We start from the raw sequence: 115343 nt of genomic DNA on the forward strand, positions 1-115343 counted from the left end.
GAGCTCTGTTTGGTTGGCGTGGCCTACACGTCCAGATAACTGGCGTGATAACGGCTTTCCTGCGCAGGCTGCTTTCGCGCATTTTATTGAGCGCTTAAGTGGCTATGTCACGGTAAAGCTGGCGGTGTTGCCTGAATACGAAATGCAATCTAGAAGCATGTTGCCAAGTTCCATTGAGATTGTTCCTATGGTTTACAATGACGCTTGGATGAGAGACATCGGTCCAACCATGGTCATCAATGAAGCGGGTGTGAAGCGTGCCGTTAATTGGCAGTTTAATGCTTGGGGTGGCGAATTGGACGGGCTTTACGACGATTGGTCAGATGACCAAAGTGTTGCCAGTCATATTGCCCAGCAGGAAGGCGTAGAAAGTTATGATGCGCCTTTTATCCTTGAAGGTGGTTCAATACATTGCGATGGAGAAGGTACACTTTATACAACGGAAGAGTGCTTGTTACACCCAAGCCGAAATCCAGAGTTAAGCCGAGAAGATATCGAAGTGCTGCTGAAAGAGTATTTGTCGATTGAAAAAGTGGTTTGGCTGCCGTTGGGCTTATTCAACGATGAAACCAATGGCCATATCGATAATATCTTGCATGTGGTTCGTCCCGGTGAAGTCTTATTGACGGTTTGCGATGATAATAACGACCCGCAATACGCCATTAGTCAGCAGGCTTTAGATATATTAGCTGAGGCTCGCGATGCGCGTGGCCGTAAGATTATAGTTCATAAATTGCCTATGCCTGGGCCTCTTTATATTCGAGAAGAAGAAGCGGCAGGCTTGATACAGCCAGATCGTATGGAGCGCGCCACGGATGATCGTTTAGCTGGCTCCTACGCGAACTGCTTAATTTGTAACGGTGCAGTGTTTTACCCCCTATTGGATGAAAAAAATGACCAGCAAGCCCACGCTATTTTGCAAGCGGCGTTTCCTAAGCATGAGTTAATTGGCATTCCTGCTCGTGATATTTTGTTGGGCGGTGGCAACTTGCACTGTATTACGCAACAGATTCCAGTCTAACCTTTCAGCTTTATTTAAAGGCAAAAAATGCCTAGCGACAAATCGTTAGGCATTTTTAGTTTTACGATAGAGTAACCGTCGCTTCTTAGCGTCCGGTTTTAATGTCTGTCCATAAACGTACCATCAAACGCTCGATCTTTAAGCCTCGTACCTTCTGTGCGAAGAGTTTCTTTTTCACTTCGTCGCTTGGGTAGATACCCTCATTACTAGAGATATCGGGATCTTGTAGATCCATCGCGTCTAGGTTTGGGTTCGCGTACGCCACGTAGTTTGATACATCGGCAATGACTTCTGGGCGTAATAAGAAGTTCATGAACTTGTACGCAGCTTCTTTGTTTTCAGCTTCTTTAGGTATAGCCAGCATGTCAAACCAGATTTGAGTTCCCTCTTTAGGGATACTGTATTCGATGTTTACGCCATTATCGGCTTCAATAGCGCGATCTTGTGCTTGAATCACATCCCCAGACCAACCAATAGCCACACAAATATCGCCGTTAGCAAGTGCGCTGATGTACTGCGAGGAGTGGAATTGAGACACATAAGGGCGCACGTCTTTTAGCAGTTTGACCGCTTCGCTGTCTAACGCATAATCTTGAGGATTACGACTGTTGGGGTTTTTACCTAAATAGTTGAGTGTAAGTGGGTACAGTTCGTCTGGTGAGTCTAAAAACATAACACCACATTTTTGCAGTTTGGCCATGTTGTCTGGATTAAATACTAGGTCCCAGCTGTTTACGGGTGCATCTTCACCTAAGACTTCTTTTACTTTATCGACGTTGTAACCAATACCTGTCGTACCCCATAAATATGGCACGCCGAATTGGTTACCAGGATCGACAGCTTCAAGGAAAGACAACAGCTCTGGGTCTAGATGCTTTAGATTAGGTAACTTGGCTTTGTCCAGTTTGCCAAACACGCCCGCTTGAATCTGACGTCCCATGAATGACGCGGTTGGCACCACCAAATCATAACCTGAATTGCCTGCTAGCAGTTTTGCTTCAAGCACTTCGTTACTGTCAAAAACGTCTTGGATGACTTGAATGCCAGTCTCGGCTTCAAACCGTTCAACCGTGTCTTCGGCAATGTAATCCGACCAGTTGAAGAATTTTAGCGTTTCGGCAGAAACAGACGTAGCTGTTGTGCCTAGCGCACAGACCATACCCGCAATGGGTAAAAATTGACGCATTTTAAGGTTTTTCTGTGTCATGATTTGGTTCCTCAGTGATAACTCTACTTACATCACGCAAAGCTTTTTTATCCTTGTCGTGATGCTCAGTGGATTAAAAATAATTACACATTCAACAATAGATGTTCGCGCTCCCAAGAGCTGATAACCCGGTTAAAGGTCTCGAACTCACTGCGTTTTACACCCATATAAGCTGTGACGAAGTCCTTGCCCAAGATGTTACATAATGGTTCACATTCTTCCAAAAGGCGTAGGCCTTCCTCTAGTGTTCTTGCAATTTCTACTTCTGGGTAATCGGACGGTGGCTGATTCGTTTTGATAGGATCGGTTGGTTGTAGCTTTTGCTTCATACCTAAATAGCCACATGCCAAGGTCGCCGCAATAGCTAGATATGGGTTAGAGTCAGCACCCGGAAAACGGTTTTCAATGCGTGTTGCTTGTGGCGGTGAAAACGGAATACGTAGCCCTGCTGTACGATTATCAAACCCCCAGTTCATGTTGATTGGCGCAGCCATTTCTGGTGAAAAACGACGATAGGAGTTGACGTTTGGTGCGAAGAAAGAGATCGCGTTTGGCGTGTATTTCTGCAAACCACCTAAATAATGATAGAACAGTTCGCTTGGTTTACCGTTATCATCAAAGACGTTTTTCCCCGTTTTCGCCTCTACCAAACTTTGGTGAATGTGCATCGAACTGCCTGGCTCATCTTTCATCGGTTTCGCCATGAAAGTAGCATACACGCCATGTTTGAGTGCGGCTTCTCGTAAAGTGCGTTTGAACACAAACACTTGGTCAGCCAAGTCGAGTGGATCACCATGAATAAAGTTTATCTCCATTTGTGCGGCACCGGATTCATGGATCAAGGTGTCTACGTCCAGTCCTTGAGCTTCGCAATAGCTGTACAGGGTATCAATGATGGTGTTGAACTCGTTTACTGCATCAATACTGTACGAACGACGTGATGTTTCGCGTTTGCCAGAGCGTCCTGCCGCCGGTTTTAGTTCATAATCTGGATCTGTGTTGGGTTGGATCAGATAGAACTCGACTTCTGGCGCTATGACGGGCTTTAAGCCTTCGGCTTCATAAAGTGACAAAATATGACGCAGAATAGTACGGCTTGCCAACGGGTGAAGGTTGCCATCAGTGGTATAGCAGTCGTTTATAACTTGAGCCGTTGGCTCGTCAGCCCACGGAACCATACGTATGGTGTTTGGGTCTGGTTTCAACACCATATCTCGGTCGCTGGCGTCGACAATGTCGTAGTGATTGTCAGCCCAATCCCCCGTCACACTTTGCACTAAAACGGTTTCAGGGATGCGCCCCGTTTTCTCTGCAAGGAACTTGAACGTCGGGTAAAATTTTCCCCGCGCATTCCCTGTCATATCTGCTAATGTTGACTCGACTTCAGTAATTGCATGCTCTTTTAAAAAAGCTTCAAACTCTGTCATAACTCACCTTAAGTTGGCTGCTTAACGAATGTTCTTAAGCCGTAACGTTTTTATACTGGCTTTTGCTCTAGGGTGTTTTTTTCTACAACCCGAATAATGCTTCGGTTTAAACATTATTTTACTTTGATCATTAAATCAACACTTAGTCAAAAAATAAGTTCATATTACAATTGACACTGACTATAAATTCGATCAATCATTCGGTTATTGAGTTTTGGATTATGACAGGAGTTTCCCTTGAGCAAACATGAGCCGTCCTACTATGAAGCTACGGCAAGAGCGTACAAAAGCCGCCCTCAGTTAGTGGGTGATCACAGTGCTGATATTTGCATTATAGGTGGAGGATTTACAGGTACTTCAGCGGCTCTGCATCTTGCAGAAGCGGGTTTTCAAGTGGTCTTACTGGAAGCCAACGAAATTGGCTGGGGGGCTTCTGGGCGTAATGGTGGACAAATTTGCCAAGGTCATAACATGAGCCACGCGGAGATGGCCAAAAAGGTCGGCAAAGACACAGCTGATGTATTGTGGCAAACCTCGGTCGATTCGGTTGATTTGGTAAAGGAGCTGATTGAGAAATACCAAATCGATTGTGATCTGGCTGCTGGAGTATTACATGTGGCATCTAAATCACGTCACGCAGATGAAATTAAAGAAGCGGTTGAATATAAGCGCCAGCAGCTAAATTACGAAGATGTTGAGTTTCTAGATGCTAAAACTGTTGCCGATAAATTGGGTACAGATCGTTATCATGGTGGCGAATGGTATAAGGAGGGTGCGCATATTCACCCGCTTAACTTTGCGCTTGGGTTAGCGAAAGCGGCGGAAGAATACGGTGCTGAGTTGTACGATCATTCCGCGGTATTGGAATACACAGATGGCAAGCAACCTGAGGTTATGACGGCCAAAGGTCGTGTTCGTTGCCGTTATTTGTTATTTGCGTGTAATGGCTACCTTGGGCACTTAAATGGCCCAGCAGCACGAAAAATCATGCCAATTAATAATTTTATTATTGCAACAGAGCCACTACCAGAAAGCGTTGCCAATCGAATTAACCCAGATCGCATTGCTGTAGCTGATTCGAAATTTGTTGTGAACTATTACCGTCTATCAAAAGACAGGAGAATGTTGTGGGGGGGCGGTGAAAATTACAGTCAGCGTTTTCCAAAGGATATTGCAGGGTTTGTTAAAAAACACATGTTAGAAACCTACCCTGAGTTAGGCGATTATCGCATCGATTATGCCTGGGGCGGAACGTTGGCGATTACGCTGAATCGAATGCCGCATATTGCGCGCCAGCAAGAAAATATTTTTGTTGCTCATGGTTATTCAGGTCACGGAGTAGCGATGGCGACATATGCTGGTGCGATTTTCGCCAAAGCCGTGCAAGGTTCGTTAGAAAAAATGGATGCATTTGAAAGGCTTCCTATGCGTGATTTTCCAGGTGGTACTTTACTTCGTTGGCCTGGTTTAGTTACTGGGATGTTGTATTACTCAATGTTAGATCGTTTGCCCTAATATGACGAATGGCTAGTGATGGGTATGTTTAGTGTTCATTGGTATGTGTATAATTTAATCACTTTATTTGATGTACTCTGTATATAAGGAAGCCAATTTTTATTATGGCAAACCCCCCTACGACAATGAAAACCATGCAATCTGTTTCGCCTCGTAGCGAGCCAGTACAGTCTCGTTCCATTAAACGCGCACAGCAAATTTTAGACGTGACTAGCGAGTTGCTGGAAACCGTAGGTTTGAATGATCTGAATACGGCTATTATTGCAAAAGAAGTCGGTATTTCTGTGGGATCTTTGTACCACTATTTTCCGAATAAACACGCCATTCTCTATGCCATGGGTAAGTCTTGGCTGGACAGTATTGAAGAAGTACTAAAAGACATTCAAGAGTGGCATTTGGAAGAGATGACGCTGCCCTACTTTATTGAGCAAGTTGTAGACATTAATTTGCGAACTTATCGTCAGCAGCGTGCGGTATTACGCCTAGTACAGGCTATGTTTTCAGTGCAAGAATTGCGTGAATTAGATGAGCGCCATGATGATATGGTAATTTCTCAAATGGCCAAGGTTTTTAAACGGTTAGGGCTGAAAAAGCACATTCGTGAGCGAGAACGTATCGCGCGTCTATACCTAGAGGTAACGCACAGTACGTACCTGGTTGTGGTAAACCAAAATGAACGCCGTGCAGCCCGCACGCTTGATGATTTGAAACTGATGTTAACAAGCGTATTAGAACGACATCTAAATGAGCCTGAATCTGAATAGTCGTTCTGTGCGCAGCTTTTCATATTAACCCTTTTCTCTGTCTAGTGAGTCTAGGTGGCTGAGGAACAAGGTAAAAATTTCCGACTGTGTTGATGTGTCTAAACGTGCGTGGATATTTTTACGGTGTACCTTTACTGTACCGGCACTGATGCCTAGCTCGTTGGCGATGGATTTTGACGAGTGACCTTTCAGCAGCAAGCCTAAAATTTCTTGCTCGCGGTTGGTTAACACGCCATGAGCAAAGGTTTTTAGCGCGTATTTTAATGGTCCTGAACGGGATTCTTTTTCGACGAACTCCCCTGCTTGCGTTAGCCAAAACTGACGAATCAAGGCTTCTAGCATCGGAAAAACGCTTTTCAAGTTATTAAATTCTGTTCGACGAATGGACCCAATTGCTTTCTGACGCCCCAACGAAACTGCACAAGTCGTGGTTGCATCTAATTCCACCAAAATATTAATTTCATCGACTAAGTCAAAGTTGCGATAACAAGTTTGGTAGTACTCTGTATCTTCGAATGAATCGGGTGACATATCGACCAAACGATAAACCCCCGGCGTGATGCCTTGCTGAATGGCGTTAAACAAGGGGTCTAATAAATAAGCCTTGTTTAAATACATCCGTAGGGTGTGGCTTTGCTCACTCGGGTCACTTGGATGAATCAGCAGTGGTTTAAGCGCTTTTTTGTAGGTTACGATAATGATGGTGTCGAAATAGCAAATGTTGCTAAGAACCCCCTCTAACGCAATGGGAAAGCTAGGGACCCGAATATGATTGGTGAGAGCTCCTAGGTCTTTCATTAATTCGGGTAATGATAATTGCCCTCTTAGAGTACTTTTCTGCATTATTTTAAATCCTTCGTCATGTATCTCTTGTGTGAGAAAACGTCATTAGTGCGCCCTTCTCAAATGACAATGATAAATACACAAACTACTGGCTATTATAAATGAGTCTATTTAATTAAGCTTAAGTCGACTTTTTAATCGGTTTTGCTTTCTTTCCTAAAATTGATCTGCTTCTGCAAAATATCCATCGACTTTCTCATGATTTCTGTAGTAAAAATGAAGACATAACCTGAATGATTTTTCGGCTTATGATACTAGAAAGCTATGTCCTCAAACACATTAAGATGATTCTTTATTAATACATATCAGTAAAGTAGCTGAATGTGAAGAAAAGCAGTCAACTTTTAAAGCGTGATTTATATACAAGTGGTTCCATCTTTGCATATACCCACTCGGGGATAGTTACTCGCATCATTTGCTCAGGTTAAGGTGATTTATATCGGAAGAATTTGACTTAAATCGTGTGTAAGCAATATGAAAATCGAATTAAAACTCGATTATCATTTTAGAGAGCACAACTTCTTCTGCAGTAAGGCTAATTTCATAAGAGAACATTCTATGTCTGATATGTACGAAGGGAACAACGAATTTGATCTGTTCATCACAGATTTAAACGGCAACTTACGTGGTAAGCGAATGCCCTCTAGCGGTTTGAAAAGCGTTATGACGCAAGGGGTAAAGCTTCCTCAATCAGTGATTGGATTTGACCATTGGGGTGACGACGTTCTCGATAATGGCATGGTCTTCGAGACGGGTGATAGCGACGGAGTGTGTTTTCCAGTCCACCCTGAACCTATTTCTGTACCGTGGGCGGAATCGGCTCGTGATCAAATTTTGGCGATGATGTACAACATGGATGGCACGCCATTTTATCCAGACCCTCGTCAAATACTGACGCGCATTGTTAAGCGCTTCAAGGACCTTGGCTACACACCTGTAGTGGCAACGGAGTTAGAATTTTACTTATTAGACGGACAGTCAGAAGCCAAGCGCCAGCCTTCTCCTCCTATTATCGTAGAAGGCAACGGTGTGCGTTTGAACAAAACTGACTGTTATTCCATCGAAGAAATGGATGGCTTAGAAGGCTTCTTTGCGGAAGTCCGCCGGGCGTGTGAGATTCAAGGTATTCCTGCAGACACTATTATTTCCGAATTAGGGCCAGGTCAATTCGAAATCAACATGAAGCATAGCAATGACGCTGTGTTAGCCGCTGATCATGCGATTATGTTTAAACGTTTGATTAAAGGAGTTGCTCGCCAACATGACTTTGGTGCGACTTTCATGGCGAAACCCTACGCAGATAAGAGCGGCAATGGCTTTCACGTCCACTTTAGTTTGCTGGATGAGCAAGGTAATAACGTATTTAATAACGGCACAGACGAAGGCTCGGGTTTATTGCAACAAGCGGTTGCTGGGTTATTGAACCATATGTCTGATTCTATGCTTGTATTTGCGCCGCATATGAACTCTTATCGCCGTTTTCAAAATGGGGCACATGCACCGACATTTGCAAGTTGGGGCTATGAAAACCGCACTGTAGCAGTGCGTATCCCAGAAAGTGACAACATAGCTCGTCGTATTGAGCATCGTGTGGCTGGCGCGGACGCGAATCCTTATTTAGTATTAGCGGCGGTGTTGGGCGCTGCGTTGCATGGTATTGAAACAAAAATGTCTCCGCCACAGCCGATTGAAGGCGATGCTTATGCAATGTCGGAACGTTTTGAACCGCTACCGAATCGTTGGGAATTAGCCACTGAATCTTTTGCAGACAGCGCGTTCTTAACTGAGTATTTAGGAAGCGAATTTGTTCGTGTGTATGGCGCGGCAAAAGAACAAGAACAACAAAAAATACATGGTCGTATTTCCAACGTGGAATATGAAGCCTATTTGTAAGAGCACAGCTCAGAGTTACATTAGAAAATAGAGCCCATCAGAGGCTTTAATATGAAAACAACATCACAACAGGAACCAGCTGATGTCACGTTGGCTGTAAATTGGAGAATTCCACATGAAACGCAATGTATTGAGTATATTGGTCGCTGGTGCAGCATCTACTTTTGCAGCTAGTAGCTACGCTGAAGGTGTTTTAAACGTATATAACTGGTCGGATTACATGGCACCGGGTGCTTTGGAGCAGTTCTCGAAAGAAACCGGCATCAAAGTGAATTACGACGTTTATGACAGTAACGAAGTGTTGGAAGCAAAACTCATGGCGGGTGGCTCTGGCTACGATGTGGTTATGCCATCTAATTCTTTCTTTGAGCGTCAGGTTAAAGCGGGCGTGTATCAAGCTATCGACAAAAGCAAGTTGAGCAATTACGGCAATTTGGATCAAACATTGGCAAAGCAAATCGAAAAGCACGATGCGGGTAATGTCCATAACATTCCTTATGCTTGGGGTACGATCGGCATTGGCTATAACACCAAAATGATTGAAGAGCGCTTGGGTACGGCTGATATTGATTCTTGGGATATTTTATTTAATCCAAGTATTGCGGCTAAGTTGAACGATTGTGGCATTGCCGTGTTGGATTCTCCTGCAGAAGTTATGTCGGTTGTTAATAATTACCGTGGCGTAGATCCAAACTCGGAAGACAAAGATGAGTTAACTGAATCAGCAAAACTAATGTCAGAGGCCCAGGACAACGTTCGTTATTTCCACTCCAGCAAATACATATCAGACTTAGCCAACGGCGACGTGTGTGTAGCGATTGGCTACAACGGTGACATATTACAGTCGCAAAGCCGAGCAGAAGAAGCCGATCAAGGCGTCGATATTAAGTTTGTGATTCCAAAAGAAGGCACCTTGGTGTGGTTTGATTTGATGGCTGTGCCTGCAGATGCTCCTCACCCAGAAGCTGCGCACAAATTTATCGATTTCATCCTTAAAAAGGATATAGCAGCGGCTATTTCGAATTATGTTTTCTATGCAGTACCAAATACGGCCGCGGTTCCTCTTCTAGACGACGAAGTGGCCACCAACAAAGGTGTCTACCCAACTCAGGAAGTCAAAGAGAAACTGTTCGTGCAAGTAGCTCATACTGCACGCTTCGATCGTCTCTTGACGCGCGCTTGGACTAACATCAAAACTGGGCGCTAAGCAGCCATCTGTACGTGAGTGACGCCATTACGGCGTCACTTTTCTTGAATACTTATCATGCTGACTGGTGTGTTTTATGTCTGTGTCTTCTGTTTCTCCCATCGTTACTACTCAAACGATGCCAACTTGGCGTCAAAAAGACGCTGAGCCTTTTGTTCGCATTGAGCAAATCAATAAAACGTTCGGAGACTTCACTGCTGTGAATAATGTTTCTCTGGATATTTATAAAAATGAACTCTTCTGTCTGTTGGGTGGGTCGGGGTCGGGTAAAAGTACGTTATTGCGCATGTTAGCGGGTTTTGAATCTCCTACGTCGGGTAGCATCATCATTGACGGTGTGGACATGTCGAATGTTCCGCCATGGGAGCGCCCAGTTAATATGATGTTCCAGTCTTATGCTTTGTTCCCGCATTTGACCGTCGAAGCAAACGTAGCATTTGGTTTAAAACGTGAAGGTTTGCCAAGCCGTGAAGTAAAACAGCGTGTGGCCGATATTTTGGAAATGGTCCAGATGGGTCATCTTGCTCGCCGTAAACCACATATGTTATCTGGTGGTCAGCGTCAGCGTGTAGCGTTAGCGCGTTCTTTGGTGAAACGTCCCAAATTGCTTTTGTTAGACGAGCCTTTGGGCGCGTTAGACAAAAAACTGCGCGAAGAAACACAATTCGAATTGATGCGATTACAAGATGAACTTGGTATCACCTTTGTAGTGGTAACACATGACCAAGAAGAAGCGATGACGCTAGCAACGCGCATTGGTGTGATGAATAATGGTGAAATTGTCCAAACCGCCGAACCTCACGAAGTGTACGAATACCCAAATAATCGTTTTGTTGCTGAGTTCATTGGTAACGTGAATTTGTTTAGGGGCACTGTGGTGTCGGATGAGCGTGACAGTGCGGCGATTCAATGTGATGACACCAATGGCCTTATCGCTTTGGATCACGGCATCAGTTGCGCGCCTAATCAATTGGTAAATGTAGCCATTCGACCTGAAAAAATGCGTATAGCGCGCGAGCCATCCAGTGCGCAAAATAACTCCGCAGAAGGGGTAATTACGGAAGTGGCGTACATGGGGAGCCAGTCTATCTACAAAGTGCGTTTGCTGTCAGGTAAAGAAGTTCGTATCACACAACCCAATTCCCACCGAGATACCGGTGAGCGTCTAACATGGGATGATCATGTATACCTTTCTTGGGATGCTGACAGCAGCGTGGTACTAACATCATGATAAACGCATCTACCAATACAACACAGCTGACGCTGTTGCAGCGTTTGCAAACAATTCGCTTGGGGCGCTGGTTTGTCATTCTAATGCCAATGTTGTGGTTGGCGGCGTTCTTCTTTATCCCTTTTCTGGTGGTGTTTAAAATATCGCTTTCGGAGGCAATGATTGCGGTGCCTCCCTATTCTCCTTTATTGGAATGGGATCCAAACAACGCCTACGCGACGTTAAAAGTCACCTTTGGCAATTATTTGTTTTTGTTTGAATCACGTTTTTACTTAGACGCCTATTTAAGCTCTTTGCGCATTGCTGCAGTGTCGACTTTTTTCACTTTAATTATTGGCTTTCCGATTGCTTACCTTATCGCTCGTAGTGGTTCGATGGCACGTACAATATTGTTATCCTTGGTTATTTTGCCTTTCTGGACGTCATTTTTATTGCGCGTTTATGCTTGGATGTCGCTGTTGAAAAAAAATGGTTTGGTCAACGACACTTTGATGTCTTTAGGCTTGATTGATCAGCCATTGCAAATCTTACAAACGGATGTGGCTGTGTATATTGGCATTGTTTACACCTATCTGCCGTTTATGATTCTGCCGCTTTATACCACACTAGAAAAAATGGATATGAGCTTGATTGAAGCTGCGAAAGATCTAGGTGCTAAGCCATGGCGAGCATTTTGTTCTGTCACTTTACCATTGGCGAAACCCGGCATCATTGCTGGTTGTTTGTTGGTGTTTATTCCTGCGGTAGGTGAGTTTGTTATACCTTCGTTATTGGGTGGTTCAGACACGTTGATGATCGGTCGAGTTCTATGGGATGAATTCTTTTTAAACCGAGATTGGCCTTTAGCGTCTGCTGTGGCGATCATTATGCTGATTGTCTTGGTGGGCCCTATTATGTTTATGCGTAATGGCAACAAGGAGGCTCTGTAATGAAAAATCATTCTTTAGCTCTGAAGCTTAGTGCTGGCTTCGGCTTTTTGTTTTTGTACGCACCCATTGTTGCCTTGATCATTTACAGCTTTAACGAATCTAAACTGGTGACAGTATGGGGTGGGTGGTCACTCAAATGGTACGTAGAGCTGTTTCAAAATGAGCAGATTATGAACGCAGCGTGGGTGAGTTTAAAAATTGCTTTCATCAGTGCGACCTTGGCATCCATATTGGGCACGTTAGCGGGTTTTGTATTGAGTCGGATGGGTAAATTTCGAGGCAAAACCATGATGGCGGGCTGGGTAACTGCCCCTTTGGTGATGCCAGAGGTAATTACCGGCTTGTCATTGTTGCTGTTGTTTGTGGCGATGGAAAGTATGTTTGGTTGGCCCGCCGGCCGAGGCACTACTACGATTGTCATCGCGCATACGACTTTTTGTTTGGCGTACGTCGCTGTAGTGGTTCAATCGCGCTTGTCTTCGCTGGACGAGACTTTGGAAGAAGCCGCAATGGATTTAGGTGCTAAGCCGGTGTCGTTGTTTTTCTTGATTACCTTGCCATTGATTTCACCAGCGATATTATCGGGTTGGTTGTTGTCCTTTACGTTATCGTTGGATGATTTGGTTATTGCTAGCTTTGTTTCTGGTCCTGGTAATTCCACTTTACCTATGGTGATTTTCTCTAAAGTTCGACTTGGCGTTACGCCAGAGATAAATGCGCTAGCCACATTGATGATATTGGTGGTTTCTGTTGCCGTGATTGCCGCTATTTTTATCATGCGCCGTCAAAACCGATTCCAAAACCCTTAACCGTTGTGTTCTTGAGGTAAGTATTTAATGAAGATAGGAATTCTCGCAGCGGGCATTACGCCCGATGTATTGCGCTCTAAGTACCCTACATATGCGGAAATGTTTGCTGAGCAAATTGCCGCATTAGAGCCTGAGTTGTCATTTGAAATATTTGACGTTCGTTTGGATGAATTTCCAGACAGTACGGATAAGTGTGATGCTTGGCTGATTACTGGTTCTAAAGCGGATGCGTATGCTGATGAGCCTTGGATTATCCGCTTGTGTGAGTTCATACGTGCAGTGGATGCCAAAAGCCAAGTGTTGGTCGGCATTTGTTTTGGTCACCAAGTCATCGCACGAGCACTAGGTGGTCGCGTCGCTAAATTTGATGGTGGTTGGGGTGTGGGAGTTCATCATTACCAAGTTATGGATAATGTTAAGTTGCCTCTAACTCAGAAAAACATCGCTTTTTGTGCTTTTCACCAAGACCAAGTATTGGAAAAACCAGAAAAAATGACGAGTTTTTTGAGTAGTGATTTCTGCCAGTATGCTGGGCTCATTTATGAGGATCGTATTTTGACGTTCCAAGGTCATCCTGAATTTTCAAAGGCTTATGAAAACGAATTGATCGACTTATATGATGGTGTGACATTGACTCCTGACGTCGCTGCGAAAGCGCGCCAAACGGTTGCTGATGAGTCGATAGATAATCAGCAGCTCATGGCTTGGGTAGGACAGTTTTTAAAAGGTTAATGGGCTTTAAGCAACTTGTTAGCGGCTAATGGCTAATAAGTTGCTTTTGTTTGGCACTTCTTGTGTGCAGTCTTGGACAGTTCACGCAGAGCTCTCCGCCATCACGACGGAAGTGTAAGCAGCACGTGTGACGAACAAAAATAGGCGAATCTTTTTCTTGTCGGCGTAGTCCAGCAAGCGGTTTCAAGGGTAAATTCATCGCTTCTGCCCAATCTCGAAAATTCTGCTCAAGATTGAATTTCTGATCAATAGGTAGCAAGTTACCTATGGCGATCAATGCACTCATTACCTGATCGGCCAGCAAGCCTTTGTAAAGAGCAGGTCTTCCGCCAAAGGCATTAACATGCGCGTTTTCAAATGACTGAAAAAGAACCGTTAGCTGTTCACAAATGCTATTTATCAGAACCTCCTGACTTCCCTCCTGCCATATTCCATCCTGTAAAAAATACCCCGCGATCATCTCACCGTTTTGCTTTTGCTCTAAGTCTTGTAAGCTTATAGGCACAGCTTTAAGCTGATAGACGCAAATCATTGCCAAATAAATCGGCTGCCAACAGACTAATCCCCAAGATCTTATACGCCAATAAGGCGCACCCGTTTCTGGGTGCGCCTCTTGTAATGTGCTATGCAAAACTTGCAGTGCGTGTTCTGGATTTTTGGCAGACACATTGGTTGTGTTTTGCTTCTCATTAGAGACACTTTCTTCTCCGTCCAGTACGGCAATATAAGATCTGGCAGTGGTGAAAAGACGGTCTATAAGCCTTTCCATGTTTCTTTACCTCTCAGTTTTGCTATGTGATATCTAAAATTCATAGCGGGCGCTGACTTCGAAGGCTCTTTCGTCGCCGAACCAGCAGTTAGATTCGTCGTAGCAGCTGTAATAGGTTTCATCAAATACGTTACTCATGGAAAATCTCACGCTGGCGCCTTGCCATTGCTTAGACAGCATAGCTAAGTCGTAACCTATGGATAAATCGACCAAGGTGTAAGACGGTACGGTGTTCGAATTTGCTGCGTCGAGCTGCATTTGACCAACATAACGAGCGCCGGCCCCAAATGATGCGCCAGCTAATTTTCCTTCTGTTGGTGCATAGGTTAACCAAGTATTGAATTGCTTTTTAGGCACCCAAACTGGTGTGTTACCTTCTATACCGCTGTTATCTTTGGTTACTTCTACATCTTGCAGCGTATAGGCGGCTTTTAGGCTGATATCGGATGTAAGTGCTTGCTGTAATTCAAGCTCTATACCACGAGAGCGCATTTCTCCTACTTGAATTTTGTCGTACGCAGAACCATTCGGATCACGAGTGAGCACCTTACTTTTGACGATTTCAAACGCCGTTGCACTGGCGGTGATGTTTCGTCTTTTGTATTTTAGCCCTGCTTCCCATTGTTCGGCTGTGGAGGTATCAAACGTTTTACCATTTCGGTCTGCGCCAGTGATAGGTTCGAAGCTTTGCGCGTAGCTAACAAATGGCGCTATGCCATTAGCAAACTCGTATAGAGCGCCGGCTCGGCCACTAAATTGGCTTTGATCGACCTTGGTATTGGTTGTCGCGCCGTATTTTCTGCCCTTTTCAGTCGCTTTGAATTGATCGTAGCGGCCACCAGCAATCAGTACCCATTGATCAAGACGTATTTGATCTTGCAGATACATGCCTGTTTGTTCTTTGTCGATTGTGAAATCACTGCTGTAGCCTGACCCTGCAAAGTTTAGGTTATCTCTAATAATCTGCTCGTGATCTGGGTTATATAGATCGATGCTAGGCGCCAAAGCATCTTCGTAGATCACGTTTGACTTAAGCTTTAGGTAATCTAAACCGACCAAAATATTGTGCTCGGCATTGCCAATGTCAAATAATCCAGAAAATTGGCTGTCTATATTGATGCCTTCGGATTTTTCGTCTGTGAGATAGGCGCGACGGTTTAAGGTTCTTTCATCGCTGTCTAGCGAAGAAGAATAGGTGTTTTCTTGGTAGGCTTTTGCTGTGGTGAAACGAGCATTTTGTAAAAAACGCCAAGTATTATTGATGTTGTGATCGAGTTTATAACCCAGCAATAGCACATCTCTGTCATAAGTTTCCCAGTTCGTATCACCTGAATAGGCATCAGAAGGCAGCTTTCCATTAATACTGTTATAGACAGTGCCTTTCGATGGCAAGGAGGAATAGACGCCCATTTTGGGGTCCTGTTGGTAATACATATTGAGGTTAAGCATAGTGTCATCACTGATCTTCCAATCAATAGAAGGCGCTATCATGATGCGCTCTTCTTCTGAGGTAACGGCTTGCCCATCTTTTTGGCGAAATAGGCCCACGACACGATAGTTGAGTTTATCGTTAATGGCGCCAGTGCTATCGATCTGTGTTTCGCGTTTACTGTCGCTGCCTAATGTTAATTCCACACTATGTTGGCTGTCTGACTGCGGTACTTTACTGATTAGGTTTACCATGCCTCCAGGAGGCATAGCGCCATACAGAGTTGAAGTTGGGCCTTTGAAGACTTCCACTTGTTCTACAGCAGCCATGTCGATTTGTGGCTGTAGATTCCAGTCGTTATAAAGTAGTTGCAGTCCATCATAGTAGGCCTTGTCGTTCTTGAAGCCTCGAATATTGAAAAAATCTAATCGAGTCACTGCGCCGCCACGTAATTCGGTGTTAATACCAGAGGCATAGCGAACGGCTTCTGCCACCGTTTCTGTACCTCTTTGCTGTAATGCGTTTTGATCTATCACTGAAATCGCTTGTGGTGTTTCTTCTGTGTCTAATTGGGTTTTAGTTGCGGTATTACGATATGTCTGTCCTGTCACCACAAGAGCGTCTAATTGACCTTCTAGCCTTGTGTCACTTGTCTCTGATACGTTTGCTGCAAGAGATAAAGGCGACGCTGAAGTCGTTACTAAGGTAAGCAACGAGAGTTGTAAATGCACAGACAGTTTCATGTTAACTCCGAGAATAGAATAAAACAATATTGATAATGAATCTCATTCTATTTTTATTGAAAATATAAAACTTAACCTTTTGGTGCATCTTCAATTAGTGGGAGAAAGTATCGGTTGAAAATTACCTTGGTTTGATTGGTAGCCAATACTCCATGTAACTCTGCGGATTGTTTGGGTCATAATCAGGCTCGTAAATTTCTAATTCATAGCCTTGCACACCGTAATAATGAGATTCAGGCAACCATTGGAAGATAAACCACTCTAATGCTTTTTCAATAGCAGTAGCTTTTCCATGTACCGGAATCACCGCGTATTCTTGAAGTGGCACCTTCACCATATCTAATGTGGTATGAAATGGCTTGGCACCATTAAACGTGGTTGGGGATGATGTGTTGATTGGTTCTAAGTACCCTGCCCAATACAGCATTTGATCTGGATGTTGGAGATGATCTTGAGTGTCAATGATACCAATGGGCCGAGCGCCTTTCTTTATGTCTTCTATTTCAGCCATGACTGTAGACCAAAGCTGTGGAACTCGTTCTGAAAAATCAGGGGTAGAAGACAGTAATCCTCGAATCCAATCGCATTTACCTTGAACTTGAAAGGCATCGTGGCTTTCAATGCGTATTTGTGTGAAGGACTGTAGTGTCTCTGTTTTGGTTTTATTGGGGCGTCTGTATTGTAGTGGAGTACGTAATCCATGACGCTTCCCACGTTGGCGATAATCTCTTGGGGTACAGTTGAACATTTGTTTAAAAGCCCGAGAGAAGCTTATTTCTGAGTCAAAACCACATTGTATTGCAATATCTACGTGTCTAGTTTTACTCGATAGCAACAGTTCGGCAGCTTTGCTTAAACGTAATTCCCTAATGTACTGGGCAACGGTAAGGCCTGTCGCTTGCCCAAAAACGCGTTGAAACTGCCACCTTGACCAGCAGCTTTTTTCAGCTAAGTTTGTGACATGGATCGACTCCTCCAGATTTTCATGGATGTAGTCTAAAACCTTTTCTATGCGAGTGAGTCTGTTTTGATATGTCATGGCTGCCATTACTCAAATAATAACCATTATCATTTAATCGGTTTCAAAAGCCAACTTCTTCTAAAGCTATTTATTATTCCCTTTCTCGAGGCTATTAATTAATCAAGTTGCATGATTAAATCCAACTCATCTTATATCGTTCAAAATAATGTCAGTAATGGATTTTCCCCGATGAAGGAAATAGCTCGTACTGCGCTTTATTGCGCCATGTTTATTGCGGTTGGTGCGGTGGCCGGCGTACTTGGGCCGAGTTTGATTTACTTGGCGGATTTGATCGATGCCTCGGTAGCTGAAATATCCATAGTGTTTAGTGCCCGAGCAATCGGCAATATTCTTGGCGCTCTATTGGCAGGCCGAATGTTTGACCGCTGGCAGGGTCATCACTATCTGATTCTCATGCTGTTGCTGATGATCGTCGGTTTGCTTTTAGTGCCCTTCTCAACCAGTTTGTCGATGTTGGTGGTATTGTTTTTCTTGCTTGGCGCCACAGAAGTGTCTGCTAACGCTGGTGGCAATATGATGATGCTGTGGCTGCACAAAGATAAAGTGGGCTCTTATGTGACCATTTTGCATTTATGCCATAGTGCTGGCGCTATGTTAGCTCCGTTGATTCTGGTCTTTGCTCAATGGGCGACAGGACAAACTTATGGCGCGGGTTATTGGATGATTGCCATATACGCTTTGTTGTTGCCTTTGTTTTTATGGAAACAACCGAGCCCAACTTTCGAAGTTCGAGCCAGTGAAGTCGTTCCTGAAACAAAACAAAAAGCCACTTTCTTGGCGTTTCTGACAGTCATGTTTTTGTATGTGGGATTTGAAATTACCATCGCTGGTTGGATCAGTACGTATGCAATTCTGTCTGGAGAGGATCAAAACACTGCGGCAATTTTAGTGACCTGGTTTTTTGTTAGCTTATCTCTAGGACGTTTATTTTCGGTATTCTTATTGCGATTTATTACCCCAGGGCAAGGTATTTACGGTTTGCTGCTAGTGAGTTTAACTGGAAGCCTGATGATGATTTTCTCTGATGTATCGCTGGTGTTTATCGCCTTGTGGTTAGGATTGGGTTGCTCTGCTTTTTTCCCTATGCTGTTTTCCTTTGGCAACAGCATTATGGCACTTAACGGCAAACGCACAGGCTATGTTTTTGTGTGTTGTGGATTGGGTGCGCTGGTGGCTCCGTCTTTAACTGGGCCAATTCTTGAAGCATTTAGCGCCTCAGCGTTTCCCTATCTGTTATTAGCTTTGGTGGTGTTAGTTACCTTGAGTTGGCAGAGGTTGGCTGTGATGACTCGAGGCCGCTAGAGCCATAAACATAAGGAAGCAGAATGTTAGTAAATAGTCACTAACATTCTGCTTCTTAGTTATGAATGCTCAATTTCGCTTAGCTGTATTTGTGTAACGTCGCTATGGTGAATGCGGCAAGATCAGTATAGACATTGAATGGGAAGTCTATCGTCTTGTACTGCGTCTCACGGCCTTTTCCTGTTAACACCAATACTGATGAACAACCACACGCATTTCCTGCCTGAAGGTCTCGTAGAGAGTCTCCAACCATGATTGCTGGGTGATCTTCAAAAGACAAGCCAAGTTCTGCTTCAATCGCTTCAATCATGCCGCTTTTGGGCTTGCGGCAGTTGCAGACATCATCAGGTCCATGGGGGCAATATTGAATGCCGTCTATTTTGCCGCCCTCTGCTTCTACCAGTGTTGTCATTTTATCATGCATGGCTTGCAGAGTGACTTCGTCATAATATCCGCGAGCAATGCCTGATTGGTTCGTCACCACAAAGACTTTAAAGCCCGCTTTGGAAAGTGCAGCGATGGATTTGATACTGCCTGGAATGGGCAGCCATTCTTCTACTGATTTCACATAAGCATCTGAGTCTTGGTTAATGACGCCATCTCGGTCTAACAGAATAATAGGTTTAATTTGCGTCATGGGGAGAAATGCCTTTTTGAATTGAGTTATATGATTGGCAGTGGAATTTTCGCTGCTATTTGGTTTCGCCAATCGCTGCGAAAGTGGTATTTCGACAAGCGAGGCTAAGGTCGTTTGGTGCAAGGCCGATCTCTAATCCTCGTTGTCCTCCGCTAACATAGATTTTTTCAAAAGCTTGGGCGCTTTCATCGATACAAGTGACCAGGCTTTTCTTTTGCCCTATTGGGCTGATACCCCCCACCAAATAACCGGTAAGGCGCTCGGCACCTTTAACGTCTGCCATATGCAATTTTTTTACGCCTAGTGCACTGGCGGCGCGTTTTAAATTCAAAGTACCCGTTACTGGAACAATGGTGACGAAGGTGTTTTTGTCATCGGTAACAAGCAGTGTTTTGAACACGCAAGCAGGATCAAGGTTCAGTTTTTCTGCCGCCTCTTCTCCAAAATTAGAGCACTGTGGATCATGTTCGTATTCGTGAATACTAAACGCAATCTTCTGTTTTTTAAGTTGGTTAATCGCCGGTGTCACTGTCTTAATCCTTCTAACATTTATTGCTTTCTATTTTTGCCAAAACATTGGAGTGAACAATACCAACAAGGTAAAGACTTCCAAACGACCCAATAACATAGAAAAACACAGCATCCATTTTGCAGGATCACTGACATTTGTAAAGCTAGAAGCGACGTCGCCTAAGCCCGGACCTAGGTTATTCAGCGTTGCTGCAACGGCAGACCAAGCCGTAACTTGATCCAATCCTGTTGCCATTAGACCAATCATCAGTATCACGTAAACTAGCAAGTAGGCTGAGAAGAAGCCCCATACTGCAGAAACGACTCGCTCATTGATTGCCTTACCGCCAACCTTAACCGGAATGACCGCATTTGGGTGAATCAATCGTTTGATTTCCCGAATACCTTGTTTGAGGATTAATAGGATACGAATCACCTTCATGCCGCCACCTGTCGAACTGGCACAGCCACCGACAAACGAGGTGACGATCAATAAGAAAGGCAAGAAATGCGGCCAGCTAGCGAAGTCCGATGTGCCAAAGCCGGATGTCGTTGCGATGGAAACACTCTCGAATACCGCATAGCGAATCGATGTACTCCAATCGTAAGTCGATGTCATGGCAAGCACGAGAGTCGACAAAATAACCGTACAAGACAGTATCAATAAAAAGAAACGTGCTTCAGGATCTTTAAAATAATGCCATACACTTTTGTGACGCCAAGCGTAGAAATGCAGTGCGAAGTTGAATGCTGAGACAATCATAAAAAAGGTACAAATCATTTCGATAGCGACACTATTGAAGTAACCGATACTCTCATCATGAGTTGAGAAACCGCCTATCGCGACCGTCGAAAAACTATGGCAAATGGCATCGAATAAGCTCATTCCTGCAATCCAATAACCCAAAGCACAAACGCTGGTTAAGGTCGCATAAATGTACCAAAGCGCTTTTGCTGTTTCGGCAATACGAGGCGTGAGCTTGGTGTCTTTAACTGGCCCAGGCGTTTCAGCCCGATACAACTGCATACCACCGATACCCAGCATTGGCATAATGGCAACGGCCAATACGATGATACCCATACCGCCTAACCAAGTAAGTAGCTGTCGATAGAACAGTATAGACTGAGGCAAAGCATCGATGCCGATGAGAATAGTAGCCCCTGTGGTGGTGAGTCCTGAAATCGACTCGAACAGCGCATCGGTAAAGCTTAAGTCTGGTGTTTCCGCTAAGAAGAACGGCACCGAACCGAATAAGCCCAATACCGTCCAAAACAATACCGTTACTAAGAAACCATCACGAATTTTTAATTCGCCACGTTCATTACGAACTGGAAACCAGAGTAAAAAGCCGCCGATTAAGTTGATGCCTAACGCATAAAGAAACGCATTTAGCGCGCCATCAGAATAAATCAAAGAGACAATGATTGGCGGAATCAGTGACACACTGAATACCATAACCAATAATCCGATGACTCGTAAAATAACACTAAAATGCATACTTGCTTCCTAGAGCCTGACAATTTTGTGTCGTCAGGTCTGCGTTAAAATTCTGATGAAACCCTTGTTCGGTCTCTTGTCTGTTTTACTGTATTTCTCATAAACGTCTTGTAAAAGCCATAACCATTGAAGTGTTACCGCTATAAGTTCGGCTAGAAGAAAGTCAGCCCCACTTGGAATAGTTGCTCCACAGCGGGTATTTGCTTCTTGTTGGTTACGAAGATTATGACGTGATCTTCTGCCTGAATTACTAACTCACTGGTGGCGACGATCAAATCTTCTTCACGAACGATGGCTCCAATGGTCGCCCCTTCAGGTAAATTCAAATTGGCAATGCTGCGGCCAACCACTTTCGAAGAACGATAATCGCCATGAGCAACCGCTTCTAATGCTTCCGCAGCACCTTTACGCATCGAGTGAACATTCACCACATCTCCACGTCGTATATAACTTAGCAGCGAACTGATGGTGGTTTGTTGGGGCGAAATCGCAATGTCGATCATGCCTTCTTGAACGATGTCGACGTACGCAGGGTTATTGATGATGGTCATAACGGTGCGAACGCCAAGTACTTTTGCCAACATAGAAGACATAATGTTGGCTTCGTCATTATTGGTTAAGGCACAGAATACATCGGTGGATTCGATGTTTTCTTCAAGCAGTAATTCCTGCTTAGACGCATCGCCGTTGAGCACTATGGTGTTGTCCAATGTCTCAGATAAATAACGGCAACGCTCAGGGTCCCGTTCAATGATTTTAACGCGGTACTCTTTTTCCAAACTCTGCGCTAAACGCTCACCAATATTACCGCCGCCAGCGATGATGATGCGTCGATAAGGAACATCCAAAGGGCGCAATTCACTCATCACATCCAATACGTCACGTTGAGCGGTAAGAAAGAAAACTTCGTCGTTGGCGTGAATATGTGTGTTGCCGTCAGGAGAAATAGATTTACCATCACGATAAATGGCTGCTATACGAGTTTGAATGGACGGCATGTGTTCTTTCAAAAAGCTTATAGGCTGGTCGATGAGTGGACCGCCCTTTTCTGCTTTCACCACCACCAATTGAACTTTACCTTCTGCGAACTCCATTACTTGTAACGCACCAGGATAACGGATAAGTCGGCTTAGATGTTTCGTTACTTCTTTTTCTGGGCTGATTCGAACATCCATTGGGATGGCTGCGTCAGCAAACAATTCTGGGTAATGAGCATAGGCACTTGAGCGAACACGCCCAATTTTAGTTGGCGTTTTAAATAGCGTATGAGCAACCTGACAAGCAATCATATTTGTTTCGTCTTGGTTGCTTACTGCAATCAGCATGTCTGCGTCATTACAGCCAGCTTGGTTTAATACATCAGGGTGCGAACCACTACCCTCAACCGTTTGTATGTCGAGACGGTCTTGCAGCTCTCTAAGGCGGGTTAGATCTGTATCAATGACGGTAATATCGTTATCTTCACTTGCTAAGTTTTCAGCAAGTGTCGCGCCGACCTGGCCCGCACCTATTATGATGATTTTCATAGTTTGCCTTTATGCACCTTAGAGAAAGCGTTGTTTGTTGTGAGCTCGAGACTGATTGCCAGAGTGTACTTTTTACTCGAATTCAGTTGTACAAGTTTACCCACATAAAGATCATTATTTAACTTGAAGTTGCTAAATAGTCGTAATTAATTTTCTTGATTCTATGGCTTAGCTGTTGATGGTTTTTAAGGATTGTTTTTGGCTAGTGTTAAAGTAATCAAATGGCGAAAATATAAGTAAGGACATTATGCTTTTTGAATCTCAAGGATTGGGCTCTATTTTTCCATGGATACAGAGAGAAAAAAGCTCAGTAAACTGTGTTCCATGTGAAACATTTTACTGAACTTATTAATAAAACCTTCATTATCTCAATAACTTGACTGTGCCCATATGCGGCTAGGAGCTAGGATTTCTGGAGTAGGCAATAATAGAAACCATCGTGACCTTCAATGGCTGGGAATAATTGTCTACCGTGGCTAACGGGAATGCCCCACTCTAACTTAAATTCAGACGCTAAGGTATTTATCGCAACTTCTTTTGCGTCAGCTTGATTCTCAAGAAGATATTGTATCTGTTGCTCATTCTCTTCAGGCATTAAAGAACAGGTTGCATATAACATGTAGCCGCCTGATTTTAGCGTGGTCCAAACCCTACTAAGGATTTCTCGCTGAATAAGAACAAGCTCATCGATATCTGCTGGCTTACGATTGATTTTGATGTCTGGATTCCGACGAATAACACCAGTTGCTGAGCAAGGAACGTCTAGCAGTATCTTGTCGAAATGTTCACCGTCCCACCATGATTCTATTTCACCAGCATCGGCGCAAATCAAATGTGCGTTATAGCCTAGGCGCTGAATGTTAGACTCAATTTTCTCCATACGCCAAGGTTCTAGCTCAACGGCAGTTAGGTCGATACTATTGCCTTTTTCTAGTAGGTGTCCGGTTTTACCTCCTGGTGCTGCACAAGCGTCTAATATTTTTTCTCCTGCTTTAGGGTTCAAAATGTGCGCTGACAATTGGGCCGCTTCATCTTGCACACTTACAAAACCTTCCTCGAAATTAGGTAACTCTCCAACTCGTACTGCATTTTTGAGGTACAGAGCTGAGGTAGAAAAGTCTCCCGTGCTGGATTTTATGCCTAATTCGTTAAGCTGCTCTTGATATGTTTCACGTGAAACTCGGCTTTCATTAACTCGAATGCACATTGGTGGATGTGTGTTACTAGCATCAACAATTTCTTCAAACTGTTCTGGCCAATGTTTAATGAATCGCTTAAGTAGCCATTTGGGCTGATTGTATTCAACGGATGGCGTTGACTCAAGGTTCATAATAATTTCATCAGCTTCGCGTTGGTAACGTCGCAAAACGGCGTTTATTAATTTGGTTGCCCAGTCTTTTTTAAGCAGTCGGCACGACTCTACGGTTTCATGAACGGCCGCATGATCTGGCGTATTCATATAGCTTAATTGGTAAAGACCTAAAAGTAAGGCAGCATAAAGATCTGTGTCCTTTTCTTCGAAAGGGTGAGCCAATAAATGCAAGGCGATACTGTTTAGCTTTGGGTACTGACGACAAACGCCGAAGCATAATTCTTTTAACAAGGGAATGTGTTCGCTAGCGACATCGGCTTGGCGTCGAGCAAGCTGAGTGCTAAGTGAACCTTGCTGAAGCAAAATGTTGGTGATGACCTCTATCGCAACTTGTCGCGCACTGTGCTGGATGGATGGTGTGCTGTTAGTTTTATTCATGCTACTTGCTCGTGTAGGCCTAGGCGTTGCCCAATTTCTAGGGCTGTTTTGTGTTTGCCATTAAGTGCGTCCTGAACTTTCATTCGCTTGCCGCCAGCAAATTGGATTTCAGAAATTAAGATAGATCCTTGCCCTGTTGCAACAATAACTCCCTCTTTGCTAACGACTAAGATATCACCTGGCTTGGACGCTTCATCGTTAACGCTGGCAATGTGTGCGGCATGGATTTTCATCACTCCTGCAAGGCTATTTGTATAGGCTACAGGCCATGGTGACAGACCACGAATTTGGCGTTCGATCAATTCTGCCGTAGATGCCCAGTTCACCTCACCTTCTTGTTTGGTTAACTTGGCTGCGTAGCAAGTAAGGTTTTCGTCTTGCTGCTCTGAAATCAATGTGCCTGCTTTCAGTTTCTCTAGGGCTTCAATCAATGCGCTACCACCCAGAACCGCTAAGCGATCATGCAGTGTTGCAGACGTGTCTGTCGGCTTGATATCGCAGTGTGCTTTTAACAGCATGTCACCCGTATCTAAGCCCACATCCATTTGCATAATGGTGATGCCAGTCTCGCTGTCACCAGCAATCAACGAACGATGGATAGGAGCTGCTCCGCGCCAGCGAGGCAGCAAAGAAGCATGAACATTGATGCAACCCAGCTTTGGTGTGTCTAAGACAACTTTTGGAAGAATGATGCCATAGGCAGCAACAATCATAATGTCAGCATTTAATGCAGCAAGCTGTGCCTTGTCTTCTTCTAGCTTGAAATTTAGCGGTTGATAAACGGGAATGTCGTTGGCGATAGCAAGTTGCTTCACAGGGCTTTGAACCAATTTCTGACCGCGTCCTGCTGGGCGATCTGGCTGAGTATAAACGCCGACTATGTCATATTGCTTTTCTGATTTAGAGTCTAAGACTGCTTGCAAGCTAGCCGCTGCGAATTCTGGTGTACCAGCAAAAACGATACGAAGTGGAGAGGTTGACATAAAGGTTCCTTAACAAAAAATCAGGCCAAAGCCTGATTTTATAATACGAGTATCAATGTTCTATTGGTTAAAAAGAGTGATCTTCTTAACCTTGTTTCTGAGCCAGTTTATGGGCTTTTTCTAGTTTGCTTTTAATGCGGTTACGCTTTAATGGCGACAAGTAATCAACCATCAATTTGCCATCAAGGTGATCTACTTCATGTTGCACACAAACGGCCATTAACTCATCAACTTCCAATGAGAAAGCTTTGCCGTGACGATCTAACGCATTGACGCGCACTTTAGCTGCACGATAAATGTGCTCGTAAAAGCCCGGGACAGATAAACAACCTTCTTGAAATTCGTTGGCTTCGTCGTCTAATACTTCAAACTCTGGATTTATAAAAACGATCGGCTCGTTACGTTCTTCAGAGAAATCCATTACAACGAGACGGTAATGATAGTCCACTTGTGTCGCCGCCAAGCCCAAGCCATTTTCGTCGTACATGGTATCTAACATGTCGTCGATTTGAGTTTGTAGCTCAGCAGTGAATTCGGTAATAGGTTCAGCAACTTTGCGTAAGCGTTTGTCTGGGTATTCAAGTACAGTTAAAACAGCCATGATCTTTTCCAACGATGTGTCTTTGTTCATGAGTGGAGACGTTCTCCCCAACCCTTTTCATTCTGTCTATTGTAACGCAAGTCTGGCTATTGAGCAGTCTTCTCGTGGCGGTTTTTTGGCCAATATGATTGAATAGCCTCAATAGCCAAATACTATTTATTTTTGGTTCAATATTTTTGTTAACTGTTTGGGCAAGGAATGCTCAAGATTTATTCGCAAGGAAGCTGTTTATCATGTCGATTTCTAATGCCTCAGGTTTGTCCAAAACCGATTGGCTATGCTTGAGTTTCTTGTCTGGCATAGGACCATCTCGTTTATCACGTCTTTATACTTACCTCAGTCAACTGGATCAGCCTTCATCGACAGATGAACTGGACACTATATCTTTGTTCAACCGATCTGATGAGGCAGGTTCTACTCAGGCAATTACGTATGATTTACTGATTGCTCTTAAATGGCCAGAGATTACTGCCCGTGAAGCGATGGCTTATTTTTCTGCCGGGACTCTTAACAAGGAACAGGAAGACAAGCGTGATGAATCGTTAGCTTGGCTTGAAGGTCACAATCACCACTTGGTGCTGCAAGAAGATGGCTTCTATCCAGCTGCACTGAAAGAAATTACTGTTGCCCCCGCTTTTCTTTATGTGGAAGGTAATCCTGAAATATTGGCACTGCCAAAAATAGGCATTGTTGGTGCGCGTAAATGCAGTCGTTATGGGCGAGATATCACCTTGCAATTTGCCGAACAATTATCTGATTGTGGTATTTGTGTTGTCAGTGGTGGTGCAATGGGTGTTGATACGGCTGCTCATCAGGGGGCGTTAAAAAGCAAAACCACACCGACTATTGCAGTGATGGGGACGGGCTTATTTCATCGCTACCCGAACCATAACCGCCAGATGTTTAATGAAATCCTAGAGCAAGGTGGTGCATTAGTGAGTGAATACCCACTATCAACTAGTCCTAGGCCGCATCTGTTCCCTCCTAGAAATCGAATTATTAGTGGCTTAAGTATGGGCGTGCTAGTGTCAGAAGCCTCGATAAAGAGCGGTTCTCTAATTAGTGCCAGTTATGCAGTGCAGCAGAATCGAGAAGTGTTTGCTCTCCCCGGCCGTTTGATTGACCCGCATTCTGAGGGCTGTCATCAACTGATTCGACAGGGTGCGACTCTAGTTCGTCATGTGGACGATATTTTATCTGAGTGCTCTGGGCTACCGGTATTATCCGAGAAAATAAGCGAGAAAAAGCCCTATTCACAAAGTAGCAATCAACATATTGATATTGCGCCGAGAATTTCTTCAGGCCGATTTAATCCTTTGCCGGAATCTACATCCGATAATGCGAAAGCTGTCATTGCCGTAATAGAGCAAGAAGCCCAAGCGATGGATTTTGATGCTTTGATTCGCCATACCAAAATGGATGCGGGACTGATGATGCAGGTATTAATGGAGTTGGAACTGGTGGGTTGTGTAGAAAATCGAGAAGGTCTTTATTGCCGGAGTTGAACGGGCACTACTGACCTTCTCTTGAGCGTCGAGCTATTAGTTAGATGTCGCTAAAGATATCTTTCTTAAGTTGTTTAATATCGCGACGCTCTTTTTTATTTGGTTTATGGTCGGACATGATTCGGCCGCCGAAGGATTTGTTTTCAAGAGCGCGTTTTTCTCGTTTTGCGATCGATGCCGCTGTTTCTTCATATAACAGTTGAGCCTCTGGCGCACCACGGCGCTGTTCGCTAACCGCTTTGACTTCGACGACCTTTTCGTCCCAACCAAGACGTATACCAACTAAGGCGCCAACTTCCACATTCCGACTGGCTTTACCCTTGCTGCCGTTATAAGACACCTTGCCACCATCGATTGCGTCTTTACAAAGTGAACGCGTTTTATAAAAACGTGCAGCCCAAAGCCACTTATCTAAACGAACGGCTTGTGGTGCCGACTGCTTTTCTGGTTTACTCATAAAGAATGCGTTGATCCTATTCTGTTGTCATATTTGAGGCTGTTATGCAGGACGTTAGTAGACACCCAATTTTCCAAGCTCTCCAAAAAATCATACACGATGCTGCTGATGCGATCATGGATATTTATCAACGTGCTGATTTAGGGATTGAACAAAAAACGGATGACAGTCCTGTCACTGCGGCAGATCTTGCGGCCCACAGAGTTATTCTAGCAGGTTTGCAGGCATTGACGCCTACTATTCCAGTTCTGTCCGAAGAAGGCATTGTAACGTACGAAGAGCGCTCTCAATGGCCTATGTTATGGATTGTCGACCCTCTAGATGGTACCAAAGAATTCATCAAGCGTAATGGCGAATTCAGTATTAATATTGCCTTGGTTGAAAACGGCGCGCCGATTCTTGGCGTGGTGTACTTACCTACTACAACTGAAGGCTATTTTGGTGTGACTCAGTCATGGAAAGATTTACCAGTAGGCGCCTTTAAATGGCAAGGTGATGAATACGAAAGCATCAATGTTCGCGAACCACGCGAACCTATCATTGCCATGACAAGCCGAAGTCACGGCCCTGCTCTTCCCGCCTCGCTGAAAAATAAATTAAAGCAAAGTTACGAGCAAGTGCGAGAGTTGCCAAAAGGCAGTTCAATCAAAGGCTGTCGAATTGCGGAAGGCATTGCCGATTTGCATCTGCGTCGTGGCCCAACCAGTGAATGGGACACCGCCGCTCAACAAGCCATCATCGAAGCCGCTGGCGGAATGCTCGTCACCCCGGATGGAAAGCCCTTTCGTTACAACCAAAGAGAAACCCTACTCAACGGTCACTTCTTTGTATCGGGGGCTGAACTTGCTCCGTATGTGATGAACTGGTATCTAGAAAACGAGGAAGAAGAGTAAGCGTTACTCTTCTTCCACTTGCTCTATTCCTTACCTAAACGCCTTATCTGATTGTTTCACGTGAAAAAATTATAATTAAATACAGTATGATCTATCGTGAACGTCCGCACTGAAAAAATCCTATGTGAGCCTTATACTGTGCTGTTGAGTCGGTTGACGATGCGTTCTTGGGCGCGTTTTAAGAAGTCGTTTTGCAGTGGTTGCGCAAAAGAGCGTGCAATGGCGACGGTTCCCACTAATGAAACCACTGTCTCTTCCGCTAGTGATTCGGCTTCTTTGTTGCCGCGTTTTTTTAGGATTTCAGTAAGACGTTCGACTAGGCTATCAAAACACGCTTGGTAGGCTTGGCGAACTTTCTCTTCTTTGTGAGCGGCGTCTGTGACTAAAAACTCCAATGGCGATGGGTGTTCTTTGTCATTTCGTCCCCAGCTAAGGTAGCGAGTCACTAGTGCCTTGATATGGGTTTCTTTTCCTTCGGTCTGTTTGTCGTCCCTCGCCCAAAAAGCGTTGGAGGTAGCGAATTGCATGGCCGCTTCATATAAGCTGCTCTTACCAGAAAAATGCGCATAGAACGCACCGTGCGTCATGTTGGCTTTTTTCATAATTTGATTCAGCGTGACGCGATCAAAGCCATGGGAGCAAAATAGTTTTGCTGCCGCTTGTAATATTCGTTGTCTAGTTTGTTCTTTGTGTCTTGGCGTGTAAGACATAGTTAACTAAACCTCCTCGTTGACTGACACTTTCTTCGATTATAAATCGGATTCTAAATATTATCTTGATCATATATAGACTCACTCTAGCATGGTGACTTTCTTTCTGCTGAAACTTAAGAGGGTTATCTCATGTCGCTTAAAGAACGAATTGTTATTACTGGTATGGGTTTGGTGTCACCGCTGGGTTTAGGCGTGGCTTCGGTTTGGGATAGGTTGATTCGCGGTGAATCTGGTATTCGCTCATTACCAACGACTTTATCGGAAGGGCTAAATACGCACATTGCGGGGCAAGTTCCTAGCCAGACAGAGCAAGAAAATGGTTTGAACGAGTCTGACTATTTGTCCCCTAAGGATCGAAAACGCGTTGATCTATTTACCTTATTTGCTCTTGCTGCTGCCGAAGAAGCCTTAACACAGGCCAACTGGCGACCAATGACTGCTGAAGACCAGGAAGCCACCGCTATCATCATTGCAACGGGGATTGGCGGTTTGCCAACCATTACTCAAGCGCACACGACATTAATAGAGCAAGGTGCACGACGTTTGTCGCCATTTACGGTTCCTGCCTTTCTTGCCAATCTTGCGGCGGGTAACGTTTCGATTAAATATGGATTCAAAGGACCAATAGGTACGCCAGTAACAGCGTGTGCCGCGGGCGTGCAAGCGATTGGTGATGCTATGCGCTTGTTGCGTACGGGTGAAGCGAAAGTGGCTCTGGCGGGCGGTACGGAAGCCTGTATTGATCCTTTGTCTCTGGCTGGCTTTGGTGCCTTGAAGGCGCTTTCTACGAGAAATGAGGATCCTGAAAAAGCGTCTCGCCCTTTTGATAAAGATCGCGAAGGCTTTGTCATGGGCGAAGGTGCAGGCTTAGTTGTGCTCGAAACGCTTGAGCATGCTTTGGCTCGCGGTGCCACACCATTGGCGGAGGTTGTTGGCTATGGCACCAGTGGTGATGCTTACCATCTGACATCTGGCCCAGAAGACGGCAACGGTGCTGCCCGTGCGATGCAAACAGCGCTTAAAATGGCTGGCATTTCTGCGGATCAAATTGGCTATGTGAATGCTCATGCTACGTCGACGCCAGTGGGCGATCGTGGTGAGATAAACGCTTTGCGTCGAGTGTTTGGAGATAAGGTGACAAAGGTTGCGATTTCATCGACGAAATCTGCCACGGGTCATTTGCTAGGTGCTGCCGGTGGCGTAGAAACTATCTTCAGTGCGCAGGCGCTAATATCAGGCATCTTGCCACCGACACTAAACCTTGAAAATCCAGAAGACAGTATGGCGGATTTGGATCTTATCCCATTGGTTTCACGAGAAAAAAGTGTTGAATATGTATTATGTAATGGCTTTGGTTTTGGTGGCGTAAACGCAGCGATTATCTTGAAGCGTTACTAATCTATAGGGCAATTTATCGAGTAAACTGAAACAAAAAAGGCGACTCAATGTGTATGAGTCGCCTTTTTAATATCGTTGTTCTTCGTGTGTATTATTGGTTTTAGCCATCCATTAGTTGGCTAGGTAACCAAGTCACCAATTCTGGGAACATCATTACGATGACAAGAACCAGAAGTTTCAGCAATACAAATGGCGTAATGGACTTGTAGATATCCAACATGGTTATGCCTGGAGGTGCGATGCCTTTTAGGTAGAACAACGCAAAACCATAAGGCGGTGTTTGTACGGCGATCTCAATATTTAGAATCATCAAGATACCAAACCAAATCGGATCATAACCAAGGGATACAGCAATCGGTGTGAAGATAGGTGCACACATTAGAACGATGATGAATTCATCGATAATGAAGCCCAGCAACAGCATGATCAATTGGAACAGCATGATGACTACGATTGGTGGTAAGCCCAAATCTTGGGTGAAACCGGCTACCATGCTTTGTACGCCCATTAGCAAATGGAAGTTACTGAACACAGATGCCCCAACGATAATCCACATTGCGACCGTGACAAGCAATGCTGCTTGCATGCCGGCTTTTTTTACCATACGTGGTTTGAAGCGTTTAAAGAAAATCGCCAAAATAATCGCGCCAACGACCCCGATGGCACCGGATTCTGTTGGCGTCGCAATGCCCATGATAATACTGCCCAAAACCGCGACAATCAGCAGCAGAGCTAGCAAGCCATCACGAGCGGTTAGGAACTTCTCTTTTGGTGTTGGTTGCACTTCTGGCACAACATCCATGGGTGCGCGTTGAGGGTTCAATTTACAAGAAATCACCACGTAAGCGATCAGCAAAACAATTGTGATAAGCGCTGGAATTAAAGCGCCAATAAACATACGCCCTACTGAGTTCTGCGTAGACGATGCAAACATGATCATTGGGATGCTAGGTGGAATCAAAATACCTAAACCACCACCGGCCATGATGACGCCTAAAGCAAGGCGTTTATCATAGCCACGCTCTAACATGGGACGCAATGCGATACTGCCTGACGTCATGATACCTGCGCCGATAATGCCAACCATGGCACCAATCATAGAACACACCACAATAACGCTGATAGCGAGTGAGCCACGTACTCGACCAATTAGCATTTGGCTGGCGTTAAACATGGCATCACCAATGCCGGAGCGAGTAAGCAATTGCCCCATGTAAATATACAAGGGGATGGCGAGCAGGATGAAACTAAAATGTGTCGACTCAAGCGTAGTGGGAATAACGTTAAAGAGCGCATCGCCCCACGTCATGTAACCAATACCCATGGCAATGCCACCCAGCGCTAAACCAACGGGTGCCCCCAAGGCAAACGACGCTATGATGCAGGCGAATAAAATGCCCGTTAATAGTTCAATACTAATCATGGTGCCGTTTCCTCTTGCTCTGTCTGTACTTCTGGCAATAAGGGTTTGCCAGTAATCGCTTGATGTAAGGAATCAATCCAGTCGCTGGAAAGTTGCAAAATTAGCAGCACGCTAGCGATTGCCATCATTAGCCAGTAATGATGCATATGAGGAGCCCATTCACTTTGGCGTCGGTAATTAAACTCGAGCGCTTCTTCAAACTTACCTATGCTCATTTTGCAGACGATGATCATGAAGAACATGGCGAGAGCGAATGAAAATAGGTTAAATATGCTTTTGGTTCGAGCAGAGACTTTGTTGTAAAGGATGTCGACATTGATGTGAGCACGTTGCTGTTGGGCGTAAGCGCCGCCTAGTGCTGCAATGTAACCAAAAATAAATAGCGATGTGTCGTAAGCCCAAATGGTCGGGCTGTCTAAGATGTAACGAGAGAAAACCTCGAATGCAACGACAAATGCTAATACTGGCATCAGATAGGAAACGGAGTTTCCAATGAAAGCCACCAATGCGTGGACGCCTAGACAATAACGTCTAATCGCAGTCATTATCATTGTTTTGTACCTGTAAGGATGGATCGGAAAACTAAAACGGCCTTCATCAAGAAGGCCGTTTTAGTTAGTACTGTGTTAATTATTTCTGTTCTTCACGTAGAACGTCAATTAACTCTTTGCTGTATTTGTCTGCCGCTGCGTACTCATCCCAAAGTTTCGCACCAGCATCTTTCCATGCTGCTTTGTCTTCAGCACTTGGCTCTGGGCTCCACTGAAGTCCTTTCGCTTCCATGTCAGCAACTGCTTGAGATTCCCAAAGTTTAGACTTGGTCATTTGCTCTTGAGCGTGAACCGTTGTTGCCGCTTTAACAATTGCTTTCAAGTCTGCTGGAAGTTTGTTCCAAGCGCTTTGGTTAACGATGATAGGTAACACTTGAGCACCAGCTAGTGGAAGTGGGTACATGTATTTCGCTACTTCAACGTGGTTACCATCGCGATGGTCGATCATGTTAGAGCCAATAGAGCCATCGATTACACCAGTAGATAGCGAGGTGTAAATTTCAGACCAAGCAAGCGATACCGGAGAAGCGCCTAGGTTACGAAGGAACTTGCCGTATGCGCCAGGCGCTCGAATTTTCAAACCTTGGAAGTCTTCTACTGAGTTGATTGGCTCTTTGGTAATAACGTATACCGCTGGCTGAATGTAAGGGTCAAGCCAAACTAGACCTTGAGCACCGTACGCTTCTTTAAGGATAGGAGCCCAGCCTTTTTCTTGGAACAAGGTCGTTAGCTCACCAACGTCACTGGTACCGCCAGGTAAACCGATTTCAACCAAGCCTGCTGGAAGCTCACCTGCGTTCAAAGATTGGAACGTAGCGCCCATGGTGATTAGACCTGTTTTTACAGCGCCAAAAATACCAGAAGCACCTACACCCTCACCATCGTACAAAACTTGTACCTTGATGCGGCCGTCAGACATAGTCTCAATGTTTTTTGCTAAATCTTCATACACCGCACCGAATGCAGAGCCACGGCTGTATAGGTTAGCGAAGCGCCAGTTATAGTCCGCAGCATGAGCTGAAGAAGCGACAGCGCCTAATCCAAGAGCTACCGCTAGAGAGCTTACAACCAATCGTTTTTTTACTTTTAGTATCGTCTTAATCATTGAGCTACCTCGAGTGCAAAAGTGCATAAAAAAGTCACGCCTTGAATGTTGTGACGCCTTGCACTCGATACTTTCAAAAAGGCCGCCACCATTAAAGCGCACAAAACTTATCTAAAGTTTTGTCACAATCAAACATTAAAAAAACTAAAAGCCTTTTAAAATCAGCTAACTAAAGGGAATTAACGCACAAAAAAAGACCGTTCGCACCAATATTGCGCAGAAAACAGGTGAATTGAGTGCAGCATTATAGTGAATAATATTGATCTATGGTGTTGAAAACGTGCATGTTTTTTACTTTTTCTTAATCTCGATTTGAATAAGGCTTTCAATAACAAAAACGCCCCGAAGTGGGGCGGTTGTTTTTTAGATTATTCAAGCCGGTCTTTAAAACCGCTAAGTGATGTCAAAACCTTGTATCTGTTTGGCTAATTCGTTTGTTTGATAATGAACATTTTTATTGGCCATTTGGATAGATTGTGTTGCCGCGTGATTGTCTTTGATATCGTGAGCAATGATGTCCATGTCTTGCGCCATTTGTGCTGTCGTCAATGCAACCTCTTTGATTGCTTGGGTAATCTCCTGCGTATGGTTCATTGCTTCCAGAGTGTTTTGCTCGACTCTATGGATCGTCATGACAGCGTTTTCGCCTTGTTCTTTGCTGCGACCAACTTTCTGTAGGCTAAGCGTCATAGCATCAATGACTGCTTGTGTTTCCTTCTGAATATTTTCGACTTTCTCTGTAATGCTTCCCGATGCTTGTACTGTTTGCTCTGAAAGCGTTTTAACTTCGTCTGCCACAACAGCAAAACCACGACCTGCTTCTCCGGCACGAGCCGCTTCTATAGCTGCGTTGAGAGCTAATAGACTCGTCTGCTCTGCGACACCGACGATGAGCTCAATAACCACATCAATCTCTTTAGAAAGTGCACCAAGGCGATCAACTCGTTCGTTAGTATCTTGAATGGTTTGTGCCACATCGCTAATGCTGGTCATGGCATCACGCATGGCTGTGACACCGCTGGTTGCTGATTCATAAGCGACATTGGCAGCGCTTTGCACGTTCTGCGTCATTGATTGTACTGTATCAGCGGTGGCGGATATTTCTTCTGTAGAAGTGGCTAATGTATTGCTTCGATCACGAATTCGCTCACTGCCGCTGACAATGGTTTGAATACCGCTGTCCACTCATCAGCCGTGAGCACCAGCTTCTCGTTGCTGTTGATTAAATGACCAATCAATAAGCGCAGGCTATCGGACATTTGGTTTGAAGCAATAAATAGTTGCTGGAATTCATCTGGATTGCCTGAACCTTGGTTCTGTTTATGGGAACCAAGTTTGCCTTGCGCGACTTCTTTTAATATCGCCAACACAGCGATTAGGTTGCGGTTTAAAGAGCGAATCACCGTCGACAAAATAAGACCGATAACAAGTGCAAGTAAAACACAAGCGATTACCAAAGAACTGCGCGCTTGCTCAGCAGTTTCTAATGAACGTATTTGTGCCTTAGCCAGTAAGGTGTTTTGCAGGTATTTGGCGCTCTCATCCATGGCTTGTGTGTATTGATTACTTAATGTTGTAAGTTCGCTTTGTTGCTTTTTTAAGGCAATGGAGAGAGCAATAACTGGGGCTAAGGTATCTTCATAGGTTTGAATCATTGGGCGAATACATCGTCAAAGCCGAGATTATTAATATTGTCCTTCAGTGCGTTTAATGACGCCATTAAAGCTTCTTGATGGCTGTTATCTCTGTAAAAAAGAAAGTCTTTTTCTAGGTTTCTTATGTCTTTAAAGCTTGATCCAAAGCTAGCCAATGTACCGAACTTTTCCGCCAGCTCGTCGGCGGATTGATTTAACTTTCCTAGTGCCCCTGATTCGCTATTTAGTCCTAGCGTTTGGCGGGTTTTTAGATAATTTTCAATGGCAGTAATATAGTTGGGTAATAAGGTTTGTGTATCTGCCAGCAGTGAAATACCTTCAGAATCGATCAGAGAAGGAGGTATCTGAAAACCTGTGGCCATGGTTTCTTTAATACTCTTGAGTTCTTGGTTAAGTGGTTCTACATCGTTTGGTGTGAGCGCAGATATTTTTCGTTCAAGCTTTAATAGAGAAACTTCTAGATTTTTTACTTGGGTGGTCAGTCGGCTCAAATTACTGGCGTCACCTGAGGCGCTAGACAGCAAAGATAAATTATAAACTGAGTAGGCACCAAACCCTGCATAGCCAATGCAGACAAGGAGTACAATTGCCATTAGTTTTTGACGTACAGATAACGACATTAAGGGCATAAAAAACTCCATATTAAATGTATTAATTACGGTAAACAGGCTAGATGAAAAGCTGGGAGCATTAAAATCATATATTTAGATCATATGTGATAAAATAAACTTATATAGGTGGGAGTCGTTGTGGATCAATGTAAAGTTGAAAGAAGAACGAACTTATTTCAACCATCCTAGATTATTCTAGGAAAAAGTATTTGTTAAACCACTAAAACAACCAATATTCATAATAAGTTTAGACATATTTAGATTGGAATCTATGCAATCAACCCGTTTGCTTTGACACCTTTTAACTCTTCTCTTGTTTGAGTGTCACGATAGCCAGAATCCGCCATGAATGTTGGACGCCGTTGTGCTCATTCTGTGAGTTAACCCCGCTCTAGCGTCTACACCAATATGGGCTTTTAAGCCAAAGATGCTTAAATCAATGTAAAGTTAGATAATCAGCGAACTAAATTGCGATGATTAGGTTAGTACACGTGGGGAGAGGCAATGAGCGTTAAGAATTATTCACTGGGACAGGTCGGCGATTATGAGATCAAGCAATTAAAAGTCTTTAAAACCGTCGTCGATTGCGGTGGGTTTTCGGCGGCAGAAACTTCGCTTAATATTGGCCGATCAACTATCAGTCTACATATCTCTAATTTAGAAGCGCGCCTGAATCTTGTTTTGTGTAAGCGTGGTCGCGGCGGATTCTCTCTCACGGAAGAAGGCGTCATCATTTATGAAATGACCGAGAATCTACTTGAGTCACTCGATGCTTTTCGTACTACGGTAAATAACTTAAACGCTAGCTTAACGGGTAAGCTTCGCCTTGCCTTGTCAGATAAAGTGAGTTTAGATCCGCGTAGTCACTTTCCAGAATTGATTCAACGTTTTTCCACTGAAGCGCCTGAAGTATCGATCACCACTAACGTGTCTTCCATGTCGAACATTGAGCGCATGATTTTGAATGATGAGGCTGATATCGGTTTTATTCCTTATCATCGCAAGCTGGACGGGTTAAGTTACGTACATTTATATAGCGATGATTGTTATCTGTATTGTGGCAAGGATCACCCACTGGCGATTATGTCCATTGAAGAGCAGGACGAACAGGTGAACAAGTTCCCGGCAACTCACGCGGGGTTAAAGCCGCACGAAGCGATCAGTGAGCAAATCTCAGGAATGAATCTGACGGCGATTTCATATTTTTATGATAGTCGTCTAGCTCTGATCTTATCAGGTCGTTATATCGGCTTTTTGCCAGAACGCTATGCGGAGCCCTACGTCGAATCTGGAAAAATACTTGCTGTCGCGCCAGAAAATCGCTCTTACACTTTAGGCGTAGCCGTGATTTGCAAGAAAACCACCCAACCTAATAAACCTCGTGAATTGTTCCTAAAAGTGTTACATCAGACGGTTGAAGAGCTGATTTCTGCGCCGTATTAGAGGTTAGCCATGCGGTTGGGCAAAAAGATAACCATCAAAATCTGGCGCTTCCGTATCTGAGAGCTTAAACAATGTTTGTTTAACGTTCTCTATATGTTGCCACATCGCTTGTCTCGCTCCTTCAGCATTACGTTTACGTAACTGAACAAGTACTTTTCTATGATCTTCCAGCCATTGATCATGATATGACGTATCCTGTATTCGAGCGTGGAGCTTTTTCCACATAGGATTGCCATCTTTCATATCCCATAAGCGAGTCGCCGTATCAACTAAGACGGTATTTTGAGTTGCTTGAGCGATAGACAAATGAAAGTCTCTGTCTGCGCTATTGGCATTTTCGACAACTTCTAATTCCGCACTTTCGATATCTAAAATATCTTGCAGCTTTTGCAGGTCTTGTTTGGTGATGACAGGCGCTGCGCACGCGGCGATTGAACTTTCAATCTCTTGGCGTGCTTGCAATAGCTCAAATGGGCCGACATCCGAGACGTGAGCAATGGTCAGTAAAGAAGAAGGGCTATTTTTCAAATAACTGCCAGAGCCTTTTCTAACTTCGATCAGCTCTTCAATTTCCAACATGATGAAGGCTTCTCTTACCAAGGTTCTGCTGACGCCAAATAATTCTGCGTAAACACGTTCCGTTGGTAACTTATCACCAACCTTCATTGTGGATTTTGCAATTTCTTGCTTAATGCTTTCGCCAATTTCTCTGTAGAGTCGTTCTGCCATAGGAGGATTCTTAATTACTTTAATTGCCATCAATCTGGTATGCCATTTTCACGCAAGATGTACTTAAAGTCGATATTTTAATCAATTAAGCGAGTAGTAATTGTGATTTGGTATGCCAATTTTGCTGTTTTTACTTGTTAGACGTGAAGTTTTCAGCTATTTTGTGAAAATAATAGATATTTGGCATACCAAAAAAAATAATTAGGTATCGTAGTTTATGAAAATCCGATCAGCAAAAGTAATAGTGACCTGTCCTGGTCGCAACCTAGTCACATTAAAAATAGAAACAGACGAAGGTGTTTATGGCATTGGTGATGCGACGCTTAACGGTCGTGAAAAGTCTGTTGTTTCTTATCTTGAAGACCACGTTATCCCTACCCTAATTGGCAAAGACCCACAGCGAATAGAAGACATTTGGCAGTACTTGTACCGTGGTGCGTATTGGCGTCGAGGTCCTGTTGGTATGACGGCGATTGCTGCAGTAGATGTCGCTTTATGGGATATCAAAGCCAAAATGGCAGGAATGCCTTTGTACCAATTGCTTGGCGGTAAAAGCCGTGAAAAAGTCATGGTTTATGGTCATGCCACTGGGTTAGATATTGATTCCTGCCTTGAAGAAGTTCGCAAGCACGTTGAACTAGGCTACAAAGCGGTTCGGGTACAATGTGGCATACCAGGTATCCCAACAACCTATGGTGTTTCTAAAGAAGCGGGCAAACCTTATGAGCCTGCAGACTCTGCTCTACCTTCTGAGAATGTTTGGTCAACGGAAAAATACCTTAATCATGTGCCAGAACTATTTGCTGCTGTTCGCAAAGAGTTCGGTGAAGACTTGCATATACTGCATGATGTACATCATCGCCTGACACCAATTCAAGCGGCACGCTTAGGTAAAGAAGTTGAGAAATTCCACTTATTTTGGCTAGAAGATTGTACGCCTGTCGAAAACCAGTCTTCTTATGAATTAATCCGCAAACATACGACAACGCCGCTCGCGATTGGCGAAGTCTTCAATAGTTTGTCCGATTGCCAAGAGTTGATTCAAAATCAGCTCATCGATTATGTCCGCGCAACAATTACCCATGCTGGTGGCATAACGAATGTACGGCGCATTGCCGATTTCGCGTCTATCTTTCATGTTAAAACGGGTTTCCATGGTGCGACGGACCTTTCCCCTATTTGTATGGGCGCCGCATTGCACTTTGATACTTGGGTGCCGAACTTTGGCATTCAAGAACACATGCCGCATACCAAGGAAACGGATCTTGTTTTCCCTCATGCGTATGAGTTTAACGATGGCTTTTTCACGCCGGGTGACGTACCAGGCCATGGTGTCGACATTGATGAAGAGCTTGCTGCGAAATATCCCTATAAACCTGCTTATCTTCCGGTTAATCGCCTTGAAGATGGCACCTTGTGGAATTGGTAGAAAATTATGAAAGCGTTTCAAGTAGCAAATGTAAATGACTATGCTTTGATCGATACCAAACAGCCTGTTGCTGAAGCGGGTGAAGTATTGATTAAAACCGCCTTTGCCGGAATTTGTGGATCCGATCTTCACATTATTCATGGACAAAACCCTTTCGTTAAATTTCCTCGAATTACAGGGCATGAGTTTTCAGGTGTAGTGGCAGCCGTTGGTGAAGGTGTCACGCACGTGAGTGTTGGCGATAAAGTCTGTGTTGACCCTGTTATTAGTTGTGGCGAATGTTATGCCTGCCGTGCTGGACGCTTTAACGTCTGTGCGAATCTACAAGTGTTTGGTGTACACCGTAATGGCGGCTTTGGCGAATTCACCAGCGCGCCTGCAAGCAACGTTTTAGTGCTTCCTGACAATGTCACGCTTGAACAAGCAGCCTTAGTTGAGCCTTATTCCATTGCCACTAATGTGTTATCTCGCATGGAACCTATTCCTGGTGACACCTTGTTGGTGTATGGCGCGGGCGTGATTGGATTGACTATCGTGCAAGTGGCGAAAGCCATGGGCATCGAACGCATCATTGTGACTGATATTGTTGATGAGCGCTTAGAAACAGCCAAAGCGCTTGGTGCAACGGACGTGATCAATAGTCGGGTAAACAAAGTAGAAGACTGTATCCAAGAATGGACTAATGGCGAAGGTGTACCTTTGATTGCCGATGCCGCTTGTATTCCAGCTCTTTTGCCCGAAATTTTACGTATTGCCTGCCCTGCTGGGCGTGTTGGTTTGTTGGGCTTTACCTCTACGCCAAGCGATCTTGCGCAAATTGAAGTGATTAAGAAAGAGCTGACAATAGTGGGTTCTCGTCTTAATAACCGCCGTTTTCCTCAAGTGCTTGAAATGATTTCGTCAGGTCGATTAGATCCTTTGGCTTTGATCAGTCATCGAATTGCTTTAAACGATATTGGCGATGGTATTCAGTTAATGGAAAACCACCCAGAACTTACTCGTAAAGTGCTTGTTGAGATGAGTAAGTAATTGATAACTCAATAATATAAATCTAAAAATAAAAATGGAGTTCCCTATGATTAAACCAATGTTAAAAGTCGCCGTCATGTCTTCAATCTTGTTGACTGGCTTAGCTCAGGCAGCTGATGTTACTTTGAAGTTTGGCTACCCAGCCAATGAAGAGAATATTTGGCATAAAGCCGCTTTGAAATTCAAAGAAGTAGCCGAAACAAAATCCAATGGCCGTATCGACGTGAAGCTTTACCCTAATGAACAATTAGGCAAAGAAATGGATGTGATCAACAGCATTCAGCTTGGTACAGCGGATATGACTATAACGGGTGAATCGCTACAAAACTGGGCACCAAAAGCGGCATTAATGGCGGTTCCTTATGCCTTTACTAGCTCCGAACAGTTGAAAAAAGCCGTTAATGGTGACGTTGGTAAAGAAATCACTGATCAAATTACTCAGCGTACAGGTCTTCAGCCTATCGCATGGTTTGAGCGTGGCCCTCGCCATTTAACGTCTAACCGCAAAATTCAATCTCCTAGCGATTTAGATGGTTTGAAGTTGCGTGTTCCTAACGTGCCTCTGTTTGTAAAAACATGGCAAACATTAGGCGCTAAACCAATTCCTATGGCGTTTAGCGAAGTGTTTACTGCGTTACAGCAAAATACGATTGATGGACAAGAAAACCCACTTAGCCTGATTAACAGCGCGAGCTTCTACGAAGTTCAGAAATATGTGAATTTGACAGGTCACGTTCGTAGCTGGATTTATGTGGTAATTGGTCAAGACAAACTAAACAGCATGCCTGCTGATTTGCGCACTATTGTTCTGGACGCTGGTAAGCAAATGCAAAGCTATGAGCACGGCATGTTTGCCGCAGATGAAGCGCAATTGCGTTCTACTCTAGAGTCTCGTGGTATGGAGTTTGTAGAGCCAGACCTGAAAGCGTTCAAAGCCGCAGCTCAAAAAGCAGTACAAGAAGCTCTGACGCCTGAACAGCTTGCGCTTTACAACAAGATCTAAATCTCTAGTAACAGATCCAGATCTACATCCGTTTAAGACGCCTATTTTCGCTTCAAACAGCGAAAATAGGCCACTTTGGAGAAAAGTGCGATGAGTACCTCATCTCAAACCAATAACCCAAAAGACTATCTTGGCAAGTTGGAATATGGCATCCAATTGCTACTGCGCATAGTTGATTGGGTATTTTCTGTATTAGCGGTATCGGCTCTGTTAGCGATTGCGGCTGTTGTTGTTTTGCAAGTTGTCTCTCGTTTCATGTTGCCCAGTTCTCCTATTTGGACTGAAGAACTCTCCCGCTATTTGTTTGTATACCTTATCGTTATGGGTTCTGGGTTGGTGATTCGCCATAATCGCCATGTGCGACTGGAACTATTTCAGGGGGCATTAAGCCGATTCTGGAATAAAGTGTATCAAATTTCTTGTCACCTTTTGGCCGGTAGTTTCGCTATTTATATCCTGCCTTATGCCATCAAATATGCGCAAATTGGGCGTTGGCAAACCTCCCCCGCTCTGGAAGTTCCCATGTATTGGGCTTTTTTATCCGTGAGCTTTTTCTTCGCTTTAACGGCGTTTTATAGCTTTATGAGTATTGTGCTTGTATTGCTCGATCGAGATGATCAAGAGGTATCCTCATAATGGAAATCATTTTATTGTTTGCCGTGTTTTTTCTATTACTGCTCGTGGGTGTACCAATTGTTTTTTGCTTAGGTATTGCATCGCTAACGTATTTAACTATGGTGGGGATTCCGTTAACTATTGTGCCTCAACGCTTATATGCTGGCATGGATTCCTTTGTTTTGCTGTGTATCCCTGGCTTTATTCTGGCCGGTAATTTAATGAACGTCGGCAATATCACCGATTACATTATTCGTTTCAGTAATGCCTTGTTAGGCCATATTCGTGGCGGGCTTGGACTGGCCAATGTTGGTGGCTCGATGATCTTTGGTGGTATTTCCGGTACGGCCGTAGCCGATACAGCAAGTATTGGTGCCGTGATGATTCCTGGTATGGCGAAAAGTGGTTATGACAAACCCTTTGCTGCCGCGGTTACCGCTGCGTCTTCAACGATTGGTCCCATCATTCCTCCAAGTGTGCCTATGATCATCGTGGGTTCTTTGAGTGGCATTTCTGTCGGTAAGATGTTTTTAGCCGGTGTCGTTCCGGGCTTTATGCTAGGACTTGCCATGATGGTGACGGCCTATATTATTGCCGTGAAGCGTCAATACCCTCGCGAGAAACGCGCCACATTAAAAGAAATCTATACCGTTGGTAAAGGGGCGTTTTGGGCGCTGTTAATGACCTTTATTATCCTGTACGGGATTATTGGTGGACTCTTTACACCAACAGAAGCTTCTATTATGGCCAGCTTATATGCCTTTGTTGTTGGCATGTTTGTCTATAAAGGTCTGACTTGGCAGAACCTTCCCAAGCTATTAGTTGATACGGTTTTAAGTTCTACCAGCTTGCTGTTATTAGTGGGAATGGCAAATTTATTCGGCTGGATCCTAACCAGTGAGCAAATACCACAAATGCTGGCGAGCGCTATTTTTAGCATTAGCGAAAACCCATTGGTGGTAATTTTAATCATCAACATCGTGTTATTGGTCGTTGGTGGGTTCATGGAAACCATCGCGGCGTTGATTATCCTTTTCCCTACTTTGCTAAAAGTGGCCGAAGGTATTGGTATGGACCCAATTCACTTTGGTGTGATGGCGGTGCTTAATCTGATTATCGGCTTAACAACGCCACCAGTTGGTGTGTGCTTATTCGTGGCGGCGGGTATCAGTGAATTACCAATGACGGCGGTGGTAAAAGCCATTTGGCCATTCTTAATCTGTAACCTTGTTGTTCTTTTACTGGTTTCTTATGTCCCTGCTATTTCATTGTGGCTGCCTTCGCTGTTGGGTTAATTAGGATTATTTAAATAATGAAAGTTCAATATATAAATAGCCAGATTGACGCTAGTAAGCATGATATTGGCATAGTTCACATTGGTTTAGGTGCTTTTCATCGTGCTCACCAAGCGGTGTATTTAGAGCAAACACTTGCTCTGCATGGTGGTGATTGGATGATCGCCAGTGCAAACATTCGCTCCAATTATAGTTTGGTTGAGCAGATGAATGCGGCTGAGCATTGCTATCATGTAGTGGAGTATGCCGATACGAGTAATGCTAATCTAAGAGAGATTAAAGCGATTAAGAACACGTTTTTCTGCGGTTCTGATGAAGGTCGAGAAGCCTTACTCGCTCAAATGACAGCTCCAGCAACTAAGGTAGTAACGTTGACGGTTACTGAAAAGGGTTACTATTTAGCGCCTTCTACTGGCGAGTTATTGGTAGGTGCTCCTGAAATTCAACATGACATGGCGTCTCCATCACAACCTAAAACGGCTTTGGGTTTGATCCTTGAGTCATTAAAGCAACGTCGTGCGCAAGGCCTTTCGGCTTTTACCGTATTGTCTTGTGACAATATGCCTCATAATGGTATTCGCGCCAAAGGTGCCGTTGTAGCGCTAGCCAAAGGACAGGATGATGAATTCGCCCAATGGATTGAGAAAAACGTTGCGTTTCCAAATTCCATGGTAGATCGCATTGTTCCTGCGGTATCTGAGCAAGATCTTGCTATGATTAAAGCTGACACTGGTATCCGTGAGCCGACCGTGGTTAAGTGCGAACAGTTTAGTCAGTGGGTGATAGAAGATCATTTCCCTGCAGGTCGTCCGCAGTGGGAATCCGCTGGTGTTCAAATGGTAGATGATGTATCCAGCTATGAAATGATGAAGCTGCGAATGCTAAATGGAAGTCATTCATTATTGGCATACTTGGGCTCTATTGCGGGCTTTAAAACCGTCGCAGACGCCGTGCAAGACAAGGATATTCGTGCCTTTCTTGAACATTATATGATGCAAGAAGTGGCGCCGACCTTACCTAGCTTTAGCCAAACGGAAATAGCGATCTACTGCCAACAGTTATTAGCACGTTTTGAAAACGACAGTTTACAGCACCAGCTCAAGCAAATTGCGATGGACGGTAGCCAGAAGCTGCCACAACGCTGGTTGAGTGGCTTAACGGAACTTCAAGCGCAAGCACTGGCAGCACCGGCGATAGAGCTTGGTATTGCTGGCTGGATTGCCTTTCTTTGTGATGCTGAACAGGGTCAACAAAGTATTAATGATCCGCTCGAAACAGTGTTATTTGAAACGGTTAATCGCTATAGAGACGATTCGGTCAGCTTAGTTGGCACTTTATTGCAACGTAACGATATCTTCCCATCTAGTCTAGTAAAGAACGAGGCTTTGCAGGTTCGTCTCGTTGGTTTAGTGGACGAGCTGTTAGCGGGAGCCAAGGTTCAGAGCTTGATGAGTCATATTTATCATCAAGAATGATAAGTAAATGCGGATAAAAAATTCAATTATTAGGCGTTCTTATTTCAGTAAGAGCGCCTTTTTTATGTGCTTGTTTTATGAGTCAGGATACAAATTTTAACTAAAAGCTAAAATTCCGAAAAGTTTTTCCTAGGTGAAGGGTGTATTGTTTATCATATATTGATAAGGGTAAATTTTACTTTCTTGCTGGTATGAGGATAGTTAGAGCTGCAATATGAAAAAAATAATAGTACTGACCTCCACTTTGCTAATGGCGTTAACGGCCCATGCGTCTTCTGTGAGTATCGCTTTGGATACCGTTCCGGATCGCGATAATTCTGGCACGTATCGATATGTAGATAATTTGCTGGTGTCGTTAAGGGATAAAGGCTGGAAGACTGAAACGTTCGCTCGCAATACTGTAGGGGGAGAAAGTGAACGTCTCGCCAAGGTTCGTTCGGGTACGTTAGACATATCCATGTCCCAATACTCATCTGCTGCGCAATTTGTTCCTGAAATGCGCGTGTTACAGCTTCCCTACATTTTTAAAAATATGGATCATCAATATAATTTCTTTGTAAACAGCCATTATATGGATAGCGTAAATAGACGCTTATCCAGTGAAGGCGTCCGGATATTAGCGGTTGTGCCAACGGGAGGGTTTTTAGGTATTTTTAATGATGAAAAACCTGTTAAGACCGTAGCTGATATGTCGGGTCTACGGATGAGAGCATTGGATGAAAATCAGCAAACTATATACCAAAAAATGGGTGCAAATGGTGTACTGATACCATTTTCTGAAGTGCCGAATGCTCTACGTATTGGTATTGCAGATGGTTATCTTAATACGTCATCGGTACCTATTATATTTAACCATACAAAGCTGTTGAAGTATTTTACTGACGCGAAAGTAATTATGTCCGCCCGTTTGGTGTTGGCTTCTCAATATTGGTGGGACAATTTAACCCAAGCTGAAAAAGAGCAGTTTACGGCCATGTCGCTTGCCGCGCAAAAAGAAGTTTTTGAATGGGTAAAAGCTTCAGAACAGAATCATCATAAAGCCTTGGTTGAAGCTGGCATAGAAGTCTATGAGCCCACAGCAGAAGAGTTGCTAACCTTTAAAGCATCTGTGGCGACGATGAACCAACAAGTAAAAGGTGTGCCTTTTGAACGAGTGGTGCAGCTACAGAAGATGATTAGTGACTATAAAACTCATTAACAAACAGTACTTTTGATAGCACGAAAAAATGCAGCTCAGATGATTCTGAGCTGCATTTTTGTTTGCACGTTAAAGCTTATACAAGCTCTTTAAAGCAGCGTTTAAAGATTTCCATGCCTTCGTCGATGATGTCCATCTCGATGGTCAAAGCAGGTAAGAAGCGAATAACGTTGCCGCGAATACCGCAAGAAAGTAGAACTAGACCATTTTCTGCGGCTTTTGCAGATAGCTTTTTAGCAAGTTCAGGGTAAGGTTTGTTCACATCGCCATCGTGTACAAATTCCACTGCGATCATCGCGCCCGCATTACGGATATCACCAATAATGCTTGGGTACTCAGTTTGCATTTCTTCTAAGTGCTTAACGAAGTGAGCACCTACTTCTACTGCTCGGTCGCATAGTTTCTCTTCTTCGATAACATCAAATACCGCAAGACCGGCCGCACAGCCCACTGGAGAGCCGCCATAAGTGCCGCCTAAGCCGCCAGGAATTGGTGCGTCCATAATGTCTGCTTTACCAACCACAGCTGCGATTGGGAAACCTCCCGCGATGCCTTTTGCTGCTGTCATCAAGTCAGCCTCAATGCCTGCTTGCTCGTGACAAAACATAGTGCCTGTACGCGCGAAGCCTGCTTGAATTTCATCAAGAATTAACAAAATGCCATGTTCGTCACACAGTTTACGTAGCTTCTGCATAAAGCTTGCTGAAGCCATGTAAAAACCGCCCTCGCCTTGTACTGGCTCGATGATGATTGCCGCAACGCGAGAAGGCTCAATGTCGCAAGTGAAGCGCATTTGAAGGTCAGCAAGTGCTTGCTCTTCGGTAATGCCCAAGTAATCATTTGGGTAAGGGATATGGAAAATATCGCTTGGGAAAGGGCCAAAACCAATTTTGTAAGGGTTCACTTTACCTGTCAGACCCATGGTCATGTTCGTACGACCGTGGAAGCCACCGTTGAAAGCAATAATGCCCGGACGACCAGTGTAAGCACGGGCAATCTTCACACAGTTTTCCACCGCTTCGGCACCTGTGGTAACGAAGATGGATTTTTTCGGAGTGTTACCTGGTGCCGCTGCGTTTAGCTTCTCAGCCAATGCTACCGCTGATTCGTATGGACTAACCATCACACAAGTGTGAGTGAAGCGCTCAAGTTGTGCTTGTACCGCTGCCTTTACTTTTGGATGGTTATGGCCCGTATTTACTACTGCGATTCCTGCACCAAAATCGATGTGACGCTTGCCTTCCACGTCCCAGATTTCTGCGTTTAGAGCGCGGTCAACATAAACTGGCGCCATGTTGCCTTGCCCACGAGCAATAGCACTTTCTTTGCGTTTCTGTAGATCTGCATTGTTCATATTGTCTTTCACCTTTTAGAGCAAGCTCTATGTACATGAAGCGGCGTTAGCACCGCCTAAGAGTTAACGATAAGAGTGGTTGAGTAAGGTAAAGCCTTACGCCAAGCCGCCCATGCACAAGTATTTGATTTCCACATATTCGTCGATGCCGTACTGAGAGCCTTCACGGCCACTGCCTGACTCTTTCACACCGCCGAATGGCGCGACTTCACTAGAAATAATTCCTTCGTTGATGCCAACCATGCCGTATTCCAATGCTTCAGATACACGCCAGATACGCGCGATATTTTGGGAATAGAAGTAAGATGCCAAGCCAAATGGGGTATTGTTCGCCATGGCAACGGCTTCGTCTTCGGTTTTAAATTTAAACAATGGCGCAACTGGACCAAAAATTTCGTTAGAGAAAATGTCCATCTCTTCCGTTACACCTGTCAAAATAGTTGGCTCGAAGAACTGCGCGCCAGCAGCCGTGGCTTTGGAACCACCGATTAGCGCTTTCGCACCTTTTGCTACTGCATCACCAACAAGCTGTTCCACTTTACTGATCGCAGCTGGATTGATCAGTGGGCCAATATTGACGCCTTCAGCAAAACCATCGCCAGTTTTAAACGTCGCAACACGTTTGGCTAGTTTCTCTGCGAAGGCATCGTACACACCTTCTTGTACCAAGATGCGGTTTGCACAAACACAGGTTTGGCCGGCGTTACGATATTTAGAAGCGATCGCGCCTTCGACTGCAGCGTCTAGGTCTGCATCATCAAATACGATGAAAGGTGCGTTGCCGCCTAATTCCATTGATGTACGTTTCACCGTTTGTGCGCACTGAGAAAGCAATAATTTACCGACTGGTGTAGAACCTGTGAAAGACAACTTACGCACCGTTGGGTTGCCTGTTAATACGCCGCCAATGGCTTTTGCGTCTTTACCAACCACTACGTTCAAAACGCCCGCTGGAATGCCTGCCTGATGCGCTAATTCTGCTAATGCCAAGGCGCACAAAGGCGTTTCGTCAGAAGGCTTGATCACAATTGCACAACCTGCTGCAAGCGCAGGACCCGCTTTACGCGTAATCATGGCGATTGGGAAGTTCCAAGGCGTGATGGCTGCGACAACACCTATTGGCTGTTTGATGGTCAATACGCGCTTGTCCTTGGCGAAGGTTGGAATTACATCGCCGTTCAGGCGGCGAGCTTCGTCAGCAAACCAATCAATAAAAGACGCGCCATAACCGACTTCGCCCTTCGCTTCCGCAAACGGTTTACCTTGTTCCAAGGTCATCAAGGTCGCTAAATCGTCTTGGTTGTCTAAAATTAGCTGGTTCCAACGACGTAATAAGGTTGCACGCTCTTTCGCCGTGCGGCCCTGCCATTCTTTCTGTGCTTTTTCGGCTGCTTCAACCGCTTGTGTTGTCTCGTCTGCGCCTAAATCCGCAACATCGATAATATGATCACCGTTGGCAGGATTGGTAATAGCGAAGGTCTTGCCAGATTTAGCTGCTACCCATTCGCCACCAATGTACGAGTGACTTTTTAGTAGAGAAGGTTGAGATAGTATTGCTGTCATAAAACACTCCAGACTATATTGCGGAGGATGGTGAGTGCGCGTCACAGTGCCGCACTGTCAATGTCTATCGATAGTAGGCAATGGGCACAGTTTGAAAAATGAGAAGCTATCAATTCAATGTTTGAAGATGTTCAAACATTGACTGTCATTTACAGGTCAATGCGACAAAACCAATATTCTGTATCGATTCTGCATGATGACGTGGCGAGCGTGAAATACCTCCCTTTGGGTATAAATGACTTTTTAAGGGGATGGGGTGGAAAAGCACGACTTACGTCGTCATTAGGCGATTTTTGAGTATAATAAAGTTATCATTTAAAGGCTGTTTCGCCTGTAACAACAGTTTATCTGGACAAATTAAGAGGGTATGGAGTTGGCGCAAAAAAGAGCGGTTGTTCGTCAGAGCTTACCCGATGTCATTACGGCGGATTTACGTCAGCGAATTTTGTCTGGCGATCTTGCTGAAGGCGAGTTGATTCGTCAGGAATTATTAGCAGAAGAATACGATGTCTCGCGGATGCCCATCCGAGAGGCCTTAAAGCGTCTTGATGCTGAAGGCTTAGTGGTTTTCCAGAATAATCGTGGCGCGACTGTGACTCAACATTCACTGGAAGAAATTGCCGAAATTTTTGATGTGCGTATTTTACTGGAAGTCGATCTGTTTCAGCGAGCGATCCCAAACATGACAGTGCAACAAGTGGCTGAATGCGAGACATTGCTAGAAGCCATGGATGCTTCCTATCAAGCGGGTAACGTCGCCGAATGGGGGCCGTTAAATGGACAATATCACGCTAAATTGTACGAAGCGGCAGGACGTCATTTAACGGAAGCACTATTAGTACGAGTAACCTTGCAGGCTAACCGTTATGTCAGCATGCACATTGATAAACAAAATAAACGCGAAAGCGCCAGCCATGATCACCACGAGTTGTTGGATCTAGCGCGTCAAGGCGATGTGCTTGGGGCAACAGAGCAACTGCGTCGTCATCTGGTAAATACCAAACATCAAGTCATAGAATTCGTTAAACAAACTAGGGCACAGTAACCGTACTTTGCCCTATTCTGCTCACCCTTTCTTTAGCTTCAATAAATCCTCGTAAAGCGCCCGTGGAACCTCCAGCTCGTTACGCTCTAGATTAAACACTTGAGCTGCTTGGCGTCGTTGTGATGGAAGACGTGCACCTTGGTCAATCACATCGGCAAACAGTCGTTCTGCGCGATCATTGTTTTCAACGGCATGGCCGCCACTGAGCATATTAGGGTCAAACGCAATAATGATTTCACCATGATACGGAGCCTCTGGTTTACCCCCAGCTGCCTCCATACTTTCCTTGCTGGTTAGGTCATCGATCAGTGGCCCCGCCATTAATTCGATCATCAAGGATAACGCAGAGCCTTTGTGCCCTCCGAAAGTCAGCATAGCGCCATTCATGGCCGCTTCTGCGTCTGTCGTCGGGTTGCCTTCACTGTCTATCGCCACGCCTTCTGGAAGCGGTTTTCCAGCGCGTCGGTACAGCTCAATTTCACCGCGAGCGAATTGGCTGGTGGCAAAATCAAAGGTAAATGGCGCTTTGCCATGTCGTGGCCAACTGAAAGCAAAAGGATTGGTGCCTAGCAAGCCGCGTTTACCGCCAGCAGGGGCTACCCATGCATGGCTTGGCAACATGGCCATACCAACCAGGCCTGCCGCCGACAGCATTTCAACTTCTGGCCAAAGCGCTGAAAAATGAAAGCAACGATTTATCGCCAGAGCGGCGACGCCATTCTTCTTCGCCTTTTCTATCAATAAAGGCATCGCCGCTTTCATCGCCAGCAGCGAAACGGCATCGTTCGCATCGGCGCGAACAACTGCAGGACCCACATCACTAATGGTTGGTTCTGCAGTGCCGCTGGCGCGACCAGATCGAATGCTTTCAACACACATAAACAATCGATACAAACCATGGGAATGGCAATCACCAAGCTGGTTGGTGTAAATAATGTCAGTAATAGCACTGGCGTGTTCTGCGTTAAAGCCATTATTGGTGAGCACAGATTCACTGAGTTCACGTACCTGGTTTAGGCTAAGAGTAATATTGTCGCTCATGGTATCTCCCAAGATTCAATGAAATGCGTATAAAATCACTTAAAACGCAAAGCTGAATAGGCTTCAAGTGGAATACTTGATGGCTGGTGGTGTATTAACTCCGCAACCAATTCCGCAGTGCCTGCGGATTGCGTTAAGCCTAAATGACCATGTCCGAAAGCATAAATCACCCGCTTAGATTGGCTGGAGTAACTGATGACAGGCAAGCTGTCTGGCATAGAGGGCCGAAAGCCCATCCATTGTTTGCCATTTTCAATGTTCAGATCCGGTAAAAACTGAGCGGCTTTATCGAGCAAAATTTCGGAGCGCTTAAAGTTTGGCGCTAAAGACAAGCCACCTAATTCGACGGCGCCGCCAACCCGTACGCCACCGCCCGCCTTGGTGACCACAAAACCATGATTACTAAAAGTGATGTGGGTTTTTAAATCAAATGCACCAGCGGGCAAGGTTGTGTTGTACCCTCGTTCAGTATCGAGCGGCAAACTGTCGCCAATAGACAGGGCTAAAGCTTTTGACCAAGCGCCTGCTGCCAGTACGATTTGGCTGGCTTCATAATCCGCCGAATCGCATTTTAAGCCAACTAAATCCTCTTTTAAATCAATAGCATGAACCTCTGAAATGGCGATTTTACCGCCGAGTTTTTCAAACTCATTGGCCAAATGATCTGTCCAAATTTTAGGGTCGACAACATTTTTCCATTCTGGCGTAAAAACAGCATGAGTAAACCTAGGGTGAATGCCTGGCTGGATTTTGGCGATGGCCTGTGGGCAGAGCAGTAGCTCATAAACCACACCGTGTTCTTGGCGAGTCTGCCAGCCGGCAAGGCTGGCGTTGAACTCATCTTGTCCTTCGTAAAGCTGTAACTGCCCTTCGCGACGAATCATGGCTTCGCCATTAACAGCTTCAATCTGACGCTCTAATGCGGCTTTTGAAAAATTCATTAAACTGGCTTGCGCAGCTAAAGCGGCTTGGTATTTGTCTTTCCAGCTGGCGCGCCAGAAACGCAGCATCCAAGGCAATATTTTCAGTGCGTAAGCCGGACGCAAAGACAAAGGGCCGAGAGGATCGATCAACCATTTTGGCGCTTTGCGCATAATGCCCGGTGTCGCAAGAGGAATTACATCCGCAAAGGCGAACGCGCCTGCATTACCAGACGAAGTTTCAGCTGCGACGCCTCTACTGTCTAACACAAGGACTTGCTTGCCTTGCTGTTGAAGTTTTAGCGCTGTGCTTATTCCAATGATGCCTGCGCCAATGACGATGACATCATAGTGTTGCGAGTTCATAGTAACACTCCGTGGCGGAGCGGATCAGCAGGGTTGCTCATTATCTTGGCTTCTCTGGTGATAAAGGCTTGTCCAGTAATCGATGGCACGATAGCACCTTCTGGTACTTTGGCGGATGTGGAGAACTGATAACTCAACGTATAGCCGCTGCCGATAGTGCTTTCTTGGTAGATTTCTTCGCCAGGAGCGAGGCGCTGATCCGCTGCTAAACAGGATAAGCGAGCAGAACTGCCTGTGCCACAAGGCGAGCGGTCATAAGCATCGTCTGGGCACAAGACGAAATTACGACTGTGCCCTTTGTCTGTTAGTGCAGGTCCATAGAAAACAATGTGATCGATAATGCCACCGTTTTCTCCTTCAATACCATTGGCATAAATGTTTTCTCGTACCTTGATACCAACGTCGGTCAATGTCCGAATGTTACTGGGTAATACGGGCGTTGGGCTGTCATCAACAATAAAAAACCAATTGCCACCGTAAGCAATATCACCGACAACCGTACCGACGCCTTCTACATTCAGAGTAACGCCTTTTTTGAAGCGGTAACTGTATATGTTCTGCACTGTGACGGTATTGCTGTCGGTCAAAGTGACTTCAACAATGCCCACGGGCGTTTCTATCTTATGGGTGCCAATGCCTATTTTGCCAATGTGCGCCAGTGTCGCCGCAAGACCAATGGTGCCGTGACCACACATACCAATGACCGCCGCCGCATCAAAGTAAATTACCCCTGTAACGCACTCAGGGTTTGTTGGCTCGACCAACAATGCGCCAACCATGGCTTCTTGCCCGTAGGGTTCCATCACTAATGAGCGATAGAAGTCTTTATGTTCTGTCGCAAGGCGTTTGGCTCGTTCAGCTAAAGGCCCAGATCCAAGATCAGGGCCACCTTCTAATACGACGCGGGTTGGTTCGCCTTCCGTATGGCTATCGACAACAACTATCATTGTGTTACCTGCATTCTGTAATCACTCCACCTTGTTTAGACCAATCGGCAAACCACGTCTTGAACAAGGCATATTGTTGTTCGCAGTAATGGCGTTGGGCATCGTTCAATTCGTCCGTTTCATTGAAATGTAAGCGGTATTCCTCTTCTCCATTCAACACTAACAAATATTTGAAGAAAAGCACCAATTCTGGACCTTCATCAAAGCTGGCTAATACACTAAAGGCCTCTTCCAACTCTTTTGCTCGGACTCGCGCTTCGGCATTGCCGGCGGCCGCTTTGCGTGACAAATTTGCCAGTAGCAATACTTCTTTTGGTAATGCTGTGCCTATACCTGTGATCGCACCCACAGCGCCACAATTAACGAAACCATGGAATACCGCGGTATCTACTCCGACCATGAGTAACACACTGTCGTCTTTTGAGGTGATATTCTCCGCAGCATAACGAAGGTCGTCTTCACCACCAAACTCTTTAAAACCCACCAAATTTGCGTGCTCAGCACGTAAGCTGAAAAACAAATCAGCGCGCGTTGCGAACCCATACACTGGGCTATTGTAAATAATAGCAGGCACATCTGGTGCGGCTGACAATATCGCCTTGAAATGGTTCTTTTGCGCAGCAATCACTGTACCGCGAGACAGAACACGAGGAATCACCATCAAGCCTGCCGCTCCGACTTTTTGTGCGTGAGCCGCCAGCGCTACTGCGGACTTTGTATTAATCGCCCCAGTGCCGACCACTACAGGTACACCAGCATCCACCAAGCGCTCCACGCCTTCCATGCGCTCGGCATCCGTAAACAAAGGCCAATCACCCATAGAACCGCAATACACCACCGCCGACATCCCCGCCGCGATCATTTCCTTACCCTTCTTCACCAAGCCATCGAAATCGGGCGTGCGATCCGCCTTACAAGGCGTCATCAACGCCGGCATGATGCCGTTAAAAACACTAACATCTAACACTACATTACTCATCATTCGATACCTTTTCAAAGAAATTGGAGGAATTTGCTGACCATTAGTAAAAATGGATTTTGTATCCAAAATATACCGAGTGCAAAAAGTAGTCAATGAATTATCTGCATAGGTGCGATTTCTACAAAGATTTATACTGTTCTACTTGCTGGCTTTTGAAGAAGTGTGTTCTATATGTTTGCCTATAACGTTTAATAAGTTGTAAGAGGTTTGTTTGTCCTATTTAGATCAGTTCATGCAGCAGTGGAAAACGTATTTACAACAGCAGCTTTCCCTATGTGGTATGAACTATATAGTCTCGGAGGCTGGTGATGCTGCGGATATTAAGACGAATTCATTGGCGTATTTCAGTTGGCTTCGGACGACTTCTGGAGCCAATAAGAGTTTCGATGAATCAAGGGATGAAGTCGCTTGGATCATGCTGGAAAAGCAGTTAAAAGCCTTTGCGGAAAAAGCCGAAAAAGGAACGTTTGATCTAGTATCGAAGCTACACCTTGAGAAAAACCAAATTCAGATAGTTCTCAATTTTAGTTATGATGACGAGCAACATATCGTTTATGTGAGTTGAGCTCTGATTTCTTAATTATCGCGTTTCATCATAAGAAAATATTCTTGTCGTTTCCGAGAAGGAGGGTGTTGCTAAACCACTTCCGTTGATCTTGTAGGTCGCGTATTTATGCCGACAAAAAACTCGTTACAACAAATTTCGTCTTGTCGGGCTAAAGCCACGACCTAAAAAAACAATACAAATCAATAGGTTGTAATTTAGAAAACATAGGTTTCTCACGCAAAAGTCTCGTAATCATTAAGCCTTTTTCGCTGTCTTGTTCGGCAAGTCGGTAATCGTCCCTGCACCGAGCTCGGCAGCTAAGCCAACGGTTTCATGGAGGCTTGGGTGAGCGTGGATAGTTAAGGCGATGTCTTCCAGTGTGGCACCTAGTTCGATGGCTAGGGTCAGTTCTCCGAGTAATTCCCCTGCATGAGAACCAACGATACCAGCACCTAAGACGCGGTCTGTTGTTTCGTCATAAATGAGTTTGGTTTTGCCTTGGGTCACGCCGGAGGCAATGGCGCGTCCACTGGCACTCCATGGAAATACGGCGGTTTTAACTGGAATATCCTGCTTTTTCGCTTCAGTTTCGGTTAAACCAACCCAAGCCACTTCTGGGAAAGTGTAGGCAATAGAAGGAATAGCAAGCGGTTGAAAATCGACCTTGTGACCCGCAATTACCTCGGCGGCGGTATGGCCTTGGTGCGAGGCTTTATGCGCCAGCATCGGGCCATGAGTGACATCGCCAATAGCGTAAATATTGGGTACAGATGTTTGGCACTTATCATCAGTCAATACAAAACCACGCTCGTCTAATTTGACGCCAATGTCTGAAATACCAGCAGTTTTGCCATTCGGTGAGCGACCGACAGCAACCAGTACTGCATCGACAGCGAGCTGGCGTTCGCCATCTTTGTCCTTCAAGGTAACGTTTAACGCTTCTGGTGTGGCTTCTATATTGGTCACTTGGGTTTTGGTTAAAAAGCTCATGCGGTCTTTGTTGACTTGCTCGAAGACCTTCACAAGGTCTTTGTCTGCGCCTGTCATGACCTGCTCGCCAAGCTCGGCAACCGTAATTTTCGCGCCGAGTGATTGATAAACCGTTGCCATTTCTAAACCAATAATGCCGCCGCCAAGTATCAATAGGTGCTCTGGAATACGTTCGAGCTGTAGCGCGCTGGTGGAGTCTAAAATACGTGGATCGTCATATGGCACAAAGGGCAGTTTAATGGCACGAGAACCCACGGCGATGATGGCGTTTTTGAATGCTACTTTTTCTTCTGAACCATCTTTTGAGACTGTAATAGAGTTTGTAGAGTCAAACTTGCCTTCACCATAAAAAACCGTGACTTTTCGCCCCTTAGCCATCAGTGCAAGGTTGCTGGTTAGAGTGTCTACGGTGGATTGTCTGTGGTGTCGAATGGCTTCAAGATTGATAGTCGGCTTGGCAAATTGCACGCCATGAGCAGGCTCGTCAGCCATCAGGATTTTACCTGCAACATGCAAAAGCGCTTTGGAGGAAATGCAGCCAACGTTTAAACAAACGCCGCCCAAGGTCCTGTGGCGCTCTATCATGGCGACGTTTAAACCTAAATCGGCTGCTCGAAACGCCGTTGCGTACCCGCCAGGACCACTGCCCAACACTACTAAATCGTACATTATATTCTCCTCCTCCGGCTGTTTGATGAGGTAGGAAAGAATTCTACCTATCACTAGATAGGTAGAATATAGCTTGAGTATTCAAGTAGGGTCAATAAAATACCTATCACTAGATAGATAAATACATGAGATAAGTAAATGACAGCGGATAAAAACGACACCAAAACGAAAATTATGGACACGGCCGAAGGCTTTATCGTGCAAGGTGGCTATAACGCGTTTAGTTTTCGAGACATCGCCGACGCGGTGGGTATCAAGAGTGCGAGTGTTCACTATCACTATCCGACCAAAGCCGACTTGGTCTCTGCCGTGATGGCTCGTTACACCGAAGATTTTTCGACTCTACTACCAGAACCGCAGGATGAAAACATTGACGCCAAAACACTGTTGAATAGTTTCATCGATGGTTTTAAAACCAAGATAGTCGATCAGCGTAATATGAGTTTGTGTACTATGCTGACATCGAACAAGCCAATTTTACCTGAGGCGGTTTGTGTTGAGTTGGCTGCATTTTATCAGTTAATCTTAGATTGGCTGACTCAAGTCTTTATGCGTTTGAATGAAGCCACTGAAAAAATAGGATTTATGCAGGCGAGTCAACTACTTGCCTGTCTGCATGGGGCTTCAATTCTGGTACAAGGCACGAATCAGCCTGACTTTTTTGATCACGCTCTATCCGACTTTCGAAGTCGTTATCTATAAAACCATGCGAGATACTAATTTCAGGCATGGCATGATTGATGTATCATAAAGCTTCCATGTTTTATGCGAAAAGTTTGCTTAATGAGTCCAGCCGAAAAGCATTTATACAGTCCCACTTTTGAGTGGCGTTTTCTTCATCCACGTTTTTGGTTGACGTGGATTGGTGTATTTTTTTCGCTACTAATTGCCTATTTTCCTCAGCGCTGGCGAGATAAATTAGCCAGTTGGATCGCATGCCGTCTGTTGCATACCAAAAGCAGGGCTTTGAAAAGAGCGCGAGTGAATCTGGAGCAATGTTTCCCTGAAAAATCACTTGAAGAGCGCGAGGCGCTTTTGAAGAAAAGCTTTGAAACAGCAGCACAGTTTTTTATCGCTTATGGTGAGCTAATTGTGCGCAGTAAGCGGCATTGCGAAAATCGTTGTGTGATGTCTGGGGAAGAGCATTTGTTCCCTCTGTTGGAAAGCGATCAAAATGTAATTGCATTAGTGCCGCACTGTTGGGTCATTGATTACGCGGGTGTGATGTTGACAGTCAGAGGTCACAAAACGGTGGCCATGATCCGTATTCAGAAAAACCCAATCTTCAACTGGCTGATTCACTTACAGCGTATACGATATGGTGCGAGGGTTTATTGTCGCAGTGCCGGAATTAAACCCTATATGTCTTCGATCAAAGAGGGATATTTAGGGTATTACTTACCAGATGAAGATTTGGGTGCCCAGCACTCGGTGTTCACGCCCTTTTTTGCTTCAAACAAAGCAACCATGAAGGGCCTAGGGAAATTGGCAAGACTCAGTAATGCAAAGGTAGTGCCTATGCTACCCGCTTACAATGCCGAAACTGGCAAATATGAGCTTTTCATTTCTCCTCCGCTAGAGAACTTTCCTAGTGGAGATGAAACGACTGATGCATTGATAATGAATCAGGCGTTGGAGGCTATGATAGCCAAACATCCTGAACAATACATGTGGGTGCTTAATTTACTGCGAACGCGTCCTGATGGATCCCGTCTTTATTAGTGAGATGCTTCACGAAAATTGTCTATTAAGTGATAAACTACGGCCTACATAATTAGGCCGTTTTTATTTACTCTACAATCGACACCACAAGATGGAGCATTTCATGTCAGCAAGCTCAACCGCTACGGTAACGAACCTTGATGTCCAAGCCGTTAAAGACTATCTCCTGTCTCTTCAAGATCACATTTGCGCGACGTTAGAAAGTGTTGAGCCGTCTATGCGTTTTAAAGAAGATGCTTGGGATCGACCGAATGGCGGTGGCGGACGCACTCGTGTTATCGCCGGTGGTGAGGTTATTGAAAAAGGGGGCGTGAACTTCTCTCACGTCATGGGAGACAACTTACCGCCCTCGGCGACAGCAGATCGTCCAGAACTAGCTGGTGGGCGATTTGAAGCCATGGGAGTGTCTTTGGTTATTCATCCGAACAATCCAATGGCCCCGACATCTCATGCCAATGTACGTTTGTTTATCGTCTATAAAGATGGCATGGCGCCAGTTTGGTGGTTTGGTGGCGGTTTTGACCTGACACCGTATTATGGCTTTGATGAAGACTGTATCCATTGGCACCAAGCGTCTTACGATGCGGTTGAGCCCTTCGGTGAAGGTTATTATTCTCGTTTTAAAACATGGTGTGACGAGTATTTTTATTTGAAACATCGTGGCGAACCGCGTGGTATCGGCGGTTTGTTTTATGATGACTTTAACGACGGCAGCTTTGAGCATTGTTTCGGCATGATGCAATCGGTAGGTAATGCTTATACTGAAGCGTATTTGCCAATTTTAGAGCGTCGCAAAGATTTGCCATTCACAGAGCAGCAGCGAGATTTCCAACTGCATCGTCGCGGGCGTTATGTGGAGTTCAATTTGGTGTTTGACCGTGGTACGCATTTTGGTTTGCAGAGCGGATTGGGTCGGACTGAGTCTATATTGATGTCCTTACCGCCGGAAGTTCGCTGGACCTATGAGTATCAAATTGAGCCAAACAGTGAAGAAGCAAAATTAACTGATTATTACCTAACATCAAAAGAGTGGCTGGCTGCGCGCTAGTTGCGGCTTACTATTAGAAGAATTATCAAGGGAATACATTGTGGATCAATACGCTGTTGTTGGAAACCCGATTGCTCACAGTAAATCACCGAGCATTCACGCGCATTTTGCTGAACTAACAAAACAAGAATTGGCCTATTCTACCTTGCTTGGTGATGAAGCAGAGTTCGAAAACCAAGTCAGAGATTTTTTTGGAAAAGGCGGCAAAGGCTTGAATGTCACAGTGCCTTTTAAAGAACGTGCTTATGCCATGTGCGACATCTTAAGCCAGCGCGCCAAACAAGCGGGCGCGGTGAATACCTTGATGATGGGACGAAATGGTGACCTTTTCGGCGACAATACCGATGGAATAGGTATGGTTCGTGACATTGTTAGCAACCACGGACAAAGTTTGACCGACAAACGTATTCTTATTTTGGGAGCAGGTGGCGCGGTGCGTGGTGTGCTTGAACCTGTTTTGTCTGAAAACCCAGAATCTGTCACCATTGCGAATCGCACTCTTGAGAAAGCACAATCCTTGGCGGATCAATTTGATTGCCTGGCGTCGTCTTTTGAGGCGCTCGAAGGCCATTTTGATATTATTATCAATGGCACATCAGCGAGTTTGTCTGGCAGTTTGCCACCCTTAAAAGGTGAGCTAATAAACTCTGAAACATGGTGCTACGACATGATGTATGCCAAAGGGCGCACCATCTTTCTACAGTGGGCCCATGAGCATGGTGCCGATGGTGCTGATGGTCTTGGTATGCTCGTAGGCCAAGCCGCAGAAGCCTTTTATTTGTGGCGACAAATTCGCCCTGAAACGGCCAGTTTAGTTGAGGTAATGCGCCAACAGATGTAAATCTAGCGGTATTGGCAATCAGCGATAGAAAGGAAAGCAGTATGAAAGCGCAATGGTTCAGTTCGGTTGATCAAATAGGCGAAGCCAAATGGCAAGAGGCTATTGGAGAAACGCGATACCCGTTTGCGCAATTTGCTTTTCATCAAGCGTTAGAACAAAGCAAAAGTATTGGCGACGGAACTGGTTGGTACCCTGAATATTTGCTTGTAATGAACGATGATGACAGCCCTCTTGCCATCGCCCCAACCTATTTGAAAACCCACTCCCAAGGTGAATTTGTTTTCGATTGGTCTTGGGCGGATGCCTACCAGCGTTACGGCATGCGTTACTTCCCTAAACGTATCTGGGCAATTCCTTTTTCCCCAGTAACGGGTTTACGTATCTTCTCTCATCTAGACCCCAAAGGTGATGACGCTGAGTTTTCTCATCTGTACCCAGCCCTTGCTGAATTAATGACCCAAGCCAACCAAGAACGTGCGTTTTCAAGCTGGCATCTGTTATTTACCAAGCCAGAACACGCGGCGTTGTTCGCACCAAACAAAGATCTGCTGCACCGCATTTCCTGTCAGTTTCATTGGTTCAATCGTGATTACAAAGATATGGAAGATTACTTATCTCACTTCTCTAGCCGTAAACGCAAAACGGCACGTAAGGAGCGAGAAAAAGTCGCCAAAGAAGGCATTACACTGACTCGCACCATCGGCAAAGATTTAACCACAGCGGACATCGATTTCTTTTATCTGTGTTATCAATCCACTTACGCTAAACGTGGACAGCAAGGTTATTTAACTCGAGAATTTTTCGGTCAGTTAGCTCAGAATATGGGCGATCAAATCCTCTTGGTGCAAGCTTTCAGGGGTTACGAAGCCATTGCGGCGTCATGGTGCTTCTTCGACGATCATTCCTTGTATGGCCGCTATTGGGGCTGTATGGAAGAAGTCGATTGCTTGCATTTTGAGGCTTGTTACTACCAGGGTATCGAGTTTTGCTTGGAAAAAGGGTTACAGCATTTTGATCCTGGCACCCAAGGGGAACACAAAATCGCCCGTGGATTCGAACCAGTATTTAGCCACAGCGTCCACTACATCGCCCATGAGGGTTTCCGCGAAGCCATTGGCAACTTCTGTGAAGAAGAAGCGCAAGCTGTGCGTGAGTACCATCAAGATACCCATACACTGTTGCCGTTTAAGCAGGAAAGCTGATTACTGCCAATGGCTCGGTAGGAAATTTGCTTAATTTGGAGAAGCATTTCTCTGATATAGCACTGCCAAGGATGACACCATTTTCTCCATTTCTGCCCGCAGTTCTGGCGGGCCTATCACTTCCAGTTCTGCTCCAAAACGCAGCAGTTCAGTACAACCGTACGGCGTGTCTCCCACTGGAAATCTAGCATTATGCCAACCCGAATCATCTATTGGTTCTATCTGAGCTTGATTCACCGCATAGGAAGAGCAAACGTGTTGCATGATTTTCCTGCCGAGTGACGTTAAACGTACCTCGGCAATAATAGGAAACTGCATTACTTCCATTCGGCGTAAACTGTCTTGCCAAAATGCCGTTAAATTAAAGTCTTTGGGGCGTTCGAATATTTCATCTAGTAAGGTTAATGATTCAATACGAGAGACTCTGTATGTCCGCACGTCATTGTCTACCTGTGCGAGCAAATACCACTGCCCGCCTTTTAAAACGATGCCCAGAGGTTGTAGCTGGCGATTAATTTCGCCTTTCCAACTTTGATATTGCATGACAACACAGCGTTGTTCTAATACCGCAGTCATTAAGTCTGGCAAGTAAGTGACTTTTTCATCGTCAGAAAACCAATTGGGCGCATCCAGCAAAAATCGACTTTGTAAGCGGTCGATTTCTGGTCGTATGTTTTCTGGTAAGGCGGCCTTTAACTTTAATTGAGCATCCGCAAGGAGGGTGTCTATCCCCATTTTTTGCGCAGGACCAGACAACCCGGCTAAAAACAGTGTTTCCGCTTCTTTGGCGGAAAGTCCGTTCAAACGGGTGCGATAACCTTGTAACAACCGATAGCCACCTTGCACTCCTTGTTCGCTGTAGACGGGGACACCAATGGCGCTAAGTGCTTCGATATCCCGATAAACCGTACGAATAGAGGTTTCACAAGCGTCAGCCAATTCTGCAGCCGTGACCTTCTCGTGGGTTTGCAACATCATCAGCATTTTGAGTATTCGGCTGGCTCGCATGAGATTCTCCTTTCGTTGTTCTTTGTCGTCGAGCTAAGTTATTTCGCCAGTATAAAGCATAAACCTGACACTAGATGTCAGGTTTAGTCACTAATATAGCTCATGTAACCACCAAAAATGATCTAACAACCTACTGAGGTAACGGATATGAGCGAGATTCAAAGCAACCAAGGCACCATCACCCTGTACCATGCTCCACAAACCCGAGGCACTGGCATTTGGGTATTGCTGGAAGAGTTGGGGATTCCCTATGACATGAAAGTGCTGAATTTCAAAGCCGGTGAAAATCAACAACCAGAGTTTCTCGCTATCAATCCTTTGGGGAAATTTCCAACCCTTGTTCATAACGGCACTGCGGTAACAGAGCAAGTTGCCTGTTACACCTACTTGGCCGATCTGTTTCCTGAAAAAGGCTTAGCGCCCGCTTTTAACGATCCAAAACGTGGAGCGTATTTGCGCTGGATGGCCTTCCAAGGCAGCAGTTTTGAGCCCGCCGTGATCGACAAAGTGTTTAATCGCCCTGACGTCGCAGCGTCTCAATCATCCTATGGTAGCTTCGATAAAATGCTGCAAACGTTATTCGATCAAATTGCCAAAGGCCCTTATTTATTGGGAGAGGAGCTATACGCAGTGGATATTCTTTGGGGCTTGAGTTTGAAGTGGTGCCGCACGTTTGGGTTAATTACGATGAACCCTGTGGTCGATGCCTACATTGACCGTGTTACATCACGCCCTACCTTCACAAGAGTGGAGGAAAAAGAGCAAGCGTTGTTGCTTGCCCAGTCCTAATCAAACCTCTCAAAAACAAAGCATGAGTATCATCGGTTACTCATGCTTTTTTGTTTTTTTTAAAAGAGAAGATAAAACAACAAGGTTAGAAACGACTAAGCCATCTTATGTGCTGAAACACTTAAGTTTGGCGTGGTTAACTCTGTGCGAATTAGTTCTAAAAAGGCGTCTTTTGCACTGTGATATCCCGTGTTTTTATTCCAGATAAAATAGTTTGTGACAGGGTGCAATTAATTGAAGACATATCCTTCTACCCCGCCTATTTGCCTGAACTGTTCGTAAATCCCCTTTGGTACCAAAGACACGCCAGCTCCTGCGCTTACGCATCCTAAGATAGTGCCATAGCTAGCAATGCTGGTTATTTGAGCTGATACGCTATTCTGTTCTAGCCAGCTTTCAAGCGCTTTTCGATAAGGGCATCCTGTTGGCCACATGTAGATAATTTTGCCAATTAAATTGGTTGGCGATGTGATGGGCCCAAAAGAGGATGATGCAATTAGCACTAATTCTTCACGATAAATTTCGACACATTCGATGGCTGGGTTAACACATTTAACAGCAATGATTGCACTATCTAACTCGTGCTTTTCGACCGCTTCTTCTAAGTTTTTCCATGTGTTTGTTGAGAATTCTATGTCGACTTTTGGATGTCGCTGATGGTATTTCGATAGAAGTTTAGGTAATCGACTTGTTGCAGACGATTCAATAGCACCAATACTGACTCTCCCTGCGGGTGCGCTTTCTCTGGCTATTGCTCTTTTAGACTCCAGGGACAGTAGAAGAATTTTGTTTGCGTACTCCAGAAATAAGCTTCCTGATGGGCTCAGTATTACTCCTCTTCCCTTGCGAATAAGTAATGGTTCACCTAGCTCATCCTCTAGCTGTTTTATACGAGTGGTTATGTTGGACGGGACGCAATGAAGCTTTTCTGCCGCCTTAGCAATACTGCCTAAATCAGCAATGGCTTTAAACATGCGTAATTGTTGAAGTTCCATTTAAATGCTCACTTTAAGTGAATTATAAATTCAATATAAGTCACTTTTATTCATTTATCGAGCTGATTAAGATTCCAAAGTATTGGGAACTAACGCTTGTAATTTATATAGGGAGATTACCGTAGACATTATAATGCTTGGTGTATTTTCATTTTTCGGTGGACTGATTTTAATACCTGCTTTGTTGAATGCGTTACCTGAGCAGGCATTATCAACGGTGTTTGGTACCAATAAATTAGCCGTTTGGGCTGGAATTTTATCGTCCATTCGCTCTTACATGAAGCGTATCAACATTGTTTGGCGCATCATGATTCCAACCGCTATCTCTGCGTTTGTCTTTGCATATTTAGGCGCTAAATCTATTTCCAAAATACCAGAAGAATTAATGCAGTATTTGGTGTTTTTGTTGTTAATCTCTATGGCCATCTATACGTTTAGAAAAAAGGATCTTGGCCTAAATCATACCGTTCTTGTAGGCAAAAGAACTGAGGTTTTTAAAGGGATAATGTTCGGAGGTTTAATCGGTTTTTATGATGGAATGTTTGGTCCAGGAAGCGGAAGCTTCTTAATATTTCTCTTTATTCGAGGCTTTGGTTTTGATTTTTTGAATGCATCCGCATCGGCAAAGCTCATTAACATGGGAACGTTCACTGCCGCTCTGTTGTTTTTTATACCCAGTGGAAATGTATTGTGGCAGATAGGTGGAGTCATTGCTGTTTGTAATATTCTTGGCGCATTTGTTGGTGTGTTTCTAGCACTTCGATTTGGCAGCGGCTTCATTCGAGTGTTGTTTTTAATCTTACTGATTTTTTTAATTGGGCGTATGGGGCTTAATCTATTAGGCCTTTATAGTTAAATTAAGGGCATGAGTACTATCAGATACTCATGCCCTTTTGCATTCTAAGTCTGAGCATGACCTGTGGTCTTTTAAAAGTATTTTACGAGACCAATGCGAACGTTATGTGACTTGAAATCGGAGTCATAAGAAAACTTATCCGTTTGTGTTGCCCCTGCATTGTTAGTGAGTAAGCTGTCTTTATCGGCAATATTAGAATACTGAGAGTAAATATAATCGCCTTGCAAGATTAAGCCATTATCAAATCTATGTTTGATGCCAATATTGGCGGATACCCCAATCTCTGTTTTATCATTATCTGAACTTGTTTTAGCGTCTTGGTCATCAATAAAGCTGAACTTATAATTAAATTGACTAATGACTGGGCCTGCACTCAATTGAACCATAGTACTGCCAAAACTGTAGCCAATGGTGGGTCTGATGGCCAAAGAGAAGTGACTTTTTATCCTTGTATCCGTTGTATTTTCTAACGTGCTACTTGATGTGTAGAGGGTTGTCGTACTTGTTTTTTCATTGAACCCCATGACAGTTAAGTCGGCCTCAATACCGTAAAGGAAATTGTCATGTTGTTTTAAATAACCTAAAAGAGCCGATGCCGTTGCAGAAGAGCCCGATACCTCTTTCTGAAAGGTACTATTTAGTTTGTCTATGTTTTCTGTGTTGAAGTAGCTACCGTCAGTGACGGTCGTGTCTGGATCCGCTTTACCATGCAGCGTGCCAATAGTTAGGCTGCCATATAACCCAGCCCAGCTTGTATCTGAATCTGCAGCTACAGCAATGGAGCTCGTGGTTGCTGCGAATGATAAAATTGCGCAATGTAAGAATGTGTTTTTGTTGAGTGTGGTCATGCTCTAATTCCCTTTAGAATTATTTAAGGTCTCGAAGTATATATATAACGTAAAAAAAAACAGAATAAAAAATGAATTCTTTATTCTGTTTTTGACACTGATCGATTCTTTTCCACTATTTAGTGACTATTAAACCTCTTGATGCGGACCGAACAATTCATAATGAATGCGGTCTGCTTCAACCCCAAGAGTCAACAATTGCTGTTTAACAAACATCATGAAGCCAACAGGCCCGCATAAATAGAACTCGCCATTCGTCAGTGGTAAGCTGTCTTTGATGACATCCAGTTGCATCATGCCTTTTGTTACGCCCTCTTCTTCGCTTTTGGCTTGTTCGTACCAAGTATGAACGGACAGATTTAAATGGCCTTTTAGGCTGTTTACATGCTCTTTGAAGGAATGTTGACCTTTATGAGCACAAGCGTGTAAATAGCTCACAGGGTGGCTGTATTGCTGCTTAGCGAGTGTATTTAGCATGGCTTGCATTGGTGTTAAGCCGACACCACCAGAAATCAATACCACTGGTGTTTGCTTGTCTTGGAAAACGAAGTCTCCAGCGGGTGGCATAGCTTCAATTTCGTCGCCTACGTTTAAGTGATCGTGTAGATAGTTCGACATCACGCCAGCTATGTCACCGTTTCCTTCGCGTTTGACGCTGATGCGATAGCTTTTGCCATTTGGTGTTGTGGATAGAGAGTATTGACGTATCTCATCGAACTCATTGCCTTTTGGATGTAACTTAACGCCCAAGTATTGGCCGGGCTGATAATCGATTACGGCCCCGCCATCGACTGGCTCAAACACGAAACTAGTCACTAAATCAGATTCTGGTGTTTTAGATGCCACGCGGAAACGACGGAAGTCTTTCCAGCCGCCTTGTTGCGCCGCGCGTTCAGCATAAAGGTCGCCTTCTACCTTGATAAAAATACCCGCTAGTTGTGTGTAAGCTGCTGCCCAAGCTTCTTCTACGTCTTTGGTGAACGCTTCTTGTGCCAGTTCACGCAAGGTTTCAATCAGGTGATGACCAACGATGTCGTATTGATTTGGTTGGATGTTAAAACTGGTGTGCTTATGAGCGATACGCATCACGGCGCTGGTTAGCACTTCTAGATTATCGATGTGTGTAGCGTACGCCGCGATGGCATTGAACAAAGCCGCCGGTTGGCCACCGGTTCTTTGATGCGTCATGTTGAACACATCTTTTAGTTCTGGGTTATGAGAAAACATGCGTTGATAAAAATGCTCTGTAATCGCTGTGCCTGCAGAAGCAAGAAGCGGGATAGTGGCTTTTACTGTGTCTATGTGTTGTTGAGATAACATTTTTGTATCCTTTTAAGTGGATGATTAAAGTCTTGTTATCTTTTCTATAGCGAAGCCCGTGCCAACTAAAAAATAGTTATTTAAATCAGTTGTTTAGATTTTTAACATTAATATAAGAGTCAATAAGACTCGCAAATTAAAAAGTCCATATGATATGTTTGAGTCAAATTGACACGAACCGTAATTCACCTTATGAGTCGACCACCATGAATCAGGTTTCAAATAACGCCTTACTGAGTTTTGCCCTTGATCTTGCTAGTGCGGTGACACAGCCCAATCGTTTTGAACAATTGGTTTACGCGGTGCGGGCTACGATTAACTGCGATGCTGTTGTTTTGTTGTCTCATAGCCATGGTGTGTTGACGCCGCTTGCCCAGCGAGGGTTGTCGGATGACATGATGGGACGCCGATTTATTATTGATGAACATCCTCGTTTAAAAGCCATTAGTAGCGACCATTATCCGGTACGTTTTCCTGCTGACTCGCCTCTCCCCGATCCTTACGATGGCATGGTGTTAGGTCATGATGAGAATTTACCTGTGCACTCTTGCATGGGCGTGCCTTTGTATTTGGAAGGGAAATTAATCGGAGTTGTCACCTTAGACAGTATCCAACCGGGCGTTTTTGATGATATCGACACGCGTGCGTTAGAAATCATCGGCACCATGGCTGCCATGACGCTAAATACCGCTATCTTGATGGAACAATTAGAAAACCAGTCGCAACATGCCCAAAATGTATTGAAGGTAATTGGCGAGCAAAGTAGTGAAATGATCGGCCAAAGCAAAGCGATGCAAGACCTTAAACAGTCGATTAATCTGGTTGCCTCGTCGGATTTTTCTATTCTGATCGAAGGTGAAACGGGCGTAGGCAAAGAGCTGGTGGCAAGAGCGCTGCATGAGCATTCTTCTCGCGCGGAAGCGCCTATGGTTTATGTAAACTGCGCCGCGATTCCGCACCACCTCATCGAAAGTGAGCTGTTTGGCCATGTAAAAGGCGCCTTTACTGGTGCGGATCGAGACCGAGATGGTAAGTTCTTGTTGGCAGACGGCGGAACCTTATTGCTGGATGAAATTGGTGAATTACCGTTGGAAGTGCAAGGCACGTTACTCCGAGCCATTCAGAATCAAGAGATTCAGGCGGTTGGCAAAGATCAAATTCGCAAAGTAAACGTTCGTATTATCGCGGCGACTAATCGACATTTAGAAACCGAAGTCGCAGAAAATCGCTTTCGTGCGGATTTATTCCATCGCCTCAGCGTCTTCCCGATTCAAGTACCGCCATTACGAGAACGACAAGGCGATGTTCCTGTGTTGGCTGGATTCTTCGCTGAGCGTTTCCGACGTAAATTAGGGCTTCAGCAACTGACGTTATCTGCGTCAGCTATCGACATGCTTGAAGCGTATCACTGGCCAGGAAACGTACGTGAATTAGAGCATGTTATTTCTCGTGCTGCGCTTTTCTCTAAGGCCGAGAGTTCAAAAGCAGATAATCCAAAGGGCATTACCGTTATCACTTCTACTCATTTAACAGGGTTACAAATTGATAATAGTGCTAAAGAAAAGATACAGAAAAATGAGCTGGAGCCGCGTTTAGAAATACACAAACCAATCGATTTGCGTTTAGAAACAGAAACTTATCAACGAAATCTAATCCGTAAAGCGCTAGAAGACAATCAAGGAAATTGGACCAAAGCCGCTCAGCAGCTGTCTATGGACCGCGCCAATCTAGCGCGCTTAGCGAAACGCTTAGGGATTGTCGTTGCCAAAGAGGTACGCATTTAGACCCCCTCCCAGCCTCCCCCTTAGCAGGGGGAGGAGCTAAGACTATGTATTATCCCTTCTCCCTTAGCAGCGGGAGCTAAGGCTTTTTGTTCCCTCCCCTTATCTTCAAGGGGAGGGTTAGGGAGGGGTTGCAAATTTCTAGCCGTGCCTAGCCGCACTCACCTGTCGAATCCGTTCCGCGGGAAATTCGAGTTTAGGTAATAAATAGGCTTTCAAATCTTCTGGATAACCTAATTCATCGAGAGCGGCTGCCATGCAGTTTAGCCACATGGCTTTTTCTTTTTCGGTAACGATTAAGTGAGCATGAGCTTGAGGTAAGCTGATTGGGCCATATTTTTTCGAGAATAACTTCTCGCCGCCCATCCAGCCAGATAGAAAAGACACCAGTTTATCGATGGTCAGTTCAATATTGCTAGGATGCATATCAAACAGCGGACGAAAATCTGGCATGTTTTCCATGATGCGATAGAAGGCTTCGACTAATTTTTGCAAGCCCGGTAATCCGCCGACAGCTTGTAGAGTTGCGTCACCTTCACCATATACTGGTGGATTGGATAGAGTCATTTTATTCGGCGTCTTGTTTGGAATTATTTGGCTGATTTTGTGTTTTTTTTGCTTCTTTCTCTTTGTCCATTTTGATCGAGTTGCGGTAGCCACCTATTGCCGCCAAAGCGCCAATGATAAAGCTCATATAAAGCGGAATTTGAAACAACATAGTAATACTGATGAAGACACATCCGACGGCTAAACCTTCGAGAAAGGGCTTGAATTGCTTGAGCATAGGAGTTCTCCGGACGATAAAAAAATAATCGCAAGTTTAGCAAATTTCCACGAAGAAGTGAGCTACTTGTGGAAAAAAGTACCACTTATCCAACATTAGAACGTGGTAATATTTTATATTTTTATGGTGACGTTTCTTGTGGACAAGTTAGTAAATAGTGCAAAAAAGAATCATCCCATGGTTTTTTTCAGGAAAAAAACCTCTTTTATGGTGAAAAGTGCCGCTTAATGTGAATAACTGCTATGATTTTCCACATTTTTTTCTGGTGCATGATTCCGCTGCTGGTCGATTTTTACCCACAGAAAATAAAGTATCCACAAGAGAGACATGAATGTCGAAATTTTCCTTACATTCTATTTTTAGCTCATATCGAGCAAATATAACGTTAAACCATAAAATTTGGCGCATGGCGTGGCCACCGATGATTTCGAACATTACCACTCCTCTATTGGGCTTGGTGGATACAGCGGTGGTTGGGCATTTAGGCACGGCAACACACCTTGCCGCTGTGGCGATTGGTGCGAGCATTTTTAGCTTTCTATTTTGGGCATTTGGCTTCTTGCGCATGGGCTCAACCGGATTGACTGCACAAGCTCTGGGACAAGGCGACGAACGACGCGTTAGTGAATTGCTTTTGCAATCGATTTTGATGGGCGTTTTTATCGGGCTCATGCTGATTCTATTCCGAGGGCCCTTGATCGATTTGGCGATTACTCTGATGGAGCCAAGTGCTGAAGTGGAACCTTGGGCGCGTTTGTATTGTGAAGCGCGGATTTTCAGTGCGCCAGCCGTGTTAGCGGGTTATGCCTTAATGGGTTGGTTCTTCGGCGTGCAATATTCCAAAGGGCCGTTGTGGATGCTGTTGGTGATCAATGTCGCCAATATGATTCTCGATTATGTCGCCGTTTATGGTTTGGGCATGGCGAGTGACGGTGTGGCGTGGGCAACTGTGTTTGCGCATTATATTGGTGTAACTGTCGCTGGCGTATTGGCTTGGCATAAGTTAAAGGGTTTTTCCGGTCATGTGCCGCTAAGCGTTTTAGCAAAATGGCGTGAATACATGGCTTTGGTGAAAGTGAATCGCTATCTGTTTGTACGAACTATTCTTTTGCTATTGGTTATGTTGTTTTTTACCGCTCAAGGCGCGCGTCAAGGAGATTCGATTCTTGCTGCGAACGCGGTTTTGCTGACTTTCTTGATGATTATTTCTAACGCCTTGGATGGTTTTGCTTTTTCGGTTGAAGCTTTGTGTGGCGAATACTATGGCCGCAAAGACAAAGCGAACTTTAAGAAGGTGATTCAGCTTTCTACCTATTGGGCGCTGTTTGCCGCGGTGATTTTAATGCTGATATTTTGGCTTTTTGGTAATCAAATCATAGCGTTACTGACCAGTGTACAAAGTGTTCGAGACGATGCTGCTCTGTACCTACCTTGGCTCATCTTCTTCCCTCTGTTGGGTATTTGGTCATTTATGTTGGATGGTGTTTTCATTGGCACAACCAGTGTAAAACAAATGCAAAACACCATGATTATTTGCGTGGTTGGCGTGTTCTTCCCTGTATGGTTTATCACTCAAGACCTTGGCAACCATGGTTTATGGTTTAGCCAAGCCATGCTGTTTATCGCCAGAGCCATCACTTTATATTGGTGCTATCTGCAAAATATGAAAAAAGGTGTTTGGTTCGCGAATTCATAACGCCTATTACTTCGTGTAAAGGCTTCTGTTAACAATTGAAATTTTTCTGGCGATTGGGTTTGTTACCATGAATGACGTGTTCTTTTTTAAAGCCACCAAACATGGAGAGAATTCAATATGTCGAAGCATTTCTTAAGCGAGTTAACCGGTTCTTTTGCCACGCCAGCGCTAGAAAATCCTACTGGCGTAATGATGGAAGCTGCGTATCGAGATTTAGGTCTGGATTGGCGTTACATCAATTGTGAAATTCAGCCCGAGGACCTTAAAAACGCCGTATTAGGTGCGAAAGCCATGAATTGGTGCGGTTTTAATTGTTCTATTCCTCATAAAGTGTCCGTTATTGATTACCTTGATGAGTTAGGCGAGTCAGCTCGTATCATTGGTGCGGTGAATACTGTGGTGAACCGTGATGGCAAGCTAGTTGGTGAAAATACTGATGGCCGTGGTTTTGTAGAATCTGTGAAATCTAGCTTAGAGCTGACCAACAAACGTGTGGTTTTGTTCGGTGCTGGTGGTGCGGCACGAGCCGTGGCGGTGGAACTGGCCCTAGCTGGCGTAGCACACATAACTATTGTGAATCGCAACCAAGAGCGCGGCGAAGAGCTTGCCCAACTGGTTACCGATAACACGTCGGCTGGCGCGGAATATCATGCTTGGACAAAGCAATATCAGATTCCTGCCGAGACGGATTTGGTGATCAATGTGACTTCTATTGGTTTGTTCCCGAATGTGGACGAAGAGCTTGATATAGATACAGACTCAATTAAAGCAAATATGGTAGTTGCAGATGGAATTTTCAATCCACCGCAAACACGATTGATCCAAACTGCTGAATCCAAGGGCTGTACGACAGTAAATGGCTTGGGCATGCTCGTTCAGCAAGGCGCAATTGCTTTTGAATATTGGACGGGAAAAGCCCCTTCAATTGACGTTATGAAAGGCGCATTGAGCGATGCTTTGGACATTGCAGAAACATAATACTCACTGGAATCCCCAAAGGTTGTTTACAGCGGATTCTGGTGCTCGTTTCTGCGTAGCGAGCGCTGGATCCGCGTTTCTTCTTGGCGCATTTTCAGTAAGTTATCTTCCACGAAAACCAAATGCGTATGCGCCGCCGTGCGAGCTTCTTCGGCGTCGCCATCCATAATGGCTTGATATAGATTCGCATGTTGCTCCATCACTCGTTGGCGTGCGGCTTGTTTCTCGAATAAGTTTCTTAAGTTGCTTGAAATACTTTTCGCTAACATAGCGTGCAGGCTGCGGAGTGTGTGAAGCAAGACTACGTTGTGTGCTGCTTCAGCAATGATCATGTGAAACTCCACATCTAACTTGGCTTCCAAAGCGAAAGCTTTATGTTGATTCGCTTCTATTAATTGATGAAAACACTGTGTGAGTTTGGTTTTGTCTGCGTCGGTACTGCGCAAAGCAGCGTAATACGCGGCGAGACTTTCTAGCGCATCGCGAAACTCCAATTGATCGTATAAGAACTCATCGTGGGAACTGAGCAAATCTTGCAGCGGATCGGCAAACGAGCTGCCTAGCTGTTCTGACACATAAGTGCCACCGCCATGACGACTGAATAATACACCGCGCGCGATCAGTTTTTGAATGGCTTCCCGCAACGAAGGGCGAGATACCTCAAAACGTGCGGCTAATTCCCTTTCTGGTGGCAGCTTTTGCCCCGCCGTAAAACTGCCTTCTAAAATCATGCTTTCGAGCTCTTTCATGATGATGTCGGAAATTTTCGGTTGTTTAACGCGACCAAAGTGATTGGATTCCATGACTTTTCCTAAAAATGTATTCTTTAAAGATAGCTTTCGACATTGCTGTGTATAAGTTAAAAAGTGGTAAAACCAATTGATATTGTCGCTAAAATTCACGAAATATCGACTAAACTATCAGTTGACAAAGTTTCTTTGAATTCTTACTGTGCCTTATATTCAAAAGGTAAATTGGTCTTACCAATTTGTCTAGCATTAATGTTCAATACCTATATTTTTTAACAATAAAAAGGCTACCGCCGTGGAAGCTTCTATGAACACTGACTCACTTGCTGATAAAGCCGCTCAATATCTCGATCTATATTTTGCTTTGAAAGACGCCAAAACTGGCGCGATTGATGAGACGCGATTGATTCGTGATCCACTTCGTACCTTGGCGTATGGCACGGATGCGAGTTTTTACCGCTTGATTCCGCAATTAGTCGTGCGAGTCGATAATGAAGCGGAAGTGCAGTTAGTGCTGAAAGAAGCCAGAAAGCGCAATTTACCAGTGACTTTTCGCGCAGCGGGTACGAGTTTGTCAGGGCAGGCAGTAACCGATTCCATCTTGATGCAATTATCCGATAACTGGAAAGGGCATCGAGTTCACGAACATGGCCATCATATTTCACTTCAGCCAGGTATTATCGGTGCGCGAGCCAATCAGCTGCTAGCGCCCTTTCAGCGCAAAATCGGCCCAGATCCAGCGTCCATCAATGCCTGTATGATTGGCGGTATTGCAGCGAACAACGCCAGCGGGATGTGCTGCGGTACAGCACAAAACAGCTATCATACGATTCAAAGTGCTCGTCTGATTTTCGCTGATGGTGCTTTATTGGATACCGCCGATGAAGCCAGCCGATTGGCGTTTGGTAATCGTCATGCAGACTTACTCGATACGCTTAGTCGTTTGTCTAAAAGCGTTCAAGCTAATAGCGAATTAGCAGAAAGAATTAGACACAAATATCGTTTAAAAAACACCACAGGGTACAGTTTAAACAGCCTAACCGATTACCAAGATCCGTTTGATATCTTGCTGCATTTGATGATCGGCTCTGAAGGAACTTTGGGTTTTATCAGCGAAGTTACCTATGAAACCGTGGTTGATCATCCTATTAAAGCCGCCGCGATGATCTTCTTTGAGGATATGGAAGTCACCTGTCGAGCGGTGACGGCGTTAAAAAGCTCACCGGTTTCTGCGGTGGAGTTGATTGATCGTGCTGGCTTGTGTGCGGTGGAAGGCAAACCGGGTATGCCGGACATTTTGTCTACTCTTGGCTCGCAAGCGGCGGGTTTATTGGTCGATGTACGGGCTGCCGATGCCGAAGAGTTAGAAGCGAATTTGGTCTTGGTGAAACAGGCGTTAAGCGGTCAAGCCACACTCAATCCAATCGAATTTACTCAAGACAAGGTTATTTACGACTCTTATTGGAAGATTCGCAAAGGCTTGTTCCCCGCTGTTGGCGCGGTTCGCTCTGTGGGTACGACAGTCATCATTGAAGACGTGGCCTTCCCCATTGAAAAACTTGCTGAAGGCGTTTTGGAGCTGCAAGGCGTGTTTCAAAAACACGGTTACAGTGAGGCAATTCTGTTCGGCCACGCTTTAGAAGGCAATTTGCATTTCGTGTTTACCCAAGGTTTTGATGATCCGAAGGAAGTGAAACGCTACGAGCAACTGATGGACGAAGTGGCGCAATTAGTGGCGGTGAAATACAAAGGCTCGTTAAAAGCGGAACACGGTACTGGCCGTAACATGGCGCCTTATGTGGAATTGGAATGGGGCAAAGAAGCTTACGACATTATGTGGCAAATCAAACGCGCGTTTGACCCGCAAAGCTTGCTCAATCCAGATGTGATCTTGTCGCACAATGCCAACTTGCATGTACAGAATCTCAAGCCTTTGCCAAAAGCCAATGACAAGGTCGATACCTGTATCGAATGCGGTTTTTGTGAATCCTCTTGTCCGTCAAAATCTATTACTTTAACGCCGCGCCAGCGGATTGTGATTTGGCGCGAAATCCAACGACTGATTGCCTCAGGTGATGACCCCGAACGTCTTGCTGAGCTGAAAAAAGATTATGATTATCAGGGTGTTGATACCTGTGCTGGCTGTGGTTTGTGTTCTATGCAGTGTCCAGTTGGCATCAATACGGGGGATTTAACCCGTGAATTACGCCATGATCGTCACCCAGACAGCAAAGTCGGTTATTGGGTTGCCGATCATTTTGAAGGCGTGACCAAAACCGCAAAAGTCGGACTCAGCCTTGCCAGCGGCGCGCGTCGTATTATTGGTGATTCAGGCATGACAGCCATCACTTCAGTGATGAATAAAGTCTCCCATGGCGCAGTGCCGAAATGGCATAAACAAATGCCCAGTGCTGCTTCGTCTCTGAAGTCGATTGCCGTTATGCAATGTAATGAGATGCAAGCGGATAACAGGCAGAATGAAGTGATTTACTTCCCTAGCTGCGCGACTCGCGTCATGGGCGCAGGGCCGAATGCAGACGATAAACGCTCCGTTATGACGGTGATGTTCTCTGTATTGCAAAAAGCGGGCTATAAAATCACTGTACCCAAAGGCATTGATAGCCAATGCTGTGGCATGGCGTTTCAATCTAAAGGTCAGTTCGACGCTGCGAGCCAAAAAGCTAATGATCTCAATACGTTACTACTCGAAGCCAGCGATAATGGGCGAATCCCTATCGTCTGCGATGTGAGTCCTTGTTTACTGCGAATGCAAGAAAGCCTTGATCCTTGCTTAGAGCTGCATGAACAAGTGGGCTTTGTCTCGACTCATGTGATGCCAAATCTAACGGTGAAAGATAAGCTCGGCAAAATCGCGCTGCATGTCACTTGCAGCACCACCCGCATGGGGCTCGCCGACAGCTTCGTGCAACTGGCTCACCAACTTGCTGACGAAGTCGTGATTCCGCCAGACATTACCTGCTGTGGCTTTGCTGGCGACAAAGGCTTCTCTACCCCCGAGCTCAACGCCAGCGCTCTCAAAACCTTAGCCAAAGCCGTAGAAGGCTGCGAAGCGGGTTACTCCAACAGCCGTACTTGCGAGATTGGCTTATCGAAACACAGCGGCATCGAGTATCAATCAATCGTCTATCTGGTTGATCAATTGACTCAATCTGTAGGCCGGATGAGGGAGGAACGACCGTAATCCGGCGTTGGCTTGACCGAAGAAAAGGATTATGCCATGTGTTTTTTGATATGTGGTAATGCCGGATTACACCTCGTCCCTCGGTTCATCCGGCCTACAAAACTGTCTAGTCAAAGGCACTGAGTTACCAGATCAACATCTCGCGCACTTCATTATCCGCTAGAGGTTGATCTTGTGACTGAGCTAACTGTGATTGGCTGAGCTAACTATATATGACAAAGCAAAGCCAATAACCTTAAAGCATGAACGTCGAGTACAAGCCAAACCCGCAGACGATGAGGAGCGCCCAGCCGACGAATTGGAAGAAGACGGGTGTTTCAGCTTTTTGAATTCGGTTGTGGAGTTTTTGTCCGAAGACGTGACCAATCAAGGCGCAAGGTAGTAACCAAAGTTGATGGATGAGTTGTAGGTCGATGCCGGCGATGAGGAAGGACACCATTTTGATCATCACCAGAATGAACCAGAGTACAAACAAGGTATCGCGCAGTTGATGGCGCGGTACTTTGGTGGCGAAGACGGAGACGATAAGCGGTGCGCCGATTAAGGAAGTGCCACTGACGTAGCCGCCAAGCATAAGAAAGATGGTGTCGAGGAATTTGTTGTTGGTATAAAACGGTTTATTCAGGATGTAAGACACAGCAAAGACAGCAACAATGACAAATATCACGCCAGTGACTATGTTGCCGGGTAAGGTTAATAAACCAAATACGCCGATCAGTTTCGGCACTATCATGATGCCAAGCGCTTTCTTTAAATAACCCCAAGCGATGTTACCCTGCGCTTCTTGCGGTGCTTCGCCTTGTTCTGCTGCGAGTATGGCTTGTTGTTTGGTGGCTCTTGATCCTTGCCATGCAATCCAGCTAGAAAATACCAAAAGATGAATGGAAATAATCGGCAAAAATAACAGCGGATCGTTTTTCACTAATAAAAGAAAAGGCAACGCGAGCACCGCCCCGCCAAATCCTAAGCCACTGCGAACAAAGCCGCTCCATATAAAAATGGCGCCAATTAAGGCGTATTGCCACCAGAATAAGTTTTCCATGTTGATCCTTGTTTAGAGCTGGTCTGTCGTTATTCGAGCGTTAGTGTAACCAAATTTTCCCTTTTAGACTCTTGCTTTTGAGGTTAAGGGCTTGGGTGAAACCAAGTTTGTTGGTGAAGGAATTTAGTCAGTTCATCTTTTAATAGTTTGGCTCTGGCCGACAAGCTGCGTCGATAAGGCCAGACTAAAAAAATCTCTCTACTTTGACCGCGCCATTCAGGCAATACCCGAATAAGTTCACCAGTTTCAAGGGCGCCATGCACCATGCTCATGGGCATTAAGGCAATTCCAGCGCCCGCTTTCGCTAGGTTGAGTGTGATTGTCATGTCATTACTAATATGCCGGTGCTCTTTGTTTAACGGGCGCCGATCTTCTTGATTATTAATCAGTAACCAATCGGCAAACATGTTGGACGCAATGCTCGGCGCATGTTGTAAGTCTTCTATCGTTTTAGGCAGTGGGAATGCCATGTTAGGCGATGCGACTAGAATAGGCTCAATGTGACCTAATTTCTTTTGAATCAATGATGAACTTGGTTGATTCCCCGAGCGCAAGGCAATGTCGGCGCGGGTGTCTCTGATATCTTGCAGTGTGTTGCTCAGTTCGATGTTTAGTTCGATGTCTGGGTACAGTTGAACAAAACCTTGCCAAAATGAGTCTAGAGGTCCGCTGCCCAAATTTACCGGAGCAAGTACTTTCAAATCACCTTTTAGACTGTTTAGGGTTTGGTCTAGGTTGGAAATTCGCTGATCTAACGCATCGATGAATTCCGCGCATTCGCGATAGTAGCTTTCTCCCACTGGTGTGAGTGTTAGTCCTTTTGTTGAACGATGTAGTAACTCACAGCCAAGTTTTTGCTCAAGGGCACTGATACGGCGAGATACCGTAGCGATAGTCATATCAAGATGTTGAGCGGCGGCAGTCAGACTATTTTTATTGGCAGCAGTAATAAAAATCTTTAGATCATCAAGCATTTTGCATTTTCGTAAATTTGTTTTTAAAAAATCAGTATATTTACAAATATTGTTGTTTGCTAGTATGTATTCAGAGTTTGAGTCGTTTACTTACTTTTCGTCTGGGGCACTCTATTTATAGAGAAGACGGTAAGTTCATTAGGAGAGAAACATGAAACACAGAATTATTTTTGCCGTATTAATGTCGTTTACCTTGTCGTTGTTGATGTCCGCATGGATTACGTATCTGAATATTGGGTTACATCCAAATTTCGTCTCTTTCTGGATGGGAGCTTGGGTATTGGCTTGGCCTGCTGCGGGTATTATTTCTTTTATCGCAGGGCCATTCTTACATGGTTTAGCGCATAAGATTGCCGCAAAAATTTAGCCTATTGTTACTAAACTGTATTAGAAATGAAAAACCCGCTGCGCAGCGGGTTTTGTGTTTTTAACATCACTAACGTTGTGTTCGTCGTTTATTTACTGGGTTTTTCATCCCAAACACTAAGGTCGATATCGTCACGAACTTCTGGGTAATCGTCTGAATTGAACACTGGCGTGTGGGTTTTTAATTGCGTGAAATAGTCTTTGGTTAATTTCACTACCAAACCAGATAACATCATGATCGCAATCAGGTTAATAGTTGCCATTAGACCCATCGCTGCATCAGCCGCATTGAATACCATCGCCACACTTTCATAAGCGCCCCAAGGGATCATGCCAAGCGCCAAGATGCGTAGAATGAAAATCCCTGGTTTATTCGCCCATTTTAGGTAAGTTAGCGCATTTTCTGCATAACTGTAGTTACCGATAATGGAAGTGAAAGCGAAGAAGAAAATCGCAATAGCAACAAAGTAATGACCTGCACTACCAATGTGAGTCGTTAGCGCCGTTTGTGTTAAGGCAATGCCTGTTTGACCGTTACCCAATGCACCAGATAATAGAATCATCAAGGCCGTTGCAGTACAAATCAGCAGTGTATCAATGAAAACACCTAATGATTGAACCATGCCTTGGGATGCTGGGTGATGAGGGTTTGGCGTAGCAACCGCTGCAATATTTGGCGCAGAACCCATACCCGCTTCGTTGGAAAACAAACCACGTTTTACACCGTTTAGCATGGCACCTAAAACGCCGCCTGCAGCTTGCTCGATACCAAATGCGCTCTTAAAGATTAACGCGAATGCCGCTGGTACGTCAGAGATATTGGCGAAGATCACATACAAAGCTAGCAATAGATATAAAACGGCCATGAATGGCACAACGATTTCAGCAAAACGTGCGATTTTCTTGATACCACCGAAGATAACAATTGCTGCTAGCAGCATGATCACGATGCCAGTCACACTGGTGTCGATACCAAACGCGCCTTCCATTGCGCCTGCAATCGAGTTGGCTTGCACCGCATTGAATACCAAACCAAACGCCAAGATAAGCGCAAGCGAAAATACCGCACCAGCCCAAGGTGCTTTTAAGCCTTTACTGATGTAAAACGCAGGGCCGCCACGCAATTGGCCATTTTGATCGCGCATTTTGTAGAGCTGAGCCAAGGTGCTTTCAGCGTAGGCGGTTGCCATACCGATAATTGCCACCACCCACATCCAAAAAATAGCCCCTGGGCCACCTAAATATAATGCGACAGCAACACCTGTCATGTTGCCTGTTCCTACTCGAGAAGCGAGGCTAGTACATAGTGCTTGGAAAGGAGAGATACCGCCACGATCCGATTGTGGGGCTTTAAGAACAGTTCGGATGAATTCTGGAAAACGACGGACCTGAATAAAACCTAGACGTAAAGTGAAATATACGCCTACGGCTAGTAGTCCATAGATGAGGATATACCCCCAGAAAATAGTATTTAAAAAGTCTATGATGGCTGCCATGTAGGGCACTCCCTTTATTCGATAGGATTATCGTTTTATTGTTCGTGGGTTGAATGTTAGGAATGCTTTTTTGGATAAAAAAGGCACCCTAAAAAACGCGCAGAAGCTTAAAAAAGTGTGCAAGGGTAGCGATTTTATGGAAAACCGCAAGAAAAAAACCACTTTCACGCACATAAAAAGTGCATAAAAGTGGTTTGGTTTTGTTAGTTTTTTGCTTTTGGAACGAGTTGTCTAAGTAGTTATGTCCTTGATTTAGCGATAAATAACTTTTTATTTTTTACTTAGCTGAAGTCCATTTTCGTGAGGTCAAAGAGTGCATGTAATAGGTGCACTATTGGGCGTTTGGTGTCGTAGGTTTTGGGTAATCTTTGTTCTGGATCGGATCTTGCTCAACTTCCCCCCACTGTCTTTCTAACGGCATAACGCCCGCCCACACTGGCCAGTCGTTATCGGCTGGATCATCGACAGGAGGCTCAGCTCGGAATTTGACCGAGGCTTCGTCTATTTTGATACGTACGACGCCAGTTGCTTTGATTTCTTGCTCGTTGACGGGACGTAACGTTTCCCAGCGACCTGGGCTGACTTTATCTAGGAAAAGTTTGAGTTGACGCACTTTTTCTTCTTTGTCTTCGACCAGCTCTGGTACGCCAAATAAGGTTACGGAACGATAATTTACTGAATGGTGAAATGCCGAGCGCGCCATTACCAAACCATCTAGCTGCGATATATTAATGCAGACCTTTTCAGCTGCATCAATGGGACTTTTGATGTTGCGCGCCTTAGAATGCCCATGCCAATACAAATAGTCGCCGTCACGCCAATGGCACGTTGGTGTAACGAAGACTTGGCCATCTTTAGTTTGTCCTACATGGCACATTAATGCTGCATCAATAATCTCTAGAGCTAGGTCTTTGTCGTAGGACGCGCGGTTCGGCCCTCTTTTTACTTTGCTTAATACTGTTTCTGCGAGTGACTGGCTCATGCATTCTTCCCTTGAGTCTTGTTGAGGTGTTGGCTATAACAAGACTTTAGATAAAACTGGCTTTTATAAAAATAGCCAGAATCAATATAAAAAAGCAGGCCAGATGTGAAGCACACAATTACTAGTTTACGTTTCTCTTTAGAGGACGGTGCACCTTATTACCAACAATTGATTGATCAAATTCAACAAGGCATTGTGTCGGGTGAATTATCAGTTGGCGACAAACTACCCTCCTCACGTTTTTTGGCTGGCTCATTGGGTGTTTCTCGAAGTACCACGTCGCGGGCTTATGATCAGTTAATTGCCGAAGGTATTTTAACTAGCGAAGAAAAGCGTGGTGTTTTTGTTGCTGCTTTGCCTATGGTGAGGCATCGCTCGACGAAAAAACCTAGTTCGGACTTTCTATCTCACAATGAAACGCTTCCAAAGTGGGCGTTTGATGCCGGTGCTGATGCGTCTGCTTTTCCTACCAAGAAATGGGCGGCAAGTATGCGACGTAGTTGGCTTAATCCTGATTTGGCTGTGTTGGAGGGGGGATATGACGCAGGCTATCCCAATTTAAAAGTGGCAATAGTCGACTATTTATATCGTGTTCGTGGTCTTGAATGCTCAGCCGAACAAATTATTGTTACGGCTGGCAGTCGGGATTCGCTGCTTTTATTGCAGCATGCAATCACTTCCATAGGTGATTCCGAATATTCGCCAATGAAATGGTGGTTAGAAGAACCTACTTATTCGCCAATACGCGAGGTAATTCCTTCTCATGCAAAGGCTGGCGCTCTTTTTATTGACGAAGATGGACCTGGTTTTCCAGACAGTGAACATACTTCGAATGTGGCAATTGTAACGCCGAATCGGCAATACCCCCTTGGCGTTAGCATCAGTGCAGCGCGACGACAGCAATGGTTGCTAGCATTACAGGAAAATTCACCAAGCTGGTGGCTGGTAGAAGACGATTACGACAATGAGTTTGTTTATCAGGGACGAAGCAATGTGCCTTTTATGCAAACGGCGAGCGTGCATGACCAAGCCCGAGACCGAGTATTCTTTGTAGGGAGTTTTTCGAAAGTGCTATTTCGTGGCTTGCGGCTTGGCTTTATCGTCGCGCCGATGAAGCATATTGCGACATTACAAAAAAGTCAGCGAGTGTTGGGGTCATCTGCATCCTTGCCAATACAGCCTGCCGTGGCAGATTTTATGCTTCAAGGCCATTTTGATCGTCATGTGAATCGAATGCGTCGGCATTATCGGCTCAAGCGAGACTTTTTATTGGCGTTATTAGATCAGCATTTGGCTCCTTGGTTTGACTGGAAAAAGCCTCGTGGTGGAATGCATGTATTGATAGCATTAAAACCAGATTGCCTTTTTACGATGGAAGTGGATGTCGCTCTAGATCAACAGATTGCTCAAGAGCTTATTGATAGCGATGGAGTATGCCTTTCTCCCTTGTCCGCGCATTATGCAAATAACCTGGGCGAGAAAAGCCAATTTGGCTTTTTATTAGGTTTTAGTGGGCCTAGTGAAGAAACAATGGTGCATATTATTGTCGCATTGAAGCATTGGTTTGTGAAAAAACTGGAGTAAAGTAAGATTTACATACTGTAAGGAAATCGTCTTATAAGGGCGTTACTCTTGGGGTGAAGGGTAAATATTAGGGATTTCCTTACACTTAGAATGTGAATTTTTATAAAAAGACAGTGAAGCAAAGAGGAACAAAGGCTAAACTACGCTTTGTGTGGTTGCTTAAATTTTGCTATATTTCGCCCACGTAAATTCGTATGAAGCGAGTAAAAACGGTATTTTCACTTTTGTTTTTATGAATCGGATGAATAAATTGAACAATTTTCAAGACATTTTGCGTCATTGCATGCATTCTATATCCAGCGTCTTGGCGGAAACCTTACGCGTTGCTGTTGCTGTGTCTTGCTTGTTTGTTAGTTTTTTTGTACTTATTACTACTCTTTCCTCTGTTGATAGCCTAAGTGTTATCAGTATCGACCCTATTATTAAAGCGGGGCTACTTCTTAGCGTCGTTTTTACCACCCTATTATTGGTTAGTTATTGGTCCGTTATGACCAATATCAACCCTGCTCGCCAGAAACTGGCCTTCTCTTTGTTTCATGTGTTTGCTCCTAATGAGCAAGCTAGTCGTGCTGAGGCGCGATGCATGATGAGTTGTGGAGCTCCCTTTTTCAGATTTAGGTGATCCAAAAGAATCATTACTGCGTTAATGTCATTAATGCAGTAATGATTTTTACACTGTTTTTACAGTGCGGTGATCTTTACTGAAATACCCGGCATTTGCCGGATTTTCGTTCTGTTGCTTGATGTTCAAGTGGCAGTTTTGTGAACCTCGGGGTTAGAGGATGATTCTCTTGTTAACTCGTATCCTAAGTAAAGTCGCTTTGGCGCTAATGGTGGGCTTGCTCGCCGGTTGTCAGGGTGGTGTGCTCGATCCTAAAGGGCAAGTTGGTATTGAAGAGAAGCAACTAATTATTGTTGCTACTTTGTTGATGCTGGTTGTTGTAATTCCTGTCATCTTCATGACACTGTATTTCGCTTGGAAATACCGTGAAGGTCGTGACGAGATTTACGAGCCAAAATGGTCACACTCCACAAAAATAGAAACAGTTGTTTGGGCTATCCCAGTCATTATCGTCATTATTCTTGGCGTGATTACTTGGAAATCAACTCACGCACTGGATCCTTACAAGCCTTTGAAATCCGATAAAGATCATATCAATGTTCAGGTCGTTTCGATGAACTGGAAATGGTTGTTTATTTATCCGGATCTTGGCATCGCATCTGTGAACGAATTGAGATTTCCTGAAAACGTTCCTGTTGCTTTCCAAATTTCATCTGAAGGCACGATGAACTCATTCTTCATTCCTCAATTGGGTAGCCAAATTTACTCAATGGCAGGCATGGTGACTAAGCTTCACTTGATCGCGAATGAACCTGGTACATTTGATGGTTATTCTGCGAACTACAGTGGACCTGGCTTTACCAATATGAAGTTCAAAGCGATCGCTACAGAAACGCAAGCCGATTTTGATGCTTGGGTTGCAGGTGTGAAAGCTGAGTCTATTGCTGGATCAACCAACAATGGCATATTGGATCAAGCTTCATACGACAAGCTTGCTGAATATGATTTGCATGCTCCTGTGCATGAAGCAACGCCTGTTCAGTATTACGGTTCTATTAAGCCTGGAATCTTTAATGATAACGTTATGAAATTCATGAAAGACCACGGCAAAGTTGAGCTGCTTAAAGGCACAACATTTGATTCGAATATGATCCAAGGCAATTCAAACCATGGTGAAATGAATCATGGCGAGATGAATCACGGCGAAATGGAAATGAATCATGAGTCGTCTGAACACTCATCGGATGATATGCATACGGAGGCTGAAAAATAATGTCTGCACTCTTAGGCAAACTATCGTGGGACGCTCTTCCGTACGACCCGATTGTTATCGGCACATTGTGTGTCGTTGCGATCGCTGGTTGTGTACTTGCTTTCCTACTTATTAAGCACAAATTGCTTGGTGTACTCTGGAATGACTGGTTAACGTCTGTTGACCATAAAAAACTGGGTATCATGTATATCGTTCTAGCATTGGTAATGCTTATTCGTGGTTTCGCGGATGCCATTATGATGCGTTTGCAGCTCGCGCTTGCAACGAGCGGTGACCCTGGCTATTTACCTCCAAGCCACTATGACCAAATTTTTACGGCTCACGGTGTCATTATGATCATCTTTATGGCAATGCCATTTATGATAGGTCTGATGAACATTGTTGTGCCGCTACAGATTGGTGCTCGTGACGTGGCTTTTCCGTTCCTAAACAACTTAAGTTTTTGGCTAGCTGTTTCTGGTGCGGTATTGGTGAATATTTCCTTAGGCCTTGGCGAATTTGCTAAAACTGGTTGGGTGGCTTATCCACCTTTATCAGGGTTGGAATACAGTCCAGGTGTAGGGGTCGACTATTATATTTGGGCATTGCAGATATCAGGTATTGGTACGACATTAACCGCAGTTAACTTCTTGGCGACTGTGTTTAAAATGCGTACACCTGGTATGAAATTGATGGATATGCCGATCTTTACTTGGACCTGTACTTGGGCCAATATTTTGATCGCTGCATCCTTCCCAATTTTGACTGCTGTACTGGCAATGTTGACGCTTGACCGTTACCTAGATTTCCACTTCTTTACGAATGATGGCGGCGGTAACTCAATGATGTATATCAACTTGTTCTGGGCATGGGGTCACCCTGAGGTGTACATCCTTGTTCTTCCAGCATTTGGTATATTCTCTGAAATTGTGTCTACCTTTACTGGTAAGCGTTTGTTCGGCTACAAATCTATGGTTTGGGCGACAGCTTCGATTTCCATTCTTGGTTTCATCGTATGGCTTCACCATTTCTTTACCATGGGTTCAAGTGCGAACGTAAATGCCTTCTTTGGTGTGATGACAATGATCATCGCTGTACCGACTGGTGTGAAACTATTTAACTGGTTGTTCACTATGTACCGTGGTCGCCTTCGTGTGACTGTTCCGGTTCTTTGGACACTTGGTTTCATGGTGACTTTCACCGTAGGTGGTATGACAGGTGTACTTCTTGCTGTACCTGGTGCTAACTATGTATTGCATAACAGCTTGTTCTTGATTGCCCATTTCCATAACACCATCATTGGTGGTGCGGTATTTGGTTATCTAGCTGGTTTTGCTTTCTGGTTCCCTAAAGCGATGGGCTTCCATCTTAACGTTAAGCTTGGTAAAGCGGCTTTCTGGTGTTGGTTAGTTGGTTTCTTCCTAGCCTTCATGCCTCTTTATGTATTGGGCTTCTTGGGTATGACTCGCCGTCTAAACCATACAGATAATCCTGATTGGAACATCTGGTTGTACATCGCTCTTGTTGGTGCACTGGTTATCTTGGCGGGGATTATCTGTCAGTTCCTACAGCTATACGTAAGCTTCCGTGACCGTGCACAAAACTTGGACACTACTGGTGATCCATGGAATGGTCATACGCTTGAGTGGTCTACGGCTTCTCCGCCGCAGTACTACAACTTTGCAGAGCTACCAGTTGTATCTGATATCGATGCTTTCACGGATATGAAAGAAAAAGGTACGGCTTACGTTCGTAAAGAAAGCTATGCGCCTATCCATATGCCTAAGAATACTAAGGCGGGTATCATCATTGGTGCACTTATTACGGCATTCGGTTTTGCAATGATCTGGCATATTTGGTGGCTGGCAATCGTTGGTCTAGTAGGCTCTATCGTGACATTTATTGCCCGTGCCTACACCTCTGATGTTGATTACTATGTACAGCCTGATGAAATCGCTCAGATCGAAAATGAGCATCTAGATAACGTGGCTAAGGGGTAATCATGAGCACTACACATATGAATACGCACGACGCTCACGAAGCTGGTGCACATCACGACGAACACCATGATACAGGTGGAAACACTGTATTTGGGTTCTGGCTGTACCTAATGACAGACTGCTTGTTGTTTGCATCTGTCTTCGCTACCTACGCTGTGCTCTTTATGAACACAGCAGGTGGTGTCTCCGGTAAAGATATTTTTGATCTTGAGTTAATCCTTGCGGGCACGGCTGCGCTACTTGTTTCAAGTATCACATTCGGTTTTGCAATGATTTGTGCTCATAACAAAAACCGTTCTGGTACGTTAATGTGGTTGCTGGCGACCTTTATTTTTGGTGGCGTGTTTATAGCCCTAGAAATATATGAGTTTCAGCATCTGATCCATAACGGCAATGGCCCTCAAGCTAGCGCTTTCTTGTCAGCGTTTTTTAGTCTTGTTGGCTTGCATGGATTGCACGTTACAGCAGGTTTGATTTGGATGGTTATTTTAGCTGTTGAAATCATGATGACAGGGTTGACTGGTCGATCATTGACTCGTCTGGCTTGTCTAAGCTTGTTCTGGCACTTTTTGGATATAATCTGGATCTGTGTTTTCACCGTTGTTTATCTGATGGGGGCGATCTAATGAGCGATCATTCTTCTGAAGCGCATTCACACGGTAGCGTGAAGTCTTACTTGGTTGGTTTTATCTGGTCTGTTATTTTGACTGGTATTCCATTCTGGATGGTAATGACGGAAGCGTTCGATAAGGGTCCAACTTACATAACAATCGTATTGTTAGCCATTGTTCAGATTTTTGTTCATTTGAAGTATTTCCTTCATTTGGACTTCTCTGAACAAGGTAAGTTGGATACTTATTCATTCATATTCTCTGCCGTAATTATTGTGATGGTTGTCGCGTTATCCGTTTGGATTATCTACGCTTCCAACGCAATGATGATGTAAGCAGAGTTATTTGATGATTATGCGGACTTCTTTCATTACAAGTAATGTGTGTCCGACGGGAGCCTGTAAAGATGTTTAAGCGTTATCTTCAGGTGACAAAGCCTGGCATCATTATGGGTAACCTCATCTCTGTTGCGGGGGGCTTCTTTTTAGCCTCCCGTGGCGAGATTGACTGGATTCTTATGCTAGCGACAGTGGTTGGCTTGTCGTTGGTGGTTGCTTCTGGCTGTGCCATTAACAACTATATTGATAGAGATATTGATGCAAAAATGCAGCGCACACGTAATCGTGTGACGGTGAATGGTGAGATGTCAGGTAAAGCGGCGTTTTTCCACGGTATTGTGTTAGGTGTTATTGGTTTTGCTTTGCTGTCATATTTCACTAATTGGGTTGCGGTCGCCTTTGCCGTATTTGGTTACGTGGTTTATGTCGGTTTATACACTATGTATTTCAAGCGCAAGTCCGTATATGGGACTTTTGTTGGTAGTTTATCTGGTGCTGTTCCTCCTGTTGTGGGGTATTGTGCGGCGGCGGGCCAGTTTGATGCTGGTGCTGCTATTTTGTTAACTATGTTTTGTATTTGGCAAATGCCACACTCTTACGCAATTGCTATCTTTCGCTATAAAGATTACGAAGCAGCAGGCATTCCTGTGTTGCCAGTGTCACAAGGCATTGCAAAAGCGAAACGCCATATTATTCTTCACATTGCCGCTTTTGCGGTTGTTGCAGCACTATTACCGCTGACTGGATATGTAGGAATAGGTTTTATGGTTGTTGCACTGGCTACCAGCCTTTGGTGGCTAGCAATGGCGTTACGAGGCTACCGTCCAGGTATTGATGTGAATGGTTGGGCACGACAAGTGTTCTTCTTCTCCATTATTACGGTAACGGCGCTGAGTGTGACTATGGCATTGGATTTTAATGAAGTTTCACCCAATCTATTGGTATTTAGCGCTCATTAATTCATGCTTTCCAAAACGGGCTTTAAGCCCGTTTTTTATTTCTTTTCTCCTTCCTGATAACTTTCTATTTTTTTCATTATTGGTTATTTTGAATACTTGCTTGTGGTATCTCACTTTGAAAGTGTGATCCTTAGATTTGGCATCCAGTATCAAAAAGGACGATGTGAATGAAAATGCTTTTGACTGTGACGGCATCAATTGCTGTTTTGCTTATTTTTGCTGCAAACCCTCTTTATGCGAATGTAGAGAATTGCCAAGCACTCGTCTCCAAAGCGCCTAAAAACGTAGACATTAAGACCATAATGATGAGAGCTGATAAGGATGTCCGGAGCCCGTATTGTTTAGTATCCGGTGTTATGGCTCGGCGTATGGGTGTTGATAACAAGTTTTATTCGATCAAATTTGAGTTACGTTTACCGAACCTTTGGCAGGGTCGTTTTGCCTATCAATTTAATGGCGGCAACGACGGTGAGGTTAAGCCTGCATTAGGTAAAATAACAGGTTTGCTTAACTCTCAGTACGCGATTAACCAAGGCTTTGCTGTTGTTTCAAGCAATGGTGGCCATGATTCAAGAGCATATCCTGCAATGGGGTTAGCCGGTGGAGCCGCTTTTGGTCATGATCCTGAAGCGCGTCGAGATTACGGCTATGGTGCAGTACAAAAACTAAACCCTGTTGCTCGATCTTTAGTCGAAAGTTATTACCAATCTCCGGTCCAATATGCTTATGGACTTGGTCAGTCGAACGGTGGTCGTATGGCGATGGTGGCCGCTTCTCGGTTTCCTGAGATGTTTGATGGGCTGTTAGTTGGCTACCCAGGTTTTAATTTACCAAAAGCAGCTCTACAACATGCCTGGGATATTCAAGCGTTACGTCGTGTCAATGATGATATCGGCCAAGCTTTGAGCAAGCGTGATTTAACATTTTTTACCAACCAGTTACTAACCCAATGCGATACATTGGATGGAATTAGTGATGACTTGATTTTTGCGGTGGATGCCTGTCAGAAGGTATTCAATCCGAAGGCATTGGTCTGTAAAAACGACTTGGATAGAAATTGTCTTTCATTGAATAAGGTTGCGGCATTGATGCGCATGCACATGGGGCCTCACAATTCTAAAAACCAAGCGCTATACACGGATTGGGTTTATGACAGCGGCATTCGTTCTAACAACTGGCGGATGTGGAAACTGGAAAGTGAAAGTTCCGCGTGGAGCAATAAGCCAATTAGCTTAGTTATGGGAGGGGCTTCCTTAGCACATATTTTTACCACTCCATATTCTAATGTGCCTGGCGACGTGTATTCATTGGAAAACTACTTACTAAACTTTGACTTTGATAAAGACGCACCGAAAATATTTGCGACGAATAATCAATTCAAAGAATCTGCTATGTCTATAATGACACCGCCAGATGCTGCCAAGCCAAAGCTAACGGGGTTTCACAATAACGGTGGAAAAATGATTATTTTTCACGGCAATAGTGACCCTGTTTTCTCTGTAAAAGACACGGTACGTTGGTATGATTTCTTGGACTTTACCCTTGAAGGTCGAGCTTCTGAGTTCGTGCGTTTATATCGTGTCCCAGGCATGCCTCATGGCCAAGGTGGTTTATCTGTGGACCAGTTTGATATGCTTCAGCCACTAATTTCGTGGGTAGAACGCAAGGCTGCACCTCATAGTGTGGTGGCAGCAACACGGCTGGATAATCCGGAAATTACAGCACGTATGGCTGATTTAACTCGCCCTCTATGCCCTTACCCCTCTTATGCGAAATATCGTCAAGGCAGTTTGCAGAAGGCGAGTTCATTCCAGTGTGTCGTGAGTAAATAAAACTATGCTGCTTTTAGCGGCCACCACCGACATCAATAAAGCCACCAGTGGAATAGCTGGATTTGTCGCTGAGGAACCAGAGAATCGCTTCGGCGACCTCTTCTGGCTGTCCTCCGCGTTGCAGCGGTAAATTAGGCCCTATGCGATCCACTCGTCCTGCTTCGCCGCCATCGGCGTGCATGTCGGTGTATATCAAACCAGGTCTGACCACGTTAACTCGAATGCCATCGCTAGCCACTTCTAAGGCAAAGCCCTTGGAGAAAGAATCTACCGCACCTTTGCTAGCGGCGTAGTCTACGTACTCATTTGGTGATCCATAAACAGAGGCAAGAGACGACACATTGACGATAGCGCCACCTTCACCTCCTTGGCTCTTAGCCATGTCTTGAAAGGCTTCTTGGCAGCATTGCATGGTGCCAAAGACATTGGTTTGAAAGACTCGCTGCCAGCGTTCTGGTTGGGTATCCACAAAGCGTGCTTGTTGATCTAGTACCCCGGCACTATTCACTAAAGCCTTAATCGGCCCCCAGTTACGTCGAATTGTGGCAAACATCTTACTGACTTGTTCAGTGTTGCTTATGTCCGCTTGTATGCAATGTGCTATTCCGCCAGATGCGATTATGTCAGTGGCGACGTTTTCTGCAGAAGTCGCATCTTCTCGGTAGTTGATAATAACTTCATAGCTGTGTTGGGCCGCGAGTTTAGCCGTCGCTGCGCCTATGCCTCTCCCACCACCAGTAATCAAAAGTATGGGTAATTTCAAATCACTCTCCTTGTTGTTTTAGTTACTCTTCACAATAACGTGCCTACTTGACTAAAACCAGACTCTGACTCCTCTGATATTAAGGATTTTTAAACGATTATTTTTCATAAACTGAGGAAGTATTAGGCATCTTTATAAAGCCAGATTGAATATAGTAAGTAATATATATAATAATCATAAGATATTAAATTTGGTGGTTTTAATGCAAACAAACAACATTGGTTTTCTTCTAACAGACATCATTCGTCTCATGCGTAGAGAGTATTTAAAAAGCGATCTCTGTATGACCCCAATGCAAGCGCGGGCACTGGTATACGTTTCTCATTACGAGGGTATTCGACAAGTGCAATTAGCTGAAATGCTGGATATTCAGCCCATTACGCTTGCTCGTCTAATCGACCAATTGTCGGAAGATAATTTGGTCGAGCGTCGTCCAGACCCAAAAGACCGTCGTGCCTATGGATTGTATTTAATGGCGAAGTCGGCGCCATTGTTAGAAAAAATCGATGTTGAGGTGAAGCGTGTTCGTGAGAAAGCGCTACAAGGCTTAACAGATGAGCAAGTCACTGTTCTTCAGGATGCGCTCTCTGTCATGCATACAAATTTATCAATTGACTCGTCATTATAGAATTTACTTGGGGAAATACTGGAAATGAGTGAACAAGAAAATAATCCATCTGTTTCAAAACAAGTGGAAAAACGCACGACTCGTCGTACTTTATTAGTGGCATTGCCTTTAGTGGTTATTTTAGCTTCTGTGTTTGTTTATATGAAAGGCGGTCGCTATGTTGAAACAGACAACGCTTATGTCCAATCAGATATAACGACAATAAACCCCGAAGTATCAGGGGCGATCCAGTCTATTTCAGTTAAAGAGAACCAAAAAATCGAAAAGGGTCAGCTGTTATTTAGAATCGACCCAACCTCTTTTAAAGTGGCCGAAGCCAAGGCGCAAGCACAACTACAGCAAGTTCGTCTGAATTTATTGGAGCAAAAAGCTGCTTATGAAGAGAAGAAAGCTGAAATTCAATTAGCAGAGAAAAAATACACATTTAGCCAACGTGAAGAAAAGCGCCAAGGTAATTTGTTAAAGCAAAAATTCGTTTCTGATACGCAGTATGATCAAGCTCAACAAGCTGCTGAAGTCAGTGAATTGAATGTCACTACCTTGAAAAAGGACTTGTTCCGTTTGAAAGAAGCGTTAGGCGGTGACCCAAGTGCGCCACTGGAAGACCACCCAAGCTATCAAGCTGCCCAAGCGGCATTAGATCAGGCACGAATTGATCTTGCTCATATTGATATAAGGGCACCTGCCTCTGGTGTAGTGGCAAAAGTTCCTAATAGTGGTGAATACATTACAGCTGGCTCAATCTCAATGGTGTTGGTGTCTGATGAAAAGCAATGGATTGAAGCCAACTTCACCGAAAAAGATTTGAGCTATGTAAAAGAAGGACAAGACGTTGAAGTAGAGGTAGATGCCTATCCAGGTTTGGTTCTCTCTGGCAAAGTTGAAAGTATCAGCCCTGCAACTGGCGCTAGTTTTTCAGTTATCCCTGCCGAAAATGCCACTGGTAATTGGGTAAAAATAGCACAGCGACTCATGGTAAAAGTATCCGTAGATGAGAAGCCAGGCACACCCGTGTTGCGTACAGGCTTTAGTGCAAATGTCACCATAGATACAGAACATCATCGACGTTTGCTCGGTGTAGCTTTGTGAGGCGATAGTTATGGCGGCGACACAAAGCGTACAACCTAAAAGTGCTAGTACAACTCGTATCATGATTACGATATCGGTGATGCTGGCAACCATTATGCAAGCGTTAGACACCACAATTGCCAATGTTGCATTGCCGAATATGAAAGGAGCAATGGGAACGACTCAGGATCAGATTTCTTGGGTCTTAACGTCTTACATTGTTGCGGCCGCTATTTGTATGCCACTTACAGGTATTGTGGCTGCAAAGATTGGTCGTAAGCGTTTGTTTATGTGGTCTGTTGTTGGTTTTACTGTGACTTCGATCTTATGTGGTGCAGCCCAATCTTTAGATCAAATCGTCTTCTTTCGATTGCTACAAGGGGTCTTTGGCGCAAGCTTGGTGCCCTTGTCTCAATCTGTATTACTTGATACTTACCCGAAAGAAAAGCACGGCTCAGCCATGGCTATGTGGGGTGTGGGTGTCATGGTTGGGCCAATCTTAGGGCCTTATCTTGGTGGCTTATTGACCGAATATTACAGCTGGCGCTGGGTGTTTTACATTAATGTGCCCTTTGGCATCGTTGCTTGGCTTGGTCTTGCTGGTTTCTTAGAAGAGTCACCGTTGGATAAAAAGCGCAGCTTTGACCTTTATGGCTTTGTGTTACTTGGCATTGCCATCGGTAGTTTGCAGATGATGCTTGACCGGGGAGAATCTCAAAGCTGGTTTGAAAGTCTAGAAGTTATCATAGAGGGCATGCTCGCCGTTGTTTGTGGTTATATGTTTCTGGTTCATATTTTCACCCATGATCACCCCTTTATTGACCCTAAGATGTTCCATGATCGAAACTTTAGTGTCGGCATGGTGTTTATCTTTATCGTTGGGGTAATTCTATTATCATCAATGGCATTACTGCCGCCATTTATGAGTTCTTTGATGGGGTATCCAGTGGTCGACATAGGTGCAATTTTGGCGCCGCGTGGCTTTGGTACTATGGGGGCGATGATAATCGTCGGGCGTTTAGCTAACAAAGTGGATGCTCGCTATTTCATTTCCTTAGGTTTGTCACTGATTACCTTTTCTATGTGGGAGATGACGCTGTTTACGACAGAAGTCACCGCATGGGACATCATACGTACGGGGATGGTGCAGGGTGTTGGCTTAGGCTTTATTTTTGTGCCTCTATCAACCATTAGTTTTGCCACACTGAACCCTAAATATCGTAACGAAGGCACGGCGATGTTTAGTTTGCTGCGTAACATTGGTAGCAGTATTGGTATATCTGTAGTGACAACCTATTTGGCACAACGCTCGCAAATTAACCACGCTGCATTTGCAGACTATATCAACCCATTTAATCTTGGGTTGCAAATGGCTCAAGAAAGTGGGGTATATAATACTGCCACAACAGCGGGGTTAGCTGCGATAAACCAAGTTGTGACGGTTCAAGCGACCACTCTAGCGTACCTTCAAGATTTTCGTCTAATGATGTGGGTATCTGTTGCGGCAGTGCCTTTGGTTTTTCTTCTGAAAAGTCCTGCGAAAAAATCTCCGGCTTAAATTGACAACAAAAAATCTAGATTTCACTTCAATAGCCCTGATTTTTCAGGGCTTTTTTATTGTAATCAACGACTATGAGTATTACTCCTTATCGATCAATTCTGACATAAGCTAGCACTGTCTAAAGGCACACGTTATCATGCGGCAATTGGTTCTGTCTGGAGGTAAATATGAACTCATTAGATCGACATTTTATTTTGGGCTATGGCAGTCTAATCAATGGCGAAAGCCGCGCAAAAACTGGAGAAACTGGCAATGTATGGCCTGTTAAGCTTCATGGATTTGAGCGTCATTGGTCAGTGATGTCTGTCGATTATGGAATGAGTTCAGTAGCCGTTGTTCATGCTCCAGAAAAAGCCTGTAATGGGGTGTTGGTTGAAGTGCCTTTTGATCAATTTCCCTTGTTCGATGAACGTGAACAAGGCTATCAGCGAGCAAAGATTGATGCTGAACAACTCACCACCTATCAAGATGACCCACTGCCAGCGGGGACTTATTGGGTTTATCACACCCATGACGTGGTTGAGCCGCATCAAGAATGTCCGATTGCTCTAAGCTATCTCGATGTTATTTTGTCTGGCTGTTTAGAACATGGCGATGCGTTTACACAGGACTTTTTAGTCTTAACTCGAGGTTGGACATCGCCTTTGCTAAATGACCGGCAAGCACCACGCTACCCAAGAGTACAACCAGATCTTCCTACAGAGCGCTTAAATATATTACTTGCGCCTGTAACCACCCTTTCTATAAAAGAGCTATCTGTAACTTATGAATCTTAACTCGACGAGCCAATTGTTGGCACGCAACGAAGAAGAATTGGTTGGCAAAGTTTTATTTGCTAACCCTGAAGACACTTATCCATTGGATTTAAGCAGAAAGGCGGATGTGTCCGCGTGGTGCCAATCTAAAACCTTTTATGATGCTCTGTTGCGAGTCGGCTTTGTAGAGGAGAAGTTATTCTTGTCTGCTCAGTGGGCATTGGAAAATGGCAGTGATTTTGATCATGTTGTGATTTATCAGCCAAAAGCCAAAGAATTGCTCGACTACCTAATTGCAGCAGTTTTGCCTCTGCTAAAAGATGGCGGTCAGATATGGCTGGTGGGCGACAATAAGAGTGGCGTGAAATCGTCTATGAAGCGCTTAGAAGCGGGTCTAGACGAAGTAGGTAAAGTTGACGGGGCCAAACATTGCCTGCTGTACACTGGCTACAAGCGCCGCCCAGCGAAGACATTTGTATTTGAAGATTGGATCGTTACTTGGAAACAAGATATTGCAGGCCAAAGCTTCTCTTTATGCAGTTTGCCTGGTGTTTTTGGCCATGGAAAGCTTGATAAAGGTACGAGTATTTTATTAAACCAATTGAATGAACATCGTTTTATGAGCGATGTAGCCAATGCGCGTATACTCGACTTTGGCTGTGGCGATGGCATTATTTCCCTTTGGTTGCATAACAAAACAGGCGCGCATATCACAGCGCTAGATGACAGTGTTTTAGCGTTGAAAGCGACCGAGCTGACTTTTGCTGCGAACCAAATCAGCGATGCTGTTACCTTGATCGCTTCGAATGGCTTAAGTGAAGTAAAAGGCCGCTTTAACTACGTCGTGACTAATCCGCCGTTTCATACGGGCGTTAACACCGACTACAGCATAGCGGAAAGCTTCTTTATGGGAGTTAAACAGCATCTTACCTTAAACGGTGAGCTGTTTGTGGTTGCCAATGACTTTTTGCGTTACCCGCCAATTCTTGACGCGGCGTTAGGATCGCATACTCGCCTTTATCGCGATAAAGGCTTTGCTATCTATCACGGCCGCCAACCTAAGAAGAAGTAATGCTTTAAGCTATAACGGAACTAAAAAACGCCCATTTTCGAAAATGGGCGTTTTTTTGTGTCTTTAGCAGGGGCGATTTTTAAGTGTGTGCGTTGTATTCAGAAAATCTTCTGCATAGTTTAACGGTCGGTCAGTGCGAGTTTTATACCTAATAGTGCAAAGCTTGCAGCAAAGGTTTGTTGTAGGTATTTGGTGATTTTAGAGGAGCCAATTAAATATTGACGAGCTTTGCTTGCGAGCATGCCGTACAAAATGAAAATAAGGAGCGTCATCGCCATAAAAATACCACCAAGTAGTAACATTTGACTGGTTGCTGAGCTCATACTAGAAGAAATAAATTGCGGCAAAAAGGCTAAGAAGAAAATAGTGAGTTTTGGGTTTAATACATTGATTAAACAGCCTTTTAAAGCAATTTGTACTAAGTTTACTTTCAGCTCTTTTTTATTTTCTAGTTGCACTCCGCCTGTGTCCTTCCACATACACCAAGCTAGGTACAACAAGTAAGCAACACCAATAAATTTAATAACTTGAAAAGCCAAAGCGCTGGTATGAAGAATCACAGCGAGACCGAAAATACTGGCTAACATCGAAGGTAATATACCCAAAGTACAGCCTAATGCTGCAGCGAATGAGGCGCGGATGCCCAGAAAAATCCCAGTAGAAATAGTGTAAATAACGCCTGTACCGGGAATGAGAACTAGAATTAGGGACGTGATTAAAAACTCTATACTAATCATAAGTAATATCCTTTTATAGTGGATCCTGATATGGGTTTTGATAACATCAAATCGCTATCTTAAAACTTATAAAGTAACTAGTTTGATGTCTACTTAATATAACGAAAATATAACATCAATACCTGTATGAAATTGATGATATATTTGCGTATCTAGTGACATTGATAGGTATCTTCTACGACATCTGCTAGAGTCTCGCCTTAGTCATATTCATGCCCCCTAACACTAGGAAATCATTTTGAACAACAACGATATTTTACGCCGCCTTCGCTACACTTTTGATCTAAAGGAGCTAGAGATAGTAGATATCTTTGCTGCGGCAGATGGCATTGCTTCACAAGAGCAAGTCACCAGCTGGCTAAAAAAAGAAGACGATGCAGGCTATGTTGAAATGATTGATGTAGAAATGGCGACCTTCCTAAATGGCTTTATTAACACGAAACGTGGCAAGCGTGAAGGCCCGCAGCCAGTGCCTGAAAAACGCCTAACGAATAACGCTATTTTTATGAAGTTACGCATCGCCTTGAATCTGCAAGCAGAGGAAATCCTCGATATTATGTCGCTAGCAGAGTTCAACCTTAGCAAACATGAGCTAAGTTCTTTTTTCCGCAAGCCAGATAACCGCCATTACTGCGAATGCAAAGACCAAATCTTGCGTAACTTCCTGATGGGATTACAAAAACAGTTTCGCGTGTAATTTCTAATCTTTTAGAACTTCGTGCTTTCAATAAAAAAGCTGCTGCCGACTAGGTAGCGGCTTTTTTATTGTCTTTTCACCCAGTGTACAAAGATTGCACTATATGGATATTTGGATGAGCAATCCTCTGCAATATTGACCCTCTAATTATAAATATAAATGTTAGTAAGTAGGGTGGTATTCATATGTTGATTAAAAACAAAGTCGCACAAGCGGTTATTATTGCAGGCTTATCTTCTCAAGGTTTTGCGCTTGAATTGGGTGATTTTAATGGTACTCAATTTAGTGTTGGTGGCTATCTTAAGGCTGAGGGTGTGTTTAACAACCCAGATGAGAGCCGTAGTACGTTTGAAAGCAGTGCTAGTCAGTCACGCTTGAATTTTACCACTAGCCGCCAAGAGGGCGACCATAAACTGAAAGGCTTTATTGAAGGCGACTTCCGGGGTGCTTCTTCAGTATTTCGTCTACGTCATGCAACCATTACTGTTGATAATTTAACTGTAGGGCAAACATGGACTGGGCAGTTTTTTGCCAATGCGCCTTTTGACACCGAAATGATTAACTTCTATGGAACGGGTATTGGTACGGTTTCAGGGAACGGAGCGGTAGTAAGACCTGACCTTGTTGCGCATTATGCAAAGGGTGGTTTGCGATTAACGGCACAGGATCCTCTTTATAGTCATGCAAGCCTTCCTGATTTAGTTGTCGGATACACACATAGAACCGCCGAAGGCCATGCTTATAACGTGTCGGTTACAGGTAGAGACGTCGACACAACGCCGTCTGATACAAACGATAGTGAGTCGAAATTTGGTGCCGCGTTGTCTTTGGCTGCAAAGCTGAAATTTGGTGATACAAGCGTATCTGTAAGCGGCTTCTCTGGTACGGGTGCCGCAATTTATGCTGGTTGGGGTTACAACGGAGCTGCTGGAACTGCTGGTTCTGCTGAATTAGATGGTAATGGCGATCTATTGACGGTCACTGGTTTTTCAGCGGGCGTTGGTCATAAGTTGAGTGATAAGCTACGAGCGAATCTACGCTATGGTCAAGTGTCTACAGATGCTTCAAGCTTGGCTGATGATACGCTAACCATCACCACAGCCAATATGATTTATACATTCCTTCCAGGGCTTGATATTGGTGTTGAGCTACGAGACCAAAGTGCGGCGACTAATGGCGCTGCGAGCGGTAGCATTGTAACGCGTCCTGCTGGACAGCAAGTCGAAATCATGGCGATGTACAAGTTCTAATACAAGAGCACTAGCAAGAACAGACTGGGCCTTACCCTTTTGCCTAGTCTGTTTTTTTTAGCTCTAGGTTAATGAGTAAAATGCCTTAGCGTTTGAGAAGGCAATTCCCCAATTTGTTCTCTGTATTGAGCTGAGAATCTCCCCAAATTTGTAAAACCATACTCCAGCGCGACTTGTGTCACATTTCTAATGCGTTCATTGTTTTTTAATTCGGAGTGAATGCTTTCTAATTTTAAACGGCGTATGTAAGCGGACGGCGTTAGCCCTGCTTCTCTTTCAAAGAGGTTATACAAGGATTTGCGACTAATCTGGCATACCTTGGCTAATTCATCGATTGTTATGTCTGCTGTAATATTATCCAGTACATAATTCCGCACGCGCTCGACATGACGGTGAAGTGACAAAGTAGACTGAGGCTGGGTAAAGTTGCTCTTGAACATGGTTAGAATTGCACTATTAAATAGTCGACAGTAGTAGATCAATGCACGGTCGCAAAGAGTGCGTTTATCCTGTTGTAACATATCATTAAGCAGGTTAAATAAAGGCCCTGTCATTGGGAATACATTGGCTTTATGTTCGAATTGAATGGGGTCTTTTGTCGTTACATAGCCGAACTTTCGTGCGGTTTGATGTAAAAAATCCGTTGGAATTTTAACAATAAGCTTTCGGCAGCTTTTGGAGTTATTTGACTCAAATCGAGTGCCAGGCATGATTAAAATGGAGTCGCCGGCCCGCAATGTACGTACTTCATTATTAGATTTACCGATGCTATGGCCAGAGAGAATGATATGTAGGAAGTAAGCACTTGATACTTTAGACGCACGAATATTTGTGCTGGTGCCAGCTTCGTATTCTAAAATGGAAAGTGGCCCGAATTCCTTGAACGTTAACTTTGCAAGTTTCTGGAGCGGAGAGCTCTGGATGAAATAATACTCCCCAAACGCCTTATCTCGTAAAATGTTTGTTAGCGTTTGCGAAGAAGCTTCTGCGACATGAAGGTCGTAGATAGAAAAATCAAACTTCATATTTACACCAATGCATTAATTATTTTTATAAGTTAGCAATCTAGGTAAAACTTTGAATTCGTTTTACTGCGCCTATGAAGTGTAATGCTTGGTGGTTTGACTTAGTCATCCAATTTTGAGGTTAGTACATCAATTATTGATATAGTAAACAATATTCCTGTAAATTATTTTTCTGACAGATGATAAGAAGTGATGAGAGACCTAGGAGTAATCAATTTGATAGCAAGAGAGTGGAAAGCCTGTTGTCTAATGGCGAAAAACGGCTTCATTTTCTAATAGAGAAGAACCGAGAATTCGACTTGGTCTCTTGAGCCCGCTTGGTCTATTAACGTTAGTTGATAGTTGCCGGATTTTAGGTCTTTTAATGTGGCTTTTCTTTGCTGCTCTGGTAACAGAACGCCGTTTAAAAACCAGTAGAAAGGCGCTTCGCCTCCTTCGGCTGAAATGCGGATATTGCGATTTTGTTGCTTAGGTAGCTGGAACGCATCTTGATCTGTGAGTCCATGGATACGGACTGCTGATTGGCGAATGATATTGCCTGTTGTTTCACATCTAGGGTCCCAGCTAGGTATCCGAGAAGATCGGTGTTGTTCTGGTGTTAGCCAGTTATCTAGCGGTGCAGGCCAAACGGTGACCTTTTGGCGTTTGGCTTCGATCTGACAGCTGATATTGACCCGTAACTTGGAATCATTCGCTTGCCAGAATTGAAATTCTGCTTGGTTGAATGGCTGCTGTAGCGACGCAGTGTTGTACCAAGTCTTAGGAATGGTGCCATCGAGGATATAAGCGCTGTGGCTTTCCTCGCAATCCTTTTTAACCATGTCACCTTGTGGCCAGCATATGTCTACTTTGGACACGCTGTCGGGCATTTGTGGGGCTGGGCGCTGATCGTTTAGCCGTTGATAAATATTGTTTAATAATGGCACTGCGGTAACTTGGCCATAATGGCCGGGCATGGGAACACCATCGGGTCTGCCAATCCAAACGCCTAATGTGTAATGCTGGCTCACGCCAATCGCCCAGGCATCGCGGAATCCATAGCTTGTGCCGGTCTTCACCGCTAAGCCAGAAACAGAATCTGGATTATCTAATAATATTTTTCGAATAACCCAAGCTGCGCCCTCGCTCAACAGCGGTTGCTGTGATTGTGGGTCGGTAGGACTAAAACGCAGATGTCGTGCTTGGCCTTTGTTCCCAAGGCTGGTGTAGGCATAGACAAGATCTTCTAAGTCAGAGCCAACGCCACCGAGAGCCACCGCCAGATTAGGCTTTGCCCCGATCGGAAGCTTCAACTCGATGCCTGCTTTTTGCATTTTTAAGAAAAAGTAAATGGGCTTGAGCTGTTCCAATACTTGTACCGCGGGAATATTCAGGCTTTTTTGCAAAGCATGGGTGACGGAAACTGGTCCACTGACGCCACCGTTGAAGTTGTCGGGTTGATAGTCCCCGAACTTGAGTGGCACATCCATCAATAAGCTTTCGCTATGAATTAAGCCTTCATCCAATGCTATACCGTAAATAAAGGGTTTAAGTGTTGAACCTGGCGAGCGAGTAGCCTGAACCATATCCACGTAAGCGAAACGGCTGCTGTCATTGAAATCCGCCGATCCTGCGTAGACTTTTACCTTGCCTGTCTCGTTTTCGACAACCAAGGCTGCAGCCGAGACTTTTTGCCCAATTCCATGGACATAATTTCTCAGTAGGTTACTGATCTGGCCTTGCCATTGAGAGTGGATAAAGGTTTTGATCTGAGGTGCAGTGCTTTGTGTTACCAATCGGCGGGCGAGCAATGGCGCCGATTGGTAGTCTTGTTTGGTTATGGTGGGAATGTCTTCGATTAATGCGTCGTTTAAGCGCTCTTTTGACCACTCTTCCAGTGTTACTAAACGGCGCATCAACTTGTTCCTAGCTTGCTGGGCGCGTTCGTTATGTCGATCTGGTCGGTAATAGCTGGGTGCTTGTGGCAAAACCGCCAAAAGAGCCGCTTGGGCGTCTGTCAGTTGTTTCACCTTATGACCAAAGTAACCCAAGGAAGCGGCTTGAATGCCTTCGTAGGTGCCACCAAAGGGCGCATGGTTGAGATAATAGGTGAGGATGTCTGCTTTGCTAAAATGCCACTCTAATTGCAGAGCACGGACGATTTCTTTGAGTTTTCCCCATACGGTTCTGGGTTCTGGGTAACGTATGCGAGCCACTTGCATGGTCAAGGTTGAGCCGCCAGAGACGATGTCGCCTGTGCTTATCCATTGCCAAGTAGCGCGAGTGAGAGCAAACACATTGACGCCGGGGTGATAGTAAAAGTATTGATCTTCGTAAGTGATGAGCGCTTCTAGGTAGTTTGGGGAAACCTCGTCTAAGCTAACAGGAAAGCGCCACACGCCGTTGTCATCAGCAAAATTACGCAAAATCGAACCATCCTCAGCAAGAACGGTTTGGCTCAACGAGCGGGATTCCAAGTCGACTGGCACAAGCTTGTCGAATAACAAGAAAGACAAAAACAACAGCATTCCGGCGATAGGCAAACAAACCCATAACCGGAATCGACTATTCAACAGCGCCATTAACGAGGCTGTATTTCCAAGGTCGTAATCGACGTACCAATGGCACGGTAATTAGGACGATACATGTCTTCTACAAAGGGCGGTGCGACCTGATAAGTCCCCGGCGTGACAGCACGAACTAGGTAATAGAGCTTCTTCACAGATTTATCGGAAAGGCTCACGGAAGCCACAAAGCGATCATCTCGATACTCTTGATACAGCAGGTTGTTTTCACGGAAGTAACGACCAAGCGGCTTTTCGTCAATCATAATGCTGTCTAGATCGACGCTGGCATTGCTGAGGTTTTGGTTCTCTAATTCCAAGCCTGCTGGCAAAAGGTCAATCACCAAGGCGTCTGGGATGCGTAAGTCATCATCCACCGTAGACACATTCAATTCCACAATGAGCAAATCCCCACTGGTTAATGTGGTTGGTGTCGTCGGTTGACCTGTTAGGTCGTAATACTGGCGGCTAATGCGCAGCCCTTCGCTGTATGGCTCTGGGGTGTTTTTAGGTGCGCCTTGGTATTGCAGGCTGACATACAGTTTTTGGTCGTCTGCGGTAATGCCTTTGAGCTTGCGCAACTGGTCGGCATCAAATACAGAGTTGAATGCCTGTTCTTTTACTAGCGACTGTTCACCAGAAGGTAATTGGATGTTCGCACGCCATTCACTGTTGTTATTGGCGTACTGGCGAGCCACTTTTAATAAAGCGATGCGCTCTTGAGTGCTGAACCAGCGTTTGCTTTGTAGGCTCTCAATCATCTTATCAACTAGATCTCCGTCATCCAGTCCAAGCTCTAAGGCAACCGCAAGACTAAGGGCTTGATCGCGCACAATAGAGCCGTAATCACGATAATAAGCATACTGTTTGCGGTCAATCTTTAGAGCCAGTTCAAGTGCTGTTTGGGCTCTTGAAGTGTCATTTAATTGATGTAATGCACCTGCTAAGTGCATCCAAGCAAGTCCAGATTCGTTTAGTTCTGTTGTCGATGATTGATCATAGAGTCTACGAACGAAGCTCAAGCTAATGGCATCCGCTTTGGCTAAGACAAACGCAGCATAAGCACGATAAGAGAACTGATAATAATCAGAGCTTTCGCTCCACATATCGCTTTCAGGGTTATTGTTGACAAAGAAGGTCAATCTTTCGATGGCGCGTTTTAGCATATCATCATCAATGACAACGCCTTGTTTACGCGCATCGACTAAAAACTCTGTAGCATAAACGGTGCCCCAGCGAGATTCCCAACTGCTCGAATCCCAGTAGCCAAAGCCGCCATTGCTCAATTGCTTTGACTTAAGTTTTTCGATTCCGTCCTGGATTTGCTTTAGACGGAAGGCTTCGCTAAAGGGTTGGTTAAATTCTTGTTCAATACTGTCATGCAAATCGAGCTGATTGACCATGTCTTCATTTAACAACAGCCAAGGGTAAGTCGAGCTGGTGGTTTGTTCTACGCAGCCATAAGGGTACTGTAACAAGTTTTCAAATTGGCTTCTAAAGTTGATCGCAGGGCGATTAGAAATCGTTAACATCGCTTGAACACTGCTGTCTCGCAATGAGCTGATATCAAAGCTCGGCTTCCACTGTTCGTCTGGCTCAAGCGTCGCACGTAATTGGTTCGTTGCCCAAGGATAAGGGCTTCGCACACCAAGTCGCCACGTTCGCGTGATATTGATGTCGTCGCCATTGGTGGCATTAAGTGTAATGACACCTTGGCCTTCCATGTCCGAGCCTTTGATAGGAATGGAAAGCACGGTTTTTTCTTTATCGGCAAGCTCTAGGTTCTGCTGCAAACCTTCGCTAATGATGGCGCCATTTACTTCTACACTGACATCAAATGTCTGCTTGGCATCGGAAAGGTTATGCAGGTCAATGCTGATTTGGCTCTTATCACCCATCGCAAGGAAACGCGGCATGGCAATTTGCGAGACAAGCTTGTCAGCGACAATCATTTCGTTGTGAGCGCTGCCGTAACTGTGATCACCATAGACCACGACCATCCATTCCAATTTGCCATTGAAATTAGGCAGATCAAAACTGACATCGGCTTCGCCATTGACGAGAGCAACCGGCTCACTCAGGAAGGAGATAATTTGCACATCAGATTTTGGCTTTTTACCGCCGCGGCTGAGTTCTGCATCAGATTCATTAAAGGCATCGCCACCAAATTTCTGGCGGATCATGTCATAACCTAGGTTATTTATGATCTTGCCATAGATATCGAAATACGCCGATTCAAAACGACGCGGAGCATAAAAATACTGCTCAGGTTGAGGTGGTTTATAGCGCGTAATATTCAGCACGCCTTTATCAACAAGAGCGACCGTTGCATAAAGCGGTTGATTCCCAAGTACTGATACATTCGCTACCTTAATATGCGCGCTAACTACTTTGTTTGGCTGAACTTTTTCTTCGGTGGTCAGCTCTACGTCGGCAATGGCATCTGGGCGAATGATGGGTAAATGCACAATTCCTAAGGCGCGTTTTGGTGCGACTTCGGTGACTTGGTCCGCTGGCGTTAACACCATCGCTGTGACGTATAAGTCGTGTCGATTCCAATTCTGTTGTACATCGAAACTAACTTCATTTGTGCCTTTTTCGATGTTCTTATGCAGGCTGTATTGAACGCCATTAGTGGGTTCCACATTAATAATGCCATCACCAGCAACAGGACTGGTTAAACGCAATGTTGCTTTATCGCCTGGCTCGTAGTGATCTTTATCCAACGACATTTGCAACATGTCGGGTTTTAAATTGCTGCTGCTTTGGTTATCCCAACTCCACTCCGTTTCAAACTCAAAGGTGCTTTTGGCTCCCGTTTCAGAGGTGACTTCCAAAATATACGTGCCCCATTGCACAGGGAAATCGACGGTGACGGCGTCGTCTTTGACGGCAATATTTTCATTACCAACCGTATAAATATGGCTTTGATAATTCCAGTACCAGCCTCGGGATTCGTTGTATTCCCAGAAGTACTCTCGGTAATTTCGAGACAGGCGAACACTGAGTTTGTCAGCAACCGGTTCCCCTTCTTGATCGACACTCAATAACTTAAATTGCAGCGTTTCATTGGATGCAGGTCGACCTTTAAATAATGGCTGGATACCAACCAACTTTTCGAAGTCTGGTAACTGTATGACGCTCTGATTCCGAGTTACGGGGCGACCGCCACTTTCGTAAACGCTGGCGCTAACAAGGTAGCGCAATGGCACTGGCGTGCTGGCCCAATTATCGGGGATGGAAATCATCCCTTTGCCATCTTTATCCAGTTTGATTGCGTCGGTTTTCAGCGTGCGGCCGTTGATTTTTTCGTTGGCATTGCCGAAGTAATAATCCTTTAGCGAAGGAAACGGTGTCGTCGAAGGTGTGACAGTGATAACCGCATCGGCATCATTGCCAGCAGCAGGCGCACCATAAAGGTAATCACCTTGGATAGGAACATAAAATTTGCTATTGGTGGGAGCATAGCGAGTTTGATTAGGAACATCATCGTAAAAGGACAGCGTCAGGGTTTCCGGTAAAAAATCTTCTACCTGAAACCAGTAAGTATCCACATAATCGTCATTAATGCTGACTTCAAGACGCCATTTTCCTGTTGGCGCGTTGTCGCCTAATTGGAAACCAGTTTGATAAAGATTGGTGCTGTCGGGCTGCCAAGTGAACTGTTTTTTGCGTTCGCCACGAGCATCGTAAAGTCGAGCTTGCAGTGGTAGATTCGCCACTTTTTGGCCGTCAAAATCTCGCAGTAATAAATTAATCGAAACGTTTTCGCCAGGGCGATAAAGGTCTCGCGGGCCGTACATAAACATCTGGTAAGGGCGATGTAAGCTTGGCACATTTGGGTAGGCGGATAAGTCTAATTCATCACGGTCTAATTTTAAGAAGGTAATGCTGTCGCCATGACGAGCAACCACGGATTGTGGCAAGTCGTTGGTCGATAATTGGTAGCTGCCGTCTTGTCCACTTGTGGCGGCTTGATCGTGGGCCGCTTGTTTATCTGTTTTCGGCCACAAAAACCGTAGATTAACATTAGCCATTGGTTTTGCCGTGGCAATGGAGTGACTGTAAACCACCAAAGAGTCTTTGTATTTTCTGGCGTGTAAGCCGATGTCTGTGATGGTGAAAACTGCCGTGTCGTAGGCGTAGTCATAATCACCTGGCTTGCGGATAACGGCCACATAAATGCCCGGAGCATTCTTTTCTAAGACGGGATCTAAATTTAAATTGTAGGTCTTACGTTGATTGGCTTTGGCATCATTTTCATAGCGTGCAGAATGCACCAAATCGGCGTATTGCTTTAGTCGTGTAAGGCTGTAGTAATCGTTCATTCCTTGCAATGATGTTTCATCAAGAAAACGGTCTAAAGCGTCATCACGAACCCGAAAGACATCTAAGTCCACCGACTTCTGATTGATAACAGTGACTGGAATGCCATTTTGAATATTACCGACAAGAAAGCTGCCTTTACCGGAAAAATTGGCGCCGGGAACGATTGCGCGGGTTTTAACGGTTCGTTCAAAGCTATGAAGGTTACCTTTACTGTCTTTCTCGGTCAGCACTTTTCCCGTAAGCGATTTTGGTTTGGTGTCGACTTTTATGGTGTATTCGGTGCTGGGTTCAACAAATGGCAGTACCCATTGGCGACCATTATTTTGCGGTATCCAGATATTGCCAGTGGTGGGATTGGGTGTCACAGAAATTGATTTGCTTAGGTCGCTTTGAGGGTCAATGGCTTCGGTAAAACGAATCACCAAGGCGGGAGCCTTGTCTTGAGTAGTTTCGCTGACATCAGAAATATAAAAATCCGCCGCGTGGAGCGTGCTGGAAAGCAGCAACAAACTCATCCAAATGAGGTGGAGACCGGATAGAACTGACCGCATGACAAGCATCCCTTTTGCGTTTATAGGCAATGGATTCTATAAGCTCATACAGTGGGTTACAAGGTGAATAGGTGATGGTCCATAGAGTAAGGAGAGCACTTAATAAAAAAACGCCCTTGCGGGCGTTAATATAGACAAAACTGAAAGAGAGGGCTGTTAGCAGCTTACGCCGCACCCACCGCAATGGCCTCAATACGGTTTTCTTCCACAGCATGACAAGCAATCATGTGGCCTTGTTCTTGCTCCGCTTGATCGTCTAATCGCAGCAATGGCGTTTCGGTTTTACAGCGGTCGTTGGCATAGCTGCAACGCCCGTGGAAAGCACAGCCAGAAGGTGGATTAAGCGGTGAAGGCAGTTCGCCTTGTAGCTTAATACGCACACGGCGCTTATCTGGTGAAAGCTGCGGCGTACTAGAAAGCAATGCTAAGGTATAAGGGTGTTTAGGGTTTTCGAACAGCTGTTCGCGAGAGCCTTGTTCCACCACTTTACCCAAGTACATCACCATGACGTCGTCAGCGATGTGCTCGACCACGGACAAATCGTGGGAGATGAACACATAGCTCAAACCAAATTCTTCCTGCAAATCCATCATCAAGTTCAATACTTGCGCTTGAACCGATACATCCAGTGCCGACACGGGCTCGTCAGCGACGATGACATTTGGGTCGAGCATCAAGCCACGAGCAATGGCGATACGCTGACGCTGTCCACCAGAAAACATGTGCGGATAACGGTCGTAATGTTCGGTTTTTAAGCCGACTTTCGCCATGATCGTGAGAGCTTTTTCTTTGCGCTCTGTTTTGGAAAGCTTGGTATTAATCACCAAAGGTTCTTCCAAAATAGCGCCGATTTTCTTACGCGGGTTTAATGAACCATATGGGTTCTGGAAAATGATTTGGATCTTCTGGCGCAGCTTCGCTTGAGCATCTGCGCTCAAGGTAAGTAAGTCTTCACCAAGGTGCGCTAGCTTGCCGCTGGTCGGTGTTTCAATCATGGTCAGCATGCGGCCAAGAGTGGATTTACCACAACCAGATTCGCCTACTACCGCCAAGGTTTTGCCTTTTTCAAGATTGAAGCTAATACCATCAACGGCTTTCACTACCGCGTCAGGCTTAAACAGACCTTGTTTGACGTGGTAATGCTGTTTTAAATCTTCGGCTTTCAAAATTAACTTGCTATCGGATTGGTTCATGCGGCTGGTCTCCCTTCGCGGTCCAATGGCGTATGGCATTTCACTTGGCGATCAAGGTCGCCTTGGTTCGCAGGTTCAACCTTGCGACAATGGTCCGTCGCATAAGGACAGCGTGGGCTAAGCAAGCAACCCAATGGGCGATCATATTGACCTGGAACCACTCCTGGTAACGCTTCAAGGCGTGCTTTGCCAGAGGCAGACTCTGGTAAAGAAGCCAGTAAGGCTTGCGTGTACGGGTGTTTCGGTGTGCTGAACACTTCCGACGCTGGGCCAGATTCAACGATTTGACCCGCGTACATGACGATAACGCGATGAGCCACTTCGGCCACAAGAGCCAAATCGTGAGTGATCAACACCAAGCCCATTTGCTTCTTGCGTTGTAGCTCGATCAATAGATCTATGATCTGTGCTTGAATGGTCACGTCTAGCGCGGTTGTCGGCTCGTCTGCGATCAATAAGCGTGGATCACATGCAATGGACATGGCAATCATCACACGCTGGCTCATGCCGCCTGACAGTTGATGAGGGTAATTGTCCAAACGTGATTCCGGTGCCGGAATACCGACTTGTGTTAGCAACTCAATCGCACGGGTTCGCAGCTCTTTCTTACTGCCGCCTTGGTGCGTTTTTAACGCTTCCATGATCTGATAACCCACGGTGAAACATGGGTTAAGGCTGGTCATTGGATCTTGGAAGATCATCGCAATGTCTGAGCCTGTTAGCTTACGACGTTGCTTTTCTGGCATAGCTTGCAGATCTTGACCATCGAAGGTTAATTGGTCTGCGCTAACTTTACCTGGGAAGTCGATCAAGCCCATGATGGACAATGAACTTACACTCTTACCTGAGCCAGATTCCCCAACGATGCCGAGAACTTCCCCTTCTTCGACCTTGTAACTGATGTTATCTACGGCGCGAAAATTGCCGAAGGTAACGCTTAAATTTTCCAACTGTAACAGTGACATAACAACCTCTCTTACTGTTTCAACTTGGGATCAAGGGCATCACGCAAGCCATCGCCCATGAGGTTAAACGCCAGTACTGTGATCAAAATCATCAAACCGGGGAAAGTAACCACCCACCACGCGCGCTGAACAAACTGCAACGCATCGGCCAACATAGAACCCCATTCAGGAGTGGGTGGTTGTGCGCCAAGGCCAAGAAAGCCAAGGGCTGCCATATCTAGGATGGCGCTGGAGAAGCCTAACGTTGCTTGCACTATCAATGGGGCTAAGCAGTTTGGCAAGATACAGATGAACATCAGGCGCAGTGGGCTAGCACCGATTACGCGTGAAGATGTCACATAATCTCGGGACATTTCGGCCATGGTCGCCGCACGGGTCAAACGCACATAATGCGGTAGCGAGACAATGGAAATCGCCAAGGCAGCATTCACGATGCTTGGCCCTAAGATGGCAACGATCGCAATCGCCAACAACAAGCTTGGCATCGCCAACATGATGTCGACAATACGCATGATGGCTGTATCTATCATGCCTTTAAAGTAGCCTGCAATCAGACCCAGCAAAATACCCATGATCAAAGACGCGGTAACCGCGACTAGGCCAACGGCAATAGAAAGACGTGAACCATAAATTAAGCGAGACAAAATATCTCGGCCTACATCGTCCGTTCCTAATACAAATGACCAGTTACCACCGTCTAGCCATGCTGGTGGCAATAACAGCGCATCGCGATATTGGTCAGAAGGGGAATGCGGCGCAACAAAGTTAGCAAAGACTGCCATAAAGCAAATAATCGCAATAACGACTAAACCGGCTACAGCGCCTTTGTTGCTGCTAAAATAGTGCCAAAACTCTTGTAATGGCGTCATTGGTACTGGCGCAGTCAATGGAATGTCTGTCGTGGACGTTTTTGTAGATGTTGTCATAAACGCCTCCTTATCGGCTGTGTCGAATTCGTGGGTTAACAATGCCGTAAGTGATATCCACCAAGAGATTCACGACAATGATGATACAAGCGACAATCAAAATACCGCCTTGTACAACGGGGTAATCACGGCGTCCGATAGACTCGATCAACCATTTACCAATCCCCGGCCAAGCAAACACGGTTTCGGTCAAAATGGCGCCGGATAACAAAATACCCACTTGCAGACCGATAACGGTAATTACTGGGATCAAGGCGTTACGCAGCGCATGAATCACGATGACTCGCCAAGGTGCAATACCTTTCGCGCGAGCGGTACGAATGTAATCTTCGCTTAATACTTCCAGCATAGAAGAGCGCGTCATACGGGCAATAACCGCCATAGGGATGGTGCCGAGAACAATACTTGGCAAGATCAGGTGCGAAACCGCGGAAGAAAACGCGCCTTCTTCACCGGACAATAATGAGTCAATCAGCATGAAGCCGGTAACGTCGTCTATCCAGTACACCACGTCGATCCGTCCAGAGACGGGTGTCCAACCCAGATTAACGGAAAATACCAACATCAATAGTAGCGCCCACCAAAATATGGGCATGGAATAACCGGTGAGAGAAAACGTCATCACCGAATGGTCTATCACGGTTCCTCGTTTTACCGCAGCAAAAATACCCGCGGGCAAACCGATTAGAATTGCAAAAATAGCCGCACAAAAAGCCAGTTCAATCGTGGCCGGGAAAAGTGTGAGGAATTCTTTCATTACCGGTTCTCTGGTAATGAGGGAGTTGCCTAGGTCTCCCTGTAAAACGCCAGTGACATAGTTGTAATACTGCATGTACAAAGGCTGATCAAATCCTAACTGGGCACTCAACTCAGCGTGGCGCTCTGCGCTCACACCGCGTTCACCAGCCATGACTTCGATTGGATCACCGGGAATTAAGCGAATAAGGGTAAAAGTCAGCAAGGTAATCCCGAGGAAGGTCGGAATAACAAGGCTTAAGCGACGGAAAATAAATTGGAACATAAAGGACAGGCTCTCTTGGGATGTTATGCGACCGAGTATTTTGCTCGGTCAGCAAAACATCTGCTCGCGTCCCAGCGAGCAGATGTTTTGTTTAGTCCGAAGACCGTATTTCTAAACGTTGATTACTTGCTGACGTTGTAGAAGTAGTGACCACCAAGTGGGTCAATTTTGTAACCTTTCACTTCTTTACGGATTGGCTCGTAAACAACTGAGTGAGCAACAGTGATCCAAGGAGCTTCACGTTTGAAAACAACTTGAGACTCTTCGTACAACTTAGTTCGCTCTGCTTTGTCAGATGTTTGTTTTGCACTTAGAAGCAAGTTGTTGAACTCTTCGTTACACCACTGTGCACGGTTAGAGCCGCCAACGCCGTCACAACCTAGCAATACGTATAGGAAGTTATCTGGGTCACCATTATCACCAGTCCAACCTAGCAATACGGTATCGTGTTCACCTTTTTTAGAGCGGTTTAAGTACTCACCCCATTCGTAGGAAACGATTTCCGCTTTTACGCCAACTTTAGACCAGTCTTCTTGCATGATTTCAGCCATACGACGTGCATTTGGGTTGTATGGACGTTGTACAGGCATTGCCCAGATGTTGGTTGAGAAACCATCTGGATAACCTGCTTCAGCAAGCAGTTTTTTTGCTTTTACAGGGTCGTATGGGTAATCAACGATGTCTTTGTTGTAAGACCACATGGTTGGTGGAATTGGGTTCTTAGCGACTTTACCTGCGCCTTGGAAAACCGCATCAATGATAGCGCTCTTATCCGTTGCTAAGTTTAGGGCTTGGCGAACACGAGGATCCGTGAACGGTTTTTTCTGTGTATTAAATGCCAAGTAACCAACGTTCAAACCTTCCTGGTTCATTAGGTTGATGTTTGGATCCGCTTCCATTTGCTTAAGATCTGCAGGGTTTGGGTACGGCATAATATCACATTCGCCCGCTTTCAATTTCGCGTAACGAACAGAGGCATCTGGTGTGATAGAGAAAACAAGACGATCAACTTTTGCTTTGCCTTTCCAGTAGTCTTCAAACGCTGTGTAGCGGATCAAAGAATCTTTTTGGTACTGAACTTTTTGGAAAGGACCTGTTGCAACTGGATCGATGTCTAGCTTTTCAGGTGTGCCTTTTTTCATGTAGAAATCGGCTTGTTCCTTAGAGAAAATAGACGCGAAGTCCATTGCAAGGTTAGCAATGAAAGGCGCTTCTGGTTTCGTCAAAACGAACTTAACGGTGTAGTCGTCGATTTTTACCATTTCTTTAATCAAAGTATCCATACCCATGCCAGTGAAGTACTCGTAAGAGCCGCCGGACACTGTGTGGTAAGGGTTTTCTTTGTTGCCTTGACGATCGAAAGTGAAAATTACATCGTCAGCGTTAAAGTCACGTGTTGGCTTGAAGTCTTTTGAAGAATGGAACTTCACGCCTTTGCGTAAATGGAAAGTGTATTCAAGACCATCGCTTGATACATCATAGCTTGTTGCTAAGCCTGGCTCTGTTTCAGTCGTTCCAAGTTTGAATTCGACTAAACGGTTGAACATGTTTTTTGATGTCGCATCAAAAGTTGTACCAGCAGTATAGAACGCTGGGTTAAAGCCCTCTGGGCTACCTTCTGAACAATAAACTAGTGTGGATGCTGCGTGAGCGGATGTGCCAATTGCTCCAGCGGCCATGAGTGCAAGCGTCAGTTTTGCTAACCCTTTTTTCATTGTAACTCTCCATTAGCATAATTATATTCGTGTTTAACACGTGGGAAGTCGAATCAAGGTATTCGTTACTTTTGTGATTATCTTGGGTAGGTTAAGAGCCATCTTGTTAGTTCGAGTCTTTTACAGTTTTTAAAACAAACCCCATCCAAACTCCTAGTTCGAATGGGGTTGCTCTGCCTCGTCCCTGAGCCCCCTTTAGCTATAAATGATGAGCCTGAATAAACAGAAACCTCAAAAACAGCGTCACTGAAGAGTACTTAAGCCAATTTAAATAACCAATCGAAATAACGATATGTCCTATACGTGGAATGAATACAAAATTTAGATAAAGCGATGAAAGCCTTGAAAACAAAGGTTTAGCAGGTGAATTTCTACGTAAGGAATAGGGAAGGAAAAGGGCTTTATTTTTTAAATAATCTGCAAGAAGTGGAAAGAATGGAGGTCGAAAGAGGTTTTCTAGCGAGTTTTTGTGTGGCTAAAACGAGAACAACTCCTGCTTAATCCACCCCCTTGAAGATAAGGTGAGGAAACAAGCAACACAAGTCCATCTCTTGAAAATAAGAGGGAGTGTGGAGTGGAATAGCACAGGCTCCTCCCCCTGCTAAGGGGGAGGTTGGGAGGGGGTTACTTTTTATCAAACGCTTTTATTAGAACCGATGTGTCTTGACGACTACGGCCTTCAGCAATAAGTGCTTGATAGTCTTGATCAACCGCCTGAGTTAAAGGAATCTGGATGCCCATTTTTTCGGCCTGAGCTAGGCTCAGCCCTAAATCCTTATGCATCCACTCTATGGCAAAACCAAAATCAAATTCGTCTTTCGCCATAGTCTCACCACGGTTTTCTAATTGCCAAGAACCCGCAGCTCCGTGCTTTAGCGTATCAACGAGTGTCGCTATGTCTAACCCTGCTTTCTGAGCAAAACGAATCCCTTCAGATAAACCGGACAACACACCACCGATAAGAATCTGGTTGACCATTTTTGCAACCTGACCGTTACCGACAGGGCCCATTAAGCTAGTGGCTTTTGCGTAGCAATCTAATATCGGCTGAGCTTTGTCTAAGTCGTTTTGCAAACCACCTGTCATGACGGTTAATACGCCGTTTACGGCGCCCGCTTGGCCGCCTGAAACTGGTGCATCCATGAAGCGAAAGCCACGCTCTTGGGCTGCTTGATGAAGCTCTTTTGCCACTTCCGCTGATGCGGTTGTGTGGTCAATAAACAGAGTGCCTGATTTTGCGTATTGGAAGGCACCATCTGGACCTAAATAGACCGCACGTAAATCGTCGTCGTTGCCTACGCAGGTTAATACAATATCGGCGTCTTTTGCCGCGAGGGCCGGAGTAGTCGCAAAGGTGCCTATGTATTCGTTACACCAGCTTTGTGCTTTTTGTGTTGATCGATTGAAG

Annotated in this window: 101 protein-coding genes and 1 pseudogene (2 of these 102 cut by a window edge); 50 read left to right on the plus strand and 52 right to left on the minus strand. The window is 44.8% G+C overall.

All coding sequences use genetic code 11. The features are described 5' to 3' along the window. Positions 1-1021, plus strand: the 3' portion of a protein-coding gene (gene aguA, locus DFP77_RS01305) for an agmatine deiminase (RefSeq protein ID WP_181858475.1). It extends 56 nt beyond the left edge of the window; only the last 1021 of its 1077 coding nucleotides appear in the window; its start codon lies off the left edge, out of view; the stop codon is at positions 1019-1021. An 85-nt stretch (positions 1022-1106) separates the two neighbouring features. Here the strand turns inward: aguA and DFP77_RS01310 are convergent, their stop codons facing one another. Further along, on the minus strand, positions 1107-2228 hold the full coding sequence (locus DFP77_RS01310; protein WP_275586976.1) for an extracellular solute-binding protein: 1122 nt from the start codon (positions 2226-2228) through the stop codon (positions 1107-1109). Positions 2229-2311: 83 nt separating this feature from the next. Further along, positions 2312-3655 carry a glutamine synthetase family protein gene (locus tag DFP77_RS01315; protein ID WP_114410500.1) on the minus strand — a complete coding sequence of 448 codons (1344 nt, stop codon included), beginning with the start codon at positions 3653-3655 and terminating at the stop codon, positions 2312-2314. Between the two features lie 237 nt (positions 3656-3892). On the opposite strand from DFP77_RS01315, the gene DFP77_RS01320 reads away from it, so the two are divergent. Both DFP77_RS01320 and DFP77_RS01325 read left to right on the plus strand, forming a co-directional pair. Then, on the plus strand, positions 3893-5170 hold the full coding sequence (locus DFP77_RS01320) for an NAD(P)/FAD-dependent oxidoreductase (protein WP_114410501.1): 1278 nt from the start codon (positions 3893-3895) through the stop codon (positions 5168-5170). A 104-nt stretch (positions 5171-5274) separates the two neighbouring features. Further along, positions 5275-5934, plus strand: coding sequence for a TetR/AcrR family transcriptional regulator (locus tag DFP77_RS01325; RefSeq protein ID WP_114410502.1), 660 nt, complete (start codon positions 5275-5277; stop codon positions 5932-5934). A 24-nt stretch (positions 5935-5958) separates the two neighbouring features. Here DFP77_RS01325 and DFP77_RS01330 read toward each other — a convergent pair whose 3' ends face one another. After that, on the minus strand, positions 5959-6777 hold the full coding sequence (locus tag DFP77_RS01330; RefSeq protein WP_114410503.1) for a helix-turn-helix domain-containing protein: 819 nt from the start codon (positions 6775-6777) through the stop codon (positions 5959-5961). 558 nt (positions 6778-7335) lie between these two features. On the opposite strand from DFP77_RS01330, the gene DFP77_RS01335 reads away from it, so the two are divergent. The 6 genes from DFP77_RS01335 (at position 7336) to DFP77_RS01360 (ending at position 13578) form a co-directional block, all read left to right on the plus strand. After that, entirely contained in the window at positions 7336-8670 is a 1335-nt protein-coding gene (locus DFP77_RS01335; RefSeq protein ID WP_114410504.1) for a glutamine synthetase family protein, read from the plus strand. 115 nt (positions 8671-8785) lie between these two features. Then, complete coding sequence (locus DFP77_RS01340) at positions 8786-9877, plus strand: polyamine ABC transporter substrate-binding protein (RefSeq protein WP_114410505.1); 1092 nt, start codon at positions 8786-8788, stop codon at positions 9875-9877. Positions 9878-9953: 76 nt separating this feature from the next. Next, complete coding sequence (locus tag DFP77_RS01345; RefSeq protein ID WP_114410506.1) at positions 9954-11108, plus strand: ABC transporter ATP-binding protein; 1155 nt, start codon at positions 9954-9956, stop codon at positions 11106-11108. Continuing rightward, positions 11105-12037 carry an ABC transporter permease subunit gene (locus DFP77_RS01350; protein WP_114410507.1) on the plus strand — a complete coding sequence of 311 codons (933 nt, stop codon included), beginning with the start codon at positions 11105-11107 and terminating at the stop codon, positions 12035-12037. Before DFP77_RS01345 ends, DFP77_RS01350 begins: the two co-directional genes overlap by 4 nt. After that, positions 12037-12846, plus strand: a complete 810-nt coding sequence (locus DFP77_RS01355) for an ABC transporter permease subunit (protein WP_114410508.1) — start codon at positions 12037-12039, stop codon at positions 12844-12846. The genes DFP77_RS01350 and DFP77_RS01355 overlap by 1 nt, the downstream gene beginning before the upstream one ends. A gap of 27 nt (positions 12847-12873) precedes the next feature. Further along, the gene (locus DFP77_RS01360; RefSeq protein WP_114410509.1) at positions 12874-13578 is read left to right on the plus strand and encodes a glutamine amidotransferase-related protein; all 705 of its coding nucleotides are present in this window, start codon (positions 12874-12876) and stop codon (positions 13576-13578) included. Between the two features lie 25 nt (positions 13579-13603). Here the strand turns inward: DFP77_RS01360 and DFP77_RS01365 are convergent, their stop codons facing one another. From DFP77_RS01365 to DFP77_RS01375, 3 genes are all read right to left on the minus strand, one after another. Beyond that, positions 13604-14347 (minus strand): siderophore ferric iron reductase, encoded by a 744-nt coding sequence (locus DFP77_RS01365; RefSeq protein ID WP_114410510.1) that lies wholly within the window; start codon positions 14345-14347, stop codon positions 13604-13606. Between the two features lie 33 nt (positions 14348-14380). Then, complete coding sequence (locus DFP77_RS01370; protein ID WP_114410511.1) at positions 14381-16519, minus strand: TonB-dependent siderophore receptor; 2139 nt, start codon at positions 16517-16519, stop codon at positions 14381-14383. 121 nt (positions 16520-16640) lie between these two features. Next, positions 16641-17558 (minus strand): AraC family transcriptional regulator, encoded by a 918-nt coding sequence (locus DFP77_RS01375; protein ID WP_114410610.1) that lies wholly within the window; start codon positions 17556-17558, stop codon positions 16641-16643. Positions 17559-17729: 171 nt separating this feature from the next. Here DFP77_RS01375 and DFP77_RS01380 point away from each other — a divergent pair, with 171 nt between their 5' ends. After that, the gene (locus DFP77_RS01380) at positions 17730-18863 is read left to right on the plus strand and encodes an MFS transporter (RefSeq protein WP_114410512.1); all 1134 of its coding nucleotides are present in this window, start codon (positions 17730-17732) and stop codon (positions 18861-18863) included. Between the two features lie 79 nt (positions 18864-18942). Here the strand turns inward: DFP77_RS01380 and gmhB are convergent, their stop codons facing one another. From gmhB to def, 7 genes are all read right to left on the minus strand, one after another. Continuing rightward, on the minus strand, positions 18943-19500 hold the full coding sequence (gmhB, locus tag DFP77_RS01385; RefSeq protein ID WP_114410513.1) for a D-glycero-beta-D-manno-heptose 1,7-bisphosphate 7-phosphatase: 558 nt from the start codon (positions 19498-19500) through the stop codon (positions 18943-18945). Positions 19501-19555: 55 nt separating this feature from the next. Continuing rightward, positions 19556-20029 carry a Cys-tRNA(Pro) deacylase gene (gene ybaK / locus DFP77_RS01390; protein WP_114410514.1) on the minus strand — a complete coding sequence of 158 codons (474 nt, stop codon included), beginning with the start codon at positions 20027-20029 and terminating at the stop codon, positions 19556-19558. A 30-nt stretch (positions 20030-20059) separates the two neighbouring features. Continuing rightward, on the minus strand, positions 20060-21508 hold the full coding sequence (locus tag DFP77_RS01395; RefSeq protein WP_114410515.1) for a TrkH family potassium uptake protein: 1449 nt from the start codon (positions 21506-21508) through the stop codon (positions 20060-20062). Between the two features lie 152 nt (positions 21509-21660). Next, a complete protein-coding gene (trkA, locus tag DFP77_RS01400) occupies positions 21661-23034 on the minus strand; it encodes a Trk system potassium transporter TrkA (RefSeq protein WP_114410516.1) in 1374 nt (457 codons plus the stop codon). A 403-nt stretch (positions 23035-23437) separates the two neighbouring features. Then, a complete protein-coding gene (gene rsmB, locus DFP77_RS01405; protein WP_114410517.1) occupies positions 23438-24784 on the minus strand; it encodes a 16S rRNA (cytosine(967)-C(5))-methyltransferase RsmB in 1347 nt (448 codons plus the stop codon). Further along, positions 24781-25767 (minus strand): methionyl-tRNA formyltransferase, encoded by a 987-nt coding sequence (fmt, locus tag DFP77_RS01410; RefSeq protein ID WP_114410518.1) that lies wholly within the window; start codon positions 25765-25767, stop codon positions 24781-24783. The genes rsmB and fmt overlap by 4 nt, the downstream gene beginning before the upstream one ends. Positions 25768-25852: 85 nt before the next feature. Then, positions 25853-26368 (minus strand): peptide deformylase, encoded by a 516-nt coding sequence (def, locus tag DFP77_RS01415; protein WP_114410519.1) that lies wholly within the window; start codon positions 26366-26368, stop codon positions 25853-25855. A 233-nt stretch (positions 26369-26601) separates the two neighbouring features. Here def and dprA point away from each other — a divergent pair, with 233 nt between their 5' ends. Beyond that, entirely contained in the window at positions 26602-27873 is a 1272-nt protein-coding gene (dprA, locus tag DFP77_RS01420; RefSeq protein WP_114410520.1) for a DNA-processing protein DprA, read from the plus strand. 40 nt (positions 27874-27913) lie between these two features. Here dprA and DFP77_RS01425 read toward each other — a convergent pair whose 3' ends face one another. Further along, positions 27914-28330 (minus strand): RNA-binding S4 domain-containing protein, encoded by a 417-nt coding sequence (locus DFP77_RS01425; RefSeq protein ID WP_114410521.1) that lies wholly within the window; start codon positions 28328-28330, stop codon positions 27914-27916. Positions 28331-28374: 44 nt separating this feature from the next. On the opposite strand from DFP77_RS01425, the gene cysQ reads away from it, so the two are divergent. Then, positions 28375-29223, plus strand: a complete 849-nt coding sequence (gene cysQ, locus DFP77_RS01430; RefSeq protein ID WP_114410522.1) for a 3'(2'),5'-bisphosphate nucleotidase CysQ — start codon at positions 28375-28377, stop codon at positions 29221-29223. A gap of 131 nt (positions 29224-29354) precedes the next feature. On the opposite strand, the gene DFP77_RS01435 is transcribed toward cysQ, so the two are convergent. Further along, positions 29355-29933: a TetR/AcrR family transcriptional regulator gene (locus DFP77_RS01435; RefSeq protein WP_114410523.1), complete on the minus strand. Its 579-nt coding sequence runs from the start codon at positions 29931-29933 to the stop codon at positions 29355-29357. A gap of 132 nt (positions 29934-30065) precedes the next feature. Here DFP77_RS01435 and fabF point away from each other — a divergent pair, with 132 nt between their 5' ends. Continuing rightward, positions 30066-31334 carry a beta-ketoacyl-ACP synthase II gene (fabF, locus tag DFP77_RS01440; RefSeq protein ID WP_114410524.1) on the plus strand — a complete coding sequence of 423 codons (1269 nt, stop codon included), beginning with the start codon at positions 30066-30068 and terminating at the stop codon, positions 31332-31334. 100 nt (positions 31335-31434) lie between these two features. On the opposite strand, the gene DFP77_RS01445 is transcribed toward fabF, so the two are convergent. From DFP77_RS01445 to DFP77_RS19710, 7 genes and pseudogenes are all read right to left on the minus strand, one after another. Beyond that, positions 31435-32757 carry a TRAP transporter large permease gene (locus DFP77_RS01445; RefSeq protein WP_220235511.1) on the minus strand — a complete coding sequence of 441 codons (1323 nt, stop codon included), beginning with the start codon at positions 32755-32757 and terminating at the stop codon, positions 31435-31437. Further along, a complete protein-coding gene (locus DFP77_RS01450) occupies positions 32754-33308 on the minus strand; it encodes a TRAP transporter small permease subunit (protein ID WP_114410525.1) in 555 nt (184 codons plus the stop codon). Before DFP77_RS01450 ends, DFP77_RS01445 begins: the two co-directional genes overlap by 4 nt. Positions 33309-33387: 79 nt before the next feature. Then, positions 33388-34413: a TRAP transporter substrate-binding protein gene (locus DFP77_RS01455; protein WP_181858476.1), complete on the minus strand. Its 1026-nt coding sequence runs from the start codon at positions 34411-34413 to the stop codon at positions 33388-33390. A gap of 393 nt (positions 34414-34806) precedes the next feature. Then, on the minus strand, positions 34807-35598 hold the full coding sequence (locus DFP77_RS01460; RefSeq protein ID WP_147270541.1) for a methyl-accepting chemotaxis protein: 792 nt from the start codon (positions 35596-35598) through the stop codon (positions 34807-34809). Further along, positions 35532-36068 (minus strand): methyl-accepting chemotaxis protein, encoded by a 537-nt coding sequence (locus tag DFP77_RS01465; protein WP_114410527.1) that lies wholly within the window; start codon positions 36066-36068, stop codon positions 35532-35534. The genes DFP77_RS01460 and DFP77_RS01465 overlap by 67 nt, the downstream gene beginning before the upstream one ends. Next, complete coding sequence (locus DFP77_RS01470) at positions 36065-36697, minus strand: hypothetical protein (protein ID WP_114410528.1); 633 nt, start codon at positions 36695-36697, stop codon at positions 36065-36067. Before DFP77_RS01470 ends, DFP77_RS01465 begins: the two co-directional genes overlap by 4 nt. 254 nt (positions 36698-36951) lie before the next feature. Beyond that, positions 36952-37105 (minus strand): annotated as a pseudogene (locus tag DFP77_RS19710) (IS5/IS1182 family transposase); the annotation flags it as partial. Positions 37106-37183: 78 nt separating this feature from the next. On the opposite strand from DFP77_RS19710, the gene DFP77_RS01480 reads away from it, so the two are divergent. Continuing rightward, entirely contained in the window at positions 37184-38122 is a 939-nt protein-coding gene (locus DFP77_RS01480; RefSeq protein ID WP_114410529.1) for a LysR family transcriptional regulator, read from the plus strand. Between the two features lie 3 nt (positions 38123-38125). Here the strand turns inward: DFP77_RS01480 and DFP77_RS01485 are convergent, their stop codons facing one another. Beyond that, positions 38126-38851 carry an FCD domain-containing protein gene (locus DFP77_RS01485; protein ID WP_181858477.1) on the minus strand — a complete coding sequence of 242 codons (726 nt, stop codon included), beginning with the start codon at positions 38849-38851 and terminating at the stop codon, positions 38126-38128. Positions 38852-39068: 217 nt separating this feature from the next. On the opposite strand from DFP77_RS01485, the gene manD reads away from it, so the two are divergent. The 7 genes from manD (at position 39069) to DFP77_RS01520 (ending at position 46895) form a co-directional block, all read left to right on the plus strand. After that, a complete protein-coding gene (manD, locus tag DFP77_RS01490) occupies positions 39069-40280 on the plus strand; it encodes a D-mannonate dehydratase ManD (RefSeq protein ID WP_114410531.1) in 1212 nt (403 codons plus the stop codon). 6 nt (positions 40281-40286) lie between these two features. Further along, a complete protein-coding gene (locus tag DFP77_RS01495) occupies positions 40287-41309 on the plus strand; it encodes a Zn-dependent oxidoreductase (protein WP_114410532.1) in 1023 nt (340 codons plus the stop codon). Positions 41310-41355: 46 nt separating this feature from the next. Further along, positions 41356-42312: a TRAP transporter substrate-binding protein gene (locus tag DFP77_RS01500; RefSeq protein ID WP_114410533.1), complete on the plus strand. Its 957-nt coding sequence runs from the start codon at positions 41356-41358 to the stop codon at positions 42310-42312. A gap of 90 nt (positions 42313-42402) precedes the next feature. Then, positions 42403-42948: a TRAP transporter small permease gene (locus tag DFP77_RS01505; protein ID WP_114410534.1), complete on the plus strand. Its 546-nt coding sequence runs from the start codon at positions 42403-42405 to the stop codon at positions 42946-42948. Next, positions 42948-44222: a TRAP transporter large permease gene (locus DFP77_RS01510; protein ID WP_114410535.1), complete on the plus strand. Its 1275-nt coding sequence runs from the start codon at positions 42948-42950 to the stop codon at positions 44220-44222. The genes DFP77_RS01505 and DFP77_RS01510 overlap by 1 nt, the downstream gene beginning before the upstream one ends. 17 nt (positions 44223-44239) lie before the next feature. Continuing rightward, positions 44240-45697, plus strand: coding sequence for a mannitol dehydrogenase family protein (locus DFP77_RS01515; protein WP_258861048.1), 1458 nt, complete (start codon positions 44240-44242; stop codon positions 45695-45697). Between the two features lie 214 nt (positions 45698-45911). Next, entirely contained in the window at positions 45912-46895 is a 984-nt protein-coding gene (locus tag DFP77_RS01520) for a TRAP transporter substrate-binding protein (protein WP_114410537.1), read from the plus strand. 76 nt (positions 46896-46971) lie between these two features. On the opposite strand, the gene gabT is transcribed toward DFP77_RS01520, so the two are convergent. Both gabT and DFP77_RS01530 read right to left on the minus strand, forming a co-directional pair. Further along, positions 46972-48249 (minus strand): 4-aminobutyrate--2-oxoglutarate transaminase, encoded by a 1278-nt coding sequence (gene gabT / locus DFP77_RS01525; protein WP_114410538.1) that lies wholly within the window; start codon positions 48247-48249, stop codon positions 46972-46974. A gap of 96 nt (positions 48250-48345) precedes the next feature. Next, a complete protein-coding gene (locus DFP77_RS01530) occupies positions 48346-49812 on the minus strand; it encodes an NAD-dependent succinate-semialdehyde dehydrogenase (RefSeq protein ID WP_114410539.1) in 1467 nt (488 codons plus the stop codon). A 373-nt stretch (positions 49813-50185) separates the two neighbouring features. On the opposite strand from DFP77_RS01530, the gene DFP77_RS01535 reads away from it, so the two are divergent. Continuing rightward, positions 50186-50857: a GntR family transcriptional regulator gene (locus DFP77_RS01535; RefSeq protein ID WP_114410613.1), complete on the plus strand. Its 672-nt coding sequence runs from the start codon at positions 50186-50188 to the stop codon at positions 50855-50857. A 21-nt stretch (positions 50858-50878) separates the two neighbouring features. Here the strand turns inward: DFP77_RS01535 and DFP77_RS01540 are convergent, their stop codons facing one another. From DFP77_RS01540 to DFP77_RS01555, 4 genes are read right to left on the minus strand one after another with little or no spacing between them, the layout of a single operon-like run. Beyond that, a complete protein-coding gene (locus tag DFP77_RS01540) occupies positions 50879-51898 on the minus strand; it encodes an Ldh family oxidoreductase (protein WP_114410540.1) in 1020 nt (339 codons plus the stop codon). A gap of 35 nt (positions 51899-51933) precedes the next feature. Then, positions 51934-53184, minus strand: coding sequence for an NAD(P)/FAD-dependent oxidoreductase (locus DFP77_RS01545; RefSeq protein WP_114410541.1), 1251 nt, complete (start codon positions 53182-53184; stop codon positions 51934-51936). Then, positions 53181-54131, minus strand: a complete 951-nt coding sequence (locus DFP77_RS01550; RefSeq protein ID WP_309477149.1) for a 4-hydroxyproline epimerase — start codon at positions 54129-54131, stop codon at positions 53181-53183. The genes DFP77_RS01545 and DFP77_RS01550 overlap by 4 nt, the downstream gene beginning before the upstream one ends. A gap of 4 nt (positions 54132-54135) precedes the next feature. Further along, positions 54136-55113 carry a dihydrodipicolinate synthase family protein gene (locus DFP77_RS01555; protein WP_220235512.1) on the minus strand — a complete coding sequence of 326 codons (978 nt, stop codon included), beginning with the start codon at positions 55111-55113 and terminating at the stop codon, positions 54136-54138. Positions 55114-55324: 211 nt separating this feature from the next. On the opposite strand from DFP77_RS01555, the gene DFP77_RS01560 reads away from it, so the two are divergent. Next, entirely contained in the window at positions 55325-55678 is a 354-nt protein-coding gene (locus tag DFP77_RS01560; RefSeq protein WP_114410543.1) for a hypothetical protein, read from the plus strand. 237 nt (positions 55679-55915) lie between these two features. Here DFP77_RS01560 and lpdA read toward each other — a convergent pair whose 3' ends face one another. Continuing rightward, complete coding sequence (gene lpdA, locus DFP77_RS01565; RefSeq protein WP_114410544.1) at positions 55916-57319, minus strand: dihydrolipoyl dehydrogenase; 1404 nt, start codon at positions 57317-57319, stop codon at positions 55916-55918. Positions 57320-57457: 138 nt separating this feature from the next. Between lpdA and DFP77_RS01570 the strand changes: the two genes are divergently transcribed. From DFP77_RS01570 to DFP77_RS01590, 5 genes are all read left to right on the plus strand, one after another. Continuing rightward, positions 57458-58021 carry a TetR/AcrR family transcriptional regulator gene (locus DFP77_RS01570; RefSeq protein WP_114410545.1) on the plus strand — a complete coding sequence of 188 codons (564 nt, stop codon included), beginning with the start codon at positions 57458-57460 and terminating at the stop codon, positions 58019-58021. Positions 58022-58102: 81 nt separating this feature from the next. Then, a complete protein-coding gene (gene lpxM, locus DFP77_RS01575; protein ID WP_114410546.1) occupies positions 58103-59041 on the plus strand; it encodes a lauroyl-Kdo(2)-lipid IV(A) myristoyltransferase in 939 nt (312 codons plus the stop codon). A gap of 103 nt (positions 59042-59144) precedes the next feature. Then, positions 59145-60089 (plus strand): oxygen-dependent coproporphyrinogen oxidase, encoded by a 945-nt coding sequence (hemF, locus tag DFP77_RS01580; protein ID WP_114410547.1) that lies wholly within the window; start codon positions 59145-59147, stop codon positions 60087-60089. Between the two features lie 40 nt (positions 60090-60129). Continuing rightward, positions 60130-60930: a shikimate dehydrogenase gene (gene aroE / locus DFP77_RS01585; RefSeq protein ID WP_114410548.1), complete on the plus strand. Its 801-nt coding sequence runs from the start codon at positions 60130-60132 to the stop codon at positions 60928-60930. 41 nt (positions 60931-60971) lie between these two features. Continuing rightward, the gene (locus DFP77_RS01590; protein ID WP_114410549.1) at positions 60972-62132 is read left to right on the plus strand and encodes a GNAT family N-acetyltransferase; all 1161 of its coding nucleotides are present in this window, start codon (positions 60972-60974) and stop codon (positions 62130-62132) included. Between the two features lie 30 nt (positions 62133-62162). On the opposite strand, the gene DFP77_RS01595 is transcribed toward DFP77_RS01590, so the two are convergent. After that, positions 62163-63140 carry a helix-turn-helix transcriptional regulator gene (locus tag DFP77_RS01595; protein WP_114410550.1) on the minus strand — a complete coding sequence of 326 codons (978 nt, stop codon included), beginning with the start codon at positions 63138-63140 and terminating at the stop codon, positions 62163-62165. A 147-nt stretch (positions 63141-63287) separates the two neighbouring features. On the opposite strand from DFP77_RS01595, the gene DFP77_RS01600 reads away from it, so the two are divergent. Continuing rightward, entirely contained in the window at positions 63288-63929 is a 642-nt protein-coding gene (locus DFP77_RS01600) for a glutathione S-transferase family protein (RefSeq protein ID WP_114410551.1), read from the plus strand. A 230-nt stretch (positions 63930-64159) separates the two neighbouring features. Here the strand turns inward: DFP77_RS01600 and DFP77_RS01605 are convergent, their stop codons facing one another. After that, positions 64160-64924, minus strand: coding sequence for a LysR family transcriptional regulator (locus DFP77_RS01605; RefSeq protein WP_220235513.1), 765 nt, complete (start codon positions 64922-64924; stop codon positions 64160-64162). 133 nt (positions 64925-65057) lie between these two features. Between DFP77_RS01605 and DFP77_RS01610 the strand changes: the two genes are divergently transcribed. Beyond that, positions 65058-65780, plus strand: a complete 723-nt coding sequence (locus DFP77_RS01610; protein ID WP_220235514.1) for a sulfite exporter TauE/SafE family protein — start codon at positions 65058-65060, stop codon at positions 65778-65780. A 71-nt stretch (positions 65781-65851) separates the two neighbouring features. Here the strand turns inward: DFP77_RS01610 and DFP77_RS01615 are convergent, their stop codons facing one another. Together DFP77_RS01615 and hmpA are read right to left on the minus strand one after the other, a co-directional pair. Continuing rightward, positions 65852-66628, minus strand: coding sequence for an outer membrane protein (locus DFP77_RS01615; protein WP_114410552.1), 777 nt, complete (start codon positions 66626-66628; stop codon positions 65852-65854). A gap of 129 nt (positions 66629-66757) precedes the next feature. Next, positions 66758-67948 carry an NO-inducible flavohemoprotein gene (gene hmpA, locus DFP77_RS01620; protein WP_114410553.1) on the minus strand — a complete coding sequence of 397 codons (1191 nt, stop codon included), beginning with the start codon at positions 67946-67948 and terminating at the stop codon, positions 66758-66760. Between the two features lie 206 nt (positions 67949-68154). Between hmpA and norR the strand changes: the two genes are divergently transcribed. After that, positions 68155-69732 carry a nitric oxide reductase transcriptional regulator NorR gene (gene norR, locus DFP77_RS01625; RefSeq protein WP_181858478.1) on the plus strand — a complete coding sequence of 526 codons (1578 nt, stop codon included), beginning with the start codon at positions 68155-68157 and terminating at the stop codon, positions 69730-69732. A gap of 138 nt (positions 69733-69870) precedes the next feature. Here norR and DFP77_RS01630 read toward each other — a convergent pair whose 3' ends face one another. Continuing rightward, positions 69871-70296, minus strand: coding sequence for a group II truncated hemoglobin (locus DFP77_RS01630; protein WP_114410555.1), 426 nt, complete (start codon positions 70294-70296; stop codon positions 69871-69873). 1 nt (position 70297) lies between these two features. Beyond that, positions 70298-70513, minus strand: a complete 216-nt coding sequence (locus DFP77_RS01635) for a hypothetical protein (protein ID WP_114410556.1) — start codon at positions 70511-70513, stop codon at positions 70298-70300. 406 nt (positions 70514-70919) lie between these two features. On the opposite strand from DFP77_RS01635, the gene DFP77_RS01640 reads away from it, so the two are divergent. Both DFP77_RS01640 and aroE (DFP77_RS01645) read left to right on the plus strand, forming a co-directional pair. After that, on the plus strand, positions 70920-72209 hold the full coding sequence (locus tag DFP77_RS01640) for an MATE family efflux transporter (protein ID WP_114410616.1): 1290 nt from the start codon (positions 70920-70922) through the stop codon (positions 72207-72209). Positions 72210-72326: 117 nt separating this feature from the next. Further along, on the plus strand, positions 72327-73187 hold the full coding sequence (gene aroE / locus DFP77_RS01645; protein WP_114410557.1) for a shikimate dehydrogenase: 861 nt from the start codon (positions 72327-72329) through the stop codon (positions 73185-73187). Between the two features lie 26 nt (positions 73188-73213). Here the strand turns inward: aroE (DFP77_RS01645) and DFP77_RS01650 are convergent, their stop codons facing one another. After that, positions 73214-73990, minus strand: coding sequence for an FCD domain-containing protein (locus tag DFP77_RS01650; RefSeq protein ID WP_114410558.1), 777 nt, complete (start codon positions 73988-73990; stop codon positions 73214-73216). A 253-nt stretch (positions 73991-74243) separates the two neighbouring features. Between DFP77_RS01650 and DFP77_RS01655 the strand changes: the two genes are divergently transcribed. After that, the gene (locus DFP77_RS01655) at positions 74244-77138 is read left to right on the plus strand and encodes an FAD-binding and (Fe-S)-binding domain-containing protein (RefSeq protein WP_114410559.1); all 2895 of its coding nucleotides are present in this window, start codon (positions 74244-74246) and stop codon (positions 77136-77138) included. 235 nt (positions 77139-77373) lie between these two features. Here the strand turns inward: DFP77_RS01655 and DFP77_RS01660 are convergent, their stop codons facing one another. Further along, positions 77374-78180 (minus strand): sulfite exporter TauE/SafE family protein, encoded by an 807-nt coding sequence (locus tag DFP77_RS01660; protein WP_114410560.1) that lies wholly within the window; start codon positions 78178-78180, stop codon positions 77374-77376. 83 nt (positions 78181-78263) lie between these two features. Next, positions 78264-79154 carry a LysR family transcriptional regulator gene (locus DFP77_RS01665; protein ID WP_114410561.1) on the minus strand — a complete coding sequence of 297 codons (891 nt, stop codon included), beginning with the start codon at positions 79152-79154 and terminating at the stop codon, positions 78264-78266. Positions 79155-79305: 151 nt separating this feature from the next. Here DFP77_RS01665 and DFP77_RS01670 point away from each other — a divergent pair, with 151 nt between their 5' ends. Beyond that, complete coding sequence (locus DFP77_RS01670; RefSeq protein WP_114410562.1) at positions 79306-79521, plus strand: DUF2798 domain-containing protein; 216 nt, start codon at positions 79306-79308, stop codon at positions 79519-79521. An 88-nt stretch (positions 79522-79609) separates the two neighbouring features. Here DFP77_RS01670 and DFP77_RS01675 read toward each other — a convergent pair whose 3' ends face one another. Both DFP77_RS01675 and DFP77_RS01680 read right to left on the minus strand, forming a co-directional pair. Beyond that, a complete protein-coding gene (locus DFP77_RS01675) occupies positions 79610-81016 on the minus strand; it encodes an alanine/glycine:cation symporter family protein (protein ID WP_072838679.1) in 1407 nt (468 codons plus the stop codon). Positions 81017-81347: 331 nt separating this feature from the next. Beyond that, the gene (locus DFP77_RS01680) at positions 81348-81998 is read right to left on the minus strand and encodes a pyridoxamine 5'-phosphate oxidase family protein (protein ID WP_114410563.1); all 651 of its coding nucleotides are present in this window, start codon (positions 81996-81998) and stop codon (positions 81348-81350) included. Positions 81999-82103: 105 nt separating this feature from the next. On the opposite strand from DFP77_RS01680, the gene pdxR reads away from it, so the two are divergent. From pdxR to DFP77_RS01720, 8 genes are all read left to right on the plus strand, one after another. After that, positions 82104-83582, plus strand: coding sequence for a MocR-like pyridoxine biosynthesis transcription factor PdxR (gene pdxR / locus DFP77_RS01685; RefSeq protein ID WP_114410564.1), 1479 nt, complete (start codon positions 82104-82106; stop codon positions 83580-83582). Positions 83583-83832: 250 nt separating this feature from the next. Next, positions 83833-84204, plus strand: coding sequence for a hypothetical protein (locus DFP77_RS01690; RefSeq protein WP_147270542.1), 372 nt, complete (start codon positions 83833-83835; stop codon positions 84202-84204). Between the two features lie 160 nt (positions 84205-84364). Continuing rightward, the gene (gene cyoA, locus DFP77_RS01695; protein WP_198432044.1) at positions 84365-85417 is read left to right on the plus strand and encodes a ubiquinol oxidase subunit II; all 1053 of its coding nucleotides are present in this window, start codon (positions 84365-84367) and stop codon (positions 85415-85417) included. Next, on the plus strand, positions 85417-87396 hold the full coding sequence (gene cyoB, locus DFP77_RS01700) for a cytochrome o ubiquinol oxidase subunit I (protein ID WP_024024356.1): 1980 nt from the start codon (positions 85417-85419) through the stop codon (positions 87394-87396). The genes cyoA and cyoB overlap by 1 nt, the downstream gene beginning before the upstream one ends. Before the next feature lie 2 nt (positions 87397-87398). Continuing rightward, positions 87399-88022 carry a cytochrome o ubiquinol oxidase subunit III gene (gene cyoC, locus DFP77_RS01705; RefSeq protein WP_024024357.1) on the plus strand — a complete coding sequence of 208 codons (624 nt, stop codon included), beginning with the start codon at positions 87399-87401 and terminating at the stop codon, positions 88020-88022. Continuing rightward, positions 88022-88342 carry a cytochrome o ubiquinol oxidase subunit IV gene (gene cyoD, locus DFP77_RS01710; RefSeq protein ID WP_024024358.1) on the plus strand — a complete coding sequence of 107 codons (321 nt, stop codon included), beginning with the start codon at positions 88022-88024 and terminating at the stop codon, positions 88340-88342. The genes cyoC and cyoD overlap by 1 nt, the downstream gene beginning before the upstream one ends. A 71-nt stretch (positions 88343-88413) precedes the next feature. Further along, the gene (cyoE, locus tag DFP77_RS01715; RefSeq protein ID WP_114410565.1) at positions 88414-89304 is read left to right on the plus strand and encodes a heme o synthase; all 891 of its coding nucleotides are present in this window, start codon (positions 88414-88416) and stop codon (positions 89302-89304) included. 167 nt (positions 89305-89471) lie between these two features. Next, the gene (locus DFP77_RS01720) at positions 89472-91136 is read left to right on the plus strand and encodes a tannase/feruloyl esterase family alpha/beta hydrolase (protein ID WP_114410566.1); all 1665 of its coding nucleotides are present in this window, start codon (positions 89472-89474) and stop codon (positions 91134-91136) included. A 13-nt stretch (positions 91137-91149) separates the two neighbouring features. Here DFP77_RS01720 and DFP77_RS01725 read toward each other — a convergent pair whose 3' ends face one another. Then, positions 91150-91899 carry an SDR family oxidoreductase gene (locus tag DFP77_RS01725; protein WP_114410567.1) on the minus strand — a complete coding sequence of 250 codons (750 nt, stop codon included), beginning with the start codon at positions 91897-91899 and terminating at the stop codon, positions 91150-91152. A 202-nt stretch (positions 91900-92101) separates the two neighbouring features. Between DFP77_RS01725 and DFP77_RS01730 the strand changes: the two genes are divergently transcribed. The 5 genes from DFP77_RS01730 (at position 92102) to DFP77_RS01750 (ending at position 96983) form a co-directional block, all read left to right on the plus strand. Beyond that, positions 92102-92527 (plus strand): MarR family winged helix-turn-helix transcriptional regulator, encoded by a 426-nt coding sequence (locus tag DFP77_RS01730; RefSeq protein ID WP_114410568.1) that lies wholly within the window; start codon positions 92102-92104, stop codon positions 92525-92527. A 24-nt stretch (positions 92528-92551) separates the two neighbouring features. Next, positions 92552-93616: an HlyD family secretion protein gene (locus tag DFP77_RS01735; protein ID WP_114410569.1), complete on the plus strand. Its 1065-nt coding sequence runs from the start codon at positions 92552-92554 to the stop codon at positions 93614-93616. A gap of 10 nt (positions 93617-93626) precedes the next feature. Next, entirely contained in the window at positions 93627-95153 is a 1527-nt protein-coding gene (locus tag DFP77_RS01740; protein WP_114410570.1) for a DHA2 family efflux MFS transporter permease subunit, read from the plus strand. 170 nt (positions 95154-95323) lie between these two features. Then, positions 95324-95932, plus strand: a complete 609-nt coding sequence (locus DFP77_RS01745; protein ID WP_114410571.1) for a gamma-glutamylcyclotransferase family protein — start codon at positions 95324-95326, stop codon at positions 95930-95932. Then, positions 95922-96983 carry a class I SAM-dependent methyltransferase gene (locus tag DFP77_RS01750; protein ID WP_114410572.1) on the plus strand — a complete coding sequence of 354 codons (1062 nt, stop codon included), beginning with the start codon at positions 95922-95924 and terminating at the stop codon, positions 96981-96983. The genes DFP77_RS01745 and DFP77_RS01750 overlap by 11 nt, the downstream gene beginning before the upstream one ends. Before the next feature lie 119 nt (positions 96984-97102). On the opposite strand, the gene DFP77_RS01755 is transcribed toward DFP77_RS01750, so the two are convergent. Further along, on the minus strand, positions 97103-97720 hold the full coding sequence (locus DFP77_RS01755) for a LysE family translocator (RefSeq protein WP_114410573.1): 618 nt from the start codon (positions 97718-97720) through the stop codon (positions 97103-97105). 238 nt (positions 97721-97958) lie between these two features. Between DFP77_RS01755 and DFP77_RS01760 the strand changes: the two genes are divergently transcribed. Together DFP77_RS01760 and DFP77_RS01765 are read left to right on the plus strand one after the other, a co-directional pair. Beyond that, positions 97959-98417, plus strand: coding sequence for a YehS family protein (locus DFP77_RS01760; protein ID WP_114410574.1), 459 nt, complete (start codon positions 97959-97961; stop codon positions 98415-98417). 185 nt (positions 98418-98602) lie between these two features. Next, complete coding sequence (locus DFP77_RS01765) at positions 98603-99667, plus strand: DcaP family trimeric outer membrane transporter (RefSeq protein ID WP_114410575.1); 1065 nt, start codon at positions 98603-98605, stop codon at positions 99665-99667. Positions 99668-99735: 68 nt separating this feature from the next. On the opposite strand, the gene DFP77_RS01770 is transcribed toward DFP77_RS01765, so the two are convergent. The 9 genes from DFP77_RS01770 to DFP77_RS01810 form a co-directional block, all read right to left on the minus strand. Next, positions 99736-100692, minus strand: a complete 957-nt coding sequence (locus DFP77_RS01770) for an AraC family transcriptional regulator (RefSeq protein ID WP_114410576.1) — start codon at positions 100690-100692, stop codon at positions 99736-99738. 272 nt (positions 100693-100964) lie between these two features. Continuing rightward, positions 100965-103253 (minus strand): penicillin-binding protein 1C, encoded by a 2289-nt coding sequence (gene pbpC, locus DFP77_RS01775; RefSeq protein WP_114410577.1) that lies wholly within the window; start codon positions 103251-103253, stop codon positions 100965-100967. Further along, on the minus strand, positions 103253-108115 hold the full coding sequence (locus DFP77_RS01780) for an alpha-2-macroglobulin family protein (protein WP_181858479.1): 4863 nt from the start codon (positions 108113-108115) through the stop codon (positions 103253-103255). The genes pbpC and DFP77_RS01780 overlap by 1 nt, the downstream gene beginning before the upstream one ends. Before the next feature lie 164 nt (positions 108116-108279). Beyond that, complete coding sequence (locus DFP77_RS01785; protein ID WP_114410579.1) at positions 108280-109308, minus strand: peptide ABC transporter ATP-binding protein; 1029 nt, start codon at positions 109306-109308, stop codon at positions 108280-108282. Then, positions 109305-110273, minus strand: coding sequence for a dipeptide ABC transporter ATP-binding protein (gene dppD, locus DFP77_RS01790; RefSeq protein WP_114410580.1), 969 nt, complete (start codon positions 110271-110273; stop codon positions 109305-109307). Before dppD ends, DFP77_RS01785 begins: the two co-directional genes overlap by 4 nt. Positions 110274-110284: 11 nt before the next feature. Then, positions 110285-111199 carry a dipeptide ABC transporter permease DppC gene (dppC, locus tag DFP77_RS01795; protein WP_114410581.1) on the minus strand — a complete coding sequence of 305 codons (915 nt, stop codon included), beginning with the start codon at positions 111197-111199 and terminating at the stop codon, positions 110285-110287. A 10-nt stretch (positions 111200-111209) separates the two neighbouring features. Then, positions 111210-112220, minus strand: coding sequence for an ABC transporter permease subunit (locus DFP77_RS01800; RefSeq protein WP_114410582.1), 1011 nt, complete (start codon positions 112218-112220; stop codon positions 111210-111212). Positions 112221-112342: 122 nt separating this feature from the next. Then, complete coding sequence (locus DFP77_RS01805; RefSeq protein ID WP_114410583.1) at positions 112343-113935, minus strand: ABC transporter substrate-binding protein; 1593 nt, start codon at positions 113933-113935, stop codon at positions 112343-112345. A 624-nt stretch (positions 113936-114559) separates the two neighbouring features. Beyond that, positions 114560-115343, minus strand: the 3' portion of a protein-coding gene (locus DFP77_RS01810) for an NAD(P)-dependent oxidoreductase (protein WP_114410584.1). It continues 83 nt past the right edge of the window; 784 of the gene's 867 nt are visible here — the last part of the coding sequence; its start codon lies off the right edge, out of view; its stop codon occupies positions 114560-114562.

Origin of the sequence: Marinomonas foliarum (genome assembly GCF_003337275.1) — a bacterium.
GTDB classification, from domain to species: domain Bacteria; phylum Pseudomonadota; class Gammaproteobacteria; order Pseudomonadales; family Marinomonadaceae; genus Marinomonas; species Marinomonas foliarum.

Coding starts and splice junctions, on each gene's coding strand:
- DFP77_RS01310 (WP_275586976.1), bottom strand. CDS start 2,228: ATGACACAGAAAAACCTTAAAATGCGTCAATTTTTACCCATTGCGGGT.
- DFP77_RS01315 (WP_114410500.1), bottom strand. CDS start 3,655: ATGACAGAGTTTGAAGCTTTTTTAAAAGAGCATGCAATTACTGAAGTC.
- DFP77_RS01325 (WP_114410502.1), top strand. CDS start 5,275: ATGGCAAACCCCCCTACGACAATGAAAACCATGCAATCTGTTTCGCCT.
- DFP77_RS01330 (WP_114410503.1), bottom strand. CDS start 6,777: ATGCAGAAAAGTACTCTAAGAGGGCAATTATCATTACCCGAATTAATG.
- DFP77_RS01335 (WP_114410504.1), top strand. CDS start 7,336: ATGTCTGATATGTACGAAGGGAACAACGAATTTGATCTGTTCATCACA.
- DFP77_RS01340 (WP_114410505.1), top strand. CDS start 8,786: ATGAAACGCAATGTATTGAGTATATTGGTCGCTGGTGCAGCATCTACT.
- DFP77_RS01345 (WP_114410506.1), top strand. CDS start 9,954: ATGTCTGTGTCTTCTGTTTCTCCCATCGTTACTACTCAAACGATGCCA.
- DFP77_RS01350 (WP_114410507.1), top strand. CDS start 11,105: ATGATAAACGCATCTACCAATACAACACAGCTGACGCTGTTGCAGCGT.
- DFP77_RS01355 (WP_114410508.1), top strand. CDS start 12,037: ATGAAAAATCATTCTTTAGCTCTGAAGCTTAGTGCTGGCTTCGGCTTT.
- DFP77_RS01360 (WP_114410509.1), top strand. CDS start 12,874: ATGAAGATAGGAATTCTCGCAGCGGGCATTACGCCCGATGTATTGCGC.
- DFP77_RS01365 (WP_114410510.1), bottom strand. CDS start 14,347: ATGGAAAGGCTTATAGACCGTCTTTTCACCACTGCCAGATCTTATATT.
- DFP77_RS01370 (WP_114410511.1), bottom strand. CDS start 16,519: ATGAAACTGTCTGTGCATTTACAACTCTCGTTGCTTACCTTAGTAACG.
- DFP77_RS01375 (WP_114410610.1), bottom strand. CDS start 17,558: ATGACATATCAAAACAGACTCACTCGCATAGAAAAGGTTTTAGACTAC.
- DFP77_RS01380 (WP_114410512.1), top strand. CDS start 17,730: ATGAAGGAAATAGCTCGTACTGCGCTTTATTGCGCCATGTTTATTGCG.
- gmhB (WP_114410513.1), bottom strand. CDS start 19,500: ATGACGCAAATTAAACCTATTATTCTGTTAGACCGAGATGGCGTCATT.
- DFP77_RS01395 (WP_114410515.1), bottom strand. CDS start 21,508: ATGCATTTTAGTGTTATTTTACGAGTCATCGGATTATTGGTTATGGTA.
- trkA (WP_114410516.1), bottom strand. CDS start 23,034: ATGAAAATCATCATAATAGGTGCGGGCCAGGTCGGCGCGACACTTGCT.
- rsmB (WP_114410517.1), bottom strand. CDS start 24,784: ATGAATAAAACTAACAGCACACCATCCATCCAGCACAGTGCGCGACAA.
- fmt (WP_114410518.1), bottom strand. CDS start 25,767: ATGTCAACCTCTCCACTTCGTATCGTTTTTGCTGGTACACCAGAATTC.
- def (WP_114410519.1), bottom strand. CDS start 26,368: ATGGCTGTTTTAACTGTACTTGAATACCCAGACAAACGCTTACGCAAA.
- dprA (WP_114410520.1), top strand. CDS start 26,602: ATGTCGATTTCTAATGCCTCAGGTTTGTCCAAAACCGATTGGCTATGC.
- DFP77_RS01425 (WP_114410521.1), bottom strand. CDS start 28,330: ATGAGTAAACCAGAAAAGCAGTCGGCACCACAAGCCGTTCGTTTAGAT.
- cysQ (WP_114410522.1), top strand. CDS start 28,375: ATGCAGGACGTTAGTAGACACCCAATTTTCCAAGCTCTCCAAAAAATC.
- DFP77_RS01435 (WP_114410523.1), bottom strand. CDS start 29,933: ATGTCTTACACGCCAAGACACAAAGAACAAACTAGACAACGAATATTA.
- fabF (WP_114410524.1), top strand. CDS start 30,066: ATGTCGCTTAAAGAACGAATTGTTATTACTGGTATGGGTTTGGTGTCA.
- DFP77_RS01445 (WP_220235511.1), bottom strand. CDS start 32,757: ATGATTAGTATTGAACTATTAACGGGCATTTTATTCGCCTGCATCATA.
- DFP77_RS01450 (WP_114410525.1), bottom strand. CDS start 33,308: ATGATAATGACTGCGATTAGACGTTATTGTCTAGGCGTCCACGCATTG.
- DFP77_RS01455 (WP_181858476.1), bottom strand. CDS start 34,413: ATGATTAAGACGATACTAAAAGTAAAAAAACGATTGGTTGTAAGCTCT.
- DFP77_RS01465 (WP_114410527.1), bottom strand. CDS start 36,068: ATGATTCAAACCTATGAAGATACCTTAGCCCCAGTTATTGCTCTCTCC.
- DFP77_RS01470 (WP_114410528.1), bottom strand. CDS start 36,697: ATGCCCTTAATGTCGTTATCTGTACGTCAAAAACTAATGGCAATTGTA.
- DFP77_RS01480 (WP_114410529.1), top strand. CDS start 37,184: ATGAGCGTTAAGAATTATTCACTGGGACAGGTCGGCGATTATGAGATC.
- DFP77_RS01485 (WP_181858477.1), bottom strand. CDS start 38,851: ATGGCAGAACGACTCTACAGAGAAATTGGCGAAAGCATTAAGCAAGAA.
- manD (WP_114410531.1), top strand. CDS start 39,069: ATGAAAATCCGATCAGCAAAAGTAATAGTGACCTGTCCTGGTCGCAAC.
- DFP77_RS01495 (WP_114410532.1), top strand. CDS start 40,287: ATGAAAGCGTTTCAAGTAGCAAATGTAAATGACTATGCTTTGATCGAT.
- DFP77_RS01500 (WP_114410533.1), top strand. CDS start 41,356: ATGATTAAACCAATGTTAAAAGTCGCCGTCATGTCTTCAATCTTGTTG.
- DFP77_RS01505 (WP_114410534.1), top strand. CDS start 42,403: ATGAGTACCTCATCTCAAACCAATAACCCAAAAGACTATCTTGGCAAG.
- DFP77_RS01510 (WP_114410535.1), top strand. CDS start 42,948: ATGGAAATCATTTTATTGTTTGCCGTGTTTTTTCTATTACTGCTCGTG.
- DFP77_RS01515 (WP_258861048.1), top strand. CDS start 44,240: ATGAAAGTTCAATATATAAATAGCCAGATTGACGCTAGTAAGCATGAT.
- DFP77_RS01520 (WP_114410537.1), top strand. CDS start 45,912: ATGAAAAAAATAATAGTACTGACCTCCACTTTGCTAATGGCGTTAACG.
- gabT (WP_114410538.1), bottom strand. CDS start 48,249: ATGAACAATGCAGATCTACAGAAACGCAAAGAAAGTGCTATTGCTCGT.
- DFP77_RS01530 (WP_114410539.1), bottom strand. CDS start 49,812: ATGACAGCAATACTATCTCAACCTTCTCTACTAAAAAGTCACTCGTAC.
- DFP77_RS01540 (WP_114410540.1), bottom strand. CDS start 51,898: ATGAGCGACAATATTACTCTTAGCCTAAACCAGGTACGTGAACTCAGT.
- DFP77_RS01545 (WP_114410541.1), bottom strand. CDS start 53,184: ATGAACTCGCAACACTATGATGTCATCGTCATTGGCGCAGGCATCATT.
- DFP77_RS01550 (WP_309477149.1), bottom strand. CDS start 54,131: ATGATAGTTGTTGTCGATAGCCATACGGAAGGCGAACCAACCCGCGTC.
- DFP77_RS01555 (WP_220235512.1), bottom strand. CDS start 55,113: ATGATGAGTAATGTAGTGTTAGATGTTAGTGTTTTTAACGGCATCATG.
- lpdA (WP_114410544.1), bottom strand. CDS start 57,319: ATGTACGATTTAGTAGTGTTGGGCAGTGGTCCTGGCGGGTACGCAACG.
- DFP77_RS01570 (WP_114410545.1), top strand. CDS start 57,458: ATGACAGCGGATAAAAACGACACCAAAACGAAAATTATGGACACGGCC.
- lpxM (WP_114410546.1), top strand. CDS start 58,103: ATGAGTCCAGCCGAAAAGCATTTATACAGTCCCACTTTTGAGTGGCGT.
- hemF (WP_114410547.1), top strand. CDS start 59,145: ATGTCAGCAAGCTCAACCGCTACGGTAACGAACCTTGATGTCCAAGCC.
- DFP77_RS01590 (WP_114410549.1), top strand. CDS start 60,972: ATGAAAGCGCAATGGTTCAGTTCGGTTGATCAAATAGGCGAAGCCAAA.
- DFP77_RS01595 (WP_114410550.1), bottom strand. CDS start 63,140: ATGCGAGCCAGCCGAATACTCAAAATGCTGATGATGTTGCAAACCCAC.
- DFP77_RS01600 (WP_114410551.1), top strand. CDS start 63,288: ATGAGCGAGATTCAAAGCAACCAAGGCACCATCACCCTGTACCATGCT.
- DFP77_RS01605 (WP_220235513.1), bottom strand. CDS start 64,924: ATGGAACTTCAACAATTACGCATGTTTAAAGCCATTGCTGATTTAGGC.
- DFP77_RS01610 (WP_220235514.1), top strand. CDS start 65,058: ATGCTTGGTGTATTTTCATTTTTCGGTGGACTGATTTTAATACCTGCT.
- DFP77_RS01615 (WP_114410552.1), bottom strand. CDS start 66,628: ATGACCACACTCAACAAAAACACATTCTTACATTGCGCAATTTTATCA.
- hmpA (WP_114410553.1), bottom strand. CDS start 67,948: ATGTTATCTCAACAACACATAGACACAGTAAAAGCCACTATCCCGCTT.
- norR (WP_181858478.1), top strand. CDS start 68,155: ATGAATCAGGTTTCAAATAACGCCTTACTGAGTTTTGCCCTTGATCTT.
- DFP77_RS01630 (WP_114410555.1), bottom strand. CDS start 70,296: ATGACTCTATCCAATCCACCAGTATATGGTGAAGGTGACGCAACTCTA.
- DFP77_RS01635 (WP_114410556.1), bottom strand. CDS start 70,513: ATGCTCAAGCAATTCAAGCCCTTTCTCGAAGGTTTAGCCGTCGGATGT.
- DFP77_RS01640 (WP_114410616.1), top strand. CDS start 70,920: ATGGCGTGGCCACCGATGATTTCGAACATTACCACTCCTCTATTGGGC.
- aroE (WP_114410557.1), top strand. CDS start 72,327: ATGTCGAAGCATTTCTTAAGCGAGTTAACCGGTTCTTTTGCCACGCCA.
- DFP77_RS01650 (WP_114410558.1), bottom strand. CDS start 73,990: ATGGAATCCAATCACTTTGGTCGCGTTAAACAACCGAAAATTTCCGAC.
- DFP77_RS01655 (WP_114410559.1), top strand. CDS start 74,244: ATGAACACTGACTCACTTGCTGATAAAGCCGCTCAATATCTCGATCTA.
- DFP77_RS01660 (WP_114410560.1), bottom strand. CDS start 78,180: ATGGAAAACTTATTCTGGTGGCAATACGCCTTAATTGGCGCCATTTTT.
- DFP77_RS01665 (WP_114410561.1), bottom strand. CDS start 79,154: ATGCTTGATGATCTAAAGATTTTTATTACTGCTGCCAATAAAAATAGT.
- DFP77_RS01670 (WP_114410562.1), top strand. CDS start 79,306: ATGAAACACAGAATTATTTTTGCCGTATTAATGTCGTTTACCTTGTCG.
- DFP77_RS01675 (WP_072838679.1), bottom strand. CDS start 81,016: ATGGCAGCCATCATAGACTTTTTAAATACTATTTTCTGGGGGTATATC.
- DFP77_RS01680 (WP_114410563.1), bottom strand. CDS start 81,998: ATGAGCCAGTCACTCGCAGAAACAGTATTAAGCAAAGTAAAAAGAGGG.
- cyoA (WP_198432044.1), top strand. CDS start 84,365: ATGATTCTCTTGTTAACTCGTATCCTAAGTAAAGTCGCTTTGGCGCTA.
- cyoB (WP_024024356.1), top strand. CDS start 85,417: ATGTCTGCACTCTTAGGCAAACTATCGTGGGACGCTCTTCCGTACGAC.
- cyoC (WP_024024357.1), top strand. CDS start 87,399: ATGAGCACTACACATATGAATACGCACGACGCTCACGAAGCTGGTGCA.
- cyoD (WP_024024358.1), top strand. CDS start 88,022: ATGAGCGATCATTCTTCTGAAGCGCATTCACACGGTAGCGTGAAGTCT.
- cyoE (WP_114410565.1), top strand. CDS start 88,414: ATGTTTAAGCGTTATCTTCAGGTGACAAAGCCTGGCATCATTATGGGT.
- DFP77_RS01720 (WP_114410566.1), top strand. CDS start 89,472: ATGAAAATGCTTTTGACTGTGACGGCATCAATTGCTGTTTTGCTTATT.
- DFP77_RS01730 (WP_114410568.1), top strand. CDS start 92,102: ATGCAAACAAACAACATTGGTTTTCTTCTAACAGACATCATTCGTCTC.
- DFP77_RS01735 (WP_114410569.1), top strand. CDS start 92,552: ATGAGTGAACAAGAAAATAATCCATCTGTTTCAAAACAAGTGGAAAAA.
- DFP77_RS01740 (WP_114410570.1), top strand. CDS start 93,627: ATGGCGGCGACACAAAGCGTACAACCTAAAAGTGCTAGTACAACTCGT.
- DFP77_RS01745 (WP_114410571.1), top strand. CDS start 95,324: ATGAACTCATTAGATCGACATTTTATTTTGGGCTATGGCAGTCTAATC.
- DFP77_RS01750 (WP_114410572.1), top strand. CDS start 95,922: ATGAATCTTAACTCGACGAGCCAATTGTTGGCACGCAACGAAGAAGAA.
- DFP77_RS01755 (WP_114410573.1), bottom strand. CDS start 97,720: ATGATTAGTATAGAGTTTTTAATCACGTCCCTAATTCTAGTTCTCATT.
- DFP77_RS01765 (WP_114410575.1), top strand. CDS start 98,603: ATGTTGATTAAAAACAAAGTCGCACAAGCGGTTATTATTGCAGGCTTA.
- DFP77_RS01770 (WP_114410576.1), bottom strand. CDS start 100,692: ATGAAGTTTGATTTTTCTATCTACGACCTTCATGTCGCAGAAGCTTCT.
- pbpC (WP_114410577.1), bottom strand. CDS start 103,253: ATGGCGCTGTTGAATAGTCGATTCCGGTTATGGGTTTGTTTGCCTATC.
- DFP77_RS01780 (WP_181858479.1), bottom strand. CDS start 108,115: ATGCGGTCAGTTCTATCCGGTCTCCACCTCATTTGGATGAGTTTGTTG.
- DFP77_RS01785 (WP_114410579.1), bottom strand. CDS start 109,308: ATGAACCAATCCGATAGCAAGTTAATTTTGAAAGCCGAAGATTTAAAA.
- dppD (WP_114410580.1), bottom strand. CDS start 110,273: ATGTCACTGTTACAGTTGGAAAATTTAAGCGTTACCTTCGGCAATTTT.
- dppC (WP_114410581.1), bottom strand. CDS start 111,199: ATGACAACATCTACAAAAACGTCCACGACAGACATTCCATTGACTGCG.
- DFP77_RS01800 (WP_114410582.1), bottom strand. CDS start 112,220: ATGTTCCAATTTATTTTCCGTCGCTTAAGCCTTGTTATTCCGACCTTC.
- DFP77_RS01805 (WP_114410583.1), bottom strand. CDS start 113,935: ATGAAAAAAGGGTTAGCAAAACTGACGCTTGCACTCATGGCCGCTGGA.